The 110,027-nt window shown below is 73.1% G+C and carries 104 protein-coding genes and 8 tRNA genes (2 of these 112 only partly in view); 38 read left to right on the forward strand and 74 right to left on the reverse strand.

What is annotated here, in order from left to right; translation table 11 throughout:
* The 8 genes from IE237_RS25330 to pgsA form a co-directional block, all read right to left on the reverse strand.
* On the reverse strand, positions 1-442 hold the 5' portion of the coding sequence (locus IE237_RS25330; RefSeq protein ID WP_189804417.1) for a YebC/PmpR family DNA-binding transcriptional regulator. It extends 311 nt beyond the left edge of the window; the window shows 442 of its 753 coding nt (coding positions 1-442); it begins with the start codon at positions 440-442; the stop codon falls past the left edge of the window.
* A gap of 63 nt (positions 443-505) precedes the next feature.
* Positions 506-1,093, reverse strand: coding sequence for a pyridoxal 5'-phosphate synthase glutaminase subunit PdxT (gene pdxT / locus IE237_RS25335; protein WP_189804418.1), 588 nt, complete (start codon positions 1,091-1,093; stop codon positions 506-508).
* Positions 1,094-1,099: 6 nt separating this feature from the next.
* Positions 1,100-2,014 (reverse strand): pyridoxal 5'-phosphate synthase lyase subunit PdxS, encoded by a 915-nt coding sequence (gene pdxS / locus IE237_RS25340; RefSeq protein ID WP_189804419.1) that lies wholly within the window; start codon positions 2,012-2,014, stop codon positions 1,100-1,102.
* Between the two features lie 114 nt (positions 2,015-2,128).
* Positions 2,129-2,671 carry a hypothetical protein gene (locus IE237_RS25345; protein WP_189804420.1) on the reverse strand — a complete coding sequence of 181 codons (543 nt, stop codon included), beginning with the start codon at positions 2,669-2,671 and terminating at the stop codon, positions 2,129-2,131.
* Positions 2,672-2,682: 11 nt separating this feature from the next.
* On the reverse strand, positions 2,683-3,318 hold the full coding sequence (locus IE237_RS25350) for an N-acyl homoserine lactonase family protein (RefSeq protein ID WP_189804421.1): 636 nt from the start codon (positions 3,316-3,318) through the stop codon (positions 2,683-2,685).
* Positions 3,319-3,614: 296 nt separating this feature from the next.
* Complete coding sequence (locus tag IE237_RS25355) at positions 3,615-4,769, reverse strand: glycosyltransferase family 4 protein (RefSeq protein WP_189804422.1); 1,155 nt, start codon at positions 4,767-4,769, stop codon at positions 3,615-3,617.
* The gene (locus IE237_RS25360) at positions 4,766-5,671 is read right to left on the reverse strand and encodes a phosphatidylinositol mannoside acyltransferase (RefSeq protein WP_370468270.1); all 906 of its coding nucleotides are present in this window, start codon (positions 5,669-5,671) and stop codon (positions 4,766-4,768) included. The genes IE237_RS25355 and IE237_RS25360 overlap by 4 nt, the downstream gene beginning before the upstream one ends.
* Positions 5,672-5,676: 5 nt before the next feature.
* Positions 5,677-6,339: a phosphatidylinositol phosphate synthase gene (pgsA, locus tag IE237_RS25365; RefSeq protein ID WP_189804424.1), complete on the reverse strand. Its 663-nt coding sequence runs from the start codon at positions 6,337-6,339 to the stop codon at positions 5,677-5,679.
* Positions 6,340-6,620: 281 nt separating this feature from the next.
* On the opposite strand from pgsA, the gene IE237_RS25370 reads away from it, so the two are divergent.
* A complete protein-coding gene (locus IE237_RS25370; RefSeq protein ID WP_189804425.1) occupies positions 6,621-8,837 on the forward strand; it encodes an elongation factor G-like protein EF-G2 in 2,217 nt (738 codons plus the stop codon).
* Between the two features lie 176 nt (positions 8,838-9,013).
* The gene (locus IE237_RS25375) at positions 9,014-10,669 is read left to right on the forward strand and encodes an AbeC-like domain-containing protein (protein ID WP_189804426.1); all 1,656 of its coding nucleotides are present in this window, start codon (positions 9,014-9,016) and stop codon (positions 10,667-10,669) included.
* A 27-nt stretch (positions 10,670-10,696) separates the two neighbouring features.
* On the opposite strand, the gene IE237_RS25380 is transcribed toward IE237_RS25375, so the two are convergent.
* Positions 10,697-11,260, reverse strand: coding sequence for an HIT family protein (locus IE237_RS25380; protein ID WP_189804427.1), 564 nt, complete (start codon positions 11,258-11,260; stop codon positions 10,697-10,699).
* 65 nt (positions 11,261-11,325) lie between these two features.
* Between IE237_RS25380 and IE237_RS25385 the strand changes: the two genes are divergently transcribed.
* Positions 11,326-11,982 (forward strand): potassium channel family protein, encoded by a 657-nt coding sequence (locus tag IE237_RS25385; RefSeq protein ID WP_189804428.1) that lies wholly within the window; start codon positions 11,326-11,328, stop codon positions 11,980-11,982.
* Between the two features lie 67 nt (positions 11,983-12,049).
* Here the strand turns inward: IE237_RS25385 and thrS are convergent, their stop codons facing one another.
* From thrS to IE237_RS25400, 3 genes are all read right to left on the reverse strand, one after another.
* Entirely contained in the window at positions 12,050-14,026 is a 1,977-nt protein-coding gene (gene thrS, locus IE237_RS25390; protein WP_189804429.1) for a threonine--tRNA ligase, read from the reverse strand.
* Between the two features lie 195 nt (positions 14,027-14,221).
* Positions 14,222-15,535 (reverse strand): serine/threonine-protein kinase, encoded by a 1,314-nt coding sequence (locus tag IE237_RS25395; protein WP_189804430.1) that lies wholly within the window; start codon positions 15,533-15,535, stop codon positions 14,222-14,224.
* The gene (locus IE237_RS25400) at positions 15,535-16,110 is read right to left on the reverse strand and encodes a DUF4365 domain-containing protein (protein ID WP_189804431.1); all 576 of its coding nucleotides are present in this window, start codon (positions 16,108-16,110) and stop codon (positions 15,535-15,537) included. Before IE237_RS25400 ends, IE237_RS25395 begins: the two co-directional genes overlap by 1 nt.
* A 121-nt stretch (positions 16,111-16,231) precedes the next feature.
* Between IE237_RS25400 and IE237_RS25405 the strand changes: the two genes are divergently transcribed.
* Entirely contained in the window at positions 16,232-16,960 is a 729-nt protein-coding gene (locus IE237_RS25405) for a 3'-5' exonuclease (RefSeq protein ID WP_189804432.1), read from the forward strand.
* Positions 16,961-17,029: 69 nt separating this feature from the next.
* Here the strand turns inward: IE237_RS25405 and IE237_RS25410 are convergent.
* A tRNA-Val gene (locus tag IE237_RS25410) sits at positions 17,030-17,101 on the reverse strand.
* Between the two features lie 39 nt (positions 17,102-17,140).
* Positions 17,141-17,587: an SRPBCC family protein gene (locus tag IE237_RS25415; protein ID WP_189804433.1), complete on the reverse strand. Its 447-nt coding sequence runs from the start codon at positions 17,585-17,587 to the stop codon at positions 17,141-17,143.
* Positions 17,588-17,670: 83 nt separating this feature from the next.
* Between IE237_RS25415 and IE237_RS25420 the strand changes: the two genes are divergently transcribed.
* Positions 17,671-20,343 carry an SCO7613 C-terminal domain-containing membrane protein gene (locus tag IE237_RS25420; RefSeq protein WP_189804434.1) on the forward strand — a complete coding sequence of 891 codons (2,673 nt, stop codon included), beginning with the start codon at positions 17,671-17,673 and terminating at the stop codon, positions 20,341-20,343.
* Between the two features lie 50 nt (positions 20,344-20,393).
* Here IE237_RS25420 and IE237_RS25425 read toward each other — a convergent pair.
* Positions 20,394-20,468: transfer RNA gene (locus IE237_RS25425), tRNA-Val, on the reverse strand.
* Between the two features lie 54 nt (positions 20,469-20,522).
* Positions 20,523-20,945: a TIGR02611 family protein gene (locus IE237_RS25430; RefSeq protein ID WP_189804435.1), complete on the reverse strand. Its 423-nt coding sequence runs from the start codon at positions 20,943-20,945 to the stop codon at positions 20,523-20,525.
* A 190-nt stretch (positions 20,946-21,135) separates the two neighbouring features.
* Between IE237_RS25430 and IE237_RS25435 the strand changes: the two genes are divergently transcribed.
* Both IE237_RS25435 and IE237_RS25440 read left to right on the forward strand, forming a co-directional pair.
* Complete coding sequence (locus IE237_RS25435) at positions 21,136-21,549, forward strand: SsgA family sporulation/cell division regulator (RefSeq protein WP_015032345.1); 414 nt, start codon at positions 21,136-21,138, stop codon at positions 21,547-21,549.
* A gap of 191 nt (positions 21,550-21,740) precedes the next feature.
* The gene (locus IE237_RS25440; protein WP_189804436.1) at positions 21,741-22,298 is read left to right on the forward strand and encodes a CGNR zinc finger domain-containing protein; all 558 of its coding nucleotides are present in this window, start codon (positions 21,741-21,743) and stop codon (positions 22,296-22,298) included.
* A 44-nt stretch (positions 22,299-22,342) separates the two neighbouring features.
* Here IE237_RS25440 and IE237_RS25445 read toward each other — a convergent pair whose 3' ends face one another.
* Positions 22,343-22,507: a hypothetical protein gene (locus IE237_RS25445; protein WP_189804437.1), complete on the reverse strand. Its 165-nt coding sequence runs from the start codon at positions 22,505-22,507 to the stop codon at positions 22,343-22,345.
* Positions 22,508-22,629: 122 nt separating this feature from the next.
* On the reverse strand, positions 22,630-23,043 hold the full coding sequence (locus IE237_RS25450) for a hypothetical protein (RefSeq protein WP_189804438.1): 414 nt from the start codon (positions 23,041-23,043) through the stop codon (positions 22,630-22,632).
* 161 nt (positions 23,044-23,204) lie between these two features.
* Between IE237_RS25450 and IE237_RS25455 the strand changes: the two genes are divergently transcribed.
* Positions 23,205-23,720: a DsbA family protein gene (locus IE237_RS25455; protein ID WP_189804439.1), complete on the forward strand. Its 516-nt coding sequence runs from the start codon at positions 23,205-23,207 to the stop codon at positions 23,718-23,720.
* 41 nt (positions 23,721-23,761) lie between these two features.
* On the opposite strand, the gene IE237_RS25460 is transcribed toward IE237_RS25455, so the two are convergent.
* The 3 genes from IE237_RS25460 to IE237_RS25470 are packed head-to-tail and all read right to left on the reverse strand — an operon-like array spanning position 23,762 to position 26,538.
* Positions 23,762-24,601 (reverse strand): GNAT family N-acetyltransferase, encoded by an 840-nt coding sequence (locus IE237_RS25460; protein ID WP_189804440.1) that lies wholly within the window; start codon positions 24,599-24,601, stop codon positions 23,762-23,764.
* Between the two features lie 42 nt (positions 24,602-24,643).
* A complete protein-coding gene (locus IE237_RS25465; protein ID WP_189804441.1) occupies positions 24,644-25,474 on the reverse strand; it encodes an aminotransferase class IV in 831 nt (276 codons plus the stop codon).
* Positions 25,471-26,538 (reverse strand): chorismate-binding protein, encoded by a 1,068-nt coding sequence (locus IE237_RS25470; protein WP_189804442.1) that lies wholly within the window; start codon positions 26,536-26,538, stop codon positions 25,471-25,473. Before IE237_RS25470 ends, IE237_RS25465 begins: the two co-directional genes overlap by 4 nt.
* 255 nt (positions 26,539-26,793) lie before the next feature.
* Between IE237_RS25470 and IE237_RS25475 the strand changes: the two genes are divergently transcribed.
* From IE237_RS25475 to IE237_RS25500, 6 genes are all read left to right on the forward strand, one after another.
* A tRNA-Gly gene (locus IE237_RS25475) sits at positions 26,794-26,866 on the forward strand.
* A 38-nt stretch (positions 26,867-26,904) separates the two neighbouring features.
* Positions 26,905-26,978, forward strand: a tRNA-Cys gene (locus IE237_RS25480).
* A gap of 1 nt (position 26,979) precedes the next feature.
* A tRNA-Val gene (locus IE237_RS25485) sits at positions 26,980-27,051 on the forward strand.
* Between the two features lie 34 nt (positions 27,052-27,085).
* Positions 27,086-27,160 (forward strand) — tRNA-Val (locus tag IE237_RS25490).
* 27 nt (positions 27,161-27,187) lie between these two features.
* Positions 27,188-27,259 (forward strand) — tRNA-Val (locus IE237_RS25495).
* Between the two features lie 28 nt (positions 27,260-27,287).
* Positions 27,288-27,362, forward strand: a tRNA-Val gene (locus IE237_RS25500).
* Between the two features lie 52 nt (positions 27,363-27,414).
* On the opposite strand, the gene IE237_RS25505 is transcribed toward IE237_RS25500, so the two are convergent.
* The 3 genes from IE237_RS25505 to IE237_RS25515 all read right to left on the reverse strand — a co-directional run bounded on the left by IE237_RS25505 (position 27,415) and on the right by IE237_RS25515 (position 29,185).
* Positions 27,415-27,714 carry a TFIIB-type zinc ribbon-containing protein gene (locus IE237_RS25505; RefSeq protein ID WP_189804443.1) on the reverse strand — a complete coding sequence of 100 codons (300 nt, stop codon included), beginning with the start codon at positions 27,712-27,714 and terminating at the stop codon, positions 27,415-27,417.
* 67 nt (positions 27,715-27,781) lie between these two features.
* Positions 27,782-28,768 carry an aminoglycoside phosphotransferase family protein gene (locus IE237_RS25510; RefSeq protein ID WP_189804444.1) on the reverse strand — a complete coding sequence of 329 codons (987 nt, stop codon included), beginning with the start codon at positions 28,766-28,768 and terminating at the stop codon, positions 27,782-27,784.
* 249 nt (positions 28,769-29,017) lie between these two features.
* Positions 29,018-29,185, reverse strand: a complete 168-nt coding sequence (locus IE237_RS25515; protein ID WP_189804445.1) for a hypothetical protein — start codon at positions 29,183-29,185, stop codon at positions 29,018-29,020.
* A gap of 515 nt (positions 29,186-29,700) precedes the next feature.
* On the opposite strand from IE237_RS25515, the gene IE237_RS25520 reads away from it, so the two are divergent.
* On the forward strand, positions 29,701-30,915 hold the full coding sequence (locus IE237_RS25520) for a serine/threonine-protein kinase (RefSeq protein ID WP_189804446.1): 1,215 nt from the start codon (positions 29,701-29,703) through the stop codon (positions 30,913-30,915).
* A 99-nt stretch (positions 30,916-31,014) separates the two neighbouring features.
* On the opposite strand, the gene IE237_RS25525 is transcribed toward IE237_RS25520, so the two are convergent.
* From IE237_RS25525 to IE237_RS25560, 8 genes are all read right to left on the reverse strand, one after another.
* Entirely contained in the window at positions 31,015-31,833 is an 819-nt protein-coding gene (locus tag IE237_RS25525) for a TrmH family RNA methyltransferase (RefSeq protein WP_189804447.1), read from the reverse strand.
* Between the two features lie 108 nt (positions 31,834-31,941).
* Complete coding sequence (gene cobA / locus IE237_RS25530) at positions 31,942-33,174, reverse strand: uroporphyrinogen-III C-methyltransferase (protein WP_189804448.1); 1,233 nt, start codon at positions 33,172-33,174, stop codon at positions 31,942-31,944.
* 314 nt (positions 33,175-33,488) lie between these two features.
* Positions 33,489-36,944, reverse strand: a complete 3,456-nt coding sequence (gene cobT, locus IE237_RS25535; protein ID WP_189804449.1) for a nicotinate-nucleotide--dimethylbenzimidazole phosphoribosyltransferase — start codon at positions 36,942-36,944, stop codon at positions 33,489-33,491.
* A 306-nt stretch (positions 36,945-37,250) separates the two neighbouring features.
* Positions 37,251-38,495 carry a precorrin-6y C5,15-methyltransferase (decarboxylating) subunit CbiE gene (cbiE, locus tag IE237_RS25540; RefSeq protein WP_189804450.1) on the reverse strand — a complete coding sequence of 415 codons (1,245 nt, stop codon included), beginning with the start codon at positions 38,493-38,495 and terminating at the stop codon, positions 37,251-37,253.
* 72 nt (positions 38,496-38,567) lie between these two features.
* Positions 38,568-39,203, reverse strand: coding sequence for a GNAT family N-acetyltransferase (locus IE237_RS25545; RefSeq protein ID WP_189804451.1), 636 nt, complete (start codon positions 39,201-39,203; stop codon positions 38,568-38,570).
* 196 nt (positions 39,204-39,399) lie between these two features.
* Positions 39,400-40,254, reverse strand: coding sequence for a MetQ/NlpA family ABC transporter substrate-binding protein (locus tag IE237_RS25550; protein WP_189804452.1), 855 nt, complete (start codon positions 40,252-40,254; stop codon positions 39,400-39,402).
* Positions 40,255-40,346: 92 nt separating this feature from the next.
* Entirely contained in the window at positions 40,347-41,015 is a 669-nt protein-coding gene (locus IE237_RS25555; protein WP_189804453.1) for a methionine ABC transporter permease, read from the reverse strand.
* Entirely contained in the window at positions 41,012-42,067 is a 1,056-nt protein-coding gene (locus IE237_RS25560) for a methionine ABC transporter ATP-binding protein (protein WP_189804454.1), read from the reverse strand. Before IE237_RS25560 ends, IE237_RS25555 begins: the two co-directional genes overlap by 4 nt.
* A 572-nt stretch (positions 42,068-42,639) precedes the next feature.
* On the opposite strand from IE237_RS25560, the gene IE237_RS25565 reads away from it, so the two are divergent.
* Together IE237_RS25565 and IE237_RS25570 are read left to right on the forward strand one after the other, a co-directional pair.
* Positions 42,640-43,002, forward strand: coding sequence for a hypothetical protein (locus IE237_RS25565; protein WP_189804455.1), 363 nt, complete (start codon positions 42,640-42,642; stop codon positions 43,000-43,002).
* A gap of 2 nt (positions 43,003-43,004) precedes the next feature.
* Complete coding sequence (locus tag IE237_RS25570; RefSeq protein ID WP_189804456.1) at positions 43,005-43,430, forward strand: hypothetical protein; 426 nt, start codon at positions 43,005-43,007, stop codon at positions 43,428-43,430.
* A gap of 15 nt (positions 43,431-43,445) precedes the next feature.
* Here IE237_RS25570 and IE237_RS25575 read toward each other — a convergent pair whose 3' ends face one another.
* The 3 genes from IE237_RS25575 to IE237_RS25585 all read right to left on the reverse strand — a co-directional run bounded on the left by IE237_RS25575 (position 43,446) and on the right by IE237_RS25585 (position 45,917).
* Positions 43,446-43,937, reverse strand: a complete 492-nt coding sequence (locus IE237_RS25575) for a GNAT family N-acetyltransferase (protein WP_189804457.1) — start codon at positions 43,935-43,937, stop codon at positions 43,446-43,448.
* A gap of 37 nt (positions 43,938-43,974) precedes the next feature.
* Complete coding sequence (locus IE237_RS25580; protein ID WP_229842879.1) at positions 43,975-44,625, reverse strand: sigma-70 family RNA polymerase sigma factor; 651 nt, start codon at positions 44,623-44,625, stop codon at positions 43,975-43,977.
* 107 nt (positions 44,626-44,732) lie between these two features.
* Entirely contained in the window at positions 44,733-45,917 is a 1,185-nt protein-coding gene (locus IE237_RS25585) for a glycerophosphodiester phosphodiesterase (protein WP_189804458.1), read from the reverse strand.
* A gap of 242 nt (positions 45,918-46,159) precedes the next feature.
* Between IE237_RS25585 and IE237_RS25590 the strand changes: the two genes are divergently transcribed.
* Positions 46,160-46,831, forward strand: a complete 672-nt coding sequence (locus IE237_RS25590) for a lysophospholipid acyltransferase family protein (protein WP_189804459.1) — start codon at positions 46,160-46,162, stop codon at positions 46,829-46,831.
* Positions 46,832-46,904: 73 nt separating this feature from the next.
* Here the strand turns inward: IE237_RS25590 and IE237_RS25595 are convergent, their stop codons facing one another.
* Together IE237_RS25595 and IE237_RS25600 are read right to left on the reverse strand one after the other, a co-directional pair.
* Positions 46,905-48,446, reverse strand: a complete 1,542-nt coding sequence (locus IE237_RS25595) for an MFS transporter (RefSeq protein WP_189804460.1) — start codon at positions 48,444-48,446, stop codon at positions 46,905-46,907.
* Positions 48,443-48,994 (reverse strand): TetR/AcrR family transcriptional regulator, encoded by a 552-nt coding sequence (locus IE237_RS25600; protein WP_229842880.1) that lies wholly within the window; start codon positions 48,992-48,994, stop codon positions 48,443-48,445. The genes IE237_RS25595 and IE237_RS25600 overlap by 4 nt, the downstream gene beginning before the upstream one ends.
* An 85-nt stretch (positions 48,995-49,079) precedes the next feature.
* Here IE237_RS25600 and IE237_RS25605 point away from each other — a divergent pair, with 85 nt between their 5' ends.
* Positions 49,080-49,589 carry an HAD domain-containing protein gene (locus IE237_RS25605; protein WP_189804462.1) on the forward strand — a complete coding sequence of 170 codons (510 nt, stop codon included), beginning with the start codon at positions 49,080-49,082 and terminating at the stop codon, positions 49,587-49,589.
* A gap of 11 nt (positions 49,590-49,600) precedes the next feature.
* Here IE237_RS25605 and argH read toward each other — a convergent pair whose 3' ends face one another.
* The gene (argH, locus tag IE237_RS25610) at positions 49,601-51,028 is read right to left on the reverse strand and encodes an argininosuccinate lyase (RefSeq protein ID WP_189804463.1); all 1,428 of its coding nucleotides are present in this window, start codon (positions 51,026-51,028) and stop codon (positions 49,601-49,603) included.
* Positions 51,029-51,225: 197 nt separating this feature from the next.
* Between argH and IE237_RS25615 the strand changes: the two genes are divergently transcribed.
* Positions 51,226-51,825, forward strand: a complete 600-nt coding sequence (locus tag IE237_RS25615; protein ID WP_189804464.1) for a pyridoxamine 5'-phosphate oxidase family protein — start codon at positions 51,226-51,228, stop codon at positions 51,823-51,825.
* 99 nt (positions 51,826-51,924) lie between these two features.
* On the opposite strand, the gene IE237_RS25620 is transcribed toward IE237_RS25615, so the two are convergent.
* The 5 genes from IE237_RS25620 to argC are packed head-to-tail and all read right to left on the reverse strand — an operon-like array spanning position 51,925 to position 56,752.
* The gene (locus IE237_RS25620; protein WP_030316147.1) at positions 51,925-52,455 is read right to left on the reverse strand and encodes an arginine repressor; all 531 of its coding nucleotides are present in this window, start codon (positions 52,453-52,455) and stop codon (positions 51,925-51,927) included.
* Between the two features lie 7 nt (positions 52,456-52,462).
* Complete coding sequence (locus IE237_RS25625) at positions 52,463-53,662, reverse strand: acetylornithine transaminase (RefSeq protein WP_189804465.1); 1,200 nt, start codon at positions 53,660-53,662, stop codon at positions 52,463-52,465.
* Positions 53,659-54,564 (reverse strand): acetylglutamate kinase, encoded by a 906-nt coding sequence (argB, locus tag IE237_RS25630; protein ID WP_189804466.1) that lies wholly within the window; start codon positions 54,562-54,564, stop codon positions 53,659-53,661. The genes IE237_RS25625 and argB overlap by 4 nt, the downstream gene beginning before the upstream one ends.
* Positions 54,561-55,727 (reverse strand): bifunctional glutamate N-acetyltransferase/amino-acid acetyltransferase ArgJ, encoded by a 1,167-nt coding sequence (gene argJ, locus IE237_RS25635; RefSeq protein ID WP_189804467.1) that lies wholly within the window; start codon positions 55,725-55,727, stop codon positions 54,561-54,563. Before argJ ends, argB begins: the two co-directional genes overlap by 4 nt.
* A complete protein-coding gene (argC, locus tag IE237_RS25640) occupies positions 55,724-56,752 on the reverse strand; it encodes an N-acetyl-gamma-glutamyl-phosphate reductase (RefSeq protein ID WP_189804468.1) in 1,029 nt (342 codons plus the stop codon). Before argC ends, argJ begins: the two co-directional genes overlap by 4 nt.
* A gap of 136 nt (positions 56,753-56,888) precedes the next feature.
* Here argC and IE237_RS25645 point away from each other — a divergent pair, with 136 nt between their 5' ends.
* The 5 genes from IE237_RS25645 (at position 56,889) to IE237_RS25665 (ending at position 62,523) form a co-directional block, all read left to right on the forward strand.
* Positions 56,889-57,494, forward strand: coding sequence for a hypothetical protein (locus tag IE237_RS25645; protein WP_189804469.1), 606 nt, complete (start codon positions 56,889-56,891; stop codon positions 57,492-57,494).
* 248 nt (positions 57,495-57,742) lie between these two features.
* Positions 57,743-59,197, forward strand: a complete 1,455-nt coding sequence (argG, locus tag IE237_RS25650; protein WP_189804470.1) for an argininosuccinate synthase — start codon at positions 57,743-57,745, stop codon at positions 59,195-59,197.
* A gap of 175 nt (positions 59,198-59,372) precedes the next feature.
* The gene (locus tag IE237_RS25655) at positions 59,373-60,203 is read left to right on the forward strand and encodes a sigma factor-like helix-turn-helix DNA-binding protein (RefSeq protein WP_189804471.1); all 831 of its coding nucleotides are present in this window, start codon (positions 59,373-59,375) and stop codon (positions 60,201-60,203) included.
* 141 nt (positions 60,204-60,344) lie between these two features.
* Positions 60,345-61,943 carry an ABC-F family ATP-binding cassette domain-containing protein gene (locus IE237_RS25660; protein ID WP_189804472.1) on the forward strand — a complete coding sequence of 533 codons (1,599 nt, stop codon included), beginning with the start codon at positions 60,345-60,347 and terminating at the stop codon, positions 61,941-61,943.
* Between the two features lie 175 nt (positions 61,944-62,118).
* Complete coding sequence (locus tag IE237_RS25665; protein ID WP_189804473.1) at positions 62,119-62,523, forward strand: VOC family protein; 405 nt, start codon at positions 62,119-62,121, stop codon at positions 62,521-62,523.
* 55 nt (positions 62,524-62,578) lie between these two features.
* Here IE237_RS25665 and IE237_RS25670 read toward each other — a convergent pair whose 3' ends face one another.
* The 4 genes from IE237_RS25670 to IE237_RS25685 all read right to left on the reverse strand — a co-directional run bounded on the left by IE237_RS25670 (position 62,579) and on the right by IE237_RS25685 (position 66,452).
* Positions 62,579-63,742: a methyltransferase gene (locus IE237_RS25670; RefSeq protein WP_189804474.1), complete on the reverse strand. Its 1,164-nt coding sequence runs from the start codon at positions 63,740-63,742 to the stop codon at positions 62,579-62,581.
* Between the two features lie 62 nt (positions 63,743-63,804).
* Positions 63,805-64,380 (reverse strand): histidine phosphatase family protein, encoded by a 576-nt coding sequence (locus IE237_RS25675; protein WP_189804475.1) that lies wholly within the window; start codon positions 64,378-64,380, stop codon positions 63,805-63,807.
* A gap of 69 nt (positions 64,381-64,449) precedes the next feature.
* Positions 64,450-64,911, reverse strand: coding sequence for a GNAT family N-acetyltransferase (locus IE237_RS25680; RefSeq protein WP_189804476.1), 462 nt, complete (start codon positions 64,909-64,911; stop codon positions 64,450-64,452).
* 104 nt (positions 64,912-65,015) lie between these two features.
* Positions 65,016-66,452 (reverse strand): aminotransferase-like domain-containing protein, encoded by a 1,437-nt coding sequence (locus IE237_RS25685; protein ID WP_189804477.1) that lies wholly within the window; start codon positions 66,450-66,452, stop codon positions 65,016-65,018.
* On the opposite strand from IE237_RS25685, the gene IE237_RS25690 reads away from it, so the two are divergent.
* The gene (locus IE237_RS25690; protein ID WP_189804478.1) at positions 66,451-67,422 is read left to right on the forward strand and encodes a DMT family transporter; all 972 of its coding nucleotides are present in this window, start codon (positions 66,451-66,453) and stop codon (positions 67,420-67,422) included. The two genes, IE237_RS25685 and IE237_RS25690, sit on opposite strands and share 2 nt — an antisense overlap.
* Before the next feature lie 93 nt (positions 67,423-67,515).
* Complete coding sequence (locus tag IE237_RS25695; RefSeq protein WP_189804479.1) at positions 67,516-67,719, forward strand: DUF1918 domain-containing protein; 204 nt, start codon at positions 67,516-67,518, stop codon at positions 67,717-67,719.
* 3 nt (positions 67,720-67,722) lie between these two features.
* Here the strand turns inward: IE237_RS25695 and IE237_RS25700 are convergent, their stop codons facing one another.
* Positions 67,723-68,946, reverse strand: coding sequence for a glycoside hydrolase family 10-like protein (locus IE237_RS25700; protein ID WP_229842881.1), 1,224 nt, complete (start codon positions 68,944-68,946; stop codon positions 67,723-67,725).
* 199 nt (positions 68,947-69,145) lie between these two features.
* Here IE237_RS25700 and IE237_RS25705 point away from each other — a divergent pair, with 199 nt between their 5' ends.
* Positions 69,146-70,006 carry a 3-hydroxybutyryl-CoA dehydrogenase gene (locus IE237_RS25705; protein ID WP_189804480.1) on the forward strand — a complete coding sequence of 287 codons (861 nt, stop codon included), beginning with the start codon at positions 69,146-69,148 and terminating at the stop codon, positions 70,004-70,006.
* A gap of 118 nt (positions 70,007-70,124) precedes the next feature.
* Here the strand turns inward: IE237_RS25705 and IE237_RS25710 are convergent, their stop codons facing one another.
* The 5 genes from IE237_RS25710 to IE237_RS25730 form a co-directional block, all read right to left on the reverse strand.
* The gene (locus IE237_RS25710; RefSeq protein ID WP_189804481.1) at positions 70,125-70,655 is read right to left on the reverse strand and encodes an NUDIX hydrolase; all 531 of its coding nucleotides are present in this window, start codon (positions 70,653-70,655) and stop codon (positions 70,125-70,127) included.
* A 62-nt stretch (positions 70,656-70,717) separates the two neighbouring features.
* Positions 70,718-72,058, reverse strand: coding sequence for an NsdA family TPR-like regulatory protein (locus tag IE237_RS25715; RefSeq protein ID WP_189804552.1), 1,341 nt, complete (start codon positions 72,056-72,058; stop codon positions 70,718-70,720).
* Positions 72,059-72,339: 281 nt separating this feature from the next.
* Entirely contained in the window at positions 72,340-73,407 is a 1,068-nt protein-coding gene (locus IE237_RS25720; protein WP_189804482.1) for a PP2C family protein-serine/threonine phosphatase, read from the reverse strand.
* 118 nt (positions 73,408-73,525) lie between these two features.
* Positions 73,526-74,041: a tetratricopeptide repeat protein gene (locus IE237_RS25725; RefSeq protein ID WP_189804483.1), complete on the reverse strand. Its 516-nt coding sequence runs from the start codon at positions 74,039-74,041 to the stop codon at positions 73,526-73,528.
* Positions 74,042-74,060: 19 nt separating this feature from the next.
* Positions 74,061-75,197, reverse strand: a complete 1,137-nt coding sequence (locus IE237_RS25730) for a flavin-containing monooxygenase (RefSeq protein WP_189804484.1) — start codon at positions 75,195-75,197, stop codon at positions 74,061-74,063.
* A gap of 120 nt (positions 75,198-75,317) precedes the next feature.
* Here IE237_RS25730 and IE237_RS25735 point away from each other — a divergent pair, with 120 nt between their 5' ends.
* Positions 75,318-75,755, forward strand: a complete 438-nt coding sequence (locus IE237_RS25735; RefSeq protein ID WP_189804485.1) for a methyltransferase family protein — start codon at positions 75,318-75,320, stop codon at positions 75,753-75,755.
* Here the strand turns inward: IE237_RS25735 and IE237_RS25740 are convergent.
* The 8 genes from IE237_RS25740 to infC all read right to left on the reverse strand — a co-directional run bounded on the left by IE237_RS25740 (position 75,722) and on the right by infC (position 85,040).
* Positions 75,722-77,365 (reverse strand): helix-turn-helix transcriptional regulator, encoded by a 1,644-nt coding sequence (locus IE237_RS25740; protein ID WP_229842882.1) that lies wholly within the window; start codon positions 77,363-77,365, stop codon positions 75,722-75,724. The two genes, IE237_RS25735 and IE237_RS25740, sit on opposite strands and share 34 nt — an antisense overlap.
* Positions 77,366-77,522: 157 nt before the next feature.
* The gene (gene pheT, locus IE237_RS25745; protein ID WP_189804487.1) at positions 77,523-80,051 is read right to left on the reverse strand and encodes a phenylalanine--tRNA ligase subunit beta; all 2,529 of its coding nucleotides are present in this window, start codon (positions 80,049-80,051) and stop codon (positions 77,523-77,525) included.
* Positions 80,051-81,190: a phenylalanine--tRNA ligase subunit alpha gene (pheS, locus tag IE237_RS25750; RefSeq protein WP_189804488.1), complete on the reverse strand. Its 1,140-nt coding sequence runs from the start codon at positions 81,188-81,190 to the stop codon at positions 80,051-80,053. Before pheS ends, pheT begins: the two co-directional genes overlap by 1 nt.
* A 156-nt stretch (positions 81,191-81,346) precedes the next feature.
* Positions 81,347-82,489: a sensor histidine kinase gene (locus tag IE237_RS25755; RefSeq protein ID WP_189804489.1), complete on the reverse strand. Its 1,143-nt coding sequence runs from the start codon at positions 82,487-82,489 to the stop codon at positions 81,347-81,349.
* 81 nt (positions 82,490-82,570) lie between these two features.
* Entirely contained in the window at positions 82,571-83,410 is an 840-nt protein-coding gene (locus IE237_RS25760) for a TrmH family RNA methyltransferase (protein ID WP_189804490.1), read from the reverse strand.
* Between the two features lie 144 nt (positions 83,411-83,554).
* Positions 83,555-83,941, reverse strand: coding sequence for a 50S ribosomal protein L20 (gene rplT, locus IE237_RS25765; protein WP_017241732.1), 387 nt, complete (start codon positions 83,939-83,941; stop codon positions 83,555-83,557).
* A gap of 106 nt (positions 83,942-84,047) precedes the next feature.
* Positions 84,048-84,242, reverse strand: a complete 195-nt coding sequence (gene rpmI, locus IE237_RS25770) for a 50S ribosomal protein L35 (protein WP_015032399.1) — start codon at positions 84,240-84,242, stop codon at positions 84,048-84,050.
* A gap of 123 nt (positions 84,243-84,365) precedes the next feature.
* On the reverse strand, positions 84,366-85,040 hold the full coding sequence (gene infC / locus IE237_RS25775) for a translation initiation factor IF-3 (RefSeq protein ID WP_189804491.1): 675 nt from the start codon (positions 85,038-85,040) through the stop codon (positions 84,366-84,368).
* 329 nt (positions 85,041-85,369) lie between these two features.
* Here infC and IE237_RS25780 point away from each other — a divergent pair, with 329 nt between their 5' ends.
* The gene (locus IE237_RS25780) at positions 85,370-85,738 is read left to right on the forward strand and encodes a DUF1844 domain-containing protein (RefSeq protein WP_189804492.1); all 369 of its coding nucleotides are present in this window, start codon (positions 85,370-85,372) and stop codon (positions 85,736-85,738) included.
* A 3-nt stretch (positions 85,739-85,741) separates the two neighbouring features.
* On the opposite strand, the gene IE237_RS25785 is transcribed toward IE237_RS25780, so the two are convergent.
* Genes IE237_RS25785 through IE237_RS25795 form a run of 3 tightly spaced genes read right to left on the reverse strand, consistent with a single transcriptional unit; the run spans position 85,742 to position 88,578 of the window.
* Positions 85,742-86,473, reverse strand: a complete 732-nt coding sequence (locus IE237_RS25785; RefSeq protein WP_189804493.1) for an SseB family protein — start codon at positions 86,471-86,473, stop codon at positions 85,742-85,744.
* A 45-nt stretch (positions 86,474-86,518) separates the two neighbouring features.
* Positions 86,519-87,700, reverse strand: a complete 1,182-nt coding sequence (gene mycP / locus IE237_RS25790; RefSeq protein ID WP_189804494.1) for a type VII secretion-associated serine protease mycosin — start codon at positions 87,698-87,700, stop codon at positions 86,519-86,521.
* Entirely contained in the window at positions 87,697-88,578 is an 882-nt protein-coding gene (locus IE237_RS25795; protein ID WP_229842883.1) for a hypothetical protein, read from the reverse strand. The genes mycP and IE237_RS25795 overlap by 4 nt, the downstream gene beginning before the upstream one ends.
* A gap of 1,033 nt (positions 88,579-89,611) precedes the next feature.
* On the opposite strand from IE237_RS25795, the gene IE237_RS25800 reads away from it, so the two are divergent.
* Positions 89,612-90,814 carry an amino acid deaminase/aldolase gene (locus IE237_RS25800; RefSeq protein ID WP_189804495.1) on the forward strand — a complete coding sequence of 401 codons (1,203 nt, stop codon included), beginning with the start codon at positions 89,612-89,614 and terminating at the stop codon, positions 90,812-90,814.
* A 13-nt stretch (positions 90,815-90,827) separates the two neighbouring features.
* On the opposite strand, the gene IE237_RS25805 is transcribed toward IE237_RS25800, so the two are convergent.
* From IE237_RS25805 to IE237_RS25820, 4 genes are all read right to left on the reverse strand, one after another.
* Positions 90,828-92,108, reverse strand: a complete 1,281-nt coding sequence (locus tag IE237_RS25805) for a haloacid dehalogenase-like hydrolase (protein ID WP_189804496.1) — start codon at positions 92,106-92,108, stop codon at positions 90,828-90,830.
* 81 nt (positions 92,109-92,189) lie between these two features.
* Positions 92,190-92,975, reverse strand: coding sequence for a 3-oxoacyl-ACP reductase (locus IE237_RS25810; protein ID WP_189804497.1), 786 nt, complete (start codon positions 92,973-92,975; stop codon positions 92,190-92,192).
* A gap of 5 nt (positions 92,976-92,980) precedes the next feature.
* Positions 92,981-94,336 carry an aldehyde dehydrogenase family protein gene (locus IE237_RS25815; RefSeq protein ID WP_189804498.1) on the reverse strand — a complete coding sequence of 452 codons (1,356 nt, stop codon included), beginning with the start codon at positions 94,334-94,336 and terminating at the stop codon, positions 92,981-92,983.
* Between the two features lie 39 nt (positions 94,337-94,375).
* Entirely contained in the window at positions 94,376-95,740 is a 1,365-nt protein-coding gene (locus tag IE237_RS25820; RefSeq protein WP_189804499.1) for a glutamine synthetase family protein, read from the reverse strand.
* 89 nt (positions 95,741-95,829) lie between these two features.
* On the opposite strand from IE237_RS25820, the gene IE237_RS25825 reads away from it, so the two are divergent.
* From IE237_RS25825 to IE237_RS25835, 3 genes are all read left to right on the forward strand, one after another.
* Positions 95,830-96,558: a FadR/GntR family transcriptional regulator gene (locus IE237_RS25825; RefSeq protein ID WP_189804500.1), complete on the forward strand. Its 729-nt coding sequence runs from the start codon at positions 95,830-95,832 to the stop codon at positions 96,556-96,558.
* Positions 96,559-96,676: 118 nt separating this feature from the next.
* Entirely contained in the window at positions 96,677-98,110 is a 1,434-nt protein-coding gene (eat, locus tag IE237_RS25830; protein ID WP_189804501.1) for an ethanolamine permease, read from the forward strand.
* A gap of 34 nt (positions 98,111-98,144) precedes the next feature.
* The gene (locus tag IE237_RS25835; protein WP_189804502.1) at positions 98,145-98,825 is read left to right on the forward strand and encodes a gamma-glutamyl-gamma-aminobutyrate hydrolase family protein; all 681 of its coding nucleotides are present in this window, start codon (positions 98,145-98,147) and stop codon (positions 98,823-98,825) included.
* Positions 98,826-98,926: 101 nt separating this feature from the next.
* Here the strand turns inward: IE237_RS25835 and IE237_RS25840 are convergent, their stop codons facing one another.
* Positions 98,927-100,357 (reverse strand): purine-cytosine permease family protein, encoded by a 1,431-nt coding sequence (locus tag IE237_RS25840; RefSeq protein ID WP_189804503.1) that lies wholly within the window; start codon positions 100,355-100,357, stop codon positions 98,927-98,929.
* A gap of 68 nt (positions 100,358-100,425) precedes the next feature.
* On the opposite strand from IE237_RS25840, the gene IE237_RS25845 reads away from it, so the two are divergent.
* Both IE237_RS25845 and IE237_RS25850 read left to right on the forward strand, forming a co-directional pair.
* Positions 100,426-101,139: a TetR/AcrR family transcriptional regulator gene (locus IE237_RS25845; RefSeq protein WP_229842884.1), complete on the forward strand. Its 714-nt coding sequence runs from the start codon at positions 100,426-100,428 to the stop codon at positions 101,137-101,139.
* An 83-nt stretch (positions 101,140-101,222) separates the two neighbouring features.
* The gene (locus tag IE237_RS25850) at positions 101,223-102,848 is read left to right on the forward strand and encodes an amidohydrolase (protein WP_189804504.1); all 1,626 of its coding nucleotides are present in this window, start codon (positions 101,223-101,225) and stop codon (positions 102,846-102,848) included.
* 325 nt (positions 102,849-103,173) lie between these two features.
* Here the strand turns inward: IE237_RS25850 and IE237_RS25855 are convergent, their stop codons facing one another.
* Positions 103,174-104,100 carry a LysR family transcriptional regulator gene (locus IE237_RS25855; RefSeq protein ID WP_189804505.1) on the reverse strand — a complete coding sequence of 309 codons (927 nt, stop codon included), beginning with the start codon at positions 104,098-104,100 and terminating at the stop codon, positions 103,174-103,176.
* Positions 104,101-104,170: 70 nt separating this feature from the next.
* Between IE237_RS25855 and IE237_RS25860 the strand changes: the two genes are divergently transcribed.
* Positions 104,171-105,331: a TDT family transporter gene (locus IE237_RS25860; RefSeq protein WP_189804506.1), complete on the forward strand. Its 1,161-nt coding sequence runs from the start codon at positions 104,171-104,173 to the stop codon at positions 105,329-105,331.
* Here IE237_RS25860 and IE237_RS25865 read toward each other — a convergent pair.
* From IE237_RS25865 to IE237_RS25880, 4 genes are all read right to left on the reverse strand, one after another.
* A complete protein-coding gene (locus IE237_RS25865; RefSeq protein ID WP_189804554.1) occupies positions 105,258-105,974 on the reverse strand; it encodes a helical backbone metal receptor in 717 nt (238 codons plus the stop codon). The two genes, IE237_RS25860 and IE237_RS25865, sit on opposite strands and share 74 nt — an antisense overlap.
* Before the next feature lie 13 nt (positions 105,975-105,987).
* Complete coding sequence (locus IE237_RS25870; protein WP_189804507.1) at positions 105,988-106,539, reverse strand: helix-turn-helix domain-containing protein; 552 nt, start codon at positions 106,537-106,539, stop codon at positions 105,988-105,990.
* A gap of 141 nt (positions 106,540-106,680) precedes the next feature.
* On the reverse strand, positions 106,681-108,492 hold the full coding sequence (locus IE237_RS25875) for an ABC transporter permease/substrate binding protein (RefSeq protein WP_189804508.1): 1,812 nt from the start codon (positions 108,490-108,492) through the stop codon (positions 106,681-106,683).
* Positions 108,485-109,561, reverse strand: coding sequence for a quaternary amine ABC transporter ATP-binding protein (locus IE237_RS25880; RefSeq protein WP_189804509.1), 1,077 nt, complete (start codon positions 109,559-109,561; stop codon positions 108,485-108,487). Before IE237_RS25880 ends, IE237_RS25875 begins: the two co-directional genes overlap by 8 nt.
* Before the next feature lie 276 nt (positions 109,562-109,837).
* Here IE237_RS25880 and IE237_RS25885 point away from each other — a divergent pair, with 276 nt between their 5' ends.
* A protein-coding gene (locus tag IE237_RS25885; protein ID WP_189804555.1) for a 5'-3' exonuclease crosses the window boundary here: on the forward strand, positions 109,838-110,027 show its 5' portion. It continues 716 nt past the right edge of the window; only the first 190 of its 906 coding nucleotides appear in the window; the start codon lies at positions 109,838-109,840; the stop codon falls past the right edge of the window.

Here is a 110,027-nt window from a genome sequence, read left to right on the forward strand (position 1 = left end):
GCTCGCCCTTGGGGAGCACGACGACGCCCTTGCGGTTGAACAGGTACGAGACCGAGCCCGGGTCGGCCATGGAGCCGCCGTTGCGGGTCATGGCGACGCGCACGTCGGAGGCGGCACGGTTGCGGTTGTCGGTGAGGCACTCGATGAGCACCGCGACACCGTTCGGGCCGTAACCCTCGTACATGATCGTGGCGTAGTCGACGCCGCCGGCCTCGAGGCCGCCGCCGCGCTTGACCGCGGAGTCGATGTTCTTGTTCGGGACCGAGCTCTTCTTCGCCTTCTGGATGGCGTCGTAGAGCGTCGGGTTGCCCTCCGGATCGGCGCCGCCGGTCCGGGCCGCGACCTCGATGTTCTTGATCAGCTTCGCGAAGAGCTTGCCGCGCTTGGCGTCGATCACGGCCTTCTTGTGCTTCGTCGTAGCCCATTTAGAGTGGCCGGACATCTGCCTGTCTCCTTCGCGTAACCAACTTCTTGAACGAACCCCAGAGATCCTACCGGGATCGTGTCACCGTTCCGCGCGCACCATGTCGACGAACAGCTCGTGGATGCGGTGATCGCCGGTGAGCTCGGGGTGGAAGGAGGTCGCCAGGGCGTTGCCCTGACGGACGGCGACGATGTGGCCCCCGTGCTCGGCCAGGACCTCGACCTGGGCGCCGACCGACTCGACCCAAGGGGCGCGGATGAAGACGCCCTCCACGGGGGAGTCGATGCCCGCCACGGTCACGCCGGCCTCGAAGGACTCGTTCTGCCGCCCGAAGGCGTTGCGGCGGACGATCATGTCGATGCCGCCGAAGGTCTCCTGGCCCGAGCGCGGGTCGAGGATCTTGTCGGCGAGCATGATCAGGCCGGCGCAGGTGCCGTACACGGGCATGCCGCCCGCGATCCGCTCACGGAGCGGCTCCATCAGGCCGAAGAGGACGGCCAGCTTGGAGATGGTGGTGGACTCGCCACCGGGGATGACCAGGCCGTCGATCTCGGCGAGCTCCTCGGGACGCCGGACCGGCCTGGCCACGGCGTCCGCCGCGGCCAGGGCGATCAGGTGCTCCCGTACGTCGCCCTGGAGGGCCAGGACACCGATTACGGGCGTGCTCATGGGTGCTTACCAGCCCCGGTTCGCGTAGCGCTCGGACTCGGGGAGGGTGTCGCAGTTGATGCCGACCATGGCCTCGCCCAGGTTGCGGGAGGCGTCCGCGATGACCTTCGGGTCGTCGTAGAAGGTGGTGGCCTTCACGATGGCGGCGGCGCGCTTGGCCGGGTCGCCCGACTTGAAGATGCCGGAGCCGACGAAGACGCCCTCGGCGCCGAGCTGGCGCATCAGCGCGGCGTCGGCGGGGGTGGCGACACCACCGGCGGAGAACAGCACGACCGGCAGCTTGCCGAGCTCGGCGACCTCCTTGACGAGCTCGTACGGGGCGCGCAGCTCCTTGGCGGCGGCGAACAGCTCGTTGTTGTCGAAGCCGCGCAGCTTGGCGATCTCGTTCTTGATCTGGCGCAGGTGGCGGACGGCCTCGACGACGTTGCCGGTGCCGGCCTCGCCCTTGGAGCGGATCATGGCCGCGCCCTCGGCGATGCGGCGCAGGGCCTCGCCCAGGTTGGTGGCACCACAGACGAAGGGGGTCGTGAAGGCCCACTTGTCGGAGTGGTTGACCTCGTCGGCCGGGGTCAGGACCTCGGACTCGTCGATGTAGTCGACGCCGAGGGACTGCAGGACCTGGGCCTCGACGAAGTGGCCGATGCGGGACTTGGCCATGACCGGGATGGAGACCGCGCCGATGATCTCTTCGATCATGTTCGGGTCGGACATGCGGGCGACGCCGCCGTCCTTGCGGATGTCCGCGGGGACCCGCTCCAGGGCCATGACGGCCACGGCGCCGGCGTCCTCGGCGATCTTCGCCTGCTCGGCGTTGACCACGTCCATGATCACGCCGCCCTTGAGCTGCTCGGCCATGCCGCGCTTGACGCGCGCGGTGCCGGTCTCGGGGGACTGGAAGGTGGTGGAAGGCGTGGTGGACACGGATACCTCACTCGTGACAACGGGGGTTGACGACAAGACGAGGAAACAGTCCACCTGGGGTCCACATCAAGGGCCAATGTGGACCCGGTGGATCGTTTTCCCAGGTTACGAGGGTCAGGCCGGACGATCAGCAAGGGCCACAGGCGGTTCGTCGTCCATTTCGAAGGCCAGCGGGAAGGGCGCGTGGCCCGCGAGCCGGAACCAGCGGACCTTGCGGTGGCGGCGCAGGGCGCGGGCGGCCCGTACGGCGTCGTTGTGGAAGCGGCGGGCCATCGGCACCCGGCGGACGGCCGCGGCCAGCTCTCCGGCGGCCTCCTCGCCACCGGGCGCCTCCCGGACGAGCTCCACCTGCTCGGGCTCGCCGAAGACGGCCCGCAGCGCCTGGCTCAGCTCGCTCTCGGCGACCTCCCGGTGGTCCTCCTCGGCCTGGCGGGCCGCGTGCGCGGCCTCGTACAGGACGATCGAGGCGGCCGGATCGAGGATGCCGGAGGTGGCGAGCTCCTGGGTGACCGAGGCCCGGCGCAGGAGCTGTGCGTCCAGGGCGGCGCGGGCGGCGTCGATGCGCGAGTGCAGGCGGTCGAGCCGCCCGGCGGTCCAGCTCAGATAGACGCCGATGAGGATCAGCGCGACGACGGTCCAGATCAGGGTTTCGGTCACGGGCGCACAGGCTACCGGGACGGCGGCAGCACCCCTTCCCAAAGGTCACGGTCATGGGCGAACAGGACACGCGCGGGACGGCCGCCGGCGAGCTCGCCGAGCCGGTCGAGCCAGGGGAGGTACGGGCTCCCGAACTCGTGGGCGAAGTCGTACGCCTGACCCGCGAGGACCGTGATCCGGTCGCCGTGGTCGAGGACGAGCGACTGGTGGCCCTCGGTGTGACCGGGCGTCGGCACGATCCGCACGCCCGGCGCGATCTCGTGCTCGCCGTCGAGCTCCTCGTACCGGACTCCGGGGAGGAGCGAGTCGATGGTGTACCCGCCGGCGCGGGCGCGGGCGAGCTCGGTGCGCTGGACGAGGACGGGCGTGGCGGGGAAGAGCTGGTTGCCGCCGATGTGGTCGAAGTGCAGGTGGCAGTTGACGACGAGGTCGACGTCGTCCGGGCCGACGGGCAGCGGGTGCCGGACGGGCCGGTAGTGCGCGTCCGTCTCGGGGGACCCGGTCCCCAGCCCGGTGTCGAAGAGCAGACGCACGCCCGCGTGGCGCACGAGATACCCGAGAACCGGCTCCACGCGGGCGTGGGGGCCGCACCATTCTTCGGCGGGGCGGGTGATGTGCCCGAGGTCCAGACAGGTGATCGCATCCATCCGGTCACCCTGCCCCGGACCTTCCGTTGTGGGCATGCGTTCCGCCCGGGGCGGAACGGGTGGGCACAACGGAACGGCGCCCTTGCCGGCGCCCGAGGCTCCCGCGCCTGGACCCGCACCTCTGGTGCAGTGCACGGGTGGTGCGGGTCCAGGCGCGGAACGCGGAGGCGCCGCTGAGGGCGCCGTCCCGTGTGCCCACCCGTCCCGCCCTGGGGGCACCTCCCGGACGAAGTCTGGGGGAGGGACGATTGCCCACACGGGGGGGGGGCGGGCCCGCACGGGCGTAGGGCCCCCGGCTACAGGCCCAGGCGGGCCCTCAGGCCGCCGACTCGTTCGTCCGTGTCCACCGCCGCCGCCCCGTCCGTGACCGTCTCGTACACGGCCAGGATGTCCGCACCCACCGTCGTCCAGTCGAAGCGCCGCACATGGGCCGAGCCGCGCGCGCTCAGCTCCGCGCGCCGCGGCGCGTCCCCGAGGAGGGCGATCGCCGCGTCGGCGAGCGCGTCGGCGTCCTCGTTGGCGAAGAGCTCGCCCGCCGCTCCCTGGTCGAGGACCTGGGCGAAGGCGTCCAGGTCGGAGGCGAGGACCGGCGCACCCGCCGAGAGCGCCTCGACGAGGATGATGCCGAAGCTCTCGCCGCCGGTGTTGGGCGCCACGTACACGTCGACGCTGCGCAGCAGCCGTGCCTTGTCCTCGTCGCTCACCATGCCGAGGAACTCCACCCGGGAGCGCATCTCGGCGGGCAGCGAGGCCACCGCCTCCTCCTCGTCACCGCGCCCGGCGACGAGGAGCCGTGCCCCGGGCCGCTCGGTGAGGATCTTCGGGAGCGCCCGCATGAGGACGGGCAGGCCCTTGCGCGGCTCGTCGATGCGGCCGATGAAGCCGAGGGTCTCGCCCTGCCACTCCTTCTTCGGCTCGGCGCGGGCGAAGAAGTCCACGTCGACACCGTTGGGGATGACGACCGCGTCGCCGCCGAGGTGCTCGACGAGCGTGCGCCGGGCGTACTCGCTGACCGCGATGCGGGCGCTGATCTTCTCCAGGGCGGGCTGGAGGATCGGATACGCGGCGATCATGGCCCGCGAGCGCGGGTTGGAGGTGTGGAAGGTGGCCACGATCGGCCCCTGCGCCGCCCAGCAGGTGAGCAGCCCCAGCGAGGGCGAGGTCGGCTCGTGGATGTGGACGACGTCGAAGGTGCCGTCGTGCAGCCAGCGGCGCACGCGCGCGGCGGAGAGGAAGCCGAAGCTGAGCCGGGCCACCGAGCCGTTGTACGACACGGGCACGGCACGGCCCGCGGAGACCACGTACGGCGGCAGCGGGGTGTCGTCGTCGGCGGGGGCGAGGACGGAGACCTCGTGGCCGAGCCGGATGAGGTGCTCGGCGAGATCGCGGATGTGGAACTGGACGCCGCCCGGCACGTCCCAGGAGTACGGGCAGACGATCCCGATCTTCACGCGCCCGGTCCCTCCCGCTCTTCCAGGTCCGCCAGCCACAGTCGTTGCAGCATGTGCCAGTCCTCCGGGTGGTCCGCGATGCCGGCGGCGAACGCGTCGGCGAGCGCCTGTGTCATGAGGGACGTCTTCTCGGCCCGCGTACCTGACTCGGGTACGTCGACGGGCGGGTGGATCCGCCCCTTCATGACCGGCGTGTCGTCGTACCAGAGCGTCACCGGCAGCAGCAGCGCGCCCGTCTGCTGGGCGAGGATCGCCGGGCCCGCCGGCATCCGCGCGGTGTCCCCGAAGAACGTGACCTCGGTGCCGGAGGCCGACAGGTCGCGGTCGGCGACGAGGCAGATCAGGCCGCCGGCCCGCAGCCGCCGTGCGAGAGTGCCGAAGGCGGAGCCGCCGGTGTGCGGCAGGACCTCCATGCCGAGGGACTCGCGGTAGGCGACGAACCGGTCGTAGAGCGACTCCGGTCTGAGGCGCTCGGCGACCGTCGTGAAGGGCACGCCGAGCGAGCGGGTCACCCACACGCCGGCGAGGTCCCAGTTGGCCAGGTGGGGCAGGGCGAGGATGACGCCGCGCCCGGCGGCGAGGCCGTCCTCCAGGTGGTGGCGGCCCTTGATGTCGATGGACCGCTCGACCCGCTCCTTGCTCCAGGTCGGCAGCCGGAAGGACTCCATCCAGTACCGCATGTACGAGCGCATGCCGGCCTGCGAGAGCTCGGCGAGCCGCTCGGGCGTGGCGTCCGGGACCACGCGTGCGAGGTTGGACTCGAGGCGCAGGACGCTCTTGCCGCGCCGCTTCCACGCGAAGTCGGCGATCCGCCGGCCGATGCCCGTCGCCACCGGCTCGGGCAGCTTCTTCACGGTCGCCCAGCCGGCGCCGTACAGCCCGTCGCTCAGGCGCTCCTTCAGGGTGCTCACGAGGCGGCCCCGCCGCCCCCGGCCGTGGCGGCGTCCGCCTCGGCCGCCTCCCGGCGCACGGTCACGACGCGCTGGCCCAGGGTCACGGCGCTGCCGACGGCCACGATCCACAGGGCGATCGGGAGGAGGACCTCGACCCCGGGCACCCCGAAGGTGTGGAGTCCGGCGAGACCGGCGGCGACCAGCGAGATCACCAGGCGCTCGGCGCGCTCGACCAGGCCGTTCACGGCGACGGGCAGGCCGATCGATTCACCTCGTGCCTTGGTGTACGAGACGACCTGGCCGCTCGCCAGGCAGAAGATCGCCACGGCGCACAGGATGTTGTCGTCGCCCTTGCCGGCGTACCAGAGCGCGAAGCCGCCGAAGATCGCGCCGTCGGCGACCCGGTCGAGCGTCGAGTCGAGGAAGGCTCCCCATCGGCTGGAGATCCCCGCCTGCCGGGCCATGTTGCCGTCGACGAGGTCGGAGAAGACGAACAGGGTGATGACGATGGTGCCCCAGAAGAATTCTCCACGGGGGAAGAAGACCAGCGCACCGGCCATCACCCCCGCCGTGCCGATGAGCGTGACAGCGTCGGGGCTGACGCCCCGGCGGAGCAGAAACGCGGCGAACGGTGTGAGGACACGCGTGAAAAAGGCACGCGCGTACTTGTTCAGCATGGCCTTCCCGAGGTTCGGTGGGCCGCGCGGCCCCTACGACCACCGGCTCACCCATCGTAGCCACGAGCGTCCCGGCGCACCGGAGGGCACCCGCCCCGCCGCGTCCGCGTCCCGCCGACAGCCCCTTGGGGGTCTCTGCCGTGTACGACGTATGGACGCTTCCTGGCGTCGGTGCAAAGCTCGAAGGACCACCGCGGGCACCGCAGGAGCCGTACCGCGACACACCTCTCCCCCGCGCCCGCGTCCCGCCGCATCGTGCGAGCAGTCGGGAGGAACACATCATGGGTGACAAGGCGAAGACGCCCGCCGGAGCCGCCGGCAGGGCTCCTACGGCCGACCGGCCCTCGGCCGTGCGGAACGTGGTGCTGGTCGGCCACAGCGGATCGGGCAAGACGACCCTCGTCGAGGCCCTCGCGCAGACCGCCGGAGCGGTCAACCGGGCCGGGCGGGTCGAGGACGGCGGCACCGTCTCCGACTACGACGAGATCGAGCACCGCCGGCAGCGGTCCGTACAGCTGTCCCTCGTCCCGGTCGGCTGGGACGGATACAAGATCAACCTCCTCGACACCCCCGGGTACGCCGACTTCGTCGGGGAGCTGAGGGCCGGTCTGCGCGCGGCGGACGCGGCCCTCTTCGTCGTCTCGGCCGCCCAGGAGGCCGACGCCGTCGCCGCCTCCACCCGCATGATCTGGGAGGAGTGCGCCGCCGTCGGGATGCCCCGCGCCATCGTCGTCACCCACCTCGACACCGCCCGCACCGACTTCACCGAGCTCACCGCCGTCTGCGCCGGGCTCTTCGGCCGCGACGACCCCGACGCCGTCCTCCCCCTGTATCTGCCGGTGCGCGGCGCCGAGGGCGCCGACGGCCACGCGCCCGCCACCGGTCTGGTCGGCCTGCTCTCGGAACGGATCTTTGACTACTCCTCGGGCGTGCGCCGGGAGAACCCGCCCGACGAGGCGCAGCGGGAGCTGATCGCGGAGGCCCGTGCCCGGCTCATCGAGGGGATCATCGCCGAGAGCGAGGACGAGACCCTCATGGACCGCTATCTCGGCGGCGAGGAGATCGACGTGAAGACCCTCGTCGACGACCTGGAGAAGGCCGTCGCCCGGGGTTCCTTCCATCCGGTGCTCGCGGCCGCCCCCGCCGCCGACGGCGGGACGCAGGGCCTCGGCACCCTGGAACTCCTGGAGCTGATCACCGGCGGTTTCCCCTCCCCCCTGGAGCACGAGCCGCCCGCCGTCACCACCCCCGACGGCCGCTCCCGGCCCCCGATCACCTGCGACCCCGAGGGCCCGCTGGTCGCCGAGGTCGTGAAGACGGCCGCCGACCCCTATGTGGGCCGGATCTCCCTGGTCCGGGTCTTCTCCGGCACCCTGCGCCCCGACGAGACCGTGCACGTCTCCGGCCACGGCCTCGCCGACCGGTCCCACAACGGCCACGAACTCCACGAGGCGGACGAGCGGATCGGCGGGCTCACCTCTCCCTTCGGCCGGCAGCAGCGCCCGCTCGCGGAGTGCATCGCCGGGGACCTCGCCTGCGTCGCCCGGCTGGGCCGGGCGGAGACCGGTGACACCGTCTCCGCCAAGGACGATCCGCTCCTGATGGAGCCGTGGACCATGCCGGAGCCGCTGCTGCCGCTGGCCGTCCAGGCCCATGGCAAGGCCGACGAGGACCGGCTCTCGCAGGGCCTCGCGCGGCTCGTCGCGGAGGACCCGGCCCTGCGGCTCGAACAGAACCAGGACACCCGGCAGGTGGTGCTGTGGTGCCTGGGCGAGGCGCATCAGGACGTCGCCCTGGAGCGGCTGCGCGGCCGGTACGGCGTGCAGGTCGACGCCGTGCCGTACAAGGTGGCGCTGCGCGAGACCTTCGGCGGAGCCTCCTCGGGCCGGGGCCGGCACGTCAAGCAGTCCGGCGGCCACGGCCAGTACGCCATCTGCGAGATCGACGTGGAGCCGCTGCCTCCGGGCAGCGGCATCGAGTTCGTCGACAAGGTGGTCGGCGGGTCCGTCCCGCGCCAGTTCGTCCCGTCGGTCGAGAAGGGGGTACGGGCGCAGGCCGCGCGCGGGCTCGCCACCGGCCATCCGCTCGTCGACATCCGGGTCACCCTGCGGGACGGCAAGGCCCACTCGGTGGACTCCTCCGACGCCGCCTTCCAGACCGCCGGGGCGCTCGCGCTGCGCGAGGCGGCGGCCGACGTGCCCGTCCACCTCCTGGAGCCGGTCGCCCAGGTCGAGGTCCTCGTCCCCGACGAGTACGTGGGCCCGGTCATGAGCGATCTGTCGGGACGGCGCGGCCGGGTCGTCGGCACCGACCAGGCGGGCCCGGGACGGACCGTGGTCAGGGCCGAGGTGCCGGAGATCGAGATCGGGCGGTACGCGATCGACCTGCGCTCGATCTCGCACGGCACCGGCCGGTTCGACCGCACGTACGCCCGGCACGAGCCGATGCCGCCGCACCTGGCGGAGAAGATCCGCGAACAGGCCGAAAACGGCTCCTAGTTGACGGAGCGACAGGGGTCCACGTCCGCCCGACGCCTGCCGGGCGGACGTCATTCGGCCGTCACCATCCACAGGCCGTGACGCATCCGGCCGTACCCGGTTACGCTGTGGTGCCCAGCTCAGAAGGTGTGCGGGGCGCGGCAGTTGGGAACAGCCCGCACAGGGACTCGCGCGCGATGGGGGCGGCAGTGGCGATCGACGGTTTTGGACCCGGGGCGCAGATTCCCCTGCAGAACACGGGCGGCGGCACGGGCGCGACGAACGCGCTCGCCTCCGCCGCGTACCGGGACAGCCCGCTCAAGACGATCCAGGAAGCCGACAACGACCTCTACAAGACCACGGTCAAGGAGGGGAAGTGGGGGCTCTTCAGCCCCGACCTCGGTGAGGCCTTCTCCCGCGCGGTCCAGGTCCGCATGCTCGGCGGCGCCCGCAAGGCCCTGATCCAGTCCTTCGGGGCCGAGCCGCAGCCGGTCGTCGAGCACTGCCTGGCCGCCACCCACCTGCGGCGGCAGCGTGACATCAAGCTGACCCTGGTCACCTTCTTCTGCGGTGTCCTCTTCCTGCCCGGCCTGCTGCTGTGGCTCGGCGTCATCCAGCTCCGCCGCCTCGTGGCCGGCTCCGAGAACAAGCGCAACAGCGCCGTCGGCACCGCCCTCCTCTGGGCCGCCGGGATCTTCGCGGCGCTCGTGCTGCTCAAGCTCCCCTTCGACGGGATCCTGCCGAACTACCTGCGCGCGATGGTCGTGGCCCCGGTCGTCGGCTGGTTCCTCGCGAGCCGGATCTGCCTGAACGCCGCCGTCGACCTGCGCGAGCGCTGGACCGGTCTGCTCGGCGGCGGCGGGGTCGGCCCGCACGTCCCCAAGTCCGTCCCCCAGGACCCGGGCGAGAAGTCGGCTGAGGCGCTCCGGGTCAACCTGGAGAAGCTCTCCGCGGAGCAGCAGTCCAACATCGTCTTCTACGCGGGCACCAAGGGGATCCTCGGCCTGGGCACCCGCTGGGGCAGCTGGACGCTCGCGGAGGAGCTGGTCCCCCAGCCCGGCAAGGAGCTCCACGCCTTCCGGGCCTGGGACGTCGTCCGCCGGATCCACGACGAGCTGGCGCTCCTGGAGCGCGGCTCCCTGAAGACCGGCTTCCCCAAGCCGACGGTCAAGCACTGGATCGTCTCCCCGGTCGGTGAGGGAGCCGACGAGGTCACCCGCCCGTCGGGCGACAACATCGTCCACTACCAGGTCAAGCCGCACGAGATACAGCGCATCTGCAACGACCAGCAGTTCGGCGCGGGCAACCGTCACTACCTCGGCGTGCAGTTCACGCTCTGGGACGGGAATCTCGTCCTGACCATGATGGTCACCGTCACCTCGCTCCACCACACGCTCCGGATCGAGGTCACCGGTCACGCGCTCGGCCCGGTCCACGGTCTCTTCACCACGAAGCCGAAGGCGAAGACCAAGGAGGTCTCGAAGACCGTCCGCTTCTGGGAGACGAAGGAGATCCAGCAGCCGCTGCTGACGACCAACGACATCGTCCGGCTGGCGGTGCGCGCGCCGCTCACCTGGTATCCGCCGGTCCTGGAGTTCCTCGGCGGCAAGATGTCGCTGCCCGAGCCGTTCGGTCTGCGGCACGTCTGGGCCGGGCCGCTCTGGAAGAACCGCTTCATGGCCGACGACGCGATCCGCATGGCCACGCCCGTCCTCCGGGCCGTCCACGCCGCGACGCTCAAGGTGCTCGACGAGCACAACGTGGAGACGGAGCGCTTCACCAACCGCTCGCTGGTCCTCGGCGGCGGCATCCAGGACCCGGGTCCGAAGAAGGCCGACGTCTACGACGCCTGACCCGGGTCCGCCGCGGCGTTCAGGGGTTCAGAGGGTGGCCGGCCAGGCGTCGGCCAGCATCTTCCGGGTGTCGGCGAGCAGCTGGGGCAGCACCTTGGTGTGTCCCACGACCGGCATGAAGTTCGTGTCGCCGCCCCAGCGGGGCACCACGTGCTGGTGCAGGTGGGCGGCGATGCCGGCGCCCGCGACGGCACCCTGGTTCATGCCGATGTTGAAGCCGTGCGCGCCGGACGCCGCCCGGAGCGCGACCATGGCGCGCTTGGTGAAGTCGGCGAGCTCGGCGGTCTCGGCCTCGTCGAGGTCGGTGTAGTCGGCGACGTGACGGTACGGGACGACCATGAGGTGACCGCCGTTGTACGGGTAGAGGTTGAGCACCGCGTAGACGCTCCGGCCCCGGGCGATCACCAGACCGTCCTCGTCCGACTTCGACGGAATCGCACAGAACGGACAGCCGTCCTCGGCCCCCGGCCCGGTCGGCTTGTTCTCGCCCTGGATGTACGCCATCCGGTGAGGCGTCCACAGGCGCTGGAACGCGTCCTGCGTCCCCACTCCGATCTGCTGTTCCGGCTCAGTCGTCATGCTGAGCAGCATATTGCGTCGCCCGTTCGGAACGTGTCGCCGGGGCGGAAGATCCCTGCAGGGGCCATGCTGATCGGATGAAGGACAGGCCGCCCATTCCTCCGAGGCAGGAGCGCTGGGACCGTCGTATGGAGATCCCGCTGACGGTGACCTCCCTCGTCTTCCTCGGCAGCTACGCGATGCGGGTCCTCGGCCGCGACCTGCCTGCAGGCTGGCGCGACTTCTGCCTCGCCCTCCTGTTCTCCTCCTGGGCCGTGTTCGTCGTCGACTACGCGGTACGCCTCAAGCTCAGCGGTCTCGGCCCGCTGCGCTTCGTGCGCCACCACTTCCTGGACACGGTGGTGCTGATCCTGCCGCTGCTGCGGCCGCTGCGCGTAGTGACCGCGTACGACCGGGCCCAGCGCCGGAATCAGGAGCCCCGGCTCACTCTCTACGCCCGCGTCATGGCGTACGCGGGGCTCTCCGCGACGCTGCTCGGCTTCGCCGGCGCGCTCACCGTCTACGACGTCGAGTACGGCGCGCCGGGCGCGTCCATCGTCACCTTCGGCGACGCGGTGTGGTGGGCCTGTGCGACGCTGGCGACCGTGGGCTACGGGGACGTGGTGCCCGTGACGCCGATGGGCCGACTGGTCGCGGTGGGCATCATGGCCTGCGGCCTGGCCCTGCTCGGCGCGGTGACAGGCTCGTTCTCGTCCTGGCTGATCCAGGTCTTCCGCCGGGAGGGCGAGGGCTGACTGGACCGACGTACGGGGAGGCCCCCGGGGCGATCCCCGGGGGCCTCCCGACCGCGATACGCGTGCGTCAGACCTGGACGCGGTCCTCGACGACCTTGGCGAGCTTGGCGATCGCCTCGTCGACGGGGATGCCGTTCTCCTGCGAGCCGTCGCGGTAGCGGAAGGAGACGGCGCCGGCGGCCATGTCCTCGTCACCCGCGATGATCATGAACGGGACCTTCTGCTTCTGCGCGTTCCGGATCTTCTTCTGCATCCGGTCCGAGGAGGAGTCGACGTCCACCCGCAGGCCCTGCTTCTTCGCCTTGGCGGCGAACTCGTGCAGGTAGTCGACGTGCGCGTCACCGATCGGGATGCCGGTCGCCTGGACCGGGGCCAGCCACGGCGGCATCGCGCCCGCGTAGTGCTCCAGGAGCACGGCGAAGAAGCGCTCGATCGAGCCGAAGAGCGCACGGTGGATCATGACCGGGCGCTGCTTGGTGCCGTCCGGGGCGGTGTACTCCAGGTCGAAGCGCTCCGGCAGGTTGAAGTCGAGCTGGACGGTCGACATCTGCCAGGTACGGCCGATGGCGTCCCGCGCCTGCACCGAGATCTTCGGGCCGTAGAACGCGGCGCCGCCCGGGTCGGGGGTCAGCGGCAGGCCCTGCTTCTCGGCGACCTGCTGGAGGACCGCGGTGGCCTCCTCCCAGACCTCGTCCGAGCCGACGAACTTCTCCGGGTCCTTGGTCGACAGCTCCAGGTAGAAGTCGTTCAGACCGTAGTCGCGGAGCAGGTTCAGGACGAAGGTGAGGGTCTTGTCGAGCTCCTCCGCCATCTGCTCACGGGTGCAGTAGATGTGCGCGTCGTCCTGGGTGAAGCCGCGGGCCCGGGTCAGGCCGTGGACGACGCCCGACTTCTCGTACCGGTACACGGTGCCGAACTCGAACAGGCGCAGCGGCAGCTCACGGTAGGAGCGCCCGCGCGCGTCGAAGATCAGGTTGTGCATCGGGCAGTTCATGGGCTTGAGGTAGTAGTCCACGCCCTCGTCGAGCTGCATGGGGGGGTACATGCCCTCGGCGTACCAGTCCAGGTGGCCGGACTTCTCGAACAGCTTGCCCTTGGTGGCGTGCGGCGAGTAGACGAACTCGTAGCCCTCCTCCTCGTGGCGCTTGCGCGAGTAGTCCTCCATGACCCGGCGGATGATGCCGCCCTTGGGGTGGAAGACGGCGAGGCCGGAGCCGATCTCGTCCGGGACGGAGAACAGGTCGAGCTCGTTGCCCAGCTTGCGGTGGTCGCGCTTCTCGGCCTCGGCCAGGAAGTCGAGGTGCGCCTTCAGCTCGTCCTTCGACGGCCAGGCGGTGCCGTAGATGCGCTGGAGCATCGGGTTCTTCTCGCTGCCCCGCCAGTAGGCGGCCGCGTTGCGCATCAGCTTGAACGCGGGGATGTTCCGGGTGGTCGGCAGGTGCGGACCACGGCAGAGGTCCTTCCAGCACAGCTCGCCGGTCTTGGCGTCGAGGTTGTCGTAGATGGTCAGCTCGGCGCCGCCCACCTCGACGTTCGCACCGTCGTCGGTCGACGCGGAGCCCTTGATGCCGATGAGCTCCAGCTTGTACGGCTCGTCCGCCAGCTCCTCGCGGGCGGCCTCGTCGGTCACCACGCGGCGGGCGAAGCGCTGGCCGCGCTTCTGGATCTCCTGCATCTTCTTCTCGATGACCTTGAGGTCCTCGGGGGTGAAGGGCTTCTCGACGTCGAAGTCGTAGTAGAAGCCGTCCCGGACCGGCGGGCCGATGCCCAGCTTGGCCTCGGGGAAGAGCTCCTGCACGGCCTGGGCCATGACGTGCGCGGTCGAGTGGCGCAGGATGTCGAGACCGTCCGGGGAGGAGATCTCGACGCCCTCGACGACATCGCCGTCGGCGAGCTCGTACGACAGGTCCTTCAGCTCGCCGCCCACGCGGGCGGCGATGACGGTGCGGTCGTCGGCGAACAGGGCGCCGGCGGTGGTGCCCGCGCTCACCGCCCTCTCCTCTGCTTCCGAGGCGGACTGGACGGTCACACGGACTTCAGACACGGGTACTCCGTACATAGGGGCGCAAGCAGACACGAGGTGCCGGCGCCGGCGACGCGCGGCAGAGACGAGGTGCCGCGTCGTCACCGATCTTACCGAGCGGTTCGCACCGCCCGCGAAACGGTTTCCCGGCCGGCACCGCTCCCGGCCCGGCCCCCGCCCGCGGCTCCCCGCCCGGCCCTCACTCCCCTCCGGCCCTCACTCCCCCTCCGGCCCGCACGCCTCCTCGAAGAAGTCGAGGTTCTCGTGCAGGGCCTTGAGGAGCCGGTCCCGCTCCGTCTCGTCGACCTGGACGGGAACGACCCCGGAGGCGTCCGTGAGGCGCCGGAAGCCGCCGCGGCTCTCCAGACGGCCCACGACCCGGATCGGAAGGCCGACGAGGTGGGCGTGGCCGGCCGTGCGGTACGCCTCCTCGTCGAGGGCGACCCGGACGTGCGGGACCTCCGCGCCGGCCAGCACCCGGAGCCGCACGATGCCCTCGCCGCGCGGCCCCGAGCGGCGCATGCGGACCACGGCACCGGTGAGCCGGACCGGGACGGAGGGCTCGTCGGTGAGATAGCGGGCGCTCGCCTCCCGCAGCGCGGGCAGGTCGCCGGGCGAGAACTCGACCGGTTCGGGCCGGGCCGCGCACCCCTCGGGCGCGCCGGCGGCCGGGGCCCACTCCAGGGCGATGCGGGCGCCCTCGGTGCCCCGGACGAGGGCGACGAGCGCCTCGGTCAGCTCACGGCTGACGCCCGCCTCGACGGCGGTGTCGAAGGCCTCCATGCCACCGGTGGCCCGCTGGTAGTCGGTGGCCTCGCGGGCCGCGTGGAGCGCGTGGTAGAGCCGGACGGCGATCGGCCGGCCGGGCTCGACCGGCAGGAAGGCGGTGAGGCCGCGCCCGCCGGGCGCCGCGCCGACGACGACGGTCTCCAGCGAGGACTGGGCGGCGCGCCGGTGGCGGGCGCCGTAGTAGCCGGCCCGGCCGCGCACGGCGAGGGCCCCGGCGAGGAGGAGCTGGCGGGCGGCGGACCTGAGCTGCTCCTGCACGGTCCAGGGGACGGTGCCGGCCGGGCCCGGGGGCACGTCCCGCCACCAGCGGATCTCGTCGCTGGGCACGGAGAGGCCGGTGAGGACCTCGCGGGCGGAGGGTGTGGCGCTGTGGGCGAGGGCGGTGAGCGCCTCGCCGAGCAGGTCCTCGCAGTCCGGGAAGGCGCGGCTCTCCGGGACGAGGAGGCTCGTGCCGGAGCCGCTGCCGGGCGGGGTCCAGCGGCTGTAGCGGCCGACGGCGCCGCCGCGCCGGCGCCAGCCGTGGCGGGCCAGCAGGGCGCCGAGGACCCTCGGGTCGACCCTGCCCGGGTCGGGTGCGCCCTGGGTGTCGGCCCAGGGCCCGATGGGCGGGGCGGGGACGCCGGTCCAGGGCCCGGGGGTCTCGCCGGGTGCCGGATGGGGCCGGTAGGGCGGGGGGACGGGGCCGTGCCCGGCCCCGTCCCCCTCGTGCCCGAACCCGGACTCGTCGATCGGTCGGTGCATCAAGGTCTCCCTCCCACGCCGACCCGGGTCATGATCTCGCAGAGCGCCCGGTCGTCGAAGATCCGCGCCGTCGGGATGCGCACGGTGGTCCGGCGCCGTCCCGTGACCGGGTGTCCGGCCAGATTGATCCAGTAGCAGCAGTGCCGCAGGTCGAGCCGGTCGTGGCTCGCTCGCAGCCAGTCCTCCGGTGACCTCGGGACGAGCATCACGACCAGGATCTTGTGCACGGACACCGGCGTCCGGGCGAGTTTCACCAGATGGTCGTTGTCGAGGGTGAACGAGAACGCCGCGGACGTGCTCCCCGGCACGCGCGGCGGCAGCTGGTAGGTGCACTTGAGCTGCACCTTGATGGTCACTTCGTCGTCGACGGTGTGCCCGGGAGCGCTGTGGCTCACGTGCCAGTCGATGCCGTTGTCCGGAAAGGGCTGGGACAGCGAGCAGCCGGCCGCGGCGGCGACGGCGTGCAGGTATCCCACCTGAAGGGTCTCCATGCAGGCGGTGGTGGCGAGTGAGCCGCGCGTCGGTGCCACCCGCTGGGGCGGCAGCCCTCCCGACTCGGGCTGGGCGAGCGCCATGTCGTCTTCCTTCCCCGTCCCTTGTGTTGTGACCGGTCCGCGTACGACGCAAACAGTCCGGGTATCACCGTTTCGGGGCAGGGGGTTGGCCATCTGCCGCACGTGTGCAGGGAGTTCGGGGATGTCGATGCACTGGTACGAAGGGCCCCTGGCCGCTTTCGACACGGAGACCACAGGAGTTGACGTCGAGGAGGACCGGATCGTCTCGGCCGCCCTCGTCGTCCAGGACACGGAGGGCGCGCGTCCGCGGGTGACGCGCTGGCTGGTCAATCCCGGCATACCCGTGCCGGAGGGGGCCACGGCCGTCCACGGCCTGACGGACGATCACCTCCAGCGGAACGGCCGGTGGCCGTCCCCCGTGATGGAGGAGCTGGCGCGCGCGCTGGCCGAGCAGTCGGCGGCGGGGCGCCCGCTGGTGGTGATGAACGCCCCGTTCGACCTGACGATCCTGGACCGCGAGCTCAGGCGGCACCGGGCGTCGACCCTGGGCGACTACACGGCGGGCAGCCCCCTGTGCGTGCTCGACCCGAGGGTCCTGGACAAGCACCTGGACCGCTACCGGAAGGGCCGCAGGACGCTGACGGACCTGTGCGCGCACTACGAGGTGGAGCTCGCGGGCGCGCACGACGCGGCGGCGGACGCGACCGCGGCGATGGATGTCGTACGGGCGGTGGCGCGGCGCTTCTCGTCCCGTCTCGAACGGCTGACTCCGGCGGAGCTCCACACGCTCCAGGCGGTGTGGCACGCGGCTCAGGCGCGGGGGCTCCAGGCCTGGTTCACCCGGCAGGGGACGCCGGAGACGGTGGACCCGGCGTGGCCGCTGCGGCCGGAGCTGCGTACGGCGGCGTGACACCCCGCCGTACGGGCCCGTCACATGACAGAGGCCGGTCCGTCTTTCGACGGACCGGCCTCTACCCGGTGGGCGATACTGGGATCGAACCAGTGACCCCTTCGGTGTGAACGAAGTGCTCTCCCGCTGAGCTAATCGCCCGGGAACGGGTTGAACCATACAGGCCTTCGCGCCTCCGGTTCAAACCGCGCGCAGGTGGGCCGCGAGTCCGCGCCGTCCGCCGCGCATCATCAGGGCGTGGTTGGCGCGGAAGAGGGGCCGTCCGGGGACGGCCAGGGCCCGCAGGAGCCGGGCGCGGACCTCGACCTCCTGCTCGTAGAGGGCGTGGGTGCCGTTCCCTTCCGGGGTGAGGGTCCAGCGGGCCCAGCCCTCCAGGTCCCCGCCGAGGCCGACCTCCAGCACGCGGGCGGCCGGGTCGCGGCGCAGGGCCCGGGCGGTGACGAGGAGGTCGTACGGCAGGACGGACCGGAAACGGGCGGTGCCGGTGGTCTCGTCGAGGGGGACGACCTCGCGGACCTGGGGCCACCAGCGGGGGTACTCCTCGGCACGTTCGAGGACCGCGTAGACGGCATCGGGCGGGGCGGCGAGCCGCCAGACGCAGCGGAAGCGGTACCGGCACCAGTCCATGCCTCCAGTGTGGGCGTACTCAGGCGGGAATCTGAGTACCGGGACGCATTCCGGCCGGCTGTGGCCGGGGCCACACTCCGGTTATGGACAACTCCTTGCCTCCCGCGGACGAGCTGGTGCTCGTCGACCGCGAGCTGGCACAACTCGACACGCGCCGGTCCCAGTTGCTGGCCCGCCGCGCCTGGCTGATCCAGGTGCTGTACCCGCCGGTCGCGGCGGCGGCCCCGCTCCGGCCGCGTCCGCCGGTCGCGGACTCGACGCCCCGGAGCGCGCAGAACGTGCTCCTGACGCTCGGCGGCACCCTGCTGACGATCGCGGCGGTCGCCTTCACCCTGGTGAGCTGGGGCTCGATGGGGATCGGCGCCCGTGCGACGGTGCTGGCCGTGGTGACCGGCGCGGCGCTCGCGGCGCCGGTGGCGCTGCTGCGCAAGGGCCTGGTGTCGACGGCCGAGGCGGTGGCGGCGCTCGGTCTCGTCCTGATGGTGCTCGACGCGTACGCGCTGCACCGGGTGGCGCTGTCGGAGACGGACGGCCTGGGGTACACGGCGGTGGCCTCGGCGGTCCTCGCGGCCGCGTGGACCGCGTACGGCTCGGCGCTGTCCCGGCTGCGGATCCCGCTGCCGGTGGCCGTGGCCGCGGCGCAGCTGTCGCTGCCGCTGGGTGTGCTCGCGGCGGGCGGCGGGTCGACGGCCTTCGCCTGGGCGGCGCTCCTCACGGCGACGGCGGACGCGGCGGTCGTCCTGTGGACCCGGCCGGTGGCGGTCCGGATCACGGCGGGCACGGCGGCGACCGCACTGGGCGGCTGGGCGCTGCTGACGGGCGGCTGGCTCTCGCTGGTCTCCCCGTGGAGCGGCGCTCCGCTCCTCCTGGCGGGAGCGGCGGTGACCCTCTACGGGGCGTGGCGCGTCCCCGCCTTCGCGGCGGCGGCTTCGGCGGTCGCGGGCCTGGCGGCCCTCACGGCGGTCGGCGGCCTCCTGCGCTCGGCGCTCCCCGCCGACTGGGCGGTGCCGGGGTATGTCCTGTGCGCGCTGGCCCTGGCCTCCGTGTGGCGCCTCGGCGGCGGGGCGGCGGCCGGGGACGGCGTGCCCGGCCCGGGCGGAAACGCTTCAGCGGCGGCCGGCGGCGCCGCGTCGCACGGTGCCGGATCGGACCCGGCGGTCCCGGCCGGTGCGGGTGTCCGTCCGCCGCGCGGGATCCGGCTCGGCCTCGCCGGCGCGGGCGCCGGTGTCGCGGCGCTCGGGCTCGTGTGGGCGCTGCCGCCGGTGGCGGCGGGGCTCCTCGGGCCGGTGGCCCGGACGACGGACGTCTGGTCGGGCGAGCACGCCGCGCGTGCGCTGACCTCCTTCCCGGCGACGGCGGTGCTGGTCCTGGCGGTGGCCCTCGCGGCTCTCGCGACCCTGCCCCGGCTCTGGGCCCGGTGCGGCGCCCTCGCCCTGGCCTGGGCCCTGCTGACGGCCCTGCCGGTGTCCTTCGAGCTCCCGTACGCGGCGACGCTCGCCCTCCAGCTGGTCACGACGGCGGCCGCGCTGTGGATCGCGGTCCGTCCGGGCCCGCTGACGCGAGGTCTGCGCGCGGTCACCGCTCCGGCCGGACACCCCGGCGCGCCCGGTACGGACACGCCGGACCCGCACGCCGCTCCCCGGGAAGCGGGCTCCACCACGCCGGAGGCCCCGGCCGCCGCGTCCGCGCCGGCGGCCGCCGGTCCCGCCGCCCCGCCGGTCCCCGGTCCCGGGACGCCCTGGGCCGCCTGGGCGCCCTCCCGGCCCCGGGCGCAGGCCCCGGCCGTGGAGCCCGCTACCGCCCTCGGGTGGACCGCGTACGTCGGCGGCCTCGCCTCCGCCGTGAGCGCGGTCGCCCTGGCCCTGGACGTCCGGGGCGCCACCTTCGCCGCGCTCGGCGTGGTCCTCGCCCTCCTCGCGGGGGTCGCGGTGCTCGGCACGGACGCGCGCCGGGTGGTCTCCGCCTGCGGGGCGGTGCTCGCGGCCACGGGGCTCGTGTTCGCGGTGGCGGCCGCCGGCGACTTCGAGGACCACTGGACGGCGCTCGCGCTGCTGCTCGTCCCGGCGGCGACCGCCGGCCTCGGCTCCAGGGCTCCGCGCCCGGTGGCCCTCGCGGTCGAGATCACGGGCGGGGCCGTGGGCGTGCTCGCCCTCGGGATCGCCGCGTCCCGGCCCGCCTTCCTCGCGCTCGCCCTCGCCCTGAGCGGGGTGATCGCGGCGGCGACGGCGGTCCGGCCGGAGCGCCGGCGGTTCGCCTCGTGGACGGCGGCGGTGCTGTTCCTGCTGGCCACCTGGGTGCGGCTCGCGGTCTGGGACGTGACGACCCCGGAGGCGTACACGCTCCCGGTGACGGTGCCGGCGCTGGCCGTCGGCTTCCTGCGGCGGCGCCGGGACCCTGAGGCCTCGTCCTGGACGGCGTACGGCCCCGGTCTCGCGGTGACGCTGCTGCCGAGCCTGCTCGCGGCCTGGACGGACCCGGAGTGGGCGCGCCCGCTGGCCCTGGGGGTCGCGGCCCTCGTGGTGACGCTGCTCGGCGCCCGCTTCCGGCTCCAGGCGCTCCTGGTGCTCGGCGGCGCGGTGCTCGCCCTGGACGGGCTGCACGAGCTGGCGCCGTACGTGGTGCAGGCGGTGGGCGCGCTGCCGCGCTGGCTGCCGCCGGCCCTGGCGGGGCTGCTGCTGCTCGCGGTGGGTGCCACGTACGAGCAGCGGCTGCGGGACGCGCGGAGGCTGCGGGAGCGGCTGGCGCGGATGCGATGAGACGCCGAAGGCCCGGAGACGGTGTTCCGTCTCCGGGCCTTCGATCCGGGTGGTGGGCGATACTGGGTTCGAACCAGTGACCCCTTCGGTGTGAACGAAGTGCTCTCCCACTGAGCTAATCGCCCGGGCGCACCGCAAACATTACCCCATGTCAGCGGGGCTCCCGAACCATCCGAAGGTCACTCGTCGATCTTCCACGGCATGACGAGGCCGAACTTCCAGAGGTAGACGCCGAGCAGCGCGGCGATGATCACCAGACCGACGGTGGTGAGGATGATGTTCCGGCGGCGGACCTTGGGATCGAGGGCGCGCTGGGCGGCCTCCGTGACCTTGCGCTTGGTCCAGCGGAGCACGAGCTGGGCCCAGACGAACTCGGTCGCCCAGATCGCCATGCCGCCGAAGATGACCAGCCAGCCGGGCCCGGGGAGCGGCAGCATCACCACTCCGGCGCCGACCACGGCGAGTCCCACGATGAAGACGCCGACCTGCCAGCTCAGATGCAGGCCTCGCCGGGACTTGATGAACTCCGGTGCGCGGGATCCCAGTTCGGCTTCCTTGCCGCCTGCGGACTCCCCGGTGCGCTCGTCACTCTCCGCATTCATGCTCCCCAACCTACCGGACGGGGAGCCCCCACCGGAATGGCGGTATTACCGCAGGTCACACGCCCCCATCCGAGCTACCTGAACGATCACAAAACCGACAGAGGGGTTTACAACGGCACCGGAGGTGGCATGTCGATTTCGCCGACGTGCGAATCCCCGAGCGCACACTGAGCGAAAGGCCCTGGCGCTTATGAACACCACGGTCAGCTGCGAGCTGCACCTGCGCCTCGTTGTGTCGAGCGAGTCCTCACTGCCTGTACCCGCGGGCCTGCGGTATGACACGGCCGATCCGTATGCCGTGCACGCCACCTTCCACACCGGAGCCGAAGAGACGGTCGAGTGGGTCTTCGCCCGCGACCTTCTCGCCGAGGGGCTGCACCGGCCCACCGGCACGGGCGACGTCCGCGTCTGGCCGTCCCGTAGTCACGGTCAGGGAGTCGTCTGCATCGCGTTGAGCTCCCCCGAGGGAGAAGCCCTGCTCGAGGCCCCGGCGAGGGCCCTGGAGTCGTTCCTGAAGAGGACCGACGCCGCTGTGCCACCGGGCACCGAGCACCGGCACTTCGATCTCGATACGGAGCTCTCCCACATCCTGGCCGACAGCTGAGCCAGGCCGAGAGCCGCACGGCGCCGTCCGACTCGGGGAGACGGCGCCGCTCGGTCAGTCACATAGGCACGAGATCCGGCGCTCCCACCGCGCAGCCGGCGCGGTGGAGGGCGCCGGTGTCGTTTTCCGGGGCGCGCTAAAGTCAGCGCCATTCCGCGGGCGCCCGCCCGCGGCCGGCCAGGGAGCGAATCGTGCTGATCCCCCACGACACCCGGATCGCCCTCGACACCGTCGTCGATCTGATGAACACCGCGCCCCAGGGCGAGCGGGCCGACGAGCTCGCGGACCTCCCGGAGCTCCACGACTTCCTGCACGCGCACAAGGTCAGCGGCGTGGGCGACCTCGGGCCCGACGACCTGCGCGCCGTGCGCGAGGTGCGTGAGAAGTTCGCGGCGGTCTTCTCCGCCCCCGAGGCGCGGATCGCCGCTCCCCTGATCAACCAGCTGGTGGCGGGTGCGGGTACCACCCCCCAGCTCACCGACCACGACGGCTACGACTGGCACGTGCACTACTTCGCGCCGGGCGCCTCGGTGGCGGACCACCTCGCGGCCGACTGCGGCATGGCCCTCGCGTTCATCGTCGTGGCGGGCGAGCAGGAGCGGCTGCGGCGCTGCGAGGCGCCGGACTGCGGCCGGGCCTTCGTGGACCTCTCGCGCAACCGCTCGCGCCGCTACTGCGACAGCCGCACCTGCGGCAACCGTCTGCACGTGGCCGCGTACCGGGCGCGCCGCAAGGAGGCCGCGGGCTGACGCGCCCCGCCCGGGGCGGCCGGTCCGCCCGGGGCCCGGGCCCGTCAGAGCACGAAGAGATCGTGCACCGCGGCCATCATCAGCAGACAGCCGATCACCCCGAGGAAGATCATCAGCGGCGGCTGGGAGAGCGCGAACAGGCAGCCGCGCGGCTCTTCGGCGGGGGCGTCGGTGGCGGCGGGCACGGGCTCCCGCGAGGTATCCAGCATCTCGGGGGGATGATCGCGCACGCCGGACCCGGCGAATCCCGCAACACGCCCCACCGCGGGGGCCGTTCACCCCTTCCCGTGGATCAGGGAACGGGGACGGACACCGGAATCGCCAGAAGTGATCAGATTCCGTGCTTCTTCAGAATCGCCTCGATGTCGCTGAAGTCCTCACCGGCGGACTGACCGGCCTGCGGCTTAGCCGTCACGGCACGGGAGGGCGCCGAAGCGGCCGGAGCCACGGCTCTCGGATCGGCTCCCCCGGCCGTCACCTCACGGCCGGCGCGACGCCGCTCCACGGCCCTGGTGGACAGGAAGAGCAACCAGGCGATCCCGAGTACGCCGAAGCCGGCCCAGGCCACCGGGCTGAAGGCCGTGTCGGCGATCCACTCGACCGCGCCCGTCATCACCAGACCGAGCGGCACCAGGGCGTAGGCCGCGGTCCGGGCGGCGGACAGGAACTTCTTCCGGTACGCCGAAATCGCGGCGATGCCCAGGCCCGCCGCGGACACCGCGGCACAGATGGTCTCGGCGAGCATGCGATCCTCCAGGTGCGGGGCCGATACGTCCCTTCCATCCTGCACCGCGGAGACCCCCCGGGGCCACGCCCCGAGCCCCGTATCAGGGAGATCTCCGGGTGATCCCGGCCGGGATCTCCTCCCCGGGGCACCCCCAGGTCCCGGTGAGGGAGACTGCTGTCATGAACGACTCCACCACCGCACCCGCCTCCCCCGTCGTCCTGGAGGCGTGGTTCGACCTCCAGTGCCCCGACTGCTTCCAGGCCCTCGACGACGTCCGCGCGCTCCGCGAGAAGTACGGCGACCGGCTCGACGTACAGCTGCGCCACTTCCCGCTGGCCAAGCACAAGCACGCGTACGCCGCCGCCCAGGCCGCCGAGGAGGCCGTCGAGCAGGGCAAGGGCTGGCCGTACGCGGAGGCGCTGCTCGCCAGGACCGCCGAGCTCGGCGAGCGGGGCGAGCCGGTCCTCCTGGAGGTGGCGACGGAACTCGGCCTGGACGCCGAGGAGTTCGACACCGCCCTGATCGACGGCCGGCACCTGCTGACCGTGGACGCCGACGAGGCCGAGGGCAAGGCGATCAAGGTCACCGGCACCCCGACCTACGTCATCGGCGGCGAGCGTCTGGACGGCGGCCAGAGCCAGGACGGCCTGCGGGAGCGGATCGAGGAGATCGCCGACCGGCTTCTGGCGGGCTAGTGCCCGTCCGGCCCTGATCCGGAGGACAGGCCCCAGGAGGGTCAGATCAGCGGCTTCGCGCTGTTGACGAGCGTCGTGCGGTAGCCGAGCGACTCGTAGAGCCGGATCGCCGGGGTGTTGCCCGCGAACACGTGCAGTTCGATCAGGCGCTCCCCGGCCTCCAGGGCGATGTGCTCGGCGAGCAGCATGAGGCCCCGGCCGTACCCCTTCCCGCGCTGCTCCTCGGCGACCTCGATCTCGAAGACGAAGCCCGTGCCCTTCCCGGGCTCGCGCTCCAGTCGGCCGACCCACAGGAAGCCGACGACCTGCCCGTCGCGCACGGCGACGGAGATGGTGACGCCCGGGGTCGCGAGGCCCTGCGGGAGGAAGCGGCGGCCGCTGTCCTCGGCCTTGGCGAGCGCCTGCTCCTCCGGGACGCCGCGGTCGATCCAGCTCTGTGCGAAGGCGGCCCGGGACTTCGCGGACCACTCCTCGAACTCCGCCTCGGTGACCGGGCGGTGCCCGAAGCCCTCCGGCAGCCTCGGCGGCTCGGACGGCAGCTCCTTGCGCATGTTCCGGCTGCGCTCGGTGTACCCCAGCGAGCGGGCCATCCGCAGCGCGGCCTCCGCCTCCGCGGGCACCGAGATCTGCACCTCGCCGCAGCCCCAGCCGCGCAGCACCTCCTCCGCGGCGAGCGCCGCCACCGTGCCCCGGCCCCGGCGCCGGTCGGGCTCGTCGACCAGGAGGCGCTCGATCAGGCCGGAGGCGGCGCCGAAGGCCTGATCGGTGGCGAGGTGGACGGATCCGACCCGGCGGCTGTTCACACAGATGTCGAAGGTGCGGGAACGGCCGCCGTCGGCGGACTGCTGAAGCGGCTCGGACGGCCGCAGGGTGGTGGTCATCACGGGTGTTCTACCCAGCCTGCCGCCACCCGTCATCCGGATTTACGCGAGCCTCGGGTCGCGGTCCGCGGCCGCCCGCTCGTCGAAGACCCGCATCGCCTTGGCGGTGACGGGGCCGGGCGCTGCCGCGAGCTCCCGGCCGTCGACCCGGTGCACGGCCTGGACGTCGCGGAGGGTCGAGGTCAGGAAGATCTCGTCGGCGCTCTCCAGCACGTCCAGCGGCAGGTCGGTCTCCTCCGCGCCGGTCCACTCCACGGCGAGCGCCCGGGTGATGCCCGCGAGGCAGCCGGAGGAGACGGGCGGGGTGAGGATCCGGCCGTCGACCACGACGAAGACGTTGGAGCCGGTGCCCTCGCAGAGCTGCCCCACGGTGTTGGCGAAGAGCGCCTCGGAGGCCCCCCGCTCGCGCGCCCTGGCGAGGGCGACGACGTTCTCGGCGTACGAGGTGGTCTTGAGTCCGGTGAGGGCGCCGCGTTCGTTGCGCGTCCAGGGGACGGTGATCACGGCGGTGGAGTCGGGGCGGCGGCCGGTCTCGCCGAGGGCGACGACCAGGCTCGGCCCGGCGTCGCCGCGCTCCGAGCCCAGCGGGGAGAGACCGCCGGTGTACGTGATGCGGAGCCGGCCGAGCTCCATCGGGTTGGCCTCCAGGACGGCGGCGCAGGCGCGGCGGACCTCGTCGAGGTCCGGGTCGGGCAGGCCGAGGCCGCGGGCGGAGCGGGTGAGCCGCTCCAGGTGGAGCGTGAGAGCAAACGTTTCGCCGCGCTCCGCCTTGACCGTCTCGAAGATGCCGTCGCCGACGGTCAGTCCGTGGTCCAGAACGGAGACCCGGGCGGTCTCCGCGTCGTGCAGCCCGCCGTTGACCCAGAGTTTCATCGAGAAGTGGCCTTTCCGCTCGCCTCAGAGGCGCCTGACTCGTAGGCGCCCGACGCTATCGCGACGAGCCGGTCCGCCTTCAGCTCGGTCTCCTCCCACTCGCGCTCCGGGTCGGAGCCCCAGGTGATCCCGGCGCCCGTGCCGAAGCGGAGCACGCCCTCGGCGCGGTCGATCCAGAAGGTGCGTATGCCGACGGCCAGCTCCGCGGTGCCCGCGTCGGCGTCGACCCAGCCGATGCCTCCGCAGTACGGGCCGCGGGGCGCGGTCTCCAGGGCCTCGATGATCCGCAGCGCGCTGGACTTGGGCGCGCCCGTGACGGAGCCGGGCGGGAAGGTGGCGGCGAGGAGTGCGGGCCAGCCGGCGTCCTCACGGAGGAGGCCGGTGACCGTGGAGACGAGGTGGACCAGGCCGGGGTGCTCCTCGACGGCGCAGAGTTCCGGGACGGCGACGGTGCCGGTCTCGCTGACGCGGCCCAGGTCGTTGCGGACCAGGTCGACGATCATCACGTTCTCCGCGTGGTCCTTGGGGAGGAGGTCGGCGGCGGTGCGGCCGGTCCCCTTGATGGGGCCGGAGGAGATCAGGGCCCCTTCCCTGCGCAGGTACAGCTCGGGGGACGCGGTGGCGATCTCCACTCCGTGCGCGGGCAGGCGGATCGTTCCGGCGTAGGGGGCGGGGTTCCCCCGGGCCAGGAGCGCGGTGAGGGCGTCGACGTCGGCGGCCGCCGGGTCCGGCAGCGGCGCGGTCAGCACCCGGCAGAGGTTCGCCTGGTAGACCTCGCCGCGCGCGATGTGCTCGCGCACGCGCCGTACGCCCGCGGTGTACGCGGCGCGGTCGAGCGAGGACGTCCAGTCACCGGCGGCGGGACCGCGCCAGCCGCCGGGGACGGGCGCGGGGACCGGGCCGGGCCGGACGTCCCCGAAGCGCGCGCAGGTGAGGCGCCCTTCGAAGTCCGCGCAGACGGCCCAGAAGCCTGCGGAGTCCAGTGCCTCGGGGTCGTGGGTGACGTCCCGGAGATCGGTCGCGACGAGGCCGCCGAAGCGGGCCAGAGGAGCAAGGTCGTGCACGCATCGAGTCTAGGTCGGCCGGAGGGGGAGCACGGGGTCGTGGACCGAGAGGCGTGGGAGGCGCAGGGGGCGGGGGCTCCCCGCCACCCCGGGGACACGGCGAGTGAACGCCACACGAACCCTCCGGGAGGCCCGGCCGGGCACCCTGAAGGGCTCGCAGGTCAGCACGCTGCGGAAACGCGTTTTTGTACTGGCCCAGGAATCCGCTAGAGTTCAACACGTCGCCGGGACGCGCAAGCGGAACGGAAACGACAAGCGGACGTGGCTCAGTTGGTAGAGCATCACCTTGCCAAGGTGAGGGTCGCGAGTTCGAATCTCGTCGTCCGCTCGATGTGGGGGATCTTCCCGAACCCCCTATTCACTCCTGGTGGAGTGGCCGAGAGGCGAGGCAACGGCCTGCAAAGCCGTCTACACGGGTTCAAATCCCGTCTCCACCTCCAAGGACGATTAGCTCAGCGGGAGAGCGCTTCCCTGACACGGAAGAGGTCACTGGTTCAATCCCAGTATCGTCCACTGGATCTTCGGATCCTGGATCTCCGGATCCCCCGCGCGATTAGCTCAGCGGGAGAGCGCTTCCCTGACACGGAAGAGGTCACTGGTTCAATCCCAGTATCGCGCACCACACTTCACGCACCCCTCGGGTGCGCCCGCGCGATTAGCTCAGCGGGAGAGCGCTTCCCTGACACGGAAGAGGTCACTGGTTCAATCCCAGTATCGCGCACGCAGTACCGACACCCTCGGGTGTACCCGCGCGATTAGCTCAGCGGGAGAGCGCTTCCCTGACACGGAAGAGGTCACTGGTTCAATCCCAGTATCGCGCACCACAGGAAGAAGCCCCCGGCCGCAGCTCGCGGCCGGGGGCTTCTTCGCGCCCGGTCAGGAGGAGAAGAGCATCCGCCCGAAGCCACGCTGACGGTAGTGGCCGCCGTGGTGACCACCGTGGTGGCCGCCCTGGTGCGGGGCGCCCCAGGCGGGCGCGGCGGGAGCGGCCTGCGCCGGGTAGGCCGGCGGGGCGGGCGCGGGCGGGGCCTGCTGGACCCACTGGGACTCCAGGCGGGTCAGGGCCTCCAGCTCGCCGTAGTCCAGGAATATGCCCCGGCAACCGCTGCACTGCTCGATCTGGACACCGTTGCGGTTGTACGTGTGCATGGCCGCATGGCACTTGGGACACTGCATGCTCGGCTCAACTCCCTGACATTGCCGTTCGAATGGTGGCTTCACCTTACGTGGACGCCGAAAGGGCCTACCCGGTTCGGTGCCCGGCGATGCGGGCGCAGGTGTCGATCATCACTTCCTCGACCTCGTCCAGCGGCCGGCGTTCGACCGTGGACTTGGCGAGGGCCAGCGCGGCGGTCTGGACCGTCAGCGCCCGTGCGGGCACGTCGAGTCGGCCCCACGGGTCGGCCTCCACGGCGGGGCCGCCGGCCTCCTGGTACGCGCCGAGGAAACGGGACCAGATCTCGGGCGGCAGGATCCCCGCGGCGAACCAGGCCGCGGGCCGCGCCAGATCCCAGGCGGGGTCGCCCAGGCCGAGGTCGTCGATGTCTATGAGCCGCCAGGCGGTGGGGGCGTCGACCGGCGCTCCGGCCTCCGGGCCGGCCGGGGGGCGGGTGGCCCGGACCAGCTGACCGAGGTGGAAGTCGCCGTGACAGAGCAGCCGGTACGGCGCCGGGGCCTCGGGGACCGTCCGCCAGGCGTCCAGGACGGTACCGGTCGCCGGGTGGTCCGGAGCCGTGCGGCGCATCCGGTCCACGGCGAGGGCCGCCTTCGCGGGGGCCCGCATGTCCGGGAGACGTCCGGCGCCGCCCGGCGGGGGCGGGGTGCGGTGCAGCAGGGCGAGGAGCCGTGCCGCCTCCTCCCACGGGGCGTCGTCGGGGTCCTCCGGGTCCACGGGCGGACCGTACGGCCAGAGGGTGACCGGGCGGCCGTCCAGCGCGTCGGAGCCGGACCCCGGCAGCGGCAGGGGCGGCAGGAAGACGCCGTCGACGTCCCGGTGCGCGGCCAGCGCGAGCCGTGCGCGATGCTCCTCCGGGTCCGTGCCGGGCGCGTGCGCCTTGGCGACGAGAGCCCCGTGCCGTACGACGGTCCCGTCGTCCCGGTCGGCCAGCACCCCGACGAGACCGCTCGGGCAACGGCAGGAGGCGTCCGCCGGGTGAGCCGCCGCACGGGCGAGGGCGGCGAGGCCGTGGAGCGGCGGCGAGGCGGAAGAGGTCGGGGGTGCTGAGTCCACTCCCGGAGCGTACGGGGTGCCCCGGCCGGATCCACCGGGCGGATTCACCGGCCGGAGTCACCGGCGAGATTCACTGGGCGGATTCACTGGGCGGATTCACTGGGCGGACGAAGCCCGTCGGGAACGCGCGAGGGCCGGTCAGCTCCCCAGCTGACCGGCCCCACGCTGCCGTCCGCCGCACCCCCGTCCCCACGGGGTTGAAGGCCGGATGTCCCGACCCGGGCCGCTCTCCCGGGTCCGGGGCGCCTCTCAGCGCCCCAGCATCACGCCCACGGACGACGCCTGTGTGACCACCGCTTCCCAGCCGCCGAAGACGACCACGAGCAGGGCCGCGAGAGGGAGGACCATGGCCGTGGCCACCAGGGGGTGACGGCGGCCCGAGGGCCGGGTGGTCGTCCGCGGTGCCGTGTAGGCCATGGTTCCTCTCCTGTCGTGTTCCGGCGCGGCGGGTGCGTGACCTCGGGGGACGAGTGCTGCACCCGCCGCTTGACCTCAACACTAGGGAGCGGGGGGCGCCGGGACGTCATGCCCGCGTACCGACTTCCGGGCCTCCCGGAGGATGACGCCCGCCCGTGCGGCGTACTCCCCTGGGTGGAGACGGGAGTCCGGAACCCCGGGTCTTCCCGGAGGGGACGCGCGGAACGGGCGCGGCGGCGTGACTTCGCTCACTTCCCCGGGCCCCGTGTTCCCGGGCGGGCCCCGCAACCCCTGGACCGGTCCCCCGAACCCGCCCCCGAGCCCTTCCGCCGGATCCGGCGCCGCTCGTCAAGTGGGTTTCCCTGACCGGGGGTTGGGCGCCGCATCCAGGGACGCCCCTCCCCCGCCTTCCCCCTCAGCACTGACAATCGATCCCGGTGCGAGGGCGCGGCCTATGAGCGCGTACGGGCGCCACTACGTAAGCTGTGCCACGTCGAACGGACGAGGGGACGGACATGGCGATGATGCGGCTCCGGCGCGAGGATCCGCGGATCGTCGGGTCGTTCCGGCTCCACCGCAGGCTGGGGGCCGGCGGGATGGGCGTCGTGTACCTGGGGTCCGACCGGCGCGGCCAGCGGGTGGCGCTGAAGGTGATCCGGCCCGACCTGGCCGAGGACCAGGAGTTCCGCTCGCGGTTCGCGCGCGAGGTGTCGGCGGCCCGGCGCATCCGCGGCGGCTGCACGGCCCGCCTCGTCGCCGCCGACCTGGAGGCCGAGCGCCCCTGGTTCGCCACCCAGTACGTGCCCGGACCTTCGCTGCACGACCGGGTCGCCGAGGAGGGCGGGCTGCGCGCCGCCGACGTCGCCTCGATCGGGGCCGCCCTGTCGGAGGGCCTCGTCGCCGTCCACGAGGCCGGGGTCGTGCACCGCGACCTGAAGCCCTCGAACATCCTGCTCTCCCCCAAGGGCCCCCGCATCATCGACTTCGGCATCGCCTGGGCCACCGGGGCCAGCACCCTGACCCATGTGGGCACGGCCGTCGGCTCGCCCGGCTTCCTCGCCCCCGAGCAGGTGCGCGGTGCGGCCGTCACCCCGGCCACCGACGTCTTCTCGCTCGGTGCCACCCTCGCGTACGCGGCCATGGCCGACTCGCCCTTCGGGCACGGCAGTTCCGAGGTCATGCTGTACCGCGTCGTGCACGAGGAGCCCCAGCTGCACGGGGTGCCGGACGCGCTGGCGCCGCTCATCAGGGCCTGTCTCGCGAAGGACCCGGAGGACCGTCCCAGCACGCTGCAGCTGTCGATGCGGCTCAAGGAGATCGCGGCGCGCGAGGCCCAGGGGCTGCCGGTCTCCCGGCCGCCCGTGCAGCGGGAACGGGCCGAGGAGCGGAACACCGTCCGGCCGACCGAGCGGTACACCGAGCGGGACGTGCCCGGCCGTGGGCCGGAGCGCGGCGGGGAGCGGGGTCCCGAGCGCGGTGAGCGCGGCGGGGAGCGTGAGCGGGGGCAGGGGCGTGCGACCGGTGCCTCGTCCCGGTCCTCGGCCGGGCCCCGGACCGGTGGCTCGCGCGGACCCCAGTCCCGTCCCGGGACCCGGCCCGGCGCGCGCTCCACGTCGACGGGCCGCCGCCCCGCCAACCCCCGGCTGCTGCGGCAGCGGCTCTTCGTCTTCGTGGTCGTGACCCTGGTGGTCGCCCTGGGCATCGCCGCCGCGCAGGCCCTTCAGGGGTAGGGCCGGCCGGGGTGCCGCTTCGGTCGTGGGTCAGGTCGGGTCGGGTCGTGCGCCGGGCCGCGGGGCCCCCTCGGGACGTGGGCCCGGCCGAAGGCCCGGCTAGGACTCCGGGCGGCCCGTCGCCACGGCGTAGAACGCGACGGCCGCCGCCGCGCCCACGTTGAGCGAGTCGACTCCGTGGGCCATCGGGATGCGCACCCACTCGTCGGCGGCGCGCAGGGCCTGCGTGGACAGGCCGTCGCCCTCCGCTCCGAGCATCAGCGCCACCCGGTCCAGGCGGTGCGGGGCGGCCTCGTCGATCGAGGTCGCCTTCTCCGCCGGGGTCAGCGCGAGCAGCTTGAATCCCGCCTCCCGTACGGTCTCCAGGCCGCGGGGCCAGCTCTCCAGACGGGCGTACGGGACGGAGAACACCGCGCCCATCGACACCTTCACCGAGCGCCGGTACAGCGGGTCCGCGCAGTCCGGGGACAGCAGCACCGCGTCCATGCCGAGCGCGGCGGCGCTGCGGAAGATGGCGCCGATGTTGGTGTGGTCGTTCACCGACTCCATGATCACCACACGGCGGGCGCCGGAGAGCAGTTCGGCGGCCTCCGGCAGCGGCTTGCGCTGCATCGAGGCCAGCGCGCCCCGGTGCACGTGGTAGCCGGTGACCCGCTCGGCGAGGTCCGGCTGGATCGCGTACACCGGCGCCGGGACCTCGTCGATGACGTCCCGCATGACGTCCACCCACTTGGCGGACAGCAGCATCGACCGCATCTCGTACCCGGCCTGCCTGGCCCGGCGGATGACCTTCTCGCCCTCCGCGATGAACAGGCCCTCGGCCGGCTCGCGCCTGCGGCGGAGCTCGACGTCGGTCAGGCCGGTGTAGTCGCGCAGGCGCGGGTCGTCGGGGTCGTCGATCGTGATGAGTTCGGCCACGAGGTGATACTGCCTTGTCCGGGGTGTGGTGCCAATGTGTGCGGAGGGGTGGCCTGCTGGCGGCCACCCCCGGTTGCTCGGCCGTCTCCTGCTGGTTCGGGCCTCGCGCTACTTCGTCAGTCTGTCCGGGCCCTCGGTGACCACGTCGCCGATCACGATGACCGCCGGCGGGCGGACCTCCTCCGCCTTCACGGTCTCCGCGACCGTCGCCAGCGTGGCGTCCACCCGGCGCTGCGTCGCCGTGGTGCCCTCCTGGACCAGGGCCAGCGGGGTGTCCGGGTTCTTGCCGTGGGCGATGAGCGCCTCGGCGATCTTGCCGATCTTGTCGACGCCCATGAGGATCACCAGCGTGCCCGTGAGCTTCGCCAGGGACGCCCAGTCGACCAGCGAGCGCGGGTCGTCGGGGGCCACGTGACCGCTGACCACCGTGAACTCGTGGGCCACCCCTCGGTGCGTCACCGGGATGCCGGCCGCGCCGGGGACCGAGATCGAGCTGGAGATGCCCGGGACCACCGTGCAGGCGATGCCCTCCGCCGCGAGGGCCTGGGCCTCCTCCATGCCCCGGCCGAAGACGAAGGGGTCGCCGCCCTTGAGGCGGACCACCGACTTGCCCTGCTTGGCGTGCTCGATGAGGGCGTTGTTGATGGCCTCCTGGGCCATGAAACGCCCGTACGGGATCTTCGCCGCGTCGATCACCTCGACGTGCGGCGGCAGCTCGTCCAGGAGGTCACGGGGGCCGAGCCGGTCCGCGATGACCACGTCCGCCTCGGTGAGCAGTCGGCGGCCCCGGACGGTGATCAGGTCCGGGTCGCCCGGGCCGCCGCCGACCAGGGCGACGAAGGGGGTGCGGGAGCGGTGCGCGGGCGCGGCGATCGAACCGTCGCGCAGACCCTCGACGATCGCGTCGCGCACGGCGGCGGAGCGGCGGGGGTCGTGGCCCGTGAGCACGGCCACCGTGACGCCCGCGTCCCGGCCGGTGGCCGGGGTCCAGGCCGTCGCCGCCTCCGCGTCGTCCGCTCGTACGCACCAGGTCCTGGTGCGCTCGGCCTCGGCCGAGGCGGCGGCGTTCGCGGTCGGGTCCGTGGTCGCCACCAGGGCGTACCAGGCGTCCGCGAGGTCGCCCTCCTCGTACCTCCGCTTGATCCAGGTGATCTCGCCCGTCTCCGCCATCACGTCCACGGACGGGGTCGCGGAGGGCGAGATCAGGGTGATCTCGGCGCCCGCGGCGATCAGGGCCGGGAGCCGGCGCTGGGCGACCTGGCCGCCGCCGAGGACGACGACGCGGCGGCCGGCGAGGCGCAGGCCGACGGGGTAGGCGGGGTGCTCGGCGTTCTCTGCCATGGGTGAGCGGCTCCTCGGGGCGTGGCATGTGCGGGGCCGCTGCGGCGGTGAAGCGGCTGGTGGGACGGGGCTCGGTCGCCCACCCCCACGATATCGGTGACGGGGCCCTGTCACGCTGTGACGGATCTCCCCGTTGTACGTCCCTGACGTGGGGGCCGCTCCGGAACCGTGTTCGGGACTGCATGACTTACGGCGCCTGCGGGGCCACCGAATTCCTGGACGCTTCTTACGCGCCACACATCACGCTCTACGTCCCGAACCCGGTTCCTGCGCGTCCCCCACTTCCCTGAGTGGGTGGGGGACGCGCCGGGGTGCTACTTCTCGGTGACTCCCGCCGAGTCGAACGTGGCCACCTCGTGCATCGCGCGTGCCGCGCTCTGCACCAGCGGGAGGGCGAGGAGGGCGCCGGTGCCCTCGCCCAGGCGGAGGTCCAGGTCCACCAGCGGGCGCAGGCCCAGCTTGTTCAGGGCCGCCACGTGGCCCGGCTCGGCGCTGCGGTGGCCCGCGATGCACGCCGCGAGGGACTCGGGGGCGATGGCGCGGGCGACGAGGGCCGCCGCGCCCGTGGAGACGCCGTCCAGGATCACCGGGGTACGGAGCGAGGCCGCGCCCAGGATCAGGCCGACCAGGGCCGCGTGCTCCAGGCCGCCGATCGCCGAGAGGACGCCGATCGGGTCGGCCGGGTCCGGCTTGTGCAGGTCGAGCGCGCGACGGACCACGTCCACCTTGCGGGCGTGCGTCTCGTCGTTGATGCCGGTGCCCCGGCCCGTGACCTCGGCCGCGTCCACGCCGGTGTAGACCGAGATCAGCGCGGCGGACGCGGTCGTGTTCGCGATGCCCATCTCGCCCGTGAGCAGTGCCTTGTTGCCGGCTGCCACGAGGTCGCGGGCCGTCTCGATGCCCACCTCGATCGCCGCCAGGACCTCGTCCCGGGTCATCGCGAGGCCGGTGGTGAAGTCGCCGGTTCCCGGGCGGACCTTGCGGGGCAGGAGGCCGGGCGTGGCCGGGAGCTCGGACGCCACGCCCACGTCGATGACGCAGACCTCGGCGCCGACCTGGTTCGCGAAGGCGTTGCAGACCGCTCCCCCACCCAGGAAGTTGGCCACCATCTGGCCGGTGACCTCCTGCGGCCACGGGGTGACGCCCTGGGCGTGGACACCGTGGTCGCCGGCGAAGATCGCCACGGCGGCCGGCTCCGGGATCGGAGGCGGGCAGACGCGGGAGAGACCCGAGAGCTGCGCGGAGATGATCTCCAGCATGCCCAGGGCGCCCGCGGGCTTGGTCATGCGCTTCTGGCGCTCCCAGGCCTCGCCGAGCGCCTTCGCGTCCAGCGGGCGGATGTTGGCGACGGTCTCCTGGAGGAGGTCGTGCGGCTCCTCGCCGGGCAGGGCGCGGCGGCCGTACGTCTCCTCGTGGACGACCCAGGCCAGCGGGCGGCGCTTGGACCAGCCCGCCTGCATCAGCTCGGGCTCGTCGGGGAACTCGTCGACGTAGCCCACGCAGAGGTACGCGACCACTTCGAGGTGCTCGGGAAGGCCGAGGGTACGGACCATCTCGCGCTCGTCGAAGAAGCTGACCCAGCCGACGCCGAGGCCCTCGGCGCGGGCCGCGAGCCAGAGGTTCTCGACGGCGAGCGCCGAGGAGTACGGGGCCATCTGCGGCTGCGTGTAGCGGCCCAGCGTGTGGCGGCCGCCCCGGGTCGGGTCGGCGGTCACGACGATGTTCACCGGGGTGTCGAGGATGGCCTCGATCTTCAGTTCCTTGAACTGCTTCGCCCGGGCCTTCGGCAGCGACTTGGCGTAGGCCTCGCGCTGACGCTGGGCCAGCTCGTGCATCGTCTGCCGGGTCTCGGCGGAGCGGATGACCACGAAGTCCCAGGGCTGCGAGTGGCCGACGCTGGGCGCCGTGTGGGCCGCTTCGAGGACGCGGAGGAGCACCTCGTGCGGGATCGGGTCGCTGCGGAAGCCGTTGCGGATGTCACGGCGCTCGCGCATCACGCGGAGGACCGCCTCGCGCTCGGCGTCGTCGTAGCCGGGGGCCGGGGCGTCCACCTCGGGGGCGTCCGCCACAAGGGCTTCCGCCGCCGGGGATTCCGCCGTCGGGGATTCCGGCTCCGGGGCGCCGGCCTCGGAGGCGGGCGCCTCGGGGGCCGGGGCCGGGGCGTCGGAAGCCTGGGCTTCCAGGTCCTGCTGCTCGGCGGTCGGCGCCTCGGGGGCGGCCTGAACCTCCGGCTCGGGGGCCCTCTCCGCCGGAGCGTCCTCGGCGACCACCGGGATCTCCTCGGCCACGGCCTCCAGCGGGGCCTCGGCCGGCTCCTCGGCCTGCGGCTGGGCCGGGGCTTCGGCCTGCGGCTGGGCCGGGGCCTCGACCGGGACCTCGGCAGGGATCTCCACGGGACCCTCGACGGGCGCGGGCTCCGTGAGTTCCTCCGCCGGCTCCGGCGCCGGGGCCTCGGCGGGCGCCGCTTCGGCGACCTCGGCCTCGGCCTGCTGGACCGGGGCGGGCTCCTCCACGGGCTGCGCGGGCTCGGCCGGGGCCTCGGCGGCCGGTTCGGCGGCCTGCGGCTCGGTCTCCTGGACCGGTACGACCACCTCGGCCGCGGGCTCGGCCTCGCGCGGGGCGGGGACCGTGGCCTGGGGTTCGGGGGTCTCTTCCGGGGTCTCGGGGGCCGTCTCCACGACGGCGGCGGGCGCCTCGGGGACCTCGGGCGCCTCCGGGGCCTCGGACGCCTCGGGCGTCTCCGGGACCTCGGGCGTCTCGGCGGCGGGCTCCTCGGCGGCCGGGGCCTGCGGCTCGACGGCCTGGGGTGCCTCCGGCGCCGGGATCGGGGCCAGGTGCGGGGCCGTCGGGACGGAGCCCTCGACCTGGACGAACTGGGCCGTCGGCGGGACGACCGTTTCTGCGGGTGCCTGCGGCGCGGGCTGCTCCTGCGGCTGCGCGACCCACGGCTCGGCGCCCTGCGGGGCCAGCTGCTGGTCCTGCGCGATCTCGAAGTACTCGGGGCCGGTGGTCGGCGGGCCCGGGTTGCGCAGCGGCATCGGGGCGGGGGCCGTGGCCACGACCGGCTCGGGGGCCGGTGCGGGCTGCGGCACGGGTGCGGGCGCGGCGGCGGCCGGGCCGCGGTCGGCGAGGGAGAGCACGACGCCACCGGTGGCGTCGGGCACCGGCGGGCCCATGTGCAGCGGGCGCCGGGCCGGCGGCGGGGTCGCTGCCGTGGCGGGCGGGGGCACGCGGACGCCGCCGAGGTCGACGGAGCCGGTGTCACGGCCGGCCGCCTCGTGGGCGCCGGTGTCGAGGATGCCCGGCTCGTAGCCGTGCTCGGTGAGGACCGGCTCCTGCGGGGCCACCGGGACGCCGTGCGCCGGGGTGCCGAGGTGCACCCCCTGCGGCGGGGTCTGGCCCTGCGGGGCGGTCAGCACGTCGGCGAGCGCGACCCCGTCGGGGAGCGGGCCCGTGAGCGGGTCCGGCAGCGGGTCGGTGAGCGGGTCGCCCATCGGGGCGGCCGCCTCCGGGGCGGCCGCGTGCGGCACGCCCTGGTTCGGGACGAGGTGCGGCGGCGGCACGGCGACCGGCGGCGCGGGCACGACGCCCGGCGGGTGCTCGCTCCAGGCGCCCTGGGCGCCCGGCATCAGGAGCAGGTCGTCGTCCTCGGTGGTGTGCTCGGAGGGGTCCAGGAAGGTGTACGCGCCCGGAGCGGGGATGCCCGGCTGCTCGACCATGCCTGCGTTCTCCGGCAGCCCCTCGCCCGGGACCTGGCCGGTGTCCGTCATGCGTACCCCTCGCCCATCGCTTGTGCTCCTTCAGACCTGCGCCCGTCGACAAGAACGAGCGTGCGCGCCGCGCGGCACGAAGCACACGCGGACACCCACACATTGTCGCGGCCCTCGGCCATCGTGGCAGGGAGATTTGCCACGGTGCGCTGTGGACTGCGCCACGTCGCGCGGTCCCCCCTGGTCGCGTACCACGTCAGTGGCGCAAAGCGGCCACCCATTCGGGACATTGACGAACAGAGTGCCGAACGTCCCGGTGCGGTACAACAATCGGCCAGCCTACCCTGCCCCGGTGGGGCGGCCGGGTCACGGGGCTCGGTCGATCCTGCGTCCGGACAGCAGGAACACGACCGAACGCTCGCGTTCCGACCAGTCGTCCGGGTCGAGTCCGACGGTCTGGAGGAGGAGGCTCTCGACGGTGTAGCCGCCGTCGGCGAGGGCGGCGCCGATCGCCTCGGCCTCGTCGCGGGTGGAGGCGTGCGCGACGATGCGCTCCGGGCGCCGGTCGGTGCAGGCGGTGACGACGGGGACGCCGCCGGCCGCGATTCGTACGACGTCGGGCTCGGGCAGGCTCTCCAGGACGTGCGGGGCGCGTCCCGGGACGGTCTGGAGGAGGACTCCGTGGCGGCGGGCGGCCCGTTCGGTGCGGGCGCAGGCCGCCGGGTCGGTGTCCACGGCGATGACGGCGGCGCCGAAGCGGGCGGCCTCGACGGAGAAGGCGCCGCCCGCGCAGCCGATGTCCCAGACGAGGTCGCCGGTGCGGGGCCCGAGGCGGGCCAGCTGGGCGGCTCGGAGGGCGGGGTCGGTGCCCGCGCCGGGGCGGGCCCGGCCGGTTCCCGGGCCTTCGCCCTCGGAGTCGTACTCCTCGGTGGGAAGGCCCCAGCCGCGGACCGTCCGGGCGGCCGGGTCCTGGCCCATCAGCCAGGGGGCGGCAGGGGTGCCGCCGACCGCGCCGCCGATGACGAGGACGACGTTCGGGTCGCGCCAGGCGTGGTCGGCGGCCTTGTCCGAGGTGAGGACGGAGACCTGTTCGCGGTCGGTGCCGAGCTCCTCGCAGATGACGAAGGTGCGGTGGACGCCTTCGAGGAGGAGAGCGAGTTCGGCGGGCCCCGCGCCCGGCGAGGTGAGGACGGCGACCTTGGGGTGGGCGCGGCAGACGTTGACGGCGCGGCGCAGGGTGCGCTGGTGGGCGACGACGATCCGCGCGTCCTCCCAGGGCATGCCGGCCCGTGCGAAGGCGGCGGCGACGGAGGAGACGGCGGGGACGACCTCGACCTCGAGGCCGTGCTCGGGCGCGCGCAGGGTGCGGACGACGCCGAAGAATCCGGGGTCTCCGTCGGCGAGGACGACGGCGGTGCCGCGGTGTCCCGCGATGCGGCGGGCGGCGAGGTCGACGCTGCCCAGGCGGATGCGTTCGGCGCCGGGGGGCACCTCGGGCAGCGCGAGGTGGTGGGCGGCGCCCGCCACGAGGGTCGCTGCGGAGAGCGCGGACCGGGCCGCCGCGGTGAGGGGCGAGCCGTCCCAGCCGATCACCGTGACGCGGTCGGCCATCGTCGTCTGTCTCCCTCGGGTGTTGTCGCAGGTCGGGGGCGTGCCGAGCGTACCCCGGGATCGTTCCGGGGCTCAGCTCCAGTCGGTGTACGAGGAGTAGCCCGCCTCGGCCATCTGGTCGGCGACGCCGTCGAGGTCCTCGGGGAGGAGGCCCCAGACGATGAAGTCGGTGCGCAGTTCGGCCCAGGTGCCGTCCTCGGTGCGGGTGCGGGCTATGCAGGCGTTGCGCAGGACGCCCTCGCTGATGCAGCCGATCTTCTGGGCGACCTGCTGGGAGGCGGTGTTGTCGGCGGCGGTGCGCAGTTCCAGGCGTTCGAACTTCTGGTCGCCGAAGAGCCACTGGGCGGTGGCGAGGGCGGCTTCGGAGGCGTAGCCCTCGCCCCTGGCCCAGGGGGCGATGATGTAGGACATCTCGGTGGAGCGGACCCGCCAGTTCGTGTTGCTCAGCTGGACGACGCCGACGAGACGCTGCGTCAGGAACTCGGTGACGGCGAGGTCGAGGCCCCGGCCGGCGGTGCGCTCAGTGGGGGCGTACTCGGTGATCCAGCCCCGTGCGGCGTCCTCGGTGTAGGGCTGGGGCACGGCCGTCCAGGCGGCGACCATCTCGTCGTTCATCATCTCGGCGAGGGCGGGGGCGTCCGCCTCCTCGAGCGCGCGCAGCACCAACCGGTCCGTGTTGATGGAGATGTCCGGAAAGGTGGTAGTCATGCGCAGCTCCATGCCGTGGACCGTCCGAATCGAGCGTGAACGCACAGCATGCAGCATGCGGCCGCCGGTGCGCATGGCCGGGTCGGATGTGGCGAAGGCCCCGCGCACCGGACGGGATGCGGGGGGCCTTCTGCTCAAGGACTGTACGGGGGAGCCGGTCTGACGGTCCCTCGGACGCGGAACCCGGTGGCGGGCCTTACTTGACGGCGCCGAAGGCCGGGATGACCGAGCCCTTGTAGGTGTCCTCGATGTACTTCTTCACCTCGGGCGAGTTGAGGAGCTCGGCGAGCTTCTGCACGCGGGCGTCCTTCTCGTTGCCCTCCTTGACGGCGAGGAAGTTGGCGTACGGGTTGCCGTCCGCCTTCTCCAGGACGAGGGCGTCCTTCGCCGGGGACAGCTTGGCCTCGATGGCGTAGTTGCCGTTGATGACGGCGGCGTCCACGTCGTTCAGGGCGCGGGGCACGGTGGCGGCCTCCAGCTCCTTGAACTCCAGGCCCTTCTTGTCGGTGATGTCGGAGAGCTTGGCGTTGGTGCCGACGCCCGGCTTGACGGTGATCAGGCCGTTCTCGGCGAGCAGCTGGAGCGCGCGGCCGCCGTTGGTGGTGTCGTTCGGCACGGCGATGGTCTGGCCGGGCTTGATGTCCTTCACCGACTTGAGGCTCTTGGAGTAGAGGCCCAGCGGCTCCAGGTGGACGTTGACCACCGGGACGATGTGGGTGTTGTTCTTCTTGTTGAAGTCGTCGAGGTACGGCTTGTGCTGGAAGAAGTTGGCGTCGACCTGGCCGGACTCGGTGGCGGTGTTCGGCAGGACGTAGTCCGTGAACTCCTTCACCTCCAGCTTCAGGCCGGCCTTCTCGGCCAGGTTGTCCTTGACGAAGTTGAGGATGTCGGCGTGCGGCGTCGGGGACGCGGCGACGACGAGGGGCTTGTCGGCGGAGCCGGCCGAGTCCTTGGCGGACGACGGGTCCGACGAGGTGCCGCAGGCGGTGAGGCCGAGGGCCAGGGCGGCGGTGGCGGCGATACCGGCGGTGAGCTTGATGTTCTTACGCACGAAGAGTGCCTCTTTCCGGTGGAGCGGTGGACGCCTGGACAACAAGTCCGGGCTGTTCTTCGAAAAACGAAGTCTTGGGTGGCCGGGGGCCGTTACGCGGTGCGGCCGCGGCGGGCGAGGAGCCGGACGACTCCGTCGCCGATGAGCTGGACGACGGTCACGATCGCGACCAGGACGACGACGGTGACCAGCATGAACGTGGTGTCGAAGCGCTGGTATCCGTAGGTGACGGCCTTGGAGCCGAGGCCTTCGCCGCCGACCGCGCCGGCCATCGCGGAGTACCCGATGAGCACGATCACGGTGGTGGTGACGCCCGAGACCAGCGAGGGCAGCGCCTGCGGCAGCAGCACCTTGCGGACGATGGTGGGGATGCCGCCGCCCATGGCCTGGACGGCTTCGACGAGTCCGTGGTCGACCTCGCGGATCGCCGTCTCGACGAGGCGCGCGAAGAAGGGGATGGCGCCGATGGCGAGCGGCACGATCATCGCGGTCGGGCCGATGAAGGTGCCGACGACGAAGGTCGTGAAGGGGATCAGGGCGATCAGCAGGATGATGAACGGCAGCGAACGCCCGATGTTCACGATCGCACCGACGACCTTGTTGACGGGCCGGTTCTGCAGCAGTCCGCCCTTGTCCGTGAGGACGAGGAGGATGCCGAGCGGCAGGCCGCCGAGAACGGTGACGACGGTGGCCCACAGGACCATGTAGAGCGTGTCGACGGTGCCCTGCTCCAGGAGGGGCTGCATCTCCGACCAGGTCACTTGGCACCATCCTTCACCAGCACGGGCGCGTCGGCCGGCTGCTGTGCGTCCTCATCCACGATCTCGACCTGGAGGCCCTGCTCGCGCAGGAAGCCGACCGGGACGACGTTGTCCTCGTACCGTCCGGGCAGTTCGATCCGCATCCGGCCGATCTGCTTCCCGCCGACGGTGTCCATCGCCGCCCCGAGGATCGAGATGTCGATGTTGTACGTGCGGGAGAGCTGGGAGATCACCGGCTGGGTCGCGGCCTCGCCGTGGAAGGTGACGTCGACGACGGTGCGGTCGGGGCCCGTGGGGGCGCCGCTGACCGGGAACAGCTCGGCCGCCAGCTGGGAGCCGGGGGTGGCGAGCAGTTCGCCGACGGTGCCGGACTCGACGACGCGGCCGTGCTGCATCAGGGCGGCGGAGTCGCAGATCGTCTTGACGACGTCCATCTCGTGCGTGATGAGCAGGACGGTGAGGCCGAGCTGCTGGTTGAGGTCGCGCAGGAGCTGGAGGATGGAGCGGGTGGTCTCCGGGTCGAGGGCGCTGGTGGCCTCGTCGGAGAGCAGGACCTTGGGCTTGCCGGCGAGGGCGCGGGCGATTCCGACGCGCTGCTTCTGGCCGCCGGAGAGCTGGCCGGGGTAGGACTTCGCCTTGTCGGCGAGGCCGACCAGGTCGAGGAGTTCCAGGGCGCGGCGGGAGCGCTCGGCGCCGGAGACGCCGAGGATCTCCAGGGGGAGCTCGATGTTGTCCTTCACCGTGCGGGAGGACAGCAGGTTGAAGTGCTGGAAGACCATGCCGATGCTGCTGCGCGCCCGGCGCAGGTCCTTGCCGGCGCGGCGGCTCCTGCCGGCGAGCGCGGTGAGGTCGACGCCGTCGACGGTCACGGTGCCGGAGGTGGGGCGCTCCAGGAGGTTGACGCAGCGGATGAGCGAGGACTTGCCGGCGCCGCTCTGGCCGATCACGCCGAACACCTCGCCCTCGCGGACGTGGAGGTCGACGCCGTCCAGAGCGGTGACCTGCCGGCCGCGCGACTCGTAGACCTTGGTCAGGCCCGAAGTGGTGATCACAGGGGTTTCCGTCACTGTCGAGTGCGCGACGCGGGGTCCGTCGTGCACGGGGCATTCGTCATTCGGACAGTCAGGCGCACGGTGGAGGCTGCTCCGGCTGGTGGCCGGGCGGCAGCGGTGCGCGGGGCAGGCACGGTCCGGCGCCGGGTGGCGGGCGGATCGGCTCGGCCGTCGGGGTCTCGCTTCGGGGCGCGAGGCTCAGGCGGGGGCCCTCAGAAGGCGCACATTCGACACATACAACGAGCACCGGGCGTCGTGTTCGCCTCGGTCGCAAGGGTGCGGCTGCTCGTCGTGGTCATGTCTGCAAGTAAAACATGCGCAGCTGCGAAGGGAAGCGGGGTGTCCGAATAGCGGACGCCGCTGAGACGCCATGCGGACGGGGCGGAGGCGCCGGTCGGCGCGCCTTTCCCCGCGTGGCCTGGAGGGAAGCGCCTCCGGGCGCGGACCCGGTGGGGAGGGTGATCGGGTACGGGATGTGGCCAAGGCCACGCGGTCGGCGGGCCCCGGACCGTCCCCCGGAGAGCCGGGGGGCGAGCGCATCGGGCCATTCGGCCCGTAATACCCTCGGGCGCATGCTTGACGCCCTGACGGTCGCGGTCTCCGTGGCCGCGCTCGCCCTCGCCGCCTGGTGCGGCTTCGCCGCCTTCCGGGACCAGCCGACCAAGGACTGGCACTTCATCGGCATGGCCGTGGTGTCCTTCCTGGTCCTGGTCCAGCTGATCGTCGGCATCGTGCAGCTGGCGCGCGGCGAGAAGGCCGAGGAGGGGACGACGATCTTCGTCGCCTATCTGCTCGGCGCGCTGTGTGCGGTGCCGATCGCCGGATTCATGTCGCTCGCGGAGCGGAGCCGGTGGGGTTCGGCGACGGTGGCGGCCGGCGCGGTCGTCCTGGCCGTGCTCGAAGTGCGTCTCTACGACATCTGGACGGTGGGCTGACCATGACCGAGACGCAGGAGCGGGCGGCGGGCGCGAAGACCCGTCTCGTCACAGGCCCGGGCATGCTGCTCGTCTGGCTGTACGGCGTGATGTCGGTCGGCGCGGTCTCCCGCTCGATCTACCAGATCGCCACCGAGTTCGACCGTGCGCCGCTCGCGTACAGCCTGTCGGCGGTGGCGGCGGTGGTCTACGTCTTCATCACGTACACGCTGGTACGGGGCGGGGAGAAGGCCCGCAGGGCGGCGCTGGTGTGCTGCGCCGCCGAGCTCGCGGGCGTACTGATCGTGGGCACCTGGACGCTGGTGGAGCCGTCCGCCTTCCCGGACGCCACGGTCTGGTCGGACTTCGGCTACGGCTACGTCTTCATCCCGGTGCTGCTGCCGCTGACCGGCATCTGGTGGCTGCGGAAGTCGGCCAGGACCGCCTAGGCGGCCGGGGGCGCTCTAGGCGGCCTTCTCCAGGGTCACCAGGGTGAGCCTCGGGCCGAGCTCGCGGGTGGCCACCTGCGCGTACCCCTTGCTGCGGTAGAGGCGCAGATTGCCCTCGCTGCGGTGGCCGGTGAACAGCTGGAAGCGCTTGGCGGAGGTCTCCGCCGGGGCCGTGGCCGCCGCGAAGTGGCGCTCTATGCCGTCGAGAAGGCGGCCGCCGAGGCCGTGCCGCTGCATGCGCGGGTGGACGATCAGCTTGGCGATCCGCACCGTGCCGTCCTCGTCGAGGCGGGCCCGCACGGAGGCGACGACCTCGTCGCCGAGCCGGGCCACGAGCCCGTGTCCCTCGTCCAGTTCGGCGCGCAGGGCGTCGAGCGACTGCGTGAGCGGCTCGATGGACCAGTCCCCGTACAGCTCCGCCTCGCTCTGGTAGCAGAGGTACTGCAGCTTCAGGATGTGCTCCGCGTCCTGCGCGTCCGCCGCTGAGATGGTCACACTCAGGCCCATGTGTGCACGCCTCCCGCTCATCTGGTCGATCATCGGTCTACCGCACCCTTCCCCGTCGACCGGGGGCGGGAACCTCTGCAGCCAGCATTCTGCGCAGGCATCCCAGGCAACGGGAACGCATCGGCCCCAGGCTGCCCTGTGAGATACCCAACTCTCCTGCGATTTCCCGGTAGGTGGGGTCCTCCGGGTCGAGCATCGCGGTGAGCACCTTCGGGCAGCGGCCGGGGGTCCTGGTGACGGCGGCGCGCAGGGTGCGGCGGCCCTCGGCGACCATCAGGGACTGCTCCGGGGAGCCGTGGGGCTCGGCGCCGCCCTGCTCGTGGACGGGTTCGTCCCGGTAGGGGCGTTCGCGGTCGTGGGTCCTGCGGGCGCGGCGCGCCTCCGCGCGGACGGCCCGGCGCAGCCATTCGGCGGGCCGCTCGGGGGCGGCGCCGGTCTCCTGGAGCTGCTCCAGGAGCCGGAGCCAGACGGCCTGTTCGAGGTCGCCCGGGTCGACGCCGGCGGCCGGTGCCTCGGCGTCGGACTCGGCGGAGAGCAGCGGGGCGAGGGCGGCGAGGAGGCCGGGGGCGGGGGCCTGGCCTCGTGCGGCCGGGGGTCGGGCGGCCGGGGGTCGGGCGGCCGGGGGTCGGGCGGCCGGGGCCTGGGGCGGGGCGAGCGGGGTCCGGGCCTGCGGGGTGGGGAGCGTCATGACCTGCACCATGCCGGGGTGCGCGGCCGTGGTTGCGGTGCGGGGCGTAAACCACCCGGGAGGGGGGCGTGCGGCCGGCGGCCCGGCCGTACGGCCCCCTCGTCGGGTCAGTCGCGGGCGGTGAGGTCCGCGGCGGCGAGCAGCGCCGTGTCCGGGTTGTCGGAGAAGATGCCGTCGATCCCGGTCTCCAGGTAGCGCTTGAGGGCGCCGAAGGAGTCGCCGTACGCCGTCGGGTCCGTGCCCTTGCGGAAGTCCGCGGGCAGGAAGGTGTTCTCGTTGCGGTGCGTGTACGGGTGGAGGATCAGCCCCTCGGCGTGCGCGTCGCGGACCAGGGTGGTCGGGGTGCCGAGCCGGCCGCTCGCGTCCTTCGGGATGACCAGGTCGAGCGTGGGGCCGATGCCCTGCGCGTACGAGGCGATCCAGCGCAGGCCCGCGGGCGTGACCAGGTCGGCGACCGTGCGCGGGTCCCCCGCCTCGACGAAGTCCCAGGGGCGGGTGCTCGGGCCGGAGAGCAGGACGACGCCGGGGGCGTCCACCAGCTTCGCCAGGCGCTGGATGCTGCTCGGCTCGAAGGACTGGAGGAAGACCGGGGAGTTCGCGCGGTGGCGTCCGTACCGGCGCAGGAGCTTCGCGAGGCGCTCCTCCAGGCCGAGGCCGAGGGAGCGGAAGTAGCTGGGGTGCTTGGTCTCGACGTGGAGCCAGATCTCGCGGCCCCTGCGGCGGCCCTCGTCCTCGGCCCAGCGGAGCACCTCCTCGAAGGTGGGGACCGTCCAGCGGCCGTCGTAGAGGGTGTTCTCCTGGCGGGTTCCGGGAATGCGCTCCTTGGCCCGCAGGGTCTTGAGCTCGGCGAGGGTGAAGTCCTCGGTGAACCAGCCGGTGAGCGTGACCCCGTCGACGGTCTTGGTGGTCTTCCGGGACGCGAACTCGGGGTGGTCGGCGACGTCGGTGGTGCCGGTGATGTCGTTCTCGTGGCGGCAGACCAGGTGTCCGTCCCGGGTGGGGACGAGGTCCTGCTCGACGACGTGGGCGCCGAGGTCGAGGGCGTGCCGGTAGGAGCCGAGGGTGTGCTCGGGGCGGTAGCCGCTGGCGCCCCGGTGGCCGATCACCGTGGGGACGGGGAGCGAGCGGTAGCCGTGGCCGCGGCCGGGCGTGCGGTCCGCGCCCCGGTCCGCGGCGGCGGCCTGCGCGGTGCCGGTGCCGGCCGCGAGGGCCGTGGAGGCGCCGAGGACGGTGGCGCCCGCCGCTCCGAGAACCGTCCGCCGTGCCGGGGTCCGGCGTTCGCCCTGGGTCATGAGGGATCCTCCTGTGTGAGCCGTGGTGTGATGTCCCGCACCTGTCAACGGTTGCCCCCGACGCTAGGCAGCGGGCCCCTACGGGCGGCAGACCTCGGCCGAACATGGCGGAAACACACGTCAACACTGCGTATCCACTCGGTGAACCCGATGTGCGCGTGAGGGTGACCCGCGAGTATCGTCACCAGCTGCAGCCGTCCGTTCGACAGGCTCGACCGACCCGCTTCCCACCGGAGGAACCGTTGTCCCGTCTCGCGATCATCAAGGCAGTGCTCGGGCCGGTCATGCGCCTGATGTTCCGCCCCCGCGTGGAGGGCGCCGAGAACATCCCGGGGACAGGTCCCGTGATCCTCGCGGGCAACCACCTGACCTTCATCGACTCGATGATCATGCCGATCTGCCTGGACCGTCCGGTCCACTTCATCGGCAAGGACGAGTACGTGACGGGCAAGGGCATCAAGGGCCGGGCGATGGCCTGGTTCTTCACCAGCGTCGGCATGATCCCGGTGGACCGGGACGGCGGCCGCGGTGGTGTGGCGGCGCTGATGACGGGCCGTCGCGTGCTGGAGGAGGGCAAGATCTTCTCGATCTACCCGGAGGGCACCCGCTCCCCCGACGGCCGCCTGTACCGGGGCCGTACGGGCATCGCGCGGCTGACCCTGATGACGGGCGCGCCGGTGATCCCGTTCGCGATGATCGGCACCGACAAGATCCAGCCGGGCGGTGCGGGCTTCCCGCGCCCGGGCAAGGTGACGGTCCGTTTCGGCGAGGCGATGGAGTTCTCGCGGTACGACGGGATGGACCGCGACCGGTACGTGCTCCGGGCGGTGACGGACTCGGTGATGGCCGAGGTGATGCGCCTCTCCGGGCAGGAGTACGTGGACATGTACGCCACGAAGGCGAAGGCGGCGTAACCACGCTCGTACACAGGGAAGTGCCCCGTACGCCTTTCGGCCGTACGGGGCACTTCCGTGTGCGGTGGGTGCGTCAGTGCTCGACGCCTTCCTCCAGCTTCTGGCCCCTCAGCAGGAACCAGGCCGCGACCGCCGTCGCGAGGAGGACCGCCGCGCCGACGCCGGCCGCGATCCGCAGGCCGTCGACGAAGGCCTCCTGGGCGGAGGACACCAGGGCTGTGGCCGTCTCGGGGGCGAGGCCGCCGGAGACGTCGACCGCGCCGCCGAGCGACTCGTGGGCGGCCGAGGCGATGTCCGAGGGGACACCGGCCGGGGTGGCGAAGCCCCGGTAGATTCCGGTCACGATCGAGCCGAGGATGGCGATGCCGAGCGCGGCGCCCAGTTCGTATGCGGTCTCGGAGACCGCGGAGGCGGAACCGGCCTGTTCCTTCGGGACGCTGGACAGGATCACGTCGGCGGTCACGGTGAAGGAGAAGCCCGCGCCCACGCCGACGACGAGGAGGCTCGCGCCGAGCAGCGGGTAGCCGGTGTGCTGGTCGAGGGTCGTCAGGACGGCCAGGGAGAGGCCGACCGCCGCGAGGCCGCCGGCCACCACGGACCGTACGGAGAAGCGGCGGGCCACGACACCGGCGACCAGACCGGCCGTCACCGCGCCGATCGCGGCGGGCAGTTCGGCGAGTCCGGCCTCCAGGGGCTGGCGGCCCTGGACCAGCTGGAAGAACTGGGACAGGAAGAACACCAGGCCGGAGAGGCCGAGGATGGTCAGCAGGTCGGCGAGGACGGCACCGGAGAAGCCGCGGTGGCGGAAGAGCCGCATGTCCAGGAGCGGCGTGGGCAGGGTCAGCTGCCTGCGGACGAACCAGGTCAGGGCGCCGGCGCCGATGAGGGCGGCCAGGCCCGCGTCGCCGGAGAGGCCGTGGGAGGCCAGTTCCTTGACCGCGTACACGACTCCGATGACGCCGACGAGGGAGAGGGCGACGCTGGGGAGGTCCCAGGGGCCGGGGTTCGGGTTCTTCGACTCGGGGATCAGCTTGGCGCCGACGAGGACCAGGACGGCCATGACGGGCAGGTTGATGAGGAAGACCGAGCCCCACCAGAAGTGCTCCAGGAGGAACCCGCCGACGATGGGGCCGACGGCGGCGCCGGCCGAGGCCATGGCACCCCAGATGCCGATGGCGAGGCTGCGCTCGCGGGGGTCGTGGAAGAGGTTCCGGATGAGGGCCAGGGTGGACGGCATCAGGGTCGCGCCGGCGACGCCGAGGAGGGCGCGGGCGACGATCATCATCTCGGGGCTGGTCGCGTAGGCGTTCAGGACCGAGACGGCGCCGAAGGCGGTGGCGCCGATGAGGAGCAGCTTCTTGCGGCCGATGCGGTCGCCGAGGCTGCCCATGGAGACCAGGAGTCCGGCGATGACGAAGGAGTAGACGTCGCCGATCCAGAGCAGCTGGTTGCCCGTGGGCTGCAGGTCCTCGGAGAGGAAGGGGGTGGCGAGGCCCAGCACCGTGGCGTCGACCGCCACGAGCAGGACGGCCAGGACGAGCACGGAGAGGGCGAGCCACCTGCCGGAGCGGTGCACGCCCTCGATATGGCTCTCCGTCTTGATGCTGGTGATCACTTCTCCACGCTCCTGCGCGCTCCGCCGAGCAGCAGCTCGACGATCATGTACTGGAAGTCCTTGGCGGCGACCCGGCCGTCCTGCACGGCCCAGGCGCCGGAACCGATGAGCCCGTAGAAGGCCTCGGTGAGCCAGGCGGGGGTCAGGTCGATGCGGAAGACGCCCTCTTCCTGGCCGCGCCGGAAGAGGGCGGAGACCCGGGCGTCGAGGCGTTCCCAGCCGTCGTTCTGCTGGTCGCCCTCGAAGAGCTGGTTCTCGGTGACGAGGAACGAGAGCAGTGGTGCCACGTCCTCGACCTCGCCGACGAGCCGTCGTACGGCCTCGTCGGCAGGGCCCTCCTGGGTGCGGGCCCGGTCGTGGGCCGCCTCCAGCTCCTGGATCCCGAGCTCTTCGAGCGCCCGCACCAGGGCGTCCCGTCCGGCGAAGTGCCGGTGCAGCGTGGCCCGGCCGATCCCGGCGGCCCGGGCGACCTCGTCCATGGTGGCGGTCGCCTTGCGGGTGAGCAGGGCGGCGGCGGCACGGAGCACCTGGGTGCGATCGACTGACATGAGACAACCATACACCCAATGAGACATCAATGTCTCATTCGATAAATCAGCGCCTCACCATGGGCGGGAACGGAAAGCTGTGACGATGACCAAGCCACTGCTGCTGATCGATGTCGACGGTCCACTGAATCCGTACGCGGCGCAACGCGAGCGGCGCCCGGAGGGGTACGCGACCCATCGGATGAGCCCCACGGCCTGGACGGGGGCGAAGCCGCTGCGGGTCTGGCTCCATCCGGACCACGGGGACGAGCTGATCGCGCTGGCCGAGGCGTACGAGCTCGTGTGGGCGACGACGTGGAAGGGTGAGGCGAACGAGTGGATCGGGCCGCGGCTCGGGCTGCCCGAGCTGCCGTTCATCGACTGGCCGACGATGCACGGGGCCGCCCCGCGCGGGACGTTCTGGAAGACCCAGTACATCCTGGAGTACGCGGCGGGGCGGCCGTTCGCATGGGTGGACGACGACATCACGCCGTACGACCACGAGTACGTGGAGCAGAAACACCTCGCCGCCGCCCTGTTGCTGCACGTCGATCCCCGGATCGGACTGATCCGGCCGGACTTCGACGCGCTCGCGGAGTGGGCGGCGGCGCTGTGACGTGCTGAGTGCTACTTCTTGGCCTCGGCCCAGGCGTGCTGGATCACCAGGTCCGCCTTGACCTCGACCAGCTGGGTGGCGACCGCCGAGGGGGCCGTGCCGCCCCGGCCGTCGCGGGAGGCGAGGGCGCCGGGGACGTTGAGGACGGAGCGGACCTCGGGCGTCAGGTGCTCGGAGATCTTCGCGAACTGCTCGTCCGTGAGCTCGTCCAGCTCCTTGCCCTCGGACTCGGCGACCTTCACGCACTCGCCGGCCACCTCGTGCGCCACCCGGAAGGGCACGCCCTGCTTGACCAGCCACTCGGCGATGTCGGTGGCGAGCGAGAAGCCGGCCGGGGCCAGCTCCTCCATGCGCTCCCGGTTGACCGTGAGCGTGGCCATCATGCCGGTGAAGGCGGGCAGCAGGATCTCCAGCTGGTCGCAGGAGTCGAAGACCGGCTCCTTGTCCTCCTGGAGGTCCCGGTTGTAGGCGAGCGGGAGGGCCTTGAGGGTGGCCATCAGGCCGGAGAGGTTGCCGATGAGGCGGCCGGACTTGCCCCGGGCCAGCTCGGCGATGTCGGGGTTCTTCTTCTGCGGCATGATCGACGAGCCGGTGGAGAAGGCGTCGTGCAGGGTCACGAAGGAGAACTCCTTCGTGTTCCAGATGATGATCTCCTCGGCGATCCGCGAGAGGTTGACGCCGATCATCGCCGTGATGAAGGCGAACTCGGCGACGAAGTCGCGGGAGGCCGTGCCGTCGATCGAGTTGCCCGCCGAACCCCGCTCGAAGCCGAGGTCCTTCGCCACCGCCTCCGGGTCGAGCCCGAGGGAGGAGCCCGCGAGGGCGCCGGAGCCGTACGGGGAGACCGCGGTCCGGGTGTCCCACTGCCGCAGCCGCTCGGCGTCCCGCGAGAGGGACTGGGCGTGGGCGAGGACGTGGTGGGCGAAGAGCACCGGCTGGGCGTGCTGGAGGTGCGTACGGCCGGGCATCGCGACGTCCGAGTGGGCCTCGGCGAGGCCGACGAGGGCGTCCTGGAGGTCGGCGACGAGGCCGCCGATGATCCGGGCGTGGTCGCGCAGGTACATCCGGAAGAGGGTCGCGACCTGGTCGTTCCTGGACCGGCCGGCGCGCAGCTTGCCGCCGAGGTCCGGGCCGAGGCGCTCCAGCAGGCCCCGCTCCAGGGCGGTGTGGACGTCCTCGTCGGCGATGGTGCCGACGAAGGAACCGTCGGCGACGTCCGCCTCCAGTTGGTCGAGCCCGGCGAGCATGCGGGTCAGCTCGTCCTCGGTGAGCAGGCCGGCCTTGTGCAGCACGCGCGCGTGGGCACGGGACCCGGCGATGTCGTACGGCGCGAGACGCCAGTCGAAGTGGACTGAGGCGGAGAGCTTCGCCAGGGCCTCGGCGGGGCCGTCGGCGAACCGTCCGCCCCAGAGCCGGACGTCACCGTTGTTGCTGCTCACAGCTACTGCTCCTCGGAAGGGTGGGGTGTACCGCTGGCATAACTATGCAATCCTCCGTATGTTTTGTCAATGCGGCATGGGGCCGCCCAGGGGGCTGCCCCCCTTATATCCGGCGAGATGCCCACCGCCCCGGATCCGGGGCCCGCGCCACGAGACGGGCGCGCCCCCGGGCCGGCGGTGCGGGCAGAATGCCTGTCATGGGCAAGACATATGAACGGATCGACGCGCGGCTGCGGGCCTTCATCGAGGACCAGCCGGTGTTCTTCACCGCCACCGCTCCCCTCTCCGGCGACGGGCACGTCAACCTCTCCCCCAAGGGCCGCCGGGGCACGCTGGTCGTGATCGACGAACTGACCCTCGCCTACGTCGACTTCGGCGGCAGCAGCGCCGAGACGATCGCGCATCTGCGGGAGCCGGGGAACGGGCGGATCACGCTGATGTGGACCGCGTTCTCCGGGCCTCCGACCGTCGTGCGGGTGCACGGCACCGGCGAGGCCGTGCTGCGGGACGACCCTCGCTGGGGCGAGCTGTTCGCGCGGTTCCCCGTCGAGGCCGTCGAAGGGCAGGGCAGCGCGCGGGCGATCGTCCTCGTCCACGCGCGGCGGGTCAGCGACGCCTGCGGGTTCGCCGTGCCGCTGATGGAGTATCAGGAGGACCGGGCGCTGCACGCCGAATACTTCAACCGGAAGACGGACGAGGAGTTCAACGCGTACTGCGAGCGGAAGGAGCACATCGCGAGCAGCCTCGACGGGCTGCCCGCGCTGCCGCTCCCGCTGCCGCCGCTGCCCGCCGAATAGCCCGTCACGGCCCGCACGTCGACGGGCAGGGGGCGACGCACATCGCCGCCGGAACGCGGGGCGTTCCGGCGGCGATCACCCGGTACAGGACCGGGTTCTCTACTTCTGGGCCAGCTTCAGCAGGTGGTCGGCGAGCGCCTGGCCGCCGGCCGGGTCGCGGCTGATGAGCAGCAGGGTGTCGTCACCCGCGATGGTGCCGAGGATGGCGTGGAGTTCGGCCTGGTCGATGGCCGACGCGAGGAACTGGGCGGCGCCCGGCGGGGTCCGCAGCACCACCAGGTTGGCGGAGGCCTCGGCGGAGATCAGCAGTTCGCCGGAGAGGCGGCGCATGCGCTCCTCCTTGGCGGACTCCCCGAGCGGCGCCTGCGGGGTGCGGAAACCGCCCTCGCTGGGCACCGCGTAGATCAACTCACCGCCGGTGTTGCGGATCTTCACCGCGCCGAGCTCGTCGAGGTCGCGGCTGAGCGTCGCCTGGGTGACGCTCAGTCCGTCGTCCGCGAGGAGCTTGGCGAGCTGGCTCTGCGAGCGCACCGGTTGCCGGTTGAGGATGTCGACGATCCTGCGGTGGCGTGCGGTGCGGGTCTGCGGAACGGACGGCCCGCCGTGCTCGTTCTCCTGCGCGTCGGTCATCGTCGTCTCATTCTCCGGTTCGTCCTTGCCCGTTCGCCTCGTCCAGGACTCCCGGCAGGGCCTGGAGGAAGGCGTCCGCCTCGGCGTCGGTGAGGACCAGCGGAGGCATGATCCGTACGACATCGGGGGCGGGCGCGTTCACCAGGAGGCCGGCGTCCTGGGCCGCCTGCTGCACCTGGGGTGCGAGGGGCCCGGTGAGCACGATACCCAGCAGGAGGCCCGCACCACGGACGTGGGAGACCAGCGGGTGGCCCAGACCCTCGATTCCCTGGCGCAGCCGCTCCCCCACGGCCTTCACGTGGTCGAGGGCGGCATCGGCGGCGAGGGTGTCCAGGACGGCGAGTCCGGCGGCGCAGGCGACCGGGTTGCCGCCGAACGTCGTGCCGTGGTGGCCGGGCGCGAAGAGCTCCGCCGCCTTGCCGAAGGCGACCGTCGCGCCGAGCGGGAGGCCGCCGCCCAGGCCCTTCGCGAGGGTCACGACGTCCGGCTCGACGCCCTCGTGGGCCTGGTGCTCGAACCAGTGGCCGCACCGGCCGATGCCGGTCTGCACCTCGTCGAGGACGAGCAGCGTGCCGGTGGCGCGGGTGATCTCCCGGGCGGCCCGGAGGTAGCCGGCGGGCGGGACGACGACGCCGTTCTCGCCCTGGATGGGCTCGATGATGACGAAGGCGGTGTCCTCGGTGACCGCGGCCCGCAGCGCCTCCACGTCCCCGTACGGCACGTGGGTGACGTCGCCGGGGAGCGGCAGGAAGGGGGTCTGCTTGCCGGGCTGGCCGGTGAGCGCCAGGGAGCCCATGGTCCGGCCGTGGAAGCCGCCGCCGGTGGCGACCATGTGGGAGCGGCCGGTGAGCCGGCCGATCTTGAACGCGGCCTCGTTGGCCTCGGCGCCGGAGTTGCAGAAGAAGACCTTGCCGGGCCGGCCGAAGAGGCCCAGGAGCCGCTCGGCGAGGGCGACGGGCGGCTCGGCGACGAAGAGGTTGGAGACGTGGCCGAGGCTCTGGATCTGCCGGGTGACGGCCTCGACGATCGCCGGGTGGCCGTGGCCGAGGGCGTTGACGGCGATGCCGCCGACGAAGTCCAGGTACTCCTTGCCGTCGGCGTCCCAGACCTTGGCGCCCTCACCGCGGACGAGCGGCAGCCGGGGGGTGCCGTAGTTGTTCATGAGAGCGCCCTGCCACCGCTGGGTCAGCTCCGTGTTGCCGGTCATTTCGCCCCCTGATCGTCCGGCACGACCATCGTGCCGATGCCCTCGTCGGTGAAGATCTCCAGCAGGATCGAGTGCTGGACCCGGCCGTCGATGACGCGGGCCGTGGTGACCCCGTTCCGAACGGCGTGCAGGCAGCCCTCCATCTTGGGGACCATGCCGCTGGAGAGCTCGGGCAGCAGCTTCTCCAGCTGGCTCGCGGTGAGCCTGCTGATGACCTCGTCGCTGTTCGGCCAGTCCTCGTAGAGGCCCTCGACGTCGGTCAGGACCATCAGGGTCTCGGCACCAAGCGCCGCAGCGAGTGCCGCAGCCGCCGTATCAGCATTGACGTTGTAGACATGTCCGTCGTCCTGGGAGCGGGCGATCGAGGAGATGACCGGGATCCGGCCGTCCTCCAGGAGCGCCTCGATGGCTCCGGTCTCGATGGCGGTGATCTCGCCGACGCGGCCGATGTCGACCCGCTCGCCCTCGATGACCGGCCGGTGCCGGGTGGCGGTGATGGTGTGGGCGTCCTCGCCGGTCATCCCGACGGCGAACGGGCCGTGCTGGTTGAGCAGCCCGACGAGCTCCCGCTGCACCTGGCCGGCGAGGACCATCCGTACGACGTCCATGGCCTCGGGGGTGGTGACCCGGAGGCCGGCCTTGAACTCGCTGACCAGGCCGGCCTGGTCGAGGGCCTTGTTGATCTGGGGGCCGCCGCCGTGCACCACGACCGGCTTGAGGCCGGCGTGGCGCAGGAAGACGACGTCCTGGGCGAAGGCGGCCTTGAGGTCCTCGTCGATCATGGCGTTGCCGCCGAACTTGATGACTACGGTCTTGCCGTGGTGGCGGGTGAGCCAGGGCAGGGCCTCGATGAGGATCTGGGCCTTCGGGAGGGCGGTGTGCTTCCGCGCGGTGTTGCTCATGACGAGTACGCGCTGTTCTCGTGGACGTAGTCGGCGGTGAGGTCGTTCGCCCAGATGACGGCGGACTCGTCGCCGGCGGCGAGGTCGGCGGTGATGGTGACCTCCCGGTAGCGCATGTCGACCAGGTCGCGGTCCTCGCCGACGGAGCCGTTCCTGCAGACCCAGACGCCGTTGATGGCGACGTTGAGGCGGTCGGGCTCGAAGGCCGCCTGCGTGGTGCCGATGGCGGAGAGCACCCGGCCCCAGTTGGGGTCCTCGCCGTGGATGGCGCACTTGAGGAGGTTGTTGCGGGCGATGGAGCGGCCCACCTCGACGGCGTCGTCCTCGGTCGCGGCGTTGATCACCTCGATGCGGATGTCCTTGCTGGCGCCCTCGGCGTCGCCGATGAGCTGGCGGGCGAGGTCGTCGCAGACGGACCGGACGGCCTCGGCGAACTCGTCCTGCGCGGGGGTGACGCCGGCGGCGCCGGAGGCGAGGAGGAGGACGGTGTCGTTGGTGGACATGCAGCCGTCGGAGTCGACCCGGTCGAAGGTGAGCCGGGTGGCGGTCCGCAGGGCCGCGTCGAGGCCCTTGGCGTCGACGTCGGCGTCGGTGGTGAGGACGACGAGCATGGTGGCGAGACCCGGGGCGAGCATGCCCGCGCCCTTGGCCATGCCGCCGACCGTCCAGCCGTCCTTCGTCACCACGGAGGTCTTGTGGACGGTGTCGGTGGTCTTGATGGCGATGGCGGCCTTCTCGCCGCCGTGCTCGGAGAGTTCGGCCGCGGCCTTCTCGACGCCGGGGAGCAGCTTGTCCATCGGGAGCAGGACGCCGATGAGGCCGGTGGAGGCGACGGCGACCTCGCCGGCGCCGATGCCCAGGCCCTTCTCGTTCAGGACGGCCGCGACCTTCTCGGCGGTGGCGTGGGTGTCCTGGAAGCCCTTCGGGCCGGTGCAGGCGTTCGCCCCGCCGGAGTTGAGGACGACCGCGGTCAGCTCGCCGTCGGCGAGGACCTGCTGGGACCAGAGGACGGGCGCGGCCTTGACGCGGTTGGAGGTGAAGACTCCCGCGGCGGCGCGGCGGGGCCCGGTGTTGACCACGAGGGCCAGGTCCGGGTTGCCGTTCTGCTTGATCCCGGCGGCGATGCCCGCCGCCGTGAATCCCTTCGCTGCGGTGACGCTCACGGAGCGACTCCAATCGTGGAAAGTCCGGTGGTCTCGGGAAGCCCGAGGGCGATGTTCATGCTCTGCACCGCGCCGCCGGCGGTGCCCTTGGTGAGGTTGTCGATGGCGCTGATGGCGATGATCCGGTTCGCGTTGGCGTCGTACGCGACCTGCACCTGAACGGCGTTGGAACCGTAGACGGACGCCGTGGCCGGCCACTGCCCCTCGGGAAGCAGGTGGACGAAGGGCTCGTCCGCGTAGGCCTTCGCGTACGCGGCCCGTACGGTCTCGGCGGTGACGCCGGGCTTCGCGGTGGCGGTGCAGGTGGCGAGGATGCCGCGGGGCATCGGGGCCAGGGTGGGCGTGAAGGAGACGGTGACCCGCTCCCCCGCCGGCCCGCTGAGGTTCTGGATCATCTCGGGCGTGTGGCGGTGGCCGCCTCCGACGCCGTACGGGGACATGTTGCCCATGACCTCGCTGCCGAGCAGGTGCGGCTTGGCCGCCTTGCCGGCGCCGGAGGTGCCGGAGGCGGCGACGATCACGGCCTCGGGCTCGGCGAGACCCTCCGCGTACGCCGGGAAGAGCGCGAGCGAGACGGCGGTCGGGTAGCAGCCGGGGACCGCGACGCGCTTGGACCCCTCCAGGGCGGCGCGGGCACCCGGCAGTTCGGGGAGGCCGTAGGGCCAGGTCCCGGCGTGCGGGGAGCCGTAGTACGTCTCCCAGTCGGCCGCGTCCTCGAGGCGGAAGTCGGCGCCCATGTCGACGACGAGGACGTCGGGCCCGAGCTGCTCGGCGACGGCGGCGGACTGGCCGTGCGGCAGCGCCAGGAAGACCACGTCGTGTCCGGCGAGCTCCTCGGCGGTGGTGGGCGCGAGGACGCGGTCGGCGAGCGGGAGCAGGTGGGGCTGGAGGGCCCCGAGTCGCTGGCCGGCGTTGGAGTGGCCGGTCAGTGTCCCGATCTCCACGTGGGGGTGGGCGACGAGGAGACGCAGGAGCTCTCCGCCCGCGTATCCGCTCGCACCCGCCACTGCTACTCGTACCGTCATCGAAACCCTCCTCATGGATGGCATGACTATACGTGTCGCCGAACTTTTATGCAACGACGCGGCGACAGGCGGACCCCGGGCCCGGAGCCCGCATATCCGGTCGCCCGCCTCGGTGCGGCCTGACAAGGTGTCCCCCATGAGCGCCGAGCCCACACCCCCCGGACCGGTCCGCCACCACGACCACGGCACCTGGCTCGTCCAGTTCACCGGGCGGGTGCTCGTCGTCTGCCCGAGGTGCGGCGGCCGCGCGCTCGTGACGCCCCGGCCCGACCTCCCGGCACCGAAGTACTTCAGCGCCCTGCTCTTCCAGCCCCGCCGCCTCACCTGCGGCGGCTGCGGCGCGGTGGCCGAGTGGGCCGCCGACCGCCGGGGCGCCGGACTGGTCGGCGCGGTGCCCGGCGGCACCGAGGATCCCTTCTTCCGGCGGCCGCTCTGGCTCCAGACCCGATGCGCGGGACGGATCCTCTGGGCCTACGACGAGGAACACGTCGACGCGCTCGCCGCCTACGTGGGAGCGCGGCTGCGCGAGCGCCACGCCTCCCCGACGATGGCGATGTTCGCGCGGCTGCCCGCCTGGATGAAGTCCGCCGACCGCCGCGAGGAGGTACTGGCCGGCCTGGCGACGCTCCGGAGCCTCGCCGCCCTCTCGGCCCCCGCCGACCGCTCGGACGCGGCCCACGAACGCGGCGACCGCCCCCGCCACCACGGCAGCCTGCTGTTCCGGGGCGGGCCGTACGAGTAGGGGGCGCAGGGCGGTCACGGGTGGCTCGTGGCGTCCGGTGGCCGAGGCGGGGGAACTGCCGCAGGATCGAAGGGGACCCGGGATGCCGAGCGGCTCCGCGAGGGCGTCATGCGCCTCTCCGTGAGCCCCGCCGCGCGCCCCTCGCGAGCCCCGCCCGCGCGCCGCTCGCGAGCCCGCCCGTGATCCCCTCGCGAGCCTTCGGGAAGCCACCCTTTGCATGACCATGCGAGATGATGCATACTCTTCCCATGTCCAAGGTCCTCACCTCCCTGCCCGCCGGCGAGCGCGTCGGCATCGCCTTCTCCGGCGGCCTCGACACGTCCGTCGCGGTCGCATGGATGCGCGACAAGGGCGCCATCCCGTGCACCTACACCGCCGACATCGGCCAGTACGACGAGCCCGACATCGCGTCGGTGCCCGGCCGCGCGAAGACCTACGGTGCCGAGATCGCGCGCCTGGTCGACTGCCGCGCCGCGCTGGTCGAGGAAGGCCTTGCCGCGCTCACCTGCGGCGCGTTCCACATCCGCTCGGGCGGCCGCGCCTACTTCAACACGACCCCGCTCGGCCGCGCCGTCACCGGCACCCTGCTGGTCCGGGCGATGCTCGAGGACGACGTCCAGATCTGGGGCGACGGCTCGACCTTCAAGGGCAACGACATCGAGCGGTTCTACCGCTACGGCCTGCTCGCCAACCCGCACCTGCGGATCTACAAGCCCTGGCTGGACGCGGACTTCGTGACCGAGCTGGGCGGCCGCAAGGAGATGTCGGAGTGGCTGCTCGCCCATGAGCTGCCCTACCGGGACAGCACCGAGAAGGCGTACTCCACCGACGCCAACATCTGGGGCGCCACGCACGAGGCCAAGACCCTGGAGCACCTGGACACGGGCGTCGAGACCGTCGACCCGATCATGGGTGTGAAGTTCTGGGACCCGTCGGTCGAGATCGCCACCGAGGACGTCACGATCGGCTTCGAGCAGGGCCGCCCGGTGACGATCAACGGCAAGGAGTTCCACTCCGCCGTCGACCTGGTGATGGAGGCCAACGCCATCGGCGGCCGCCACGGCATGGGCATGTCCGACCAGATCGAGAACCGGATCATCGAGGCCAAGAGCCGCGGCATCTACGAGGCCCCCGGCATGGCGCTGCTGCACGCCGCGTACGAGCGCCTGGTCAACGCGATCCACAACGAGGACACCCTCGCCCAGTACCACAACGAGGGCCGGCGCCTCGGCCGCCTCATGTACGAGGGCCGGTGGCTGGACCCGCAGGCCCTCATGGTCCGCGAGTCGCTCCAGCGCTGGGTCGGCGCGGCCGTCACCGGCGAGGTCACGCTGCGGCTGCGGCGCGGCGAGGACTACTCGATCCTCGACACCACGGGCCCGGCGTTCAGCTACCACCCGGACAAGCTGTCCATGGAGCGCACCGAGGACTCGGCCTTCGGCCCGGTGGACCGGATCGGCCAGCTCACCATGCGCAACCTCGACATCGCCGACTCGCGCGCCAAGCTGGAGCAGTACGCCGGCCTCGGCCTGATCGGCACCGGCAGCCCGTCCATCGGGGCCGCGCAGGCGGCCGCGACCGGCCTGATCGGCACCATGACGCAGCTGCCCGAGGGCGGCGCCGAGGCCATCGCCTCCCGCGGCGAGGTCTCGGACGACGAGGAGATGCTGGACCGGGCCGCGATGGAGTTCGGCACGGACTGACACACGGCACCCAGCCACGGAGGCCGGTTCGACACCTTGGTGTCGGACCGGCCTTTCCGCTGCCCGGATCCTCGTACGGCGCTGATCCCCGGAGTCTCCGGGGCGGCGGTCGTTGTCACATCCCGGCGGGCCCCCGCGTCAACGCGGTGACGGAACCGACGAGGAGTGAGGCGCCATGCACGACGACACGTTTCTGACCGCCCTGACCGGACGTTTCGACGCCCACGAGGAGCAGCTGCGGGCCGTCGCCCTGCGGATCACGGGGTCGCCGGTGGAGGCCGAGGAGGCGCTCGCCGCGGCTCGGGCCGGGCTCGGGCGGGACGGCGGTGCGACCGTGCGCGCCTGGCTGACGGCGGCCGTGGGCCAGGCCTGCGTGCGAAGGCTCCAGGGGCGGAGCGACGACGCCGGGGGCCCCGGCGGGGCGTCCGGGCCGGTGGCCGCCGGGCGGGACGAGATCGAGTCGCTGTGGCTGGCCCTGCTCGTGATGCTGGAGAGGCTCGGCAGTGAGGAGCGGCTCGCCTATGTCCTGCACGACGCGTTCGGGCTGCCGGCGCCCGAGACAGCGCGGATCACCGGCGGGTCCCCCGAAGCGGCGGCGCGGCTGGCCCGGCGGGCCCGCGAGTGGATCCGGGGCGGCGGAGCGGTCCGCACCGAGGGCGAGCGGGGACGGCAGCGTGCGGTGGTGGACCGGTTCCTGGCGGCCGCACGCGCGCGTGACGCCCGCGTCCTGGTGGCCGTGCTCGACCCGGACGTCGTCGCGTACTCCGAGGGCGGCCCCGTCCACGGGATCGCCGCGGTCGCCGAGACGGCCGCCGCCTTCGCTCGGGGCGCGGACGTGTCCCGGCCGGCGCTGGTCGACGGGGCCGTCGGGGCGGTCGGGTTCGCCGCCGGGCGACCGGTGTCGGCGTTCGCGGCCACCCTCCGCCGGGACCGGATCGTCACGCTCTCCCTCACCACCGGGGAGGAGGAGGTACGCGCGCTCGACCTGGCCTTTCCCGACTCCTGAGGGGCCGGCCGGGAGAAATCCCGGTGCGCCCGCCGCCGAGCTTCGTTAGCCTCGACGGCATGTCTACGCCCCGAATCTCCTAGCCGAGGACCCGCACTCACGCCACCCGTGTGTCCTCAAGCCTGTTCGGAGCGTTATCCCATGATCACCGTTCGTGGTGCCGACGTGCGCGTCGGCGCCCGGCTCCTGCTGTCCGGCGTCTCCTTCCACGTCGCCCCCGGCGACCGCATCGGCCTGGTCGGCCGCAACGGCGCCGGCAAGACCACCCTCCTCGACACCCTGGCCGGGCTCCGCGCCCCAGCCGCCGGCACCGTCACCCGTACCGGATCCCTCGGCCATCTCGCCCAGGATTCTCGGGCCGCCGACCCCGCCGTGACCGTCACCGACCGGATCCTCTCCGCGCGCGGCCTCGACCGGGCGGTCCGGCGGCTCGCGGAGGCCGCCCGCCGGCTCGGCGAGGCGCCCGACGCACGGGCGCTCGCCGCGTACGCCGAGGCCGAGGCCGCCTTCGAAGCGGGCGGCGGGTACGCGGCGGAGGCGGAGGCCGCCCGGGTCGCCGCCGGACTCGGTCTGCCCCACGAGCTCATGGACCGGCCCGTCGGCCGCCTGTCCGGCGGCCAGAAGCGCCGGGTCGAGCTGGCCCGGATCCTCTTCGCCGGTCACGGGCGGGACGGCACGCTGCTGCTCGACGAGCCGACCAACCACCTGGACGCCGACTCGGTCGGCTGGCTGCGCGGCCATCTCGCCGGCCACCGCGGCGGACTCGTGCTGATCAGCCACGACCTGCGGCTGATCGCCGACACCGTGAACCGGGTCTTCCACCTCGATCCGCGGCGTGCCGCGCTGGACGTCCACAACACCGGCTGGGACGCGTACCTCGCCCAGCGGGACGCCGACGAGCGGCGCCGGGTGCGCGAGCGCGCCAACGCGGAGCGGAAGGCGGCCGCCCTGCACGCGCAGGCGGACCGCATGAAGTCCCGGGTGGCGACGGCGACGACGGCCCGCAGCATGGCGCGCCGGGCCGACCGGATGCTCGCCGGGCTCGACCCGGAGCGGCAGGCCGAGCGGGTCGCCCGCATCCGGCTGCCCGAGCCCGCCCCCTGTGGCCGGACGCCGCTGGGCGCGGTCTCGCTCACCAAGGCGTACGGGCGGCGGCCGGTGCTCGACGGGGTGGATCTGGCCGTGGACCGGGGCAGCCGGCTGATCGTCCTCGGGCTCAACGGGGCAGGCAAGACGACCCTGTTGCGGCTCCTCGCCGGCCAGGAGGCTCCCGACGCGGGCCGGGTGGTGCGCGGGCACGGGCTGCGGCTCGGCTACTTCGCCCAGGAGCACGAGACGCTGGACCCGGAGCGTACGGTGCGGGAGAACCTCGCGGCGGCGGCTCCGCACCTGACGGACGGTGAGGTACGGACGGTGCTCGGCGCGTTCCTTTTCCGGGGCGACGACGCCGACAAGCGGGCCGGGGTGCTGTCCGGCGGCGAGAAGACACGGCTCGCCCTGGCCGCCCTGGTCCACTCCGGTGCGAACGTGCTGCTCCTGGACGAGCCCACCAACAACCTGGACCCCGCGTCGCGCGACGAGGTGCTGGCGGCCGTGGGCACCTATCCGGGCGCGATCGTGATGGTCACGCACGACGAGGGCGCGGTCGACGCGCTGCGCCCGGAGCGGGTCCTGCTGCTCCCGGACGCGGACGAGGACCTGTGGAGCGCGGAGTACCGGGAGCTGGTCGCCCTGGTGTGAGGCCGCGCCCGCGCCGGACGTCGAAGGGGCCGAGCGGGCGGCCGTTCGTCCTGGGGCGCTCCGGGAGGAGGGCCGGCGGGGCCGTGGACCCTGACCCTCGCGTCAGGGTCGACTCCGTGACGGGAGAGGGGGATCCCGGAGGACGGCCGCTGCCGGGCGGTTCTAGCCTGGGGGCATGATCATCGATGCGCAGACCCGGGTACGGGTCGCCCGCCCTTCGCGGGACCTCGCCGCCGCCGAGCGGTTCTACGTGGACGGGCTCGGCCTCGACGTGCAGTGGCGGAGCACCGAGCGGGTGCCCGGGGAGCACGACCTGCTCATGGTCGGGCCCGCGGACGGCAGCTGGCACTTCGAGCTGACCCATGACCCCGAGCACCCGCTGGAGCCCACCCCGACCGTCGACGACCTGTTCGTCGTCTACCTCGGCACGCCCGTCGAGGAGGAGCAGGTGGAGCGGCTGCTGGCCGCCGGCGGGACCCGGGTGCCCGCCCACAACCCGTACTGGGACGAGTACGGCGTCACCGTCGCCGACCCCGACGGGTACCGGCTGGTGCTGTGCTCGCGGTCCTGGAGCAGATGAACCGCGAGGGGGACCCGGGGGTGCCCGGCCCGTCAGGCGGGCACCCCCGGCGCACCTAGGCCTTGCGCACCGCGCGCAGCACCACGAACTTCGCGTCGCTCGCGACGAGTTCGCTGTTGCCGAAGATCCGGCGGAGCGTGACGTGGTAGCCGAGGTGGCGGTTGCCGATGACCCACAGTTCGCCGCCGGGCCGGAGCGCGCGCCGCGCGTCCGCGAACATGCGGCGGGCGGTGCGGTCGGTGGTGGCCTGGTGGCTGTGGAACGGCGGGTTGCAGAGGACGAGGTCCATCGAGCCGGAGGCCGACTCGGCGAGCCCGTCCCCGACGAGGAACTCGGCCTTGCGGCCCGCGCCCAGGTGGGCCCGGAAGTTCTCCTCGGCCGAGGCGACCGCCGGGTACGACTCGTCGGTGAAGACCAGCTCCGCCTCGGGTTCGTGGAGGGCGATGGCGATGCCGACGACGCCGTTGCCGCAGCCGAGGTCGGCGACCCGGGCTCCGCCGAGCCCGCCGGGCAGGTTCGCGAGGAAGAAGCGGGTGCCGATGTCGAGCCGGTCGGCGCAGAAGACCCCGGCGTGGTTGGTGACGGTCAGTCCGGGGAGACCGGGCGCGGGGGTGTCGGCCGGCAGGGCGTAGCGGTGGGGCCACGGGTTCGGCCCGGGCGTGAGGGCCGGGTCGGGGGTGGTGTGGATGAGCCGGGCCTTCTTGACCGCGAGCGAGGTGCGGGTGGGGCCGAGGATCCGCTCGAAGAGCCTGAGCGTGGAGGTGTGGATCTCCTTGACCATGCCCGTGCCGACGATCACGGTGTCCTCGTGCACGGCGGGCGCGAGCCGGTGCAGCTGGTCCTCCAGGAGCGCGAGGCTCTTGGGGACGCGGACGAGGAGCACGTCGACGCGCTCGGGCGGCGGGTCCTGGGTGGTGAGCAGCCGGACGGCGTCCGGGGCGGCCCCGGCGCGCGCGAGGTTGGCCCGGGTCGCCCGCACGCCGAGGTACGAGTCGGAGATCTGGACGAGTTCGCGGGGGCCCGCGGCCTGCAGCGCGGTGACGAGCGCTCCCCAGCGGTCGCCGACGACGGCGACGCTGCCGGAGAGGTCGGTCCCGGCCTCGGCGAGGTGCCCGAGAAGGTACTCGTCGGACGCGTCCCAGGCGCGCAGCTGGTCGCGCGGGTCCTCGGGGAAGCGGGTCAGCGTGAAGGCGCCCCATGACGTGCTCAAACGGTTCATCGTGCTCTCAGGCTAGCCGGTCGGGGGCCCGGTTCCCCACCTTCGCGCGCGGCCGGGTGCCGTCAGCACGGGGCGGTGGCGAGGTGGAGGTGCCAGAGGCCGGGGCGGCCGGTGAGGGTGACGGTGGAGAGGGGGCGGACGTCGACGTTCCAGTAGGTGGCGGGCGGTGCCTTGAGGGCGTACACGAGGGCGGCGCGTACGACGGAGGGTTCGGCGACGGCGACGATGGAGCCGTCCTCGGCGGGGCGGGTGTCGAGCCAGTTCCCTATCCGGGTGATGAAGGCGAGGAGGGGTTCGCCGCCGTGCGGGGCGGTGCGGGGGTCGCCGAGCCAGGCGTCGACGGCGGCCGGTTCGAGGGCGGCGACCTCGGCGAGGGTCAGGCCCCGCCAGCGGCCCATGTCGCAGTCGCGCAGCGCGGGCTGGGCGAGCGGCGCGTACCCGAGCGCGGTGCCGGTGGCGCGGCTGCGCGGGGTCGGGGAGCAGTAGCGCAGTTCGGCCGCGCCGAGCGGGATGAGCGCGGGCGCGGCCTGCTGCACCTCGTACCAGCCGGCCTCGTCGAGCGGCCGGTCGTCGTCGAAGCGTTCGGCGAGCAGGGAGGAGCTGCGTGCCGCCGTGACGAGCGTCACCCGAAGACTCATGGCCGCGATCGTGAGGCCGGTGACTCCGCTGGTCAAGGGGTCATGTGCCGGGTCCTGAGGGGGGCGGGCTCACTGCTGCCCGAGAGCCATCCACTTGTCCGGATTCTGCAGTGGCGTGAAACCCACCTTCTCGTAGACGCCGTGGGCGTCCGCGGTGGCGAGGAGGATGCGGCGCAGTCCGTACGGCGCGAGGTGGTCGCGGACGGCGGTGACGAGCGCGGTGCCGAGGCCGGTGCCGCGGGCCGGGCGGTCGACGTAGACGTCGCAGAGCCAGGCGAAGGTGGCGTAGTCGGTGACGACGCGCGCGTAGGCGCTCATCTCGCCGGTCTCGCGGTGGTAGGCGCCGAGGTTCAGCGAGCCGGCGATGGCACTGTCCTGCTTCTCCCGAGGTCGGCCGAGGGCCCAGTAGGCGTCGGTGGACAGCCAGTGGTGGACGCGGGCGGCGTCGATCCGGGCGGGGTCGGCTGAGATCTCGTACGCCCCGTGCATGACGGGCGCGCCGGGGGTGTCGGTGGTGGTGCTGTCGCTCATGGGCGAAGGCTTCCAGGGCCGCGCGGGCTTGTCAGGCGAATTTGCCCCCGGCCAGGGACGGGGGCCGGGCGGCGCCGGGATGCGCCGCCGCCCGGTTCCCGGGGTCAGGCGGTGAGCTCGTCCACCGCCGTCCGCAGCCGGCGCACGCCCTCGACGATCTCCGTGGGGCCCGCGACACCCGCGAAACTCAGCCGGATGTGGCCGGCGGGGGGTTCGGCGCAGAAGTACGGGCGGCCGGGGGCCGCGGTGACTCCCGCGCGCAGTCCGGCGGCGAGCAGGGAGGCCTCGGGGAGGGTGTCGGGGAGGCGCAGCCAGAGCTGGTACCCGCCGGAGGGGATGTACGGAAGGGCGAGTTCGGGGAGGTGGAGGGCGAGGGCACCGGTCATGACGTCCCGGCGGCTCTTGAGCTCCTGGGAGACGGCGCGGAGGTGGCGGGGCCAGGCCGGGGAGCCGACGAGTTCGAGCGCCGCCCCCTGGAGGGGGCGGGGGACGAAGAAGCTGTCGACGACCTGGATGGCGCGGAGCCGTTCCAGGACGGGTCCGCGGGCGGCGAGGGCGCCGACGCGGAGGCTCGCCGAGGTGATCTTGGTGAGCGAGCGGACGTGGACGACGACGCCGTCGGGGTCGTCGGCGACGAGCGGTTCGGGCAGGGGCGCCGCGTCCTCGTGGACGAGGCGGCGGGCGAAGTCGTCCTCGACGACGAAGGCCCCGGCGGCGCGGGCGATGCGGATGACCTCCCGGCGCCGCTCGGGCCGCAGGGCGGTCCCGGTCGGGTTCTGGAAGAGCGGCTGGCAGACGAAGACGCGGGCGCCGGTGGCGCGGAAGGCGGCTTCGAGGAGCTCGGGGCGGACTCCGTCGGTGTCGGTGGGCACGGGGACGGGGCGGAGTCCGGCGGCGCGGGCGACGGCGAGCATGCCGGGGTAGGTGGGCGACTCGACGAGGACGGGGGTGCCGGGCGGGGCGAGGGCGCGCAGGGCGGTGCTGATCGCGGACTGGCCGCCGGCGGTGACGAGGATGTCGGCGGCGGTGACGCTGCCGCCGATCTCGCGGGCGAACCATTCGCGCAGTTCGAGCAGGCCGTCGGTGGGGGGTCTGCCCCAGGCGCCGGGGCGGCGGCCGGCCCGGGCGAGGGCGGCGGCGAGGGCGCTCTCGGGCTGCAGGGAGGGGTGGAGGTAGCCGCCGTTGAACTCGATCACGCCGGGCGGGGGTGCGGAGAGGGTGACGAGGACGCCGGATGCGTCGACGGCACGGGGGACGAGTTCGGTGGCGGTGTCGGCACTGAGGGCGACCTCCTGCCAGGAGGTGTCGCCGGCGACCGGGGTGGGGGTGCGCGGCTCCGCGCGGAAGGCGCCGGCGCCGGGGCGGGTGACGACGAGCCCTTCGGCGGCGAGCTGGGCGAGGGCCCGGGTGACGGTGACCGGGGAGACGCGGTAGCGCTCGACGAGCGCCCGACTCGATGGCAGTTTCCCGCCGGGAGAGTAGCGGTTCAGCTCCGCTCTCAGGGATTTCGCCAGTTCCGCGACACTGCTACGCTCATGCATGAGAACACAGGATAGCGCTACTACCCCGACCACGATAGCGGTCACCGCTACCGGATCCCTCCGGGCCGGGTCCGCCGGCGCCGCCGCCCCCGAGGGCCGTGCCGCCGCCGACCCCCGGACCCGTGGCACCCTGCTCGCCGGGCTCGGCGTGCTCTCCTTCTCCCTCACCTTCCCGTCGACCGTCTGGGGCCTGGAGAGCTTCGGCCCCTGGTCGCTGGTGGCCGTGCGTTCCACCCTCGCCGCGCTGATCGCCGGCGCCTTCCTCCTCGCGGGCCGGGTCCCGCTGCCCGAGCGTCGCCACTGGGCGGGCCTCGCGGTGGTCGCCTGCGGTGTCGTCATCGGCTTTCCGCTCCTGACCACGCTGGCCCTGCAGACCTCCACCACCTCGCACGCCGCCGTGGTCGTGGGCCTCCTGCCGCTCACCACCGCGACCCTGGCCGCCGCGCGGACCGGGCGCCGGCCGTCCCGTACCTTCTGGATCGCGGCCGTCTCCGGCGCCGTGGTGGTGCTGGGCTTCACGCTCCAGCAGAGCGGCGGCTCGTTCTCCACGGGCGACCTGTACCTCTTCGGGGCGCTGCTGGTGTGCGCGGCCGGCTACACCGAGGGCGGCCGGCTCGCCGCGCTCATGCCGGGCTGGCAGGTCATCGGCTGGGCCCTGGTCCTCTGCCTGCCGCTGATGGTGGCCGCCTCGGCCGTCGCCCTGTCGATCGAGCCGGTCCACCTCAACGCGCACGGCGTCATCGGCCTCGTCTGGGTCGCCGCCGGCTCCACCTTCTTCGGCCTGTACGTCTGGTACCGCGGCATGGCCGCGATCGGCATCCCCAAGGCCAGCCAGCTCCAGCTCGCCCAGCCGCTCCTCACCCTCTTCTGGTCGGTCTTCCTCCTGGGCGAGACGCTGCCGCTGGCCGCGCCGGTCGCCGCGGTGGCCGTCCTGGTCTGCATCGCGGTCACCCAGCGGGCGAAGAGCTGACGCGACGAATCGGGGCGTACCGGGTCACAATGGCAGACAGAGACCCGGCGCAGTACAGGCCAGGAGAAGCCCGGTCGCGAGGAGGTCAGCCCGATGCAGGCGAGCGTGGGCGACAAGCTGCTGGTACACGGCCGGACCGTCGGTCATCACGACCGCACGGCCGAGGTCCTTCAGGTACTGGGGGAGAACGGCACTCCCCCGTACCGCGTGAAGTTCGACGACGACGGCCACGAGGCCCTGATGTCACCGGGCCCCGACACCGTCGTACGCCATCACCCGGAGGCCGGGGCCCGCTGAGCCCTACCTCGGAGGACGGGCCCTGGTCGGGTAGTGATCGGCCACCACCGTGGTCATCGCCCCGATCGGGTCCGCGGCGACCTCCTTCGCGGAGAAGAAGCAGTGACCGCCGACCGAGGGGTACGAGCGGGCGAGCTCCAGATGGCGTGACAGCTCCGCCGGGTCCTGCCAGGCCGCGGGCTGGGCGGGGTCCCCCGCCTTGTAGAGCGCCTCGCCGACGAAGAGGGCGACGCCGGTGTCCCGGACCACCGCGTCCCACCAGGGCAGCAGCTTGGCGTAGTCGGCGACGGGCAGCCCGATGTTCCAGTAGATCTGCGGGACCACGTAGTCGATCCAGCCCTCCCGGATCCACTTCCGGGTGTCGGCGTACAGGTCGTCGTACGTCTGGACCCCGGCGCGGGTGTCCGAGCCCTCCGGGTCGGTGGCGGCGTTCCGCCAGACCCCGAAGGGGCTGATGCCGAAGGCCGTGTGCCTCCTGGTCTCCTTGATCCGGGCGGACATCTCCGAGACCAGCAGATCGGTGTTGTTCCGCCGCCAGGACGCCTTGTCCGGGAAGTCCCCGCCGTACCGCGCGTACGTCTCGTCGTCGGCGAAGACCTGCCCGGCCACCGGGTACGGATAGAAGTAGTCGTCCCAGTGCACGGCGTCGATGTCGTAGCGGCGCAGCGCGTCCAGCATCGCGTCCTGGACGAAGCTCCGGACCTCGGGCAGCCCGGGGTCGTAGTACAGCTTCCCGCCGTAGGGCAGGACCCACTCCGGGTGGAGCCGCGCCGGATGGCCGGCGACGAGCCGGCTCGGGTCCGTGTGATTCGCCACGCGGTACGGGTTGAACCAGGCGTGCAGTTCGAGCCCCCGGGCGTGGGCCTCGTCGACTGCCGTGCCGAGCGGGTCCCAGCCGGGGTCCCGGCCCTGTGTGCCGGTCAGGTACTGGGCCCACGGCTCGTACGGCGAGGGCCAGAGCGCGTCGGCGGTCGGCCGGACCTGCAGGACCACCGTGTTGAGGCGGCGCTCGACCGCCGTGTCCAGATGGCCGAGGAGTTCGGTGCGCTGCTCTTCGGCGGTCAGGCCGGAGCGGGAGGGCCAGTCGCGGTTGGCGACCGTCGCCAGCCACATCCCGCGGAACTCCCGCCGGCGGTGCGGCTTCCTCGGTGCCGGCCGGGCGGCACCGGCCGGCGTCGCCCCTGTCGTTCCCGTCACGGCGAGGACCGCTCCGCCGGCGCCGGCCACGAACCTTCTTCTGCCGAAAGGCCGCACTTGTACCCCTCCTCTGTCGGATACGTCACACGCACCCGGACAGCATGCCCGCCCTGGACGATCGATCATCGGTTAATGAGCGGTAACGTCGTGGGGGTAGAGGCGGACGCACCCGGAATCACACGGGCCCCCGCCGCCGGAGAAGAGCGAAAGGCACGAGGTGACGGACTCCATGGCCGACATTGAGCGCGTCGGAGTGGTGGGCTGCGGCCAGATGGGCGCAGGCATCGCAGAGGTGTGTGCCCGGAGCGGGCTCGAGGTGAAGGTCGCCGAGACCACCGGCGAGGCGCTGGAGATCGGCCGCACCCGGCTCTACAACTCGCTGAACAAGGCCGCCGAACGCGGCAAGATCAGCGAGGAGGAGCGGGACGCGACGCTCGCCCGTCTCAGCTTCACCACCGACCTGGGCGAGTTCGCCGACCGCGACCTCGTCATCGAGGCGGTCGTCGAGAACGAGCAGGTCAAGACCGAGATCTTCCAGGTCCTCGACCAGGTGATGACCCGGCCGGACGCCATCCTGGCCTCGAACACCTCCTCCATCCCGCTGGTGAAGCTGGCCGTGGCGACCTCCCGCCCCGACCAGGTCATCGGCATCCACTTCTTCAACCCGGCCCCGGTGCAGAAGCTCGTCGAGCTGATCCCGGCCCTCACCACCTCCGAGGGCACGATCAGCCGGGCGCAGGCCTTCGCGGAGAAGGTCCTCGGCAAGCACGCGATCCGCGCCCAGGACCGCTCCGGCTTCGTGGTCAACGCGCTGCTCGTGCCGTACCTGCTCTCGGCGATCCGGATGTTCGAGTCGGGCATCGCGAGCCGCGAGGACATCGACAACGGCATGGAGTTCGGCTGCGCCCACCCGATGGGCCCGCTGAAGCTCTCCGACCTGATCGGCCTGGACACGATCGCGTCGATCGCCGACTCGATGTACTCCGAGTTCAAGGAGCCGCTGTACGCCGCTCCCCCGCTGCTCCAGCGCATGGTGGACGCGGGCCGGCTGGGCCGGAAGACCGGCTCGGGCTTCTACCCGTACTCCTGACCCGAAGCCACCCCCCAGACCCGGAGTGGCGGCGTCCGACCCCTGACGCCGTGACTCCGGCCGGACGGCCCGTTCCCCCGCACAGGTACGGGCCGTCCGGCACATCCCGCCCCGCGTCTCAGCCGAGGCGCAGATGGTGGAGCATCAGCAGTCCGGCGGCCATGTTGGCGGCCGGGATCTCGCCCCGGGCGATCATGTCGGGGATCTGCTTCAGCGGGATCCAGGCCCGTCGCGAGGACTCGAAGGCGTCCTCGGGCGGTCCGGTGTAGGTGGCCCGCTCCGCCCAGTAGAGGTGGTGGCGGGCGTCCGTGAGGCCGTTCGAGGGTTCGACGGTGAGGAGATGGCGCAGCGGCCCCGGCCGCCAGCCGGTCTCCTCCTCCATCTCGCGGGCGGCGGCGGTCTCGACGTCCTCGCCGTCCTCGACGACGCCGGCGGCCAGCTCCCAGCCCCAGCTGTCGGTGATGAAGCGGTGGCGCCAGAGCATCAGGACTTCGTCGGCCTCGTTGACGGCCGTCGCGACGGCGACCGGGCGGAGCCGGATCAGATAGTGGTCGAGGTGGCGGCCGTCGGGGAGTTCGACGTCCGCGAGGTTCACCCGGAACCAGCGGTTCTCATAGACAGAGCGTTCGCTCAGTTTCGTCCACTGCACGTTCTTGCCACCTTCCGATCGGTCGGTGCTTGTTTGGTGGCAATATCGCAGCAGTTGGCGCCTCACAGGGGAACGCGGAGCGCCCCGTCGATGAGTGCGGCGGCCTCCCGGGCGTCCCCGCCGCCGTTCGCGAGGAGATGCTCCCGCACCTGCGTCAGCCGGTCCCGCAGCCGCCGCGACTCCATCCCCCGCGCCCGCTCCGTCATCTCCACCGCCGTGCGCGCGGCCCGGTCGGCCTCCCCCTGGCTCAGCTCGATCCGGCACAGCATGGCGAGCCGGTGCACCCGCCCCCGGTCGTGCGAGGGCATGCCGACCGCCGCCGAGGCGTGCTCGTGGGCCCCCGCGAGATCACCCAGATCGAGCAGGGCCTCCGACACCTGGACGTTGACGAACCCCGGCTGGACGTAACCGGTCTCGACCGGCTCCTCCCCCCGGCTGATCCGCTCCGCCGCCGCCTCTGCCCGCCGGATGCACGCCAACGTGGCCGCGCCGTCGCCCAGATGCGCGTACGCCTTCGCCTGCATCGCCGACAGATCGGCGGCGAGAGCCGGGGTGATCTGCCGCCCCGCCGCCCGCAGCGCCGCCTCCGCGAACGCCACCGCCTGCCGGTACTCCCCCATGAACAGCGACTGGTTGACCAGGAGCGCGATCACGTACGCGCCGAGCCCCCGGTCCCCGCTCGCCTTCGCCAGCCGCAGCGCCTGGTGGAAATAGCGCTGGGCGAGGCCGTGCGCGTCCGCGTCGTACGCGCAGATCCCGGCCACCGCGACGAGCCCGCCGGTCGCGCGGTGCAGCCGGCGGCCGAGGGCGTCGCTGTAGGTGCCCCGGAGCAGCGGCGCGGTCTCGGTGTTGAGGAAACCGACGATCCGGGCCCTGGTGGCGATGCCCCCGGCCCTGCGGTACATGAGCTCGTAGTGCGACCGGGCCGCGCTCAGGACGGTGATGTCGGCCGCCGAGACCGCCGTCCGGCCCGTACGGGAGACGTCCATGTCCTCCGGCGGGTTCTCCCACTCCCACACCGGCATCACCGCCGGGGTGCCGGTCACGGCCGGGGCGGCGACTATGTGCGGCCGCTGCTGCTCGTCGGAGCGCCACAGCGCGGACGCCTGCTCCACGAACCCGGACAGCGGCGATCCGGCCGCCGGAAGGGGGCCGCCGGGCACCCCGAGACCGATGTCGTCCAGGGTCACCTGCCGGCGCAGCCGGGCGGCGAGCACCTCGCAGATCAGGTCCGGCACCTGGCCGCGCGGCCGCTGACCCTTCAACCAGCGGGCCACGGCGGTGTGTTCGTACCGCAGGGCGAGACCCCTGGCCCGGCCCGCCCGGTTCACATGGGCGGCCAGGCCGGCGTTCGAGACGCCCGCCTCGTCGAGCAGGGCGTCGAGCAAGGTGTTGGGCTGCATGGCCGCTCCGGTCGCTCGCATGGGCCGCTCCCCCGCTCGGTGAACTCAGCGTAGCGGCGGCCGATTTCGCACGGGGTGTGAACGAAGTACCCGTTCTCCCGGTCCGCGTACTCTGCCACGCTCGTCCCGGCCCCGGTTGACTGTGCTTCTCGCCGCAAGGCGACGACCGGGCCGCCGGCTCCCCCTCGTACAGTGCGGCCGCCCGGTCCGCGTCGCCCGCCCCGCTGATCTGCCCGACACTCCGTGGCGGGGCGGGCGGCGCCGGCCCCGGCCCCCTCCCCTCAGCAGTGGGAGGAGGGGGCGGGCCGGGAGCGGCGCAGCCCGGGTTCGGCGGGCTGCGCCGGTACCCGGACACGGTCGTTGCGTACGACGAGCAGCGCGATGTCGTCGGCGAGCCGGCCGCCCGTGTGGTGCAGCAGCGCCGCCTGGACCCGGCGGACCAGCGCGGCGGGCGCCTCCCCGGGCACCCCGGCGAGGGCGGCGTCGAGCGCGAAGAACCGGCCCCGGTGGTCACGGGCCTCCTCCGCGCCGTCGGTGTGCAGGACCAGCGCCTCGCCCGGCAGCAGCCGGGCCGCCGCGTACGGCACGATCCGGGCGGGCAGCGGCAACACCCCGAGCGGGGGCAGCGGGTCCCCGACCGGGAGCCGCTCCACCCGCTGTCCGAGGCGGTACGGGCCGGGGTGACCGCAGTTGAGGACGGCGAGGCGCCCGTCGGCGCGGACCTCCACGAGCAGCAGGGTGACGAACTCCTCCGCCACCGGATGCTCGGGCTCCGCCCCGGCCCGCGCCGGATGCTCGTCCCGCGCGCGCTCCCGCAGATGCCGCTCCAGGGCCCGCTCCAACCGACGCAGCACACCGGCGAGTTCGGGCTCGTCGTGGGCGGCCTCGCGGAAGCTGCCGAGGACCGCGACCACCGCACCGAGCGCGGCGAGCCCATGACCCCGGACGTCCCCGATGACGATCCGCACCCCGTAGGGGGTGGCCACCGCCTCGTACAGGTCCCCGCCGACCGACGCGCCCCGGGAGGCGGACAGCTGCCCCGCGGCCAGCGCGAGGCCGTCGAGACGGGCCGGCGGCGGGCGCAGCAGGACCCGCTGGGTGGCGGCCGCGACGGCCCGGACCCGCGCCAGCTCCCGCGCGAGCCCGTGGCGGAGGCCCAGCACCATCCCGATGCCGACGGTGAGGAAGACGACGCTGGTGGCGATCCGCATGGGCAGCCCCGGCTGCCGGGCCAGCGGGCAGCCGAACTTCCATGCCACGGCCACGCCGCCCCACGCGGTGGGAAGAGCGAGCGGGGCCAGCCGGCGGAGCCGGGAGCCATCGGCGAGCAACGACCTGGTACGGATCATGCACGGCCCTTCCCGAGCCCCGACAGCGCCCGAAGGCCCTGCGGCACACAGGTCCGCCCCTGCGGCCGCGTCGATTCTGCCGACCCCGCGGTCCGGCATGGAACACCCCCCGGGGATCTCACCCGAAGGAGTGAGCGCCAGGACCACGCCGGACCGCGCCACCGTCGCGCCACCCGCACATGCACGGGAATCCCGTACGGGTGCGCAGGCACGTCGGGCCGCCGTGCGCGACAGTCCGTCGTGCGGGGCGGGGCACCGTGCCGGTCGCGATGCCCACGACCCGTGCGTAGAGCCGTTCCGCTCCGGCGAGGTCGCCGCGCCGCTGCCGGACGGCGCCCAGGGCGCTCAACGGCGGAGTGAGGCGGGGGTCATCGGGGCCGTACGCCCGTTCGTAGAGATGCACCGCGAAGAGCAGGACCTCCTCCGCCTCGCTGGGCCGGCCCAGCGCTTCGAGCAGGATGCCCAGAGCCGACGCCGCCTCGGCCGCCTCGGCGGAGACGGGGCCGGCCGCGGTGCGGGCCAGCCGCAGGGCCGCGCGCAGGTCGCCCTCGGCCTCGGCGTACCGGCCCTCGGCCCCGTGCCGCCGGGCGCGGGCCAGGTGCCGGCGCACCCGCCGCCGTGTCGTCGTGTCCACGATGGCCGCCCCGGGGGCGCTAGGCGGGGACCTTCGTCCGGGCCCGGCCACGGCCGGCGGCGTCTCCGGCGAGCTTCTTCACCAGGTGGTCCACCACGTGCTCCGCGTCCCGGCCCGCACCACCGATGAGCATCGACGCGAAGGCGTACTGGAAGGCCAGGCCGACGAAGTACAGCCCCGGCGACGCGGCCACCACGCCGCGCCGTTCCAGCGGCCAGCCGTCCTCGCCGGTCACCGGGAGGTCGATCCAGGAGAAGTCCTGCCGGAAGCCGGTGCACCAGACGACGTTCGCGACGTCGAGAACGCGTCCGCCGTCGAGTACCGGGAGGCCGCCGCTCACGCCCGTCGTCCGCTCCGGCGCCAGCTCCACGCCGACACGGGTCAGGTCCGCCCGCTTGACGCGGATCAGCGGCCCGCCGTGGGCGCGGACGTCGGGTCGCATCCTGCGGCCGAGCGGCGTGCGCAGGGTCAGCACGTGCTGCGCGAGGAACCACAGCACCGGGAAGACCGCGTGCGCCGGCCCGCCCTCGATGTCGAACGGGATCTCACCGTGGATCGTGCCGCTGAGCACGGTCGGGTGTCCGGCCGAACCCGCCTCGTACGCGATGTCCCCGCCGGAGTGCGAGGCGCCGACCACGAGGACGCCGCCGGGCCGCAGCTGCGCCGGGTTCTTGTAGGCGCTGGAGTGCAGCTGCGTGATGCGCGGGTCGAGCCCGCCGGCGAAGCCGGGGACGTACGGAGTCCGGCCGAACGTGCCCGAGGCGACGACGACGTGGTCGCACACGTAGGTCGTCGTGCCGGTCACGACGACGTAGTTGCCGTCCTCCCGGCCCACCCGGGTGACGCGCTCGCCGGCGCGTACGGGCAGGTGGAAGGTCTCGGCGTACGTCTCCAGGAAGTCGGCCATCTCGTCCTTGGCGGGAAAGGACATCGGCGGCGCCGGGAAGCGCATCCCGGGGAGCGAGGCGACCTTCGCCGGGCTGAACAGCCGCAGCGAGTCCCAGTGGCACCGCCAGTTGTCGCCGACCCGGGCGTTCCCGTCCAGGATCACGAACGGCCGGCCGCGCCGGGCGAGGTGGTACCCGGTGGCGAGCCCCGCCTGCCCGGCTCCGATGACGACCGTCTCGATGTGTTCCGTCCTGTCGGTGGGGTTCATCGTCGGCCTCCTCGTTCGTTCCGTGTCCTCCACACTAGGAAGGTGGGAGCCGTGACGTCTTCGGGAGAACACCCCAATCCCGCGGCCCGCCGGCGATGGGTATTTCTGTCCAATGTGCCGGTGCCCGAGGCGCATCTGCTGGGCCTCGCCGTCGGCGCGGTGCTCCAGCGCACCCGCCCCTGGCCGCTGCCGGGACCGGGGTCCGCACACCGTCTCGTGGGCCTGCCGCTGTCCGCCGCGGGCGCGTGGCGGATCGCGCGGGCGGTGCGGGCCGCCCGTACCACTGCCCTCGCCGATCCGGACCTGCTCGTGGTGACGGGGCCGTACGCCACCGCGCGGAACCCCATGTACGTCGGCTGGGCGCTGCTGCACCTCGGCGCGGCGGTGGCCGGCGGCTGGGGCTGGGTGCTCGCTACGTACCCGCCGGTCGCCGCGTGGATGCACGGGGAGGTGCTGCGCGAGGAGCGCGCGCTCGACGACGCCTTCGGTGCGGAGTACCGGTGCTATCGGGCCACCGTGCCCCGCTACCTGCCCCGGCTCACCAGGTCGTGCTCGTAGGCGTAGGCCGTGGCCGCGGACCGGGAGCTCAGGTCGAGTTTGGCGAAGATGTTGCTCAGATGACGGGCCACGGTCTTCTCGCTGAGGACCAGCTCCACCGCGATCGCATGGTTGGTGCGGCCGGTGGCGACGAGGCGCAGGACCTCCAGCTCCCGGGGGCTGAGCCCGGCACCGGATCGGGGCCGCTCATGGGTGAGGGCGTCCAGCCGGGCCAGGTCCGGTGCCGCGCCGAGCCGCCGGAACACCTGACGCGCCCCGTCCAGTTCCAACCTGGCCGTGCCCACGTCGCCCAGCCGCCGCCGCGCGAGGGCGAGCAGCACGACGGAACGCGCGCGGTCGTACGGAGCCTCCAGCTCGTCCCAGGTCCGGCAGGCGTCCAGCAGGACGTCGAGCGCGGCCGCGGCGTCGTCCTCGGCCAGGAACACCGCCCCGCGCGCATGGGCGGAGACGGCGCGCAGCAACGGGGCGCCGATGTCGTCGGCGATCCGCGACAGCTCCTCCGAGGCGGCCCGCGCCCCGGGCACGTCGCCGGCGGCCAGCACGATCTCCACGTACGCGGACAGGACCCTCGCCCGGCCCAGCCGGTCCCGCCTCTCGTCCGCCGCGCCCCGGATCGCCGCGACGGCCTCGTCGACCCGGCCCTGGGCCATCCACAACTGCGCGAGCCCGGGCTGTGTCCGATGACCGCACTCGCCGGCCTGCCGGTAACCCTCCTCCGCACCGGCGAACGCGCCGCGCACCCGGTGCAGCTCCGCCTGTTGGTAGAGGGCCATGCCGAGCGCCGGCCGATTCGGCGGCTCGGAGAGCCGTTCGCAGGCCCGCCGCGCCTCCTCCATCGCGTCCGGCCACGCCCCACGGGTCTGGAGGACCTGGGAGCGGTGCACCAGGCACTGACCGCGGTAGGGCACGAGGTCCGGCTGGGCCGCGCACCAGTCGGACAGCGCCGCCGTCCACTCCTGCGCGCGGCGCAGGTCGAAGATCTCCTGACAGGCCTCGATCGTGCTGCAGTAGATCATCCCGGTCACCAGGGGCGACAGCTCGCCGGACGCCACCGCGACCATGGTCTCGTCGAGCAGCGCCATCCCGGCCGAGGGGTCGCCGCCCGCTATCACGGCCCGGCCCTGGCCGTGCCGTGCCAGGGCCACCAGGTCCGGGTCCCCGAAGCGTTCCCCTGTCGCGGCGGCCTCGCCGAAGGTGGCGAGCGCCGTCGCGGGGTCCTTGTGGACGAGCCGCATCCCTTCCGGGAACAGCAGATAGCCCTGTTCCACGCAGTCGATCCCGCCGTCGTCGAGGAGCCGTCGCGCCCGGGCGAGCCAGCCACCGCCCCGGGCCGTCTCACCCCGCAGGAGCAGCGGCACGGCCAGCCAGAAGGCACACCGCACCGCCGACGCCGTCCGACCGATGCTCAGGTACGCCTGATGCGCGCGCTCGGTCGCCGCGGCGCACTCCGTGTCGCGTCCGACCAGATGGGCGACGGTGGCGAGCCGCACGAGGTCGTCGGGCTCCAGCGGCTGTTCGTCATCGGCGTCCGAGAACCCGGTGTAGGCCTCCGACCACGCCTGGTGAGCGAAGGCGTCCCGGGCGCGTACGAGTTCCGCGGTCACGTCCATGACGACTCCCACGACCATTGCACCTCACGGCCGCGGTCTTGTCAGGCGGGACGGTGGGAGGCCCGGCCGGGGCGGACGCCGGAGTCCGGCACGGACCGACGCAAGAGGGGGCCGGCCCGGTGTGATCCGGGCCGGCCCCCTCCGGGGGTACGCGTGATCAGGCGCCGCGCAGGACGGCGCCCGTGCGCTCGGTGGCCAGGGCCACCGCGGCGTCGCGGGCCGCGCTGGCCTCGTCGACCGTCAGGGTGCGGTCCGTGGCGCGGAACTTCAGGGCGTACGCCAGGGACTTGCTGCCCTCGCCGAGCTGGTCGCCGGTGTAGACGTCGAACAGCCGGATGGACTCGAGGAGTTCACCCGCGCCCTCGGTGAGGGCGGCCTCGACCTCGGCGGCCGGGACGTTCCCCGCGACGACCAGGGCGACGTCCTGGGTGGCGACCGGGAAGGAGGAGATCCGGGGGGCCTTCAGGGGACCCTCGTTCGCCTTCTCCAGGAGGTCCAGGTCGATCTCCATCGCGCAGGCGCGGGCCGGGAGGCCGAACGCCTTCACCACGCGCGGGTGGAGCTCGCCGGCGTGGCCGACGAGGACCTTCTCGCCGTCCACCTCGACGTGGAACGCGGCGCAGCGGCCCGGGTGCCAGGGCGCGTGCTGGTCGGCGCTGATGATCAGCTCGACCCCGGCCTCGGCGGCCACGGTCCGGCCGGCCTCGACGGCGTCCGCCCAGTCGGACGGACGGCCCTTGCCCCACCAGCCGGCCTGCTCGCGCGCACCGGCGAGGACGACGGCGGCGCGGCGCGGCTGCGCGGGCAGCGCGGCGTTGACGCGGGCGATCTCCTCGTCGGTGGGACGGCGGTCGACGCCCAGGCGGACGGCGACGCCCGGCTGGTCGCCCGGCCGGAAGACCAGACCGGTCTCGAAGAGCGCCAGGTCGTGGCTGCCGCGGCTGTCGTTGCGACGGAGCGCGCCGAGCAGACCCGGGAGCAGCGTCGTGCGGAGCGCGGGCTCCTCGTCCGAGAGCGGGTTGACCAGCTTCACGAGGCGGCGACGGGCGTCGTCCGCGTCGAGACCGAGCTGGTCGAGGGCCTGCTCCCCGATGAACGGGTAGTTCAGGGCCTCGACGTAGCCGGCGCCGGCCAGGGCGCGGCCCACACGGCGGTGGACGCGCTGGCGCTCGGTGAGCCCGCGGCCGGCCGGGGGCTTCGGCAGCGTGGAGGGCAGGTTCTCGTAGCCCTCCAGGCGGATGACCTCTTCGGCGAGGTCGTTCGGCTCGTTGAGGTCGGGGCGCCACGAGGGCACGGTGACGATGAGCTCGTCCTGTCCGTAGACGTCGCAGCCGACCTCCTGGAGGCGGCGGACGACGGTCTCGCGGCCGTAGTCGACGCCCGCGACCTTGTCCGGGTGGTTCGCCGGCATGGCGATCGTCCGGGGCGCGGACGGGGCGGCGACCTCGGTGACGCCGGCCTCGGCCGTGCCGCCCGCGAGCAGCACGAGCAGGTCGACGCAGCGCTGCGCGGCAGCGGCGGCGGCCTGCGGGTCGACGCCGCGCTCGAAGCGCTTGGACGCCTCGGAGGACAGCTTGTGGCGGCGGGCCGTGCGGGCGATCGAGATCGCGTCGAAGTGCGCGGCCTCGATGACGACCTCGGAGCTGCCGGTGACGATCCCGGTCTCCGGGTCGGTCACCGGGTCGGCGATCTCCGTGTTGGCCCCGCCCATGACGCCGGCGATGCCGATGGGACCGCGGTTGTCGGTGATGACGAGGTCCGCGGCGTCCAGGACGCGCACGGTGCCGTCGAGCGTGGTGATCTTCTCGCCGGCCTCGGCACGGCGGACCCCGAGGGGACCGTCGAGACGGTTGCGGTCGTAGGCGTGGATCGGCTGCCCGAGCTCCAGCATCACGTAGTTGGTGATGTCGACGGCCAGCGAGATCGAGCGCATGCCGGCCTTCTGGAGGCGGCGCTGCAGCCAGATCGGGGAGCGGGCCTCGGGCGCCAGGCCGACGACGGTGCGCGCGGTGAAGCGGTCGCAGCCGATCGGGTCGGTGATCTGGACCGGGTAGCCGTACGAGTTCGGCGCGGGCACGTCGAGCAGCGCCGGGTCGCGCAGCGGCAGGCCGTAGGCGGTGGCCGTCTCGCGGGCGACTCCGCGCATCGAGAGGCAGTAGCCGCGGTCCGGGGTGACGGCGATGTCGAGGACCTCGTCGAACAGCTCCAGGAGGACCGTGGCGTCGGTGCCGACCTCGTGCTCCGGCGGCAGCACGATGATGCCGTGCGTGCCGTCGTCGCCCATGCCCAGCTCGTCGCCGGAGCAGATCATGCCCCGGGAGACGCGGCCGTAGGTCTTGCGCTCGGCGATCCGGAAGTCTCCGGGGAGCACGGCGCCGGGCAGCGCCACGACGACCTTGTCGCCCTCGGCGAAGTTCCGGGCGCCGCAGATGATCTCCTGGGGCTCGCCGGTGCCGTTGGCCTGGCCGACGTCGACGGTGCAGAAGCGGATGGGCTTCTTGAAGTCCGTCAGCTCCTCGATGGTGAGGACCTTGCCGACCACCAGCGGGCCGGTCAGGCCGGCGCCGAGCTGCTCGACGGTCTCGACCTCGAGGCCTGCCGAAATGAGCTTGGCCTGGACGTCGCGGCCGGTCTCCGTCGCCGGCAGGTCGACGTACTCCCGCAGCCAAGAAAGCGGGACCCGCATCAGATCTCCATCCCGAACGGCCGGGTGAACCGGACGTCACCCTCGACCATGTCTCGCATGTCGTCGACGTTGTGGCGGAACATCAGCATCCGCTCGATGCCGAACCCGAAGGCGAATCCGCTGTACTTCTCGGGGTCCACGCCGCAGGCGGTCAGCACCTTCGGGTTGACCATGCCGCAGCCGCCGAGCTCGATCCAGCCCTCGCTGCCGCAGGTGCGGCAGGGACGGTCCGGGTTGCCGACGGACTCGCCGCGGCAGACGTAGCAGAGCATGTCCATCTCGGCGGACGGCTCGGTGAACGGGAAGAAGTTCGGCCGGAGCCGGGTCTTCATGTCCGGGCCGAAGAGCGCCTGGACCATGTGGTCGAGGGTGCCCTTGAGGTCGGCCATGGTCAGGCCCTCGTCGACGGCGAGCAGCTCGATCTGGTGGAAGACCGGGGTGTGCGTGGCGTCGAGCTCGTCGGTGCGGTAGACGCGGCCGGGGCACACGACGTAGACCGGGGGCTCCCGGTCGATGAGCGTGCGGGCCTGGACCGGCGAGGTGTGCGTACGGAGCACGACGCCGGACTCGTCGCCCGTGGTGGCAGTTCCCTCGACAGAGGTTCCCTGGACGAAGAAGGTGTCCTGCATCTGCCGGGCCGGGTGGTCCGGGACGAAGTTGAGGGCGTCGAAGTTGAACCACTCCGCCTCGACCTCGGGGCCCTCGGCGACCTCGTACCCCATGGAGACGAAGACGTCGGAGACGCGCTCCATGAGCGTGGTCAGCGGGTGCCGGGCGCCGGCCGGGACGCGGTCGTACGGCAGGGTGACGTCGACGGCCTCCTCGACGAGGACGCGGGCGTCGCGCTCGGCCTCCAGCTCGCTCTGGCGGGTGGCGAGCGCCTTGGAGACGATGCCGCGGGCCTGGCCCACGATCTTTCCGGCGGCTGCCTTGGCCTGCGGGGGCAGGGCACCGATCTCCCGGTTGGCGAGCGCCAGCGGCGAGGTGCCACCGGTGTGCGCGGTCTTCGCATGCGCGAGCTCGTCGAGGTCGCCCGCGGCGGCGAAGGCGGCGAGCGCCTCGTCCCGCATGCGCTCGATCTCTTCCGGTTTCAGTGCCTCGACCTCAACCGGGTCGTACGACTTATTGGGTGCGGACATCTCTTCCCGTGCTTCCGTTGGCTGGCTGGGCGGCCCCGCTCGACGTCAAGGGCGCAAACGTGCCAAAGGACGAGTCTAACGGGGCGCGGGGACGCGAATGAGCCCGTGGGCGACCCGGGCGGCTCCTGATCTCGTACGGTCTCGACTGCTGAGACGTCAGAGAAGGTGGGCCGGGGTGCCGACGGGCAGGATAAATCGGAACTCGGCCCCGCCACGGGGGCCCCGTCCGACGGTGATGGTGCCGCCGTGGGCCTCGACGACGCCCTTGACGATGTAGAGGCCGAGGCCGGTCCCGCCGCGTTTGCTCCCCCGCCAGAAGCGGGTGAAGACGCGGCTCATCGACGCTTCGGGGATACCGGGTCCCTCGTCGCTCACGGTGACCTCCGTCCCCTCTTCTCCGTCGTCGCCCAGCGTGGTGGGTGCCACCTCGATGGTGACGGTTCCTTCGCCGTGGCGCACCGCATTTTCCAGGAGGTTCCCGAGGATCTGGTCGATCTTGTCGGGGTCGGCCCAGAGCGCGGGCAGCTGTGGCCTGATCCGTACGAAGAAACGGTCCGGGGACTCGCCGCCGGTGGTGTGCACCTGGATGTGGCGGCCGACGGCGGCGGCGATGTCGACGGGCTGGCGGCGCACTTCGAGGCGGCCGGAGTCGATCCGGGAGATGTCGAGGAGCTCGGCGATGAGCCGCTTGATGCGGCCCGCGTCGGCGTCGACCGTCTCCAGCATGAGCCGCTTCTGCTCGTCGTTGAACCGCTCCCACTTGTCGAGGAGGGTGGCGGTGAAGCCCTTCACCGAGGTGAGCGGCGAGCGCAGTTCATGGGCGACGGTGGCGATGAGCTCGGCGTGGCTGCGCTCGGTGCGGCGGCGGGCCTCGGTGCCGCGCAGGGAGACCACGACCCGGCGGACCGGCCCGGTGGGGTGCTCGCGGACGTACCGGGCGGAGACGAGGACCTCGCGGCCGCCGGGGAGCAGCAGGTTGCGCTCGGGCTGGCCGCGGCGGGTCGAGAGGCCGCCGTACGGGTCGGTCAGCGTCCACCAGCGCTGCCCCTTGAGGTCCTCCAGGGGCAGCGCCTGGTCGAGGGGGAGGCCGAGGGCTCGCTCTCCGGGGACGTCGGTGATGCGGCGGGCGGCGGCGTTGAAGCAGACGACGCGGCCGGTCTCGTCGGCGATGACGAGACCGTCGGGCAGGTCGTCGGGGTCGAGGCCGGCGAATCCGGCCGCCGCCGCGGGGCCGGGCGGCTCCGGGGCGTGCGGCGCGGCGCTCCGTGCCTGTGCGGGACTGTCCGTGCCGACCGTCATCCCCGTTCCCCACCCCTCCGTGTAGCGCAGTGGGCCCCCGAGTGCGTCACTCTACTGGGCGGGGAGGGCGGAATGGACCCCTCAGGCGGAGGTTCGGGGGCGCTGGGCGCGGGCGGAGGCGTACAGGCAGACCGCGGCGGCGGTGGCGAGGTTGAGGCTCTCGGCCTTGCCGTGGATCGGGACGCGGACGACGGCGTCGGCGAGCGCCCGGGTCTCCTCGGGCAGCCCCCAGGCCTCGTTGCCGAAGATCCAGGCGGTGGGCCCGCCCATGGTGCCGGCGTCCAGCTCGTCGTCGAGGTCGTCCTGGCCTGCGCCGTCGGCGGCGAGGATCCGTACGCCCGCGCTCTTGAGTCCGGCGACGGCCTGCTCGACGGGGACGCCGACGGCCACCGGGAGGTGGAAGAGGGAGCCGACGGAGGCGCGGACGGACTTGGGGTTGTAGAGGTCCACGGAGGCGTCGGTGAGGACGACGGCGTCGGCGCCGGCCGCGTCGGCGCAGCGCAGGACGGTGCCGGCGTTCCCGGGGTCGCGGACGTGCGCGAGGACGGCGACCAGCTTGGGCCGGGCGGCGATGATCTCCTCGAACGGCGAGTCGAGGAAGCGGCAGACGCCGACGAGGCCCTGCGGGGTGACGGTCTGGGAGACCTCGGCGAGGACGGCGTCGGAGGCGAAGTGGACGCGGGCGCCGGCGGCGCGGGCGGCGTCGACGATGGCGGCGTAGCGCTCGGCGGCCTCGACGGTGGTGAACAGCTCGACGAGGGTGGGCTCTCCGCCGGAGCCGCGGTGCTCGACGGCCTCGCGGACGGCCTGCGGGCCCTCGGCGATGAAGAGGCGGTCCTTGCCCCGGAAGTTGCGCTTGGCGAGCCGCCGGGCGGCGACGACGCGCGGGGAACGCGGGGAGATCAGCTCGGGGGTGGACATGTGCCTGCGGCTCTCTGACTCGTCGGGTACGGCGGCGGGGGCCCGATCCGACATGATCGCCAGTCGGGCCCTGGTGCGGTCAACGCGCCGGACCCGCAGGCGCGAGGCCTGCGGGTCCGGGCAGAAGTACTGCGGCCTGGAAGATCAGGCGGCGGCCTTCGGGGCGTTGACGTCGGCCGGGAGGGCCTTCTGCGCGACCTCGACCAGCGCGGCGAACGCGTTGATGTCGTTGACGGCCAGCTCGGCGAGGATCTTGCGGTCCACCTCGATGTTGGCGGCCTTCAGACCCTGGATGAGGCGGTTGTACGTCATGCCGTTCTGGCGGGCAGCGGCGTTGATGCGCTGGATCCACAGCTGACGGAAGTCGCCCTTGCGCTTCTTGCGGTCGTTGTAGTTGTAGACCAGAGAGTGGGTGACCTGCTCCTTGGCCTTGCGGTACAGGCGCGAACGCTGACCGCGGTAGCCGGAGGCCGCCTCGAGGATCGCCCGGCGCTTCTTGTGGGCGTTGACTGCCCGCTTGACGCGTGCCACTTGTTAACTCCTTGTAGCGGGGTCGTGGTTGGACTCACACGACCCGAAAAACGAATGGGTCCCGGACTTGGCCGGAAGCCCCCGTCACCGAGGGCAGGTGATCAGATCAGATGCCCAGCATCTTCTTGATCTTGGCCGCGTCGCCCGGGGCCATCTCGGCGTTGCCGGTGAGGCGACGCGTCAGCTTGGACGACTTGTGCTCGAGCAGGTGGCGCTTGCCGGCGCGCTCGCGCAGGATCTTGCCGGAGCCGGTGACCTTGAAGCGCTTCTTGGCACCGGAGTGCGTCTTGTTCTTCGGCATCGCGCCGTATCTCCTCGTCAGTGGCGCTCCCCCCGGTGCGGGCACCGGACATCCGGGAGCGTCAATTCTTCGTTTGGTGGTTCCGGGCGGGGCCCGGGGCTGCCTGGGTGGCAGCCCGGAGGGTCACGCCTCGGGGGTCTCGGCCGGAGCGTCGGCCGGAGCCTCCGCGACCGGAGCCTCGGACGTCTCCTCGGCGGAGACACCCTGACGCTCGGCCTTGCGTGCGGCCTGGGCCTCACGCGCCTCGGCCATGGCCTCGGTCTTCTTCTTGTGCGGACCGAGAACCATGATCATGTTCCGGCCGTCCTGCTTCGGGTTGGACTCGATGAAGCCAAGCTCCTCGACGTCCGACGCCAGCCGCTGCAGCAGTCGGAAACCAAGCTCGGGACGGGACTGCTCACGACCACGGAACATGATCGTGATCTTGACCTTGTCACCCTGCTTGAGGAACCGGACGACGTGACCCTTCTTGGTGTCGTAGTCGTGCGGGTCGATCTTCGGCCGGAGCTTCATCTCCTTGATGACCGTGTGCGCCTGGTTCTTGCGCGCCTCACGGGCCTTCATGGCCGACTCGTACTTGAACTTCCCGTAGTCCATGAGCTTGCACACGGGCGGACGGGCGTTCGCCGCGACCTCGACCAGGTCGAGGTCGTACTCCTGTGCGAGCTCCAGGGCCTTGGCAAGCGGAACAATCCCGACCTGCTCGCCGCTGGGTCCGACAAGTCGCACCTCGGGAACGCGAATCCTGTCGTTGATGCGGGGCTCGGCGCTGATGGATCCTCCTCGGTAGCACCACACGACCGCCTGGCGGACGGACGCGCAACGTCTGTTTCTGAGACCAACCGAGCCGGCACATGAAAAACGCCCCGGAACAGTACACAGGCGGGGCTCCACAGAAAACCGGAGCACCACCACGGTGAACCGCGGGGCGCACATCGGGCGGCTCCATCGTCCGTACGGAACGATGGGCGCCACCTGACCGGTGACCCGCCACCCGTGAGGGTGGTCAGGTGGGAGTACGGAGCCTCCACTTGTGGGCCGGACACGCAGATGTCCGGCCGGTCGTTACACAAGGTTAGCAGGACCCGGCGGTCGGCGCGAACCGTACGTCCGCTTATCGTGTGGGCATGAGCGAGACGCCCCAGAACGAGTCCACGGACTCCCCCGACTTCGAAAGCATGACCCGCGACATCGCGGAGGTCCCCGCCGTCGAGGTGATCGTGACCGTCGCCGTCAACCTGATGAGCGCCGCCGCCGTGAAGCTCGGGCTCACCGAGGAGGGCGAGAAGCACAAGGACCTCGACGAGGCGCGCAAGCTGATCCACGCGCTCGCGGGCCTCCTCGACGCCGGCGCGACGGAGGTCTCCTCCTTCCACGCGGCTCCCCTGCGGGACGGCCTGAAGTCCCTCCAGCTCGCCTTCCGCGAGGCCTCCCTGATCCCGGACGAGCCGGGCCAGGGTCCGGGCGAGAAGTACACCGGTCCGGTGTACGGCTAGGAACTACCTCACGTAAAAGGGCTCGCCCGGAGGCGTGGCCGAGGCCGGCAGGAGTGCCAGGTCGAGGCCCCGCACCAGGCGGGCCCTCAGTGTTTCGTCGGCGGCCAGGGCGCGGGCCACGCGCTGGGCGGCCTCCGCCGCGGAGGCGTCCTCGGCGAGGACGAGGGCGACGGTGCCGTCGGCGGTGCCGGGCCCCAGGTGGGCGCGGAGCACCGCGGGCTCGGCGGCCACGACGGCGCGCACGGCTTCCCGCACGGCCGGGTCGTCGAGCGGGTCGGTGCTGGAGCGGCCCTCGGCGAGGGCGAGCAGGGCGGAGCCGGTCACCTGGTACGGCACGGGGCCGGCCAGGTCCAGGACCAGGGTGTCGGCCTTCTCGTGGACGAGCGCGGCGAGCGCCTGCCGGGTGGGGACGGCCACGGGGCGGGCCTGAGGGTCCCACAGGGCGAGCGCGGCGATCGAGGTGAACGCGGGCAGGGCCCGCCGGTCGCCGGCCGTGAGGGTGGGGACGGCCATGTCGCTCGTCTTCTCCTGCTTCAGGCCCGTCTCGGGGTCGATCTCGACCTCGCCGAGGACGGCGACCACGGGGACGAGCAGCCGGGCCTCCTTCAGTGCTTCGAGGACGGGCCCGTGGGCGGTTCTGTCCTCCGCCCAGGCCGCCAGGGCCGCGGCGAGCCGCGGGTCGGCGGTGCCGTCGTCTTCGGAGAAACCGGGGTCCGGGATGTTCTTGAGCGCCACGCACCGAGCCTAACCGCCGGGCCCGGTCTCCCGGACACCCCCTGGTCAGGAGGACCGGTGGGAGCGCCGGACCATCACGGCGATGAGGAGCAGCAGGGCGCCGAGTCCGCCGGCGACGGGGGCGAGCAGGCCGAGGGGGCGGCTCTCCTCGACGGCGGCGACGGGGCCGGGCCCGAAGTACCGGCCCTGGTGGCCGGTGGCGGTGTTCTTGGGGTCGCCGCCCTTGATCCGGTCCCCGGCGGCGATCGCGGCGGCCGGGTCGACCGTCCCGTACCCCTTGGCGTCGCTGCGTCCGCCCTTCGGCCGGTTGCGGGCGGTGTCGATGAGCAGCCGCTTGATCTGGGCCGGGGTGAGGTCGGGGTGCGCGGAGCGGACGAGGGCGACGGCACCGGAGACGAACGCGGCGGCGGCGCTGGTGCCCCAGCCCTCGTAGTAGCGGCGGTCGGGGTCGGCGATGACGATGTCGTCGCCGGGGGCGCTGACGGTGGCGTACCAGCGGCGGGTGGAGAAGGAGGCGTGGGTGCCGTAGCGGTCGACGGCGGTGACCGCGATGACGCCGGGGTAGGCCGCGGGGTACGAGATGTGGTCGCCCTTCTCGCCGCCGTTGCCGGCGGAGGCGACGACGGAGACGCCCTTGGCGAGGGCGTACTGGACGGCGGCGTCCTCGCCCGCGTCGGGGTGGGCGGACTTGGAGTCGTCGCCGAGGGAGAGGTTGATGACGTCGGCGCCGTGGTCGGCGGCCCAGCGGATGCCTTCGGCGAGGGCGGTGCCCCGGCTCTTGCGGGCCTTGTCGCGGGAGGTGTCGGTGGACTCGAGGATGACCCGCACGGGGAGGATCCGGACGTCGGGGGCGACGCCGAGGACGCCGTCCTGGGCGCCGGGCCCGTGGCCGTGCCCGGCGATGATGCCGGCCATGGCCGTGCCGTGCCGGGCCCAGGCGCGGTCGCCCTTCGAGGCCCCGAAGCCGACGAGGTCGCGTCCGGCGAGGACGGAGCCGGAGAGGTCCGGGTGGTCGGCGTCGACGCCGGTGTCGAGGACGGCGACGGTGATGCCCTTGCCCTGGGTGGTGCGCCAGGCCTCCGTGGTGTGGAGGGCTTCGAGGCCCCACTGACGGGCCCGGATGGTGTCGGCGTGCGCGGGGGCGGTGGTGGCGGGCAGGACGGAGAAGGCGGCGGCGAGCAGGGCGACCGCGCCGCCGCGGGTCCGGCGGTGGGTGGGTCGGATCACCGGGCGTTCTCCTTGCCGGCCGAGGTGGCGGCCGTGCGCAGCAGTCGTACGAGGCGTTCGGTGATGCCCTTGGCCTCGTGGCCGAGGCCGGACTGGGCGGTGGCGTCGGTACGGTTCGCGGTCATGGCCCGGTCGGCGGGCACGGGGCCGCCGTCGATCTTCCGGCCGTCGGCGAAGCCGGAGACGGCGGTGACGACGACGGGGAGGTCGGCGGGGGCGTTCAGCCACCAGGCGGCGCGCTGGGGGGCGCCGAAGCGTTCGGCGACGGTGCCGGGTCCGGCGAGGGCCGGGGGGACGTCCGTGCCGAGGCGGATGGTGAGGTCCTGGCCGAGGGTGCGCTGGGTGGTGGCGTCGGCGCGGGTGAAGACGAGGCCGACGGTGATCACGCTGCTGGCGGTGGCGTCGGTGTAGGTGGCGCGCAGGACGCGTTCGCAGCCGAGGGGCCGGACGGTGGCGAGGAGGCCCTTGGCGAGCACGGCGGAGGTGCAGGGGGCGTCGGGGGCGACGACGATCCGGGTCCAGGTGCGTGCGGCGCCGCCGGGGCCGGCGCCGGGGCCGGCGAGGGTGCGGGGGAAGAGGGTGTCGACGGGGGCGTTGTGCCAGAGGTCCTTCGCCTCGGTGTACCCGACGGGTTCGACGGGCTTGCCGGGCTCGGCGGCGGCGAGCCACACGCCGGCGAGGGCGCCGCCGATGAGTCCGAACCCGAGCACGGCGCAGAGGGCGGCCGCGAGGGTCCGCCCGGTACGCCGCTCGCGCACGGGCCGCAGCCGTGTGGTGACCTCGACGGGTGCCTCGGGCGGCAGGGCACCGGGGCCGTAGGAGTGGCCGTACGGGGGGAGGCTCCGCGACCGCACGGACCCGGCGACGGGTGCGCCCATACCGGCGTCCGCCGGTCCGGCGGACACGGCCGCGGGCCTGACGGGGGCGGCCGGTCCGGCGGACCCCGCAGTAGGCCTGACGGGGGCGGCCGGTCCCGCGGACCCTGCTGCAGGCCGTACGGGCCCGCCGGCGGACTCACGGGGACCGGCCGCGGGCCAGGCGGGGGCAGCGGTGGGGCGCCTGGGGGCGTCGGCGGGGGCGGGTACGGGCCGGGCGGGGTCGGCTGCCGGCCGGGCGGGGTCGGCTGCCGGCCGGGCGGGGGCGCTCGTCGCCCCGGCGGGGGCCGTCGCGGGCCGGGGCGGAACCGCCGTCGCGCCGGGGGCGGTGGTCGCGGGACGGGCAGGACCGGCCGGGCGCCCGGCCGGGGCGGCCACAGGCCGGGGCGGGACGGACGGCATGGCGGTCGAAGGGTGCGGCGCGGGCGCGGCAGCCTGCGCAGGGGCGGCCGGGACGGACGGTGCCGGTGCAGCCGCGGCGGGCCGTGCAGGCGCGGCCGTGGCCGGGACGTGCTGCGCGGCAGCCTGCGCGGGCGCGGCCGAGACGGACGGTGCCGGTGCAGCCGGGACCGGCTGCGCGGCGGGCCGTGCAGGCGCGGGCGCGGCAGGGACGTGCTGCGCGGCAGCCTGCGCGGGCGCGGCCGAGACGGACGGTGCCGGTGCAGGCGCGACCGGCTGCGAGGCGGGCCGTGCAGGCGCGGCCGGGACGGACGGTGCCGGTGCAGCCGGGACGGGCTGCGGCGCGGGCGCGGCCGGGGCAGGCTGCGTCGGTCGTGGCGTCGGGGGCGGGCCCTGGGGTGGCGGGTCCGTCGGGGAGATCGGGCGGAGGCGGGTCGTCGTCTCCACCGCCGGGAGATCCGTGGCCTCCGGGGCCCGGAGCAGGGCGTCCGTGATGCGCGAGGCCGTGGGGCGGTGCTCGCCGGTCATCCCCGTCCCCCCGCTCGTGTCGACAATGCCCGTCACTCTACGGGCTGTTCCCCCGCGCACGGGAACCCAGGGGCTACCCACCCTCAAACCGGTCTGGCAAGCTCGGGCCATGACTCCCCGTGCCGCCGACCGGGCCCGTTACGACCGGGCCACCGCTCATCTCGACGCGCCGGTGGCGATCGTCGACCTGGAGGCCTTCGACGACAACGCGGCGGACCTCGTGCGCCGGGCCGGGGGCAAGCCGATCCGGGTGGCGAGCAAGTCGGTGCGGTGCCGGGCGCTGCTCGAACGGGTCCTCGCGCGGGACGGGTTCGCCGGGATCATGTCGTTCACGCTCGACGAGTCCCTGTGGCTGGCGCGGGCCGGCTTCGAGGACGTCCTCCTCGCGTACCCCTCCGCCGACCGCGCCGGGTTCGGGGAGCTCGCGCGGGATCCGAAGCTCGCCGCCGCCGTGACCGTGATGGTGGACGACGTGGCGCAGCTCGATCTGATCGACGCGGCCCGCGCGGGCGGGACGGAGGAGGTGCGGGTCTGTCTGGAGCTGGACACCGCGCTCCATCTGCTCGGCGGGCGGGTACGGGTCGGGGCGCGGCGCTCACCGCTGAGGGAGCCTGCCCAGCTGGCCGAGCTGGCCCGTTCGGTGGTGCGGCGGCCCGGCTTCCGGCTGGTCGGGATCATGGCGTACGAGGGGCATGTGGCGGGCGTCGGCGACGCCGTCGCGGGCCGGCCGCTGCGCTCGCGGGCGATCCGGCTGATGCAGTCCGCCGCCCGCAAGGAGCTGGCGGAGCGCAGGGCGGCCGTGGTGCGGGCCGTGCGGGCGGTGGCGCCGGAGCTGGAGTTCGTGAACGGCGGCGGCACGGGCAGCGTGCAGCACACGGCCGCCGAGGACGCGGTGACGGAGATCGCGGCCGGTTCGGGCCTCTTCGTGCCGCGCCTCTTCGACAACTACACGTCCTTCAGCGGACGCCCGGCCGCGCTCTTCGCGCAGCCGGTGGTCCGCCGCCCCGGTGTGGGGGTGGTGACGGTGCTCGGCGGCGGGTACCCGGCGTCGGGTGCCGCGGGCCCGGACCGGCTGCCCGTCCCGTATCTGCCGGAGGGGCTCCGGTACGACCCGCAGGAGGGTCCGGGCGAGGTGCAGACCCCGCTGCTCGGCTCCCCCGCCGACGATCTCCGGATCGGCGACAAGGTCTGGTTCCGGCACGCCAAGGCCGGGGAGCTGTGCGAGCGGTTCGAGAGCCTGCACCTGGTCGAGGGGGATCGCGTCACGGCGACCGTGCCCACGTACCGGGGCGAGGGCATGACCTTCCTCTAGAACGCCGTGTCCGCTAGAACACCGTGTCCGCCTGGTCCGGGACGATGCTGCCGTCGGTGCGCCGGACCGGCCCGGCGGTGCCGTCGCTCGCCGTCCAGCCGGTGGTGGAGCAGGGGTACGCGCTCGTCTTCCGCTTCTTCGGCTCGATGAACATGGGGTTCACGAGCCAGCGGCCGTCGCCGTTCTCGTACGCCCGGCACATGAGCTCGTTCTTGTTGCGGTTGAGGACCAGGCGCAGCCCGGTGGCGTCCCGCAGGAAGGAGATGTCGGTGTCGGAGTCGCCGGCGGCGAAGACCTGGCGGCGGGCGGCGGGCTGGACGCGCTCGGCGGCGGGTCCCCGGACGCCGAAGATCTCCTGGTTGATCCAGCAGCGCTTGCCGTCGATGTAGGTGATCATCGCGTCCTCGCCGTCCCGGACGCCGCCGCAGCCCTTGAGGTGGCTGGTGAGGCGGCCGCGGTCGGTGGTGTTGCGGATGCCGAGGGCGTGGGAGGGGTCGATGCCGACGCCCTTCGCCCAGACGTCGACGACGGGCTCGGGCGAGGCGGAGACGATCCAGACGTCGAAGCCACCGGCCTGGAGGGTGCGGATCAGGTCCCGCTGCTGGTCGTAGTAGCGGACCCAGCCGGTGACCCGCGCGGTGCCGACCTGCTGGGTGGCGCCCTGCGGGGCGGCGAGGTTCTCGGCGCGGGCGGCGGCGGCGAAGGAGGCGGCCTGGCGGGTGGTCCAGCCGTGCAGGAGCTGGGCGAGCCAGGCGTACTGGGGCTCCATGCGGCGGTGGTCGTAACCGGCGAAGGCGGTCTTCCCGCCGGTGGTGGCGCCCGAGCCGTAGACGGAGAGGAGTTCGTCGGCGCAGTCGGTGTCGGTGGCCGTGGGGAGGGTGCGTACGCCGGTGGGGCAGGCCTGTCCGAGGGCGGTCGCCGCCTCGGGGGTGAGGTGGCGGCTGGTGGTGGACCAGTCGCCGTGCTTCGGGGGCCGGATGCGGTCGTTGCGCAGCAGCCAGTAGAAGGTGGCGTCGCCGACGTCGTTCTTGATGACGGTGTTGTCCCAGTCGAAGACCGCGACGGGCTTCTTCCCGCGCCTGTCACGGTCCTCGCAGTGGTCGGCGATCAGGGCGTCGATGCGGGCCTTGTTGTCGCCGTACCAGCCCTCGGAGACCTTCAGGGTGGGGCATGCGGCGGGTCTGGCCTCGGCGTTCGCCCGGGCGTTCGCCTGGGCGTTCGTCGCGGGGAGGAGACCGGTGGCGGCGAGGGCGAGGGCGGCCGCGGCGGCGGAGCCGCGGAGCTTGTCGTTCATGATCACTCTCCTGGGTGTACGCAGGACAGCCGGGCGCCTTGCGACGCCCGGCTGTCGGGTGGGGGGATTCGAGGTGAACGGTTAGAGCGGGGTCACGTACGCGCCGGAGATGCCGCCGTCGACGAGGAAGTCGCTGGCGTTGACGAAGGAGGAGTCGTCGCTCGCGAGGAAGGCGACGGCGGCGGCGATCTCCTCGGCCTCGGCGAAGCGGCCGACGGGGATGTGGACGAGGCGGCGCGCGGCCCGCTCGGGGTCCTTGGCGAACAGTTCCTGGAGGAGCGGGGTGTTGACCGGCCCGGGGCAGAGGGCGTTGACGCGGATGCCCTCGCGGGCGAACTGGACGCCCAGCTCGCGGGACATGGCGAGGACGCCGCCCTTGGACGCGGTGTAGGAGATCTGGCTGGTGGCCGCGCCCATGATGGCGACGAAGGAGGCGGTGTTGATGATGGAGCCCTTGCCCTGGCGGCGCATGTAGGGCAGGGCGGCCTTGCAGCAGAGGTAGACGGAGGTGAGGTTGACGTCCTGGACGCGCTTCCAGGCCTCCAGGCCGGTCTCCAGGATGGAGTCGTCGTCGGGGGGCGAGATGCCGGCGTTGTTGAAGGCGATGTCGACGGAGCCGTAGGTCTCGAAGGCGGTGCGGAACAGCGCCTCGACCTCCTCCGGGTCGGTGACGTCGACCTTCACGAAGGTGCCGCCGACGGCCTCGGCGGCGGCCTTGCCGGCCACCTCGTCGATGTCGCCGCAGACGACGTTGGCGCCCTCGGAGGCGAAGCGGCGGGCGGTGGCGAGGCCGATGCCGCTGCCGGCTCCGGTGATGACGGCGGTGCGGCCGACGAGGCGGCGGCAGACGATCTCTTCGGTGGTCATGCGGTTCAGGCCTCCGTGCTGAGGAAGACGTTCTTGGTTTCGGTGAAGGCGGTCAGGGCGTCGGGGCCCAGTTCGCGGCCGAGGCCGGACTGCTGGTAGCCGCCGAACGGGGTCCAGTAGCGGACGCTGGAGTGGGAGTTGACGGAGAGGTTCCCGGCCCGGACGGCGCGGGAGGCGCGCAGGGCGCGGCCGACGTCACGGGTCCAGATCGAGCCGGACAGGCCGTACTCGGTGGCGTTGGCGAGGCGGATCGCGTCGGCCTCGTCCTCGAAGGGGAGGACGACGGCGACGGGTCCGAAGATCTCCTCGACGGCGCAGGGGGCGGTCTCGGCGACGCCGGTGAGGACGGTCGGCGGGAACCAGAAGCCGGGGCCCTCGGGGGCCTTGCCGCGGATCCCTTCGAGATCGTCGGTGACGTAGGAGCGGACGCGGTCGAGCTGGGCGCGGGAGATGAGCGGGCCCATCTGGGTGCGCTCGTCGGCGGGGTCGCCGACGACGATCTCCTCGACGGCGGGGGCGAGGAGCTCCAGGAAGCGGTCGTACGCGCTCCGCTGGACGAGGATGCGGGTGCGGGCGCAGCAGTCCTGGCCGCTGTTGTCGAGGAAGGCCATCGGCGCTGCTGCGGCGGCGGCCTCCAGGTCCGCGTCGGCGAAGACGATGTTGGGGCTCTTGCCGCCGAGTTCGAGGGTGACGCGCTTCACCTGGTCGGCGCACTTCGCCATGATCGACTTTCCGACCCGGGTGGAGCCGGTGAAGACGATCTTGGCGATGCCGGGGTGTTCGACGAGGGCGTTCCCGGCGACGGGGCCGGTGCCGGGGAGGACCTGGAAGAGGCCCTCGGGGAGACCGGCCTCCAGGGCGAGTTCGGCGAGTCGGAGCGCGGTGAGCGGGGTGGTCTCGGCCGGCTTGAGGAGGACGGCGTTGCCGGCGGCGAGGGCGGGTGCCGTGGCCCAGGCGGCGATCGGCATGGGGAAGTTCCAGGGGGCGATGACGCCGACGACCCCGAGGGGTTCGAGGATCGTGATGTCGAGGCCGCCGGCCACCGGGATCTGGCGGCCGTTGAGGCGCTCGACTCCCCCGGCGGCGAAGTCGAGCAGGTCCCGGACGTTGCCGGCCTCCCAGCGGGCGTTGCCGATGGTGTGGCCCGCCTCGGTGACCTCCAGGCGGGCCAGTTCCTCGATGTGGTCGTCGACGACGGCGGCGAAGCGGCGGAGCAGCCGGGCCCGGTCGGCGGGCGCGGCGGCGGCCCAGCCGCGCTGGGCGGCGGTGGCGCGCGCGACGGCGGCGTCGACGTCGGCCGGGGTGGCGGCGGGGACGGTGGCGACGAGTTCCTCGGTCGCCGGGTTCAGTACCTGGAGCAACTCATTCCTCTCAGAGGTGGTTCAGAGGCGTTCGAAGGCTCAGAGGCGCTCGAAGGAACGGCGCAGCTCCCAGTCGGTGACCGCCGCGTCGAAGGCGTCGAGCTCGACGCGGGCCATGTTGCGGTAGTGGGCGACGACCTCGGCGCCGAAGGCGGCCTTGGCGATCTCGCTGGTCTCCCAGAGTTCGGCGGCCTCGCGCAGGGTGGTGGGGACGTGCGCGTACTCGGCGGTGTACGCGTTCCCGGTACAGGGCGGGGGCAGTTCGAGGCGCTGCTCGATGCCGTACAGGCCGGCGGCGACCAGGCCGGCGACGGCCAGGTACGGGTTGACGTCGCCGCCGGGGAGGCGGTTCTCGAAACGGGTGGAGCGGCCGTGGCCGACGACCCGGAGCGAGCAGGTGCGGTTGTCGTGGCCCCAGGCGACGGCGGTGGGCGCGAAGGAGCCGGGCTGGAACCGCTTGTAGGAGTTGATGTTCGGGGCGTAGAGGAGGGAGAAGTCGCGGAGGGCGGCGAGCTGTCCCGCGAGGAAGTGCCGCATGGTCTCGGACATGCCGTGGGGGTCGTCCCCGGCCATCACGTTGTGCCCGTCGGCGTCCTGGAGCGAGAGGTGGATGTGACAGGAGTTGCCCTCGCGCTCGTTGTACTTCGCCATGAAGGTGAGCGAGCAGCCCTCCTGGGCGGCGATCTCCTTGGCGCCCGTCTTGTAGACGGCGTGCTGGTCGCAGGTGACGAGGGCCTCGTCGTACTTGAAGGCGATCTCGTGCTGGCCGGGGTTGCACTCGCCCTTGGCGGACTCGACGGTGAGTCCGGCGCCGGTCATCTCGTTGCGGATGCGGCGCAGGAGGGGTTCGATGCGTCCGGTACCGAGGACGGAGTAGTCGATGTTGTACTGATTGGCGGGGGTGAGGCCGCGGTAGTTCGCGTCCCAGGCCTGCTCGTAGCTGTCCTTGAAGACGATGAACTCGAGCTCGGTGCCGACGTGGGCGGTGAGGCCGAGCTCCGCGAGGCGCTCCAGCTGGCGGCGGAGGATCTGGCGGGGCGCGGCGACGACCGGGGTGCCGTCGGCCCAGGCGAGGTCGGCCGTCACCATGGCGGTGGCGTCGTTCCAGGGGAGGCGGCGGAGGGTGGTGAGGTCGGGGTGCATCGCGAAGTCGCCGTAGCCGCGGTCCCACGAGGACATCTCGTAGCCGTCGACGGTGTTCATGTCGGTGTCGACGGCGAGAAGGTAGTTGCAGCCCTCGGTGCCGTGGCCGAGGACCTCGTCCAGGAAGAACGGTGCGGCGAACCGCTTGCCCTGGAGCCGCCCCTGCATGTCGGGGAAGGCGAGGACGACGGTGTCGATCTCGCCGCTCGCGACGAGGGCACGGAGCTCCTCGACGGTGAGCGGGGGTGTGCGGTCTGCCACGGGATTGCTCCTCCTTCGGCCTGCCGGGAGCCATAAGGTATTGCGGAAGACCATTGCTTGGGAAGTGCTGGAGAAAGGGAAACGAGAACGTGGCCAGTACGAGTGAATCGGCGGACCGGCTGACGCCCGTGCTGCGGCCGGTGCGGGCGGGCAACGGATTCGAGGAGGCCCTGGAGCAGATCCTCCAGGTGGTACGCCTCGGTCTCGTGCCCGGCGGGGAGCGGCTGCCCGCCGAGCGGGAGCTCGCCGACCGGATGGGGATCAGCCGGGTGACCCTGCGCGAGGTCCTCAAGGTCCTCCAGGAGCAGGGCCTCGTGGAGAGCCGGCGCGGACGGTACGGCGGGACGTTCGTGCTGCCCCGGACGCAGACGGCCGACGAGGACGAGCTGCGCCGCCGGATCGCCACGGTCGACATGGAGGACACCCTGCGCTTCCGTGAGGTCCTGGAGGTGGGGGCCGCCGGGCTGTGCGCGGCCCACGGCCTCGACGCGGCGGGCGCCGAGCGGCTGCGGACGGCCGTCGCGGCGACCCATGACGCCCCGCTGGCCGACTACCGCCGCCAGGACACCCTGCTCCACCTCACCCTCGCGGAGCTCTCCGGCTCGCCGACCCTGACCGCCCAGTACGCCGCCGTGCGCGCGACGGTGAACGACCTGCTGGACTGCATCCCCCTGCTCGTACGCAATCTGGAGCACTCCCAGCACCAGCACACCGCCCTGGTGGAGGCGGTCCTCGACGGGGACGCGGACGCGGCGCGCGAGGTGATGCGGGAGCACTGCGCGGGCACGGCGGCGCTGCTGCGGGGCTTCCTGACCTGAGGAGGGCGTCCCCGGCGGCGTAACCCGAAAGTAACGCAGGGGGGTTGCGCTCCCCCGTCGGCCACCGCAAAGGTATGGCTCCAATCCATTGGGCCCGTTGCGGGGAGCTGACGCTGCCATGACGCTCGAAGACACCACGCCGACGAAGGACGACTACCTCGAACGCCGGGCCCTGCGCCGCGGCAGCGCCGGCTGGCTGCTGCTGACCGGGCTCGGCGTGGCGTACGTCGTGTCCGGGGACTTCTCCGGCTGGAACATCGGCCTGTCGAAGGGCGGCTTCGGCGGGCTCGCCGTCGCCACCGTCCTGATGGGCGCGATGTACGCCTGTCTGGTCTTCGCTCTCGCCGAGCTCTCCGCCATCCTGCCGACCGCGGGCGGCGGCTACGGCTTCGCCCGGCGGGCCCTGGGCACCTGGGGCGGCTTCCTCACCGGCACCGCGATCCTCATCGAGTACATCCTGGCCCCCGCCGCGATCTCCATCTTCATCGGCGACTACGTGGAGTCCCTCGGGCTCTTCGGCCTGGAGTCCGGCTGGCCGGTCTACCTGGTCTGCTTCGCGCTCTTCATCGGCATCCACCTGTGGGGCGTGGGCGAGGCGCTGCGCTTCAGCCTGATCGTCACGGCGATCGCCGTCGCGGCCCTCGTCGTCTTCGCGCTCGGCGCGTTCACCGACTTCCACGTCGACGGCCTGAACGACATCCCGGTCGACGGAGAGGCCTTCGGCTCGAACTCCTGGCTGCCGTTCGGCCTCCTCGGGATCTGGGCCGCCTTCCCCTTCGGCATGTGGTTCTTCCTCGGCGTCGAGGGGGTGCCGCTCGCCGCGGAGGAGGCGAAGGACCCGGTGCGGTCGATGCCGAGGGCGCTCGCGATCTCGATGGGCATCCTGGTGCTGCTCGCCGTCATGACCTTCTTCGCCGCCACCGGGGCGCGCGGTTCGGCCGCCGTCCAGGAGGCGGGCAACCCGCTGGTCGTGGCGCTCCAGGGCGACGGGGAGCCGACGGCGCTCAGCCGCTTCGTGAACTACGCCGGCCTCGCGGGCCTGGTCGCCTCCTTCTTCTCCCTCATCTACGCCGGGTCGCGCCAGCTGTTCGCCCTCTCCCGGGCGGGCTACCTGCCCCGGTTCCTCTCCCTGACCAGCCGCCGCAAGTCGCCGTACCTGGGGCTGCTCATCCCGGGCGCCATCGGCTTCGCCCTCGCGGCCGGGACCGGGAACGGGGCGCGGATGCTGAACATCGCGGTCTTCGGCGCCACCATCTCGTACGCCCTGATGGCGCTCTCCCACATCGTGCTGCGCCGCCGCGAGCCGGGCCTGCACCGGCCGTACCGCACGCCCGGCGGGATCGTGACCTCGTCCGTGGCCTTCGTCCTGGCCCTCTCGGCGCTGGTCGCGACCTTCCTGGTGGACCGGACGGCGGCGTTCATGGCGCTCGGGGTGTACGTGATCGCCCTCGCCTACTTCGCGTTCTACAGTCGGCATCATCTGGTGGCCAGGGCGCCCGAGGAGGAGTTCGCGGCGCTCGCCGCGGCCGAGGCCGAACTCGAACGCGACTGACCATCCGACGCTCCGCACCCGAGGAGGACGTTCCGTGACCAAGCCGCTCATCGGCGTGACCACCTACCTGGACCAGGCGCGCTGGGGGGTGTGGGACATGACCGCCGCGCTGCTTCCCGCTCAGTACCCGCGTCTCGTACGGGAGAGCGGCGGCCTCGCGGTGATGCTCCCGCCGGGCGGGCCCGAGGACGCGACGGCGGTCGTGGCCCGGCTCGACGGCCTGGTCGTCGCGGGCGGGGCGGACGTCGAGCCCGTACGGTACGGGGCCGAGCCCGACCCCCGCACCGGCCCCCCGGCCCGCGCCCGGGACACCTGGGAGCTGGCCCTGATCGACGCGGCCCTGGCCTCCGGCACCCCGCTCCTCGGCATCTGCCGGGGCATGCAGCTGCTGAACGTGGCCCTCGGCGGCACGCTGATCCAGCACCTGGACGGGCACGTGGAGGCGGTCGGAGTGATCGGCCGGCACGCGGTGAAGCCGGTGCCGGGCACGCGGTACGCCTCGCTGGTGCCCGAGCTCACCGAGGTCCCGACCTACCACCACCAGGCCGTGGACCGGCTGGGCGCGGGCCTCACGGCCTCGGCCCACGCGGAGGACGGCACGGTGGAGGCGGTGGAACTGGCCGAGCCGGCCTGGGCGCTCGGGGTGCAGTGGCACCCGGAGATGGGCGAGGACCTGCGCGTGATGCGGGGCCTGGTGGAGGCGGCGGCCGGCTAGGCGGTCGGCCGACGGACAGGAAGCGGGGCGACCGGGGTGGGCTCCGGTCGCCCCGCGGCATGCGGGGCGGGCTCGGGGGCGGCGGCCTCCGTCCCGTGGCCTCAGCTCGTCGCCGCCACCGCGCGGCGGCCGAGGAACACGTACAGGCCCGAGGCGACGGCCATGCCGACCGGCAGGGAGAGGTCGACGCCGCCGAGCGCAGAGGCGACCGGGCCGGTGTAGAGGGTGTTGACGCAGAGGGCGGCCGCGGCCACGCCCGTGATCAGGGCGAGGGCACCGGCCCGGTTGACGCCGCCGGTGAACCAGAAGGGGCTGCCGGGGCTCTCCTCCGAGAGCGCGCTGCCGTCGTACCGGTTCCGGCGCAGGAGGATGTCGGTGGCGTACACGGCCATGAGGGGACCGCTGAGGACGACGATCACCTGGAGGGCGTTGCTGACGGTGTCCAGGAAGTTGGAGACCAGCAGGCCGTAGAGGGTGAGCGCGACCGCGACGGTCCCGTCGAAGAGGACGCTGACGGTGCGTCGGATGCGCAGGCCGACGGCCTGGAGGGCGAGTCCGGCGCTGTACGCGGTCAGGGCGTTGATGGAGATCGTGCCGAGGACCAGGGCCAGCAGGAAGACGGGCACGAACCAGCCCGGCAGGATCTCCTGGAGCGCGTTCTGAGGGTCGGTCATGTCGACGGCGGTCGCCGCGAAGGCGCCGAGCGAGCAGACGACCACGCTGGGCACGAACGCGCCGAGGGCGGTCCAGCCGATGATCGCCTTCTTCGAGGCGGTGCGCGGCAGGTAGCGGGAGAAGTCGGCGCTCGTGGTGTACGAGAGCGGGCCCGAGGCGATCATCGTGGTGCCCGCGACGAGCAGGGCCCAGAGCTGGACGCCGGTGACCGGCTCGGCGGGCGTGTACGAGAAGTCGGCGTGGCGGAGGACCGCGAGCGCGACGACGGTGAACGCACCCGCCAGGGCCAGGGTGATCGGCAGGTACAGCTTGATGATCAGGGCGTGGCCGTAGACGCTGATCGCGAGGGTGAGCGCGGCGATGACCACGATCACCACCACCTTGACGGGCACGTTCGCGGTGATGCCCGCCTTCTCGACCAGTGCGAAGGCGGCGGTCGCGGCGGCGGCGAGGTTGAGCGCGAAGTAGCAGACGGAGACCAGCCAGCCACCGATCGCGTTGTTCACCCGGTTGCCGATGACGCCGTACAGGGCGCGGGTGATCACCTCGCTCGGCGCGCCCGCGGCCGGTCCCGAGGTGGCGAGGAGTCCGGTCAGCACCCAGAAGAGATTGCCCACGACGATCACGCCGACGGCCTGCCAGAGGCTCAGGCCCATCAGGACGAGGGCGCCGCCGATGACGAGGCTGAGGTAGTTGACGTTCGCCGCGGCCCACACGGAGAAGAGCTCGCGCGGATGTCCGTGGCGCTCGCTGTCGGGGATGTGATCGATGCCGTGGGCCTCGATGCGGCCGGGCCGGTCGACCGGCGGGGTGACCTCGGCGCGGGCGGCGCCGTGGTCGGGGATCGTGGAAGCCATGCGGCCCTCCGGATGCGTGTGTGCCCACCTGGTTGCTTATTGGTCGCACACTCAATAGCATCGCCGGTATGCCGTCAAGCGTCCAGCGCAAGAGAATTCGGAAAACGCCCGAAGCACGGAGGGCGGAGATCGTGGAGACCGCGGCCCGGGTCGCCCTGACCGAGGGCCTGGAGTGCGTCACGCTCCGGCGCATAGCCGATGAGCTCGCCGTACGCCCCGGTCTGATCAGCCACTACTTCCCTTCGGCGGAGGATCTGGTGGCCGAGGCGTTCAGCGTCGCCGCCACCGGCGAGCTCGACGCCCTGCTGCCCGCCGACCGCCCCGGCGGGACCCCCACGCAGTACCTCGCGCGCTACTTCGCCCTCTCGGGCGGTGAGGAGTACGACGACATCAGCCGGCTGTGGATCAACGCCCGGCACCTCAGCCGCTACCGGCCCGTCCTGCGCGACCGGGTCTCCGAGCAGGAGCTCGCCTCCGACGAGCGCATCGAGGGACTCATCCGCGAGGGCGTCGAGCGGGGCGAGTTCCGTACGGACGACCCGCGGACGGCGGCGATCCAGATCCTCGTGGTCCTCGACGGCCTCGGCTCCCACGCCAACACCGACCGGACCGACATCCCGGAGGCGGTCAAACGCATGGCGCTGACGACAGCGGAGCGGGAACTCGGGCTGCCGCACGGTGCCTTGAGCGACGTACCGCTGCCGGCCGAGCGGACCGGGACGGCGGAGCCGACCGAACAGGCCGACCCGACCGAGCAGGCCGAGCAGGCCGAGCCGCGCTGACGGCGGGGCCTCCGACGAGGCCCACCACCCTGCCCATCCCACCCCCTCCACCCACCCCCCATCCGCGATCTCCTGGAGCCACCGTGCGCACCCGACTCGTCCTGCTCTCCGCCCGACTGCTCGACCCCGGCACGGGGGCGTTCCTGCCGGAGTCCGCGCTCGCCGTCTCGGACGACGGCCGGATCTCCGCACTGGGCGACGACCGGGAGATCCGGGCACTGGCCGGTCCCGCGACCACCGTCGTCGACCTGAAGGGGGCCGTCGTCACCCCCGGCCTCGTCGACGGCCACATGCACCCGGTGTCCGGCGCCGAACTCACCCACGGCCTCGACCTGTCGTACTGCGCGGACCTCGACGACGTACGGGAGGCCCTGGCCCGCGAGGTGCGGAGCCTCGACCGCGGCCAGTGGCTGTTCGGCTGGGGTCTGGACCCGAACGTCTTCGGCGACCGGCCCGTCGGCACCGCCCCCTTCGACGCCGTCCTCGACGGCGTGCCGGCCTTCCTGCTGCTCTTCGACGCCCACTCGGCCCTGGCCAGCCGCCGGGCCCTCGAACTCGCCGGCGTCGACGGCCCCCGCACTTTCGACCAGGCCTCCGCCGAGGTCGTCTGCGACGCCGACGGCCGTCCGACCGGGCTGCTCCAGGAGGACGCGGCCTGTGAGCTGGTCGAGCGGGTCGCGCCCCGGCCGACGCGCGAGGAGAGCCGGCAGCGGCTCGCGGCGGCCCTGCGGTCCATGGCGGCGGCGGGCCTCACCGGCGGCCACGCCATGGACGCCAACGGCGACAGCCTCGCCCTGTACGGAGAGCTCGACGCGGCCGGTGAGCTGCCGCTGCGGCTGCGGGTCGCGCCCTGGTGCCAGCCGGGCACGGACGAGCTCGGGGTGCGGGAACTGATCGCCCTCCAGGGCATGGGCGGCGAGCTCTGGCAGGTCGCCGGCGTGAAGCTCTTCATGGACGGGACGATCGACAACGGCACCGCGTGGCTGGAGCGCCCCGACTGCCACGGCGAGTCCACGCACGCGTTCTGGCCGGACCCCGAGGCGTACACCCGCGTGATCGAGGAGCTGCACCGGGCGGGCGTGGCCACCGCGACGCACGCCATCGGCGACGCGGCCGTCCGGCACGTCCTCGACTCCGTCGAGAAGGCACGGACCGCGGGCGGCGAGGTACGGCACCGGGTCGAGCACATCGAGACGGTGCCGGACGACACGCTGCGCCGCTTCGCGGAGCTGGGGGTCCTGGCGTCCATGCAGCCCACGCACTGCTGCGACTTCACCCGCGCCGACCACACCGACAACTGGTCGCGGCGGCTCGGCGAGGAGCGGGCCGCGCGCGCGTGGCGCTGCCGGGACCTGACGGACTCGGGCGCCACGGTGGTCCTCGGCTCGGACTGGCCGATCGCGCCGTTCCCGCCGCTCGGTGTGATGGCCGGGGCCCGGCACCGGCGGCCGAGCCGTGACCTCGGCCAGGCGCCGCACGGTCCGGAGCAGGCGCTCACGCCGCTGGAGGCGCTGCGGGGCATGACGACGGCGCCGGCGTACGCGGCGGGCGAGGAGCACGAGGCGGGCCGCCTCGCGGTCGGCTACCGCGCCGACCTGACGGCCCTGGCGGCCGACCCGCTGACGACGCCGTCGACGGAACTCCCGGACGTCCCGGTACGGCTGACGACGGTGTCGGGCCGCATCACCTTCCGCGCGACGGACGTCTGACGGCCCCCGTTGTGGGCAATCGTTCCGCTGGGGCGGAACGGGTGGGCACAACGGAACGGCGCCCCTGCCGGCGCCAGAGGCTCCCGCGCCTGAACCCGCCCCCTGCGCACCGTCACTGGGGTGCGGGTCCAGGCGCGGAACGCGGAGGCGCCGCGAAGGGCGCCGTCCCGTGTGCCCACCCGTCCCTCCCCCAAGGACTTCGTCCAGGGGGGACCCCCATGCGGGACGATTGCCCACACGGGGGGGGCGGGGCGTGGCCCACAACGGCGGGTGGGCCAAGGCGCCGCCCTGTGCACGGCAGGGGCCGCGCGCGCCGGGGCCCCCGTCACCCCCGCGTCAGCGACAGCAGGTCTCGCGCCGGGCCCGTCGGCCGGTGGCCCGCCGGCCAGACCGCGCGGAGGTCACGGCGGAGCACCACGCCCTCCACCGGGATGGCCACGAGCCGGCGCGACGCCAGCTCCTCGGTGATCGCGAGTTCACTGAGGACGGCGGGCCCCGCCCCGCTCACCGCCGCGGCCTTCACCGCGGTCGTGGAGGCGAGTTCGAGCAGCGGCTGCGCGAGGCCGCCGTGCGCGGAGAGCGCCGCGTCGAGGACCTGCCGGGTGCCGGAGCCGCGTTCCCTGAGGACCAGCGGGGTCGCGGCCAGCTCCGCCGGGTCGAGCGGGCCGCGGCGCCGGGCCCAGGGGTGCGAGGGCGCGGCGACGACCGCGAGCCGGTCGTGCGCGACGACGACCCCGTCGAGGCCGTCGGGCACGGCGAGCCCCTCGACGAAGCCGACGTCGGCCTCGCCCGCGAAGAGGCGCTCGGCGACGGCAGCCGAGTTCCCGGCCTGGAGCGACACGGCGGTGTCGGGGCGCTCGGCGCGCAGCGCGATCAGCCAGCCCGGCAGCAGGTATTCGGCGATCGTCATGGACGCGGCGACCCGCAGCCGCGAGTCCCGCCGCCCGCGCAGCGCCTGCGCGCCCGCGTCGAAGGCCTCCGCGGCCTCCACGATCCGCCGCGCCCAGTCGGTGACGAGGGCGCCCGCGTCGGTGAGCCGGGAGCCGCGCGGGGAGCGGTCGAGCAGGGCCACGCCGAGCTGTCGCTCCATCGAGCGGATCCGGCTGCTGGCGGCGGGCTGGGTGATCCCGACGTCGCGGGCGGCCGCGCCGAGGCTCCCGTGCCGGGCGACGGCGAGGAGCAGCTCCAGGGCCCCGAGGTCCGGGACCCGGTGGTGGAGGGGGGTCGGGGTCACGCCCTGCTCGCTGCTCATAAAGGCAGCTTATGGCCTCATAGCCACAACATCCCTGGTGGGGGCGGTTCCGGCGCGAAACGATCGGGACATGGCAAGCCTCGCACCTTCACTTCCCGCCCTCCGCGCCACCACCCCCGGCGCCCGGGCGACCCGTTCCGTCCGTCACCTCGGGCCCAACTGGTACGCCTCCGTGATGGGCACGGCCATCGTCGCCAACGCGGGCGCCACCCTCCCGGTGGACGTCCCCGGCCTCCGTACGGCCTGCGCCGCGGTCTGGGCCCTGTCGCTCGCGATGCTGCTCGCCCTGGTCTCCGCCCGCGCCGTGCACTGGGCCCGGCACCGGGACCAGGCCCGCGCCCATCTCATGGACCCGGCGATGGCCCCGTTCTACGGCTGTCTGTCGATGGCGCTGCTCGCGGTCGGCGGCGGGGCGGTGATCGTGGGCCGGGACTGGATCGGGCTCCCCGCGGCCGTCGCCGTCGACACGGTCCTCTTCACCGCCGGAACGGTGATCGGCCTGGTGGCCGCGGTGGCCGTCCCGTACCTCATGGTGGTCCACCACCGCATCGAGGGCGCGTCGCCGGTGTGGCTGCTGCCGGTCGTCGCCCCCATGGTCTCCGCCGCGCTCGGCCCGCTGCTCGTGCCCCATCTGCCCGCCGGGCAGGCCCAGCAGACCCTGCTGATCGGCTGCTACGCGCTGTTCGGCGTCAGCCTGCTCGCCACCCTGGTCATGCTGCCGCTGGTCTTCGGGCGGCTCGTGACCGGCGGCCCCCTGCCGCTCGCGCTCACCCCCACCCTCTTCCTGGTCCTCGGCCCGCTGGGCCAGTCGACGACGGCCGCGAACAAGTTCGCCGACACGGCCGCGGGCGTGCTGCCCGCCCCGTACGCACACGGCTTCGCCGCCTTCGCCGTCCTCTACGGGGTCCCCGTGATGGGCTTCGCGCTGCTGTGGCTGGCGCTCGCCGGCGCGATGGTGCTGCGGGCGCGGCGGCGGGGCATGGGCTTCGCGATGACCTTCTGGGCCTTCACGTTCCCGGTGGGGACCTGTGTGACCGGCGCCGAGGGGCTGGCCCAGCACACCGGCCTGGCCGTGTTCCGGTGGCTCGCGATCGGTCTGTACGTGTTCCTCGTGGCGGCCTGGCTGGTGGCCGGTTTCCACACCTGGCGCGGGCTGGTCAGCGGTGCGCTGCTCGCAGGGCCCGGGCCAGTGCCCGCGGGGCCTCGGCCAGTGACGGCCCGTACCAGGTGAGCATGCGCCCGTCGACGAGGGCGGCGGCGGTCCCGGGGAAGGCCTCGGGGCCGTCGTCCCGCGTGAAGCGGTAGGGCTCGTCGGGCAGGACGACGAGGTCGGGACCCGTGGTGCGGAGCTCGTCGAGCGTGAGCCTCGGATAGCGCTCCGGGTGGCCGGCGTACAGGTTCCGGACGCCGAGGCGGGCGAGCAGGTCGCCCGCGAAGGTGTCACGGCCGAGGACCATCCAGGGCCGCCGCCAGATCGGGACGACGGCGGTGAGCGGTCCGAGCGGGTCGACGGCTTCCCAGGCGGCCTCGGCCTCGTCCAGCCAGCGGGGGCGCCGGGGCGCGCCGCAGGCGGCGAGGACCCGCTCCAGTTCCCGGAGCCCCTCGCCGAGGGTGCGGATCTCGGTGACGAGGACGTCGAGGCCGAGGGCCCGCAGGGCGGCGAGGTCGGGGGCGCGGTTCTCCTCCTCGTTGGCGAGGACGAGGTCGGGCCGGAGCGCGGCGATCGCCGCGGCGTCGGGGTTCTTGGTGCCGCCGACGCGGACGACGTCGAGGCCGGCGGGGTGGCTGCACCAGTCGGTCGCGCCGACGAGGAGGCCGGGCGCGGTGACGGCGACGGCTTCGGTGAGGGACGGCACGAGGGAGACGACCCTCATCGTCACGGGGTCCTCACTCCTCCTCGGCCTCGACGTGGTCGCCGATGGCGACGACGAGGAGCCGGGTGCCGGGCTCGGTGGCGCGCCAGCGGTGCCGTACGCCGCCGGAGAGGTAGAGCGTGTCGCCGCGGCCGAGCCGGTGGGCGCGGCCCTCGGCCTCGACCTCGGCGGCGCCGTCGGCCACGTACAGCAGTTCGTCGTTCCGGTGCTGGAACTCCCGTCCTGCGTCCTGCTCGCCGGTGAACTCCAGGGCGTGCAGCTGGTGGCGGCCGCGGACCAGCGCCCGGACGCCCGGGGGCATGCCCGGGGAGCGCTCGTCGGACCGTACGACGTCGACGGTGCGGGAGGCCTCCGCGGCGGCGAGGAGTTCGCCGGCGGTGGTCTCCAGGGCCTCGGCGACGAGTTCGAGGGAGCGGCGGCTGGGGCGGGCGCGCTCGTTCTCCACCTGGCTGAGGAAGGGCACGGAGAGGCCGCTGCGGGAGGCGACGACGGCCAGGGTCAGCTGGAGCGCTCTGCGGCGCCTCTTGACGGCCGCGCCCACGCGGGGTGCTTCCTTCTCGTCCATGTCGGCTCCCTCCCTCTGCTCGTACTGGTCGGTTACCTGAACCTTACGCAGCTTTGGGGCGGGGTTTCGCGTCGTGACGAAAAGGGGTGGTCGCCGAACACGTTCGGCGACCACCCCTTTTCGGCCAGTGAGAGCGGAGGGCTACTGCGGGGCGAGCTTCTCCGCGAGGCCCGGGTTCCGGTCCAGCCACGTCCGGACGGCCTGCTGCTCCTTGCCCTTGCCGGTCTCCTGGATGACGGCTTCGAGGTCGGTGAGCTGCTTCTCGGTCAGCGAGAAGTTCTTCAGCCAGGCGCCGACCTCGGGGTTCTCGGCGGCGAATCCCTTGCGGGCGAGGGTGTGGACGCCGTCGCCCTTGCCCCAGGAGCCCTTGGGGTCGTCGAGCTTCTTCAGGTCGTGGGCGGAGTAGGCCCAGTGCGGGGACCAGAGGGTGACGACGACGGGCTCCTTGCGCTCGTAGGCGCGCTTCAGCTCGGCGAGCATGCCGGGCGTGGAGCCGTCGACGACCTCGTACTCGCCCTCCAGGCCGTACTCCTTGAGGACCTTGTCCTTGAGGATGCCCATCATTCCGGCGCTGGGCTCGATGCCGACGATGCGGCCCTTGAACTGCCCGGCCTTGCCCTTGAGGTCGGCGAGGGAGTCGACGCCCTTGACGTACGAGGGGACGGAGAGCTCCAGGGAGGTGGGGCCGTACCAGGAGCCGAGGTCCTCCAGCTTGTTCTTGTACTTCTCCCAGTACTGCTGGTGCGTGACGGGGAGCCAGGCGTCGGTCTGGAAGTCGAGCTGCCCGCCGGCCAGGCCGGTGTAGAGGGCGCCGGCCTCCAGCTGCTTGGTCTCGACCTCGTAGCCGCGGCGCTCCAGGAGCTCCTTCCAGAGGTACGTGGAGGCGATGCCCTCGTCCCAGGGGATGTAGCCGATGCTGACCTTCTTGCCGTGGCCGCCGTTCGGGCCCGAGGCGGTGGTGGAGGTCGCGCCGCCGTTGCCGAGGAAGCCCATGCCGCCGGCGACGAGCGCGAGGACGACGACGCCGACGAGCGCGGCGACGGGCTGCGGGCGGTGGGCCCAGAGCTTGGCCCCCGGGCGCTTGGCGCTCAGCGCGGCGCGGGCCTTGGCGGCGGCGCGGCGGCCCAGCGGGGAGACCTGACGGCCGAGGGCGCCGGTCATCCGGTCCAGGTACATGGCGAGGACGACGATGGAGACGCCTGCCTCGAAGCCGAGGCCGATGTCGACGTTCCCGATGGCGCGGTAGACGGCGCCGCCGAGCCCGCCGCCGCCGACCATGCCCGCGATGACGACCATGGAGAGGCCGAGCATGATGACCTGGTTGACACCGGCCATGATCGTCGGGAGGGCGAGGGGCAGCTGCACGCGCAGCAGGGTGTTGCGCGGGGTGGTGCCGAACGCCTCGGCGGCCTCGACGAGTTCGCCGTCGACCTGACGGATGCCGAGCTCGGTCATCCGCACGCCCGGAGGCAGCGCGAAGACGATCGTGGCGATGATGCCGGGGACCACGCCGACGCCGAAGAAGATGATGCCCGGGATGAGGTAGACCATCGCGGGCATGGTCTGCATGAAGTCCAGGACGGGCCGCAGGACGGCGCTGACGGTCTTCGAGCGGGCCGCCCAGATGCCGAGCGGGACGGCGATCACCAGGGTGACGAGGGTGGCGACGAGGACGAGGGAGAGCGTGGCCATCGCCTCGTCCCACAGCTGGACCGAGTCGACGAGCGCGAAGCCGGCGAAGGCGAGCACACCGGCGGCGAGGCCGCGCAGCCACCAGGCGGCGACGGCGAGGATGCCGGCGAAGAGCAGCGGCTGGGGCGCGGACAGGACGGCGTCGATGCCGTCGTAGAGGCCGGTGACGCCGGTGCTGACGGCGTCGAAGAGCCAGGAGAACTGGCCCTGGAGCCAGTCGACGGAGCTGTCGACCCACTGGCCGAGGGGGAGCCTAGGCACGGGCGGTCACCTCCCGCGTCTCGGTGGACGGGGCATGCGTCGCGGCGACACCGCCCATGACGGCGAGGAGACGTTCGGTCGGTACGACTCCGAGGACGGAGCCGTCGGTGTCCTCGACGGTCACCGGGTGGGGGGCCAGGGCGGCGACGGCGCACAGGTCGGCGACGAGCGTGTCGGGTCCGACGGGCCGGCAGGCGCAGTCGTCGGGGCAGTCGGCCGGGGCGGCGGACCGCGTCATGACGGCGGAGGCGGTGAGCACCCGGGAGCGGTCGACGTCCTGGATGAAGGAGGCGACGTAGTCGTCGGCGGGGCGGACGAGGATGTCCTCGGCGGTGCCGAGCTGGACGATCCTGCCGTCGCGCATGACGGCGATCCGGTCGCCGAGGCGCATGGCCTCGTTGAGGTCGTGGGTGATGAAGACGATGGTCTTCTTCAGGCGCTGCTGGAGCACGAGGAGCTGGTCCTGCATGTCGCGGCGGATCAGCGGGTCGAGCGCGCTGAAGGACTCGTCCATCAGGAGCAGGTCGGCGTCGGTGGCGAGGGCGCGGGCCAGGCCGACGCGCTGCTGCATGCCGCCGGAGAGCTCGTCCGGCCAGGACTTCTCCCAGCCCGCGAGGCCGCACAGTTCGAGGGCCTCGGCGGCGCGGGTCTCGCGCTCGGCGCGGGGCACGCCCTGGACCTCCAGGCCGTAGGCGGCGTTCTCCAGGACGTTTCGGTGCGGGAAGAGCGCGAAGTGCTGGAAGACCATGCTGATCTTGGTGGAGCGGACCGCGCGCAGCTCGCGGGGGGAGAGCGCGGTGAGGTCGTGGCCGTCGTACAGGACGCGGCCCGCGGTCGGTTCGAGCAGGCCGTTCAGCATGCGCAGGAGGGTGGACTTCCCGGAGCCGGACAGGCCCATCACGACGAAGATCTGGCCGGGTTCGACGGTGAAGCCGGCGTCGACGACGGCGGCGGTCGTCCCTTCGGCGCGCAGCTCCTCGCGGTCGGCGCCGTCGGCGAGCCGGCGGACGGCTTCGTCGGGTCGTCTGCCGAACACCTTGTACAGGTGGTCTGCCTGGAGCCTGGACACATGCACCTCACGGGTAGAGACGAAGAACGGCCCCACCACCCCCGCGTGGCCGGCCGTGGAGCGGGCGGGATCGGCCCGCGGGCCCGTCGCGTACGGGGATCCGTATGCGTCGAATCTCGTACCGGGTTCCGCTCCGGGCTCGCGCCTGCCCGGCTTCACAGGGTGCAAACGCAAAGGTGACGGGGGTCACGCGAGGGGTCCCGAAGGGGCGCCGCGCGCGGGACGGAGGGTGCTGTCGGTGGGGTGCGGCATGATCGGGGTGTGACGCGACGCCTGATGCTCCTCGACACCGCCAGCCTCTACTTCCGCGCGTACTTCGGCGTGCCGGACTCGGTCCGGGCGCCGGACGGCACCCCGGTGAACGCCGTGCGGGGGCTCCTCGACTTCATCACCCGGCTCGTCCAGGACCACCGCCCCGACGATCTGGTGGCCTGCTGGGACGAGGACTGGCGACCGCAGTGGCGGG

The sequence above is a fragment of the Streptomyces tanashiensis genome (assembly GCF_014648895.1).
GTDB classification, from domain to species: Bacteria; Actinomycetota; Actinomycetes; order Streptomycetales; family Streptomycetaceae; genus Streptomyces; species Streptomyces tanashiensis.

What these genes read in the sequence shown, in the direction of transcription:
- pdxT (WP_189804418.1), bottom strand. Translation starts at nt 1,093, where the DNA reads ATGAGCACGCCCGTAATCGGTGTCCTGGCCCTCCAGGGCGACGTACGG.
- IE237_RS25350 (WP_189804421.1), bottom strand. Translation starts at nt 3,318, where the DNA reads ATGGATGCGATCACCTGTCTGGACCTCGGGCACATCACCCGCCCCGCC.
- pgsA (WP_189804424.1), bottom strand. Translation starts at nt 6,339, where the DNA reads ATGCTGAACAAGTACGCGCGTGCCTTTTTCACGCGTGTCCTCACACCG.
- IE237_RS25370 (WP_189804425.1), top strand. Translation starts at nt 6,621, where the DNA reads ATGGGTGACAAGGCGAAGACGCCCGCCGGAGCCGCCGGCAGGGCTCCT.
- IE237_RS25375 (WP_189804426.1), top strand. Translation starts at nt 9,014, where the DNA reads ATGGGGGCGGCAGTGGCGATCGACGGTTTTGGACCCGGGGCGCAGATT.
- IE237_RS25380 (WP_189804427.1), bottom strand. Translation starts at nt 11,260, where the DNA reads ATGCTGCTCAGCATGACGACTGAGCCGGAACAGCAGATCGGAGTGGGG.
- IE237_RS25385 (WP_189804428.1), top strand. Translation starts at nt 11,326, where the DNA reads ATGAAGGACAGGCCGCCCATTCCTCCGAGGCAGGAGCGCTGGGACCGT.
- IE237_RS25395 (WP_189804430.1), bottom strand. Translation starts at nt 15,535, where the DNA reads ATGCACCGACCGATCGACGAGTCCGGGTTCGGGCACGAGGGGGACGGG.
- IE237_RS25400 (WP_189804431.1), bottom strand. Translation starts at nt 16,110, where the DNA reads ATGGCGCTCGCCCAGCCCGAGTCGGGAGGGCTGCCGCCCCAGCGGGTG.
- IE237_RS25405 (WP_189804432.1), top strand. Translation starts at nt 16,232, where the DNA reads ATGTCGATGCACTGGTACGAAGGGCCCCTGGCCGCTTTCGACACGGAG.
- IE237_RS25415 (WP_189804433.1), bottom strand. Translation starts at nt 17,587, where the DNA reads ATGGACTGGTGCCGGTACCGCTTCCGCTGCGTCTGGCGGCTCGCCGCC.
- IE237_RS25420 (WP_189804434.1), top strand. Translation starts at nt 17,671, where the DNA reads ATGGACAACTCCTTGCCTCCCGCGGACGAGCTGGTGCTCGTCGACCGC.
- IE237_RS25430 (WP_189804435.1), bottom strand. Translation starts at nt 20,945, where the DNA reads ATGAATGCGGAGAGTGACGAGCGCACCGGGGAGTCCGCAGGCGGCAAG.
- IE237_RS25435 (WP_015032345.1), top strand. Translation starts at nt 21,136, where the DNA reads ATGAACACCACGGTCAGCTGCGAGCTGCACCTGCGCCTCGTTGTGTCG.
- IE237_RS25445 (WP_189804437.1), bottom strand. Translation starts at nt 22,507, where the DNA reads ATGCTGGATACCTCGCGGGAGCCCGTGCCCGCCGCCACCGACGCCCCC.
- IE237_RS25450 (WP_189804438.1), bottom strand. Translation starts at nt 23,043, where the DNA reads ATGCTCGCCGAGACCATCTGTGCCGCGGTGTCCGCGGCGGGCCTGGGC.
- IE237_RS25455 (WP_189804439.1), top strand. Translation starts at nt 23,205, where the DNA reads ATGAACGACTCCACCACCGCACCCGCCTCCCCCGTCGTCCTGGAGGCG.
- IE237_RS25460 (WP_189804440.1), bottom strand. Translation starts at nt 24,601, where the DNA reads ATGACCACCACCCTGCGGCCGTCCGAGCCGCTTCAGCAGTCCGCCGAC.
- IE237_RS25465 (WP_189804441.1), bottom strand. Translation starts at nt 25,474, where the DNA reads ATGAAACTCTGGGTCAACGGCGGGCTGCACGACGCGGAGACCGCCCGG.
- IE237_RS25505 (WP_189804443.1), bottom strand. Translation starts at nt 27,714, where the DNA reads ATGCAGTGTCCCAAGTGCCATGCGGCCATGCACACGTACAACCGCAAC.
- IE237_RS25515 (WP_189804445.1), bottom strand. Translation starts at nt 29,185, where the DNA reads ATGGCCTACACGGCACCGCGGACGACCACCCGGCCCTCGGGCCGCCGT.
- IE237_RS25520 (WP_189804446.1), top strand. Translation starts at nt 29,701, where the DNA reads ATGGCGATGATGCGGCTCCGGCGCGAGGATCCGCGGATCGTCGGGTCG.
- cobA (WP_189804448.1), bottom strand. Translation starts at nt 33,174, where the DNA reads ATGGCAGAGAACGCCGAGCACCCCGCCTACCCCGTCGGCCTGCGCCTC.
- cobT (WP_189804449.1), bottom strand. Translation starts at nt 36,944, where the DNA reads ATGACGGACACCGGCCAGGTCCCGGGCGAGGGGCTGCCGGAGAACGCA.
- cbiE (WP_189804450.1), bottom strand. Translation starts at nt 38,495, where the DNA reads ATGGCCGACCGCGTCACGGTGATCGGCTGGGACGGCTCGCCCCTCACC.
- IE237_RS25545 (WP_189804451.1), bottom strand. Translation starts at nt 39,203, where the DNA reads ATGACTACCACCTTTCCGGACATCTCCATCAACACGGACCGGTTGGTG.
- IE237_RS25565 (WP_189804455.1), top strand. Translation starts at nt 42,640, where the DNA reads ATGCTTGACGCCCTGACGGTCGCGGTCTCCGTGGCCGCGCTCGCCCTC.
- IE237_RS25570 (WP_189804456.1), top strand. Translation starts at nt 43,005, where the DNA reads ATGACCGAGACGCAGGAGCGGGCGGCGGGCGCGAAGACCCGTCTCGTC.
- IE237_RS25575 (WP_189804457.1), bottom strand. Translation starts at nt 43,937, where the DNA reads ATGGGCCTGAGTGTGACCATCTCAGCGGCGGACGCGCAGGACGCGGAG.
- IE237_RS25580 (WP_229842879.1), bottom strand. Translation starts at nt 44,625, where the DNA reads ATGACGCTCCCCACCCCGCAGGCCCGGACCCCGCTCGCCCCGCCCCAG.
- IE237_RS25585 (WP_189804458.1), bottom strand. Translation starts at nt 45,917, where the DNA reads ATGACCCAGGGCGAACGCCGGACCCCGGCACGGCGGACGGTTCTCGGA.
- IE237_RS25600 (WP_229842880.1), bottom strand. Translation starts at nt 48,994, where the DNA reads ATGTCAGTCGATCGCACCCAGGTGCTCCGTGCCGCCGCCGCCCTGCTC.
- IE237_RS25605 (WP_189804462.1), top strand. Translation starts at nt 49,080, where the DNA reads ATGACCAAGCCACTGCTGCTGATCGATGTCGACGGTCCACTGAATCCG.
- IE237_RS25615 (WP_189804464.1), top strand. Translation starts at nt 51,226, where the DNA reads ATGGGCAAGACATATGAACGGATCGACGCGCGGCTGCGGGCCTTCATC.
- IE237_RS25620 (WP_030316147.1), bottom strand. Translation starts at nt 52,455, where the DNA reads ATGACCGACGCGCAGGAGAACGAGCACGGCGGGCCGTCCGTTCCGCAG.
- IE237_RS25625 (WP_189804465.1), bottom strand. Translation starts at nt 53,662, where the DNA reads ATGACCGGCAACACGGAGCTGACCCAGCGGTGGCAGGGCGCTCTCATG.
- argB (WP_189804466.1), bottom strand. Translation starts at nt 54,564, where the DNA reads ATGAGCAACACCGCGCGGAAGCACACCGCCCTCCCGAAGGCCCAGATC.
- argC (WP_189804468.1), bottom strand. Translation starts at nt 56,752, where the DNA reads ATGACGGTACGAGTAGCAGTGGCGGGTGCGAGCGGATACGCGGGCGGA.
- IE237_RS25645 (WP_189804469.1), top strand. Translation starts at nt 56,889, where the DNA reads ATGAGCGCCGAGCCCACACCCCCCGGACCGGTCCGCCACCACGACCAC.
- argG (WP_189804470.1), top strand. Translation starts at nt 57,743, where the DNA reads ATGTCCAAGGTCCTCACCTCCCTGCCCGCCGGCGAGCGCGTCGGCATC.
- IE237_RS25655 (WP_189804471.1), top strand. Translation starts at nt 59,373, where the DNA reads ATGCACGACGACACGTTTCTGACCGCCCTGACCGGACGTTTCGACGCC.
- IE237_RS25660 (WP_189804472.1), top strand. Translation starts at nt 60,345, where the DNA reads ATGATCACCGTTCGTGGTGCCGACGTGCGCGTCGGCGCCCGGCTCCTG.
- IE237_RS25665 (WP_189804473.1), top strand. Translation starts at nt 62,119, where the DNA reads ATGATCATCGATGCGCAGACCCGGGTACGGGTCGCCCGCCCTTCGCGG.
- IE237_RS25670 (WP_189804474.1), bottom strand. Translation starts at nt 63,742, where the DNA reads ATGAACCGTTTGAGCACGTCATGGGGCGCCTTCACGCTGACCCGCTTC.
- IE237_RS25675 (WP_189804475.1), bottom strand. Translation starts at nt 64,380, where the DNA reads ATGAGTCTTCGGGTGACGCTCGTCACGGCGGCACGCAGCTCCTCCCTG.
- IE237_RS25680 (WP_189804476.1), bottom strand. Translation starts at nt 64,911, where the DNA reads ATGAGCGACAGCACCACCACCGACACCCCCGGCGCGCCCGTCATGCAC.
- IE237_RS25690 (WP_189804478.1), top strand. Translation starts at nt 66,451, where the DNA reads ATGAGAACACAGGATAGCGCTACTACCCCGACCACGATAGCGGTCACC.
- IE237_RS25685 (WP_189804477.1), bottom strand. Translation starts at nt 66,452, where the DNA reads ATGCATGAGCGTAGCAGTGTCGCGGAACTGGCGAAATCCCTGAGAGCG.
- IE237_RS25695 (WP_189804479.1), top strand. Translation starts at nt 67,516, where the DNA reads ATGCAGGCGAGCGTGGGCGACAAGCTGCTGGTACACGGCCGGACCGTC.
- IE237_RS25705 (WP_189804480.1), top strand. Translation starts at nt 69,146, where the DNA reads ATGGCCGACATTGAGCGCGTCGGAGTGGTGGGCTGCGGCCAGATGGGC.
- IE237_RS25715 (WP_189804552.1), bottom strand. Translation starts at nt 72,058, where the DNA reads ATGCAGCCCAACACCTTGCTCGACGCCCTGCTCGACGAGGCGGGCGTC.
- IE237_RS25720 (WP_189804482.1), bottom strand. Translation starts at nt 73,407, where the DNA reads ATGATCCGTACCAGGTCGTTGCTCGCCGATGGCTCCCGGCTCCGCCGG.
- IE237_RS25730 (WP_189804484.1), bottom strand. Translation starts at nt 75,197, where the DNA reads ATGAACCCCACCGACAGGACGGAACACATCGAGACGGTCGTCATCGGA.
- IE237_RS25740 (WP_229842882.1), bottom strand. Translation starts at nt 77,365, where the DNA reads ATGGACGTGACCGCGGAACTCGTACGCGCCCGGGACGCCTTCGCTCAC.
- pheT (WP_189804487.1), bottom strand. Translation starts at nt 80,051, where the DNA reads ATGCGGGTCCCGCTTTCTTGGCTGCGGGAGTACGTCGACCTGCCGGCG.
- pheS (WP_189804488.1), bottom strand. Translation starts at nt 81,190, where the DNA reads ATGTCCGCACCCAATAAGTCGTACGACCCGGTTGAGGTCGAGGCACTG.
- IE237_RS25755 (WP_189804489.1), bottom strand. Translation starts at nt 82,489, where the DNA reads ATGACGGTCGGCACGGACAGTCCCGCACAGGCACGGAGCGCCGCGCCG.
- IE237_RS25760 (WP_189804490.1), bottom strand. Translation starts at nt 83,410, where the DNA reads ATGTCCACCCCCGAGCTGATCTCCCCGCGTTCCCCGCGCGTCGTCGCC.
- rpmI (WP_015032399.1), bottom strand. Translation starts at nt 84,242, where the DNA reads ATGCCGAAGAACAAGACGCACTCCGGTGCCAAGAAGCGCTTCAAGGTC.
- IE237_RS25780 (WP_189804492.1), top strand. Translation starts at nt 85,370, where the DNA reads ATGAGCGAGACGCCCCAGAACGAGTCCACGGACTCCCCCGACTTCGAA.
- IE237_RS25795 (WP_229842883.1), bottom strand. Translation starts at nt 88,578, where the DNA reads ATGGGCGCACCCGTCGCCGGGTCCGTGCGGTCGCGGAGCCTCCCCCCG.
- IE237_RS25800 (WP_189804495.1), top strand. Translation starts at nt 89,612, where the DNA reads ATGACTCCCCGTGCCGCCGACCGGGCCCGTTACGACCGGGCCACCGCT.
- IE237_RS25805 (WP_189804496.1), bottom strand. Translation starts at nt 92,108, where the DNA reads ATGAACGACAAGCTCCGCGGCTCCGCCGCCGCGGCCGCCCTCGCCCTC.
- IE237_RS25810 (WP_189804497.1), bottom strand. Translation starts at nt 92,975, where the DNA reads ATGACCACCGAAGAGATCGTCTGCCGCCGCCTCGTCGGCCGCACCGCC.
- eat (WP_189804501.1), top strand. Translation starts at nt 96,677, where the DNA reads ATGACGCTCGAAGACACCACGCCGACGAAGGACGACTACCTCGAACGC.
- IE237_RS25840 (WP_189804503.1), bottom strand. Translation starts at nt 100,357, where the DNA reads ATGGCTTCCACGATCCCCGACCACGGCGCCGCCCGCGCCGAGGTCACC.
- IE237_RS25845 (WP_229842884.1), top strand. Translation starts at nt 100,426, where the DNA reads ATGCCGTCAAGCGTCCAGCGCAAGAGAATTCGGAAAACGCCCGAAGCA.
- IE237_RS25855 (WP_189804505.1), bottom strand. Translation starts at nt 104,100, where the DNA reads ATGAGCAGCGAGCAGGGCGTGACCCCGACCCCCCTCCACCACCGGGTC.
- IE237_RS25860 (WP_189804506.1), top strand. Translation starts at nt 104,171, where the DNA reads ATGGCAAGCCTCGCACCTTCACTTCCCGCCCTCCGCGCCACCACCCCC.
- IE237_RS25865 (WP_189804554.1), bottom strand. Translation starts at nt 105,974, where the DNA reads ATGAGGGTCGTCTCCCTCGTGCCGTCCCTCACCGAAGCCGTCGCCGTC.
- IE237_RS25870 (WP_189804507.1), bottom strand. Translation starts at nt 106,539, where the DNA reads ATGGACGAGAAGGAAGCACCCCGCGTGGGCGCGGCCGTCAAGAGGCGC.